At 58.7% G+C, this 115,343-nt stretch carries 101 protein-coding genes and 1 pseudogene (2 of these 102 running past the window's edge); 73 read left to right on the forward strand and 29 right to left on the reverse strand.

Going from position 1 to position 115,343, the window contains the following annotated elements; translation table 11 throughout:
• Positions 1-487, forward strand: the 3' portion of a protein-coding gene (locus AR456_RS04460; protein WP_021820152.1) for a tRNA nucleotidyltransferase/poly(A) polymerase-related protein. The gene continues 629 nt to the left of window position 1, outside the view; only the last 487 of its 1,116 coding nucleotides appear in the window; its start codon lies off the left edge, out of view; its stop codon occupies positions 485-487.
• Between the two features lie 12 nt (positions 488-499).
• Here the strand turns inward: AR456_RS04460 and folK are convergent, their stop codons facing one another.
• Both folK and folB read right to left on the reverse strand, forming a co-directional pair.
• Positions 500-1,033, reverse strand: coding sequence for a 2-amino-4-hydroxy-6-hydroxymethyldihydropteridine diphosphokinase (folK, locus tag AR456_RS04465; RefSeq protein WP_021820153.1), 534 nt, complete (start codon positions 1,031-1,033; stop codon positions 500-502).
• A complete protein-coding gene (gene folB / locus AR456_RS04470) occupies positions 1,033-1,398 on the reverse strand; it encodes a dihydroneopterin aldolase (RefSeq protein ID WP_021820154.1) in 366 nt (121 codons plus the stop codon). Before folB ends, folK begins: the two co-directional genes overlap by 1 nt.
• Before the next feature lie 332 nt (positions 1,399-1,730).
• Here folB and plsY point away from each other — a divergent pair, with 332 nt between their 5' ends.
• The gene (plsY, locus tag AR456_RS04475; protein WP_031208486.1) at positions 1,731-2,294 is read left to right on the forward strand and encodes a glycerol-3-phosphate 1-O-acyltransferase PlsY; all 564 of its coding nucleotides are present in this window, start codon (positions 1,731-1,733) and stop codon (positions 2,292-2,294) included.
• 199 nt (positions 2,295-2,493) lie between these two features.
• On the opposite strand, the gene AR456_RS04480 is transcribed toward plsY, so the two are convergent.
• The 4 genes from AR456_RS04480 to edd form a co-directional block, all read right to left on the reverse strand.
• Complete coding sequence (locus AR456_RS04480; RefSeq protein WP_021820156.1) at positions 2,494-3,450, reverse strand: carbohydrate kinase family protein; 957 nt, start codon at positions 3,448-3,450, stop codon at positions 2,494-2,496.
• Between the two features lie 66 nt (positions 3,451-3,516).
• Positions 3,517-4,455 (reverse strand): D-hexose-6-phosphate mutarotase, encoded by a 939-nt coding sequence (locus AR456_RS04485; RefSeq protein ID WP_021820157.1) that lies wholly within the window; start codon positions 4,453-4,455, stop codon positions 3,517-3,519.
• Positions 4,452-5,420, reverse strand: a complete 969-nt coding sequence (gene glk, locus AR456_RS04490) for a glucokinase (protein ID WP_021820158.1) — start codon at positions 5,418-5,420, stop codon at positions 4,452-4,454. The genes AR456_RS04485 and glk overlap by 4 nt, the downstream gene beginning before the upstream one ends.
• An 11-nt stretch (positions 5,421-5,431) precedes the next feature.
• Positions 5,432-7,318: a phosphogluconate dehydratase gene (gene edd / locus AR456_RS04495; RefSeq protein WP_021820159.1), complete on the reverse strand. Its 1,887-nt coding sequence runs from the start codon at positions 7,316-7,318 to the stop codon at positions 5,432-5,434.
• Positions 7,319-7,646: 328 nt separating this feature from the next.
• On the opposite strand from edd, the gene AR456_RS04500 reads away from it, so the two are divergent.
• The 20 genes from AR456_RS04500 to lpxL all read left to right on the forward strand — a co-directional run bounded on the left by AR456_RS04500 (position 7,647) and on the right by lpxL (position 26,678).
• The gene (locus AR456_RS04500; RefSeq protein ID WP_021820160.1) at positions 7,647-8,807 is read left to right on the forward strand and encodes a GNAT family N-acetyltransferase; all 1,161 of its coding nucleotides are present in this window, start codon (positions 7,647-7,649) and stop codon (positions 8,805-8,807) included.
• 244 nt (positions 8,808-9,051) lie between these two features.
• Complete coding sequence (locus AR456_RS04505; RefSeq protein WP_021820161.1) at positions 9,052-10,437, forward strand: sigma-54 interaction domain-containing protein; 1,386 nt, start codon at positions 9,052-9,054, stop codon at positions 10,435-10,437.
• 620 nt (positions 10,438-11,057) lie between these two features.
• Positions 11,058-11,405, forward strand: a complete 348-nt coding sequence (locus tag AR456_RS04510) for a hypothetical protein (RefSeq protein WP_021820162.1) — start codon at positions 11,058-11,060, stop codon at positions 11,403-11,405.
• A 5-nt stretch (positions 11,406-11,410) separates the two neighbouring features.
• A complete protein-coding gene (locus tag AR456_RS04515; RefSeq protein WP_155829323.1) occupies positions 11,411-11,983 on the forward strand; it encodes a hypothetical protein in 573 nt (190 codons plus the stop codon).
• Positions 11,983-12,639, forward strand: coding sequence for a hypothetical protein (locus AR456_RS04520; RefSeq protein ID WP_021820164.1), 657 nt, complete (start codon positions 11,983-11,985; stop codon positions 12,637-12,639). The genes AR456_RS04515 and AR456_RS04520 overlap by 1 nt, the downstream gene beginning before the upstream one ends.
• A gap of 55 nt (positions 12,640-12,694) precedes the next feature.
• Entirely contained in the window at positions 12,695-13,915 is a 1,221-nt protein-coding gene (locus AR456_RS04525; protein ID WP_021820165.1) for a hypothetical protein, read from the forward strand.
• Between the two features lie 81 nt (positions 13,916-13,996).
• Positions 13,997-14,701 carry a C39 family peptidase gene (locus AR456_RS04530; protein ID WP_021820166.1) on the forward strand — a complete coding sequence of 235 codons (705 nt, stop codon included), beginning with the start codon at positions 13,997-13,999 and terminating at the stop codon, positions 14,699-14,701.
• A 40-nt stretch (positions 14,702-14,741) separates the two neighbouring features.
• Positions 14,742-15,545 carry a hypothetical protein gene (locus AR456_RS04535; RefSeq protein ID WP_021820167.1) on the forward strand — a complete coding sequence of 268 codons (804 nt, stop codon included), beginning with the start codon at positions 14,742-14,744 and terminating at the stop codon, positions 15,543-15,545.
• Between the two features lie 109 nt (positions 15,546-15,654).
• Complete coding sequence (locus tag AR456_RS04540) at positions 15,655-16,740, forward strand: transporter (protein WP_021820168.1); 1,086 nt, start codon at positions 15,655-15,657, stop codon at positions 16,738-16,740.
• 211 nt (positions 16,741-16,951) lie between these two features.
• The gene (ftsB, locus tag AR456_RS04545) at positions 16,952-17,278 is read left to right on the forward strand and encodes a cell division protein FtsB (protein WP_021820169.1); all 327 of its coding nucleotides are present in this window, start codon (positions 16,952-16,954) and stop codon (positions 17,276-17,278) included.
• Positions 17,275-18,009 (forward strand): 2-C-methyl-D-erythritol 4-phosphate cytidylyltransferase, encoded by a 735-nt coding sequence (gene ispD / locus AR456_RS04550; RefSeq protein ID WP_021820170.1) that lies wholly within the window; start codon positions 17,275-17,277, stop codon positions 18,007-18,009. The genes ftsB and ispD overlap by 4 nt, the downstream gene beginning before the upstream one ends.
• 11 nt (positions 18,010-18,020) lie before the next feature.
• Positions 18,021-18,515 carry a 2-C-methyl-D-erythritol 2,4-cyclodiphosphate synthase gene (ispF, locus tag AR456_RS04555; protein WP_031208496.1) on the forward strand — a complete coding sequence of 165 codons (495 nt, stop codon included), beginning with the start codon at positions 18,021-18,023 and terminating at the stop codon, positions 18,513-18,515.
• Positions 18,502-19,617 (forward strand): tRNA pseudouridine(13) synthase TruD, encoded by a 1,116-nt coding sequence (gene truD, locus AR456_RS04560; RefSeq protein WP_236995541.1) that lies wholly within the window; start codon positions 18,502-18,504, stop codon positions 19,615-19,617. The genes ispF and truD overlap by 14 nt, the downstream gene beginning before the upstream one ends.
• Complete coding sequence (surE, locus tag AR456_RS04565; RefSeq protein WP_021820173.1) at positions 19,614-20,360, forward strand: 5'/3'-nucleotidase SurE; 747 nt, start codon at positions 19,614-19,616, stop codon at positions 20,358-20,360. Before truD ends, surE begins: the two co-directional genes overlap by 4 nt.
• Positions 20,347-21,012: a protein-L-isoaspartate(D-aspartate) O-methyltransferase gene (locus AR456_RS04570; protein ID WP_031208497.1), complete on the forward strand. Its 666-nt coding sequence runs from the start codon at positions 20,347-20,349 to the stop codon at positions 21,010-21,012. The genes surE and AR456_RS04570 overlap by 14 nt, the downstream gene beginning before the upstream one ends.
• Positions 21,009-21,995, forward strand: coding sequence for a DUF368 domain-containing protein (locus AR456_RS04575; RefSeq protein ID WP_021820175.1), 987 nt, complete (start codon positions 21,009-21,011; stop codon positions 21,993-21,995). The genes AR456_RS04570 and AR456_RS04575 overlap by 4 nt, the downstream gene beginning before the upstream one ends.
• The gene (locus AR456_RS04580; RefSeq protein WP_021820176.1) at positions 21,988-23,127 is read left to right on the forward strand and encodes a peptidoglycan DD-metalloendopeptidase family protein; all 1,140 of its coding nucleotides are present in this window, start codon (positions 21,988-21,990) and stop codon (positions 23,125-23,127) included. Before AR456_RS04575 ends, AR456_RS04580 begins: the two co-directional genes overlap by 8 nt.
• A 159-nt stretch (positions 23,128-23,286) precedes the next feature.
• Positions 23,287-24,279 carry an RNA polymerase sigma factor RpoS gene (rpoS, locus tag AR456_RS04585; protein WP_021820177.1) on the forward strand — a complete coding sequence of 331 codons (993 nt, stop codon included), beginning with the start codon at positions 23,287-23,289 and terminating at the stop codon, positions 24,277-24,279.
• A gap of 353 nt (positions 24,280-24,632) precedes the next feature.
• Positions 24,633-25,742, forward strand: coding sequence for an alanine racemase (gene alr, locus AR456_RS04590; RefSeq protein ID WP_021820178.1), 1,110 nt, complete (start codon positions 24,633-24,635; stop codon positions 25,740-25,742).
• Positions 25,743-25,757: 15 nt separating this feature from the next.
• Positions 25,758-26,678 (forward strand): LpxL/LpxP family Kdo(2)-lipid IV(A) lauroyl/palmitoleoyl acyltransferase, encoded by a 921-nt coding sequence (gene lpxL / locus AR456_RS04595; RefSeq protein ID WP_021820179.1) that lies wholly within the window; start codon positions 25,758-25,760, stop codon positions 26,676-26,678.
• A 102-nt stretch (positions 26,679-26,780) separates the two neighbouring features.
• On the opposite strand, the gene AR456_RS04600 is transcribed toward lpxL, so the two are convergent.
• The 4 genes from AR456_RS04600 to AR456_RS04615 all read right to left on the reverse strand — a co-directional run bounded on the left by AR456_RS04600 (position 26,781) and on the right by AR456_RS04615 (position 32,057).
• A complete protein-coding gene (locus AR456_RS04600; protein ID WP_155829325.1) occupies positions 26,781-28,163 on the reverse strand; it encodes a DUF2254 domain-containing protein in 1,383 nt (460 codons plus the stop codon).
• 153 nt (positions 28,164-28,316) lie between these two features.
• Positions 28,317-29,978, reverse strand: a complete 1,662-nt coding sequence (gene ettA / locus AR456_RS04605) for an energy-dependent translational throttle protein EttA (RefSeq protein WP_021820181.1) — start codon at positions 29,976-29,978, stop codon at positions 28,317-28,319.
• A gap of 277 nt (positions 29,979-30,255) precedes the next feature.
• Positions 30,256-30,525 carry a PA3496 family putative envelope integrity protein gene (locus AR456_RS04610; protein ID WP_031208499.1) on the reverse strand — a complete coding sequence of 90 codons (270 nt, stop codon included), beginning with the start codon at positions 30,523-30,525 and terminating at the stop codon, positions 30,256-30,258.
• Between the two features lie 218 nt (positions 30,526-30,743).
• On the reverse strand, positions 30,744-32,057 hold the full coding sequence (locus AR456_RS04615; RefSeq protein WP_021820183.1) for an MFS transporter: 1,314 nt from the start codon (positions 32,055-32,057) through the stop codon (positions 30,744-30,746).
• A gap of 65 nt (positions 32,058-32,122) precedes the next feature.
• Here AR456_RS04615 and AR456_RS04620 point away from each other — a divergent pair, with 65 nt between their 5' ends.
• Together AR456_RS04620 and AR456_RS04625 are read left to right on the forward strand one after the other, a co-directional pair.
• Positions 32,123-32,392 carry an Rdx family protein gene (locus AR456_RS04620; RefSeq protein WP_021820184.1) on the forward strand — a complete coding sequence of 90 codons (270 nt, stop codon included), beginning with the start codon at positions 32,123-32,125 and terminating at the stop codon, positions 32,390-32,392.
• Positions 32,393-32,464: 72 nt separating this feature from the next.
• On the forward strand, positions 32,465-33,361 hold the full coding sequence (locus tag AR456_RS04625; protein WP_021820185.1) for a DMT family transporter: 897 nt from the start codon (positions 32,465-32,467) through the stop codon (positions 33,359-33,361).
• Here the strand turns inward: AR456_RS04625 and AR456_RS04630 are convergent.
• Positions 33,340-34,080 (reverse strand): arylesterase, encoded by a 741-nt coding sequence (locus AR456_RS04630; protein WP_021820186.1) that lies wholly within the window; start codon positions 34,078-34,080, stop codon positions 33,340-33,342. The two genes, AR456_RS04625 and AR456_RS04630, sit on opposite strands and share 22 nt — an antisense overlap.
• On the opposite strand from AR456_RS04630, the gene AR456_RS04635 reads away from it, so the two are divergent.
• The 8 genes from AR456_RS04635 to AR456_RS04670 all read left to right on the forward strand — a co-directional run bounded on the left by AR456_RS04635 (position 34,079) and on the right by AR456_RS04670 (position 45,912).
• A complete protein-coding gene (locus AR456_RS04635; protein WP_021820187.1) occupies positions 34,079-34,822 on the forward strand; it encodes an ABC transporter ATP-binding protein in 744 nt (247 codons plus the stop codon). The two genes, AR456_RS04630 and AR456_RS04635, sit on opposite strands and share 2 nt — an antisense overlap.
• Positions 34,819-37,431 carry an ABC transporter permease gene (locus AR456_RS04640; protein ID WP_021820188.1) on the forward strand — a complete coding sequence of 871 codons (2,613 nt, stop codon included), beginning with the start codon at positions 34,819-34,821 and terminating at the stop codon, positions 37,429-37,431. Before AR456_RS04635 ends, AR456_RS04640 begins: the two co-directional genes overlap by 4 nt.
• Positions 37,432-37,519: 88 nt before the next feature.
• A complete protein-coding gene (locus tag AR456_RS04645; protein WP_021820189.1) occupies positions 37,520-38,959 on the forward strand; it encodes a hypothetical protein in 1,440 nt (479 codons plus the stop codon).
• A 161-nt stretch (positions 38,960-39,120) separates the two neighbouring features.
• Complete coding sequence (locus AR456_RS04650; RefSeq protein WP_021820190.1) at positions 39,121-40,506, forward strand: hypothetical protein; 1,386 nt, start codon at positions 39,121-39,123, stop codon at positions 40,504-40,506.
• 186 nt (positions 40,507-40,692) lie between these two features.
• Positions 40,693-42,087, forward strand: a complete 1,395-nt coding sequence (locus AR456_RS04655) for a hypothetical protein (protein WP_031208507.1) — start codon at positions 40,693-40,695, stop codon at positions 42,085-42,087.
• Positions 42,088-42,253: 166 nt separating this feature from the next.
• Entirely contained in the window at positions 42,254-43,519 is a 1,266-nt protein-coding gene (gene glyA, locus AR456_RS04660; protein ID WP_031208509.1) for a serine hydroxymethyltransferase, read from the forward strand.
• A 279-nt stretch (positions 43,520-43,798) separates the two neighbouring features.
• Positions 43,799-44,695 (forward strand): HAD-IIB family hydrolase, encoded by an 897-nt coding sequence (locus tag AR456_RS04665; RefSeq protein ID WP_021820193.1) that lies wholly within the window; start codon positions 43,799-43,801, stop codon positions 44,693-44,695.
• The gene (locus tag AR456_RS04670) at positions 44,692-45,912 is read left to right on the forward strand and encodes a glycosyltransferase family protein (protein WP_021820194.1); all 1,221 of its coding nucleotides are present in this window, start codon (positions 44,692-44,694) and stop codon (positions 45,910-45,912) included. The genes AR456_RS04665 and AR456_RS04670 overlap by 4 nt, the downstream gene beginning before the upstream one ends.
• On the opposite strand, the gene dsbG is transcribed toward AR456_RS04670, so the two are convergent.
• The gene (gene dsbG, locus AR456_RS04675; RefSeq protein ID WP_021820195.1) at positions 45,909-46,712 is read right to left on the reverse strand and encodes a thiol:disulfide interchange protein DsbG; all 804 of its coding nucleotides are present in this window, start codon (positions 46,710-46,712) and stop codon (positions 45,909-45,911) included. The genes AR456_RS04670 and dsbG overlap by 4 nt on opposite strands.
• A gap of 126 nt (positions 46,713-46,838) precedes the next feature.
• Complete coding sequence (locus AR456_RS04680) at positions 46,839-48,626, reverse strand: sugar phosphorylase (RefSeq protein ID WP_021820196.1); 1,788 nt, start codon at positions 48,624-48,626, stop codon at positions 46,839-46,841.
• A gap of 204 nt (positions 48,627-48,830) precedes the next feature.
• On the opposite strand from AR456_RS04680, the gene nrdR reads away from it, so the two are divergent.
• From nrdR to AR456_RS04750, 14 genes are all read left to right on the forward strand, one after another.
• Complete coding sequence (gene nrdR, locus AR456_RS04685) at positions 48,831-49,325, forward strand: transcriptional regulator NrdR (RefSeq protein ID WP_021820197.1); 495 nt, start codon at positions 48,831-48,833, stop codon at positions 49,323-49,325.
• Positions 49,322-50,452, forward strand: coding sequence for a bifunctional diaminohydroxyphosphoribosylaminopyrimidine deaminase/5-amino-6-(5-phosphoribosylamino)uracil reductase RibD (gene ribD / locus AR456_RS04690; protein WP_021820198.1), 1,131 nt, complete (start codon positions 49,322-49,324; stop codon positions 50,450-50,452). The genes nrdR and ribD overlap by 4 nt, the downstream gene beginning before the upstream one ends.
• Before the next feature lie 168 nt (positions 50,453-50,620).
• A complete protein-coding gene (gene ribBA / locus AR456_RS04695) occupies positions 50,621-51,784 on the forward strand; it encodes a bifunctional 3,4-dihydroxy-2-butanone-4-phosphate synthase/GTP cyclohydrolase II (RefSeq protein WP_031208514.1) in 1,164 nt (387 codons plus the stop codon).
• A gap of 111 nt (positions 51,785-51,895) precedes the next feature.
• A complete protein-coding gene (gene ribH, locus AR456_RS04700; protein ID WP_021820200.1) occupies positions 51,896-52,399 on the forward strand; it encodes a 6,7-dimethyl-8-ribityllumazine synthase in 504 nt (167 codons plus the stop codon).
• Entirely contained in the window at positions 52,396-52,896 is a 501-nt protein-coding gene (gene nusB / locus AR456_RS04705; RefSeq protein WP_021820201.1) for a transcription antitermination factor NusB, read from the forward strand. Before ribH ends, nusB begins: the two co-directional genes overlap by 4 nt.
• Positions 52,897-52,909: 13 nt before the next feature.
• Positions 52,910-53,869, forward strand: a complete 960-nt coding sequence (gene thiL / locus AR456_RS04710; RefSeq protein WP_021820202.1) for a thiamine-phosphate kinase — start codon at positions 52,910-52,912, stop codon at positions 53,867-53,869.
• Positions 53,866-54,339 carry a phosphatidylglycerophosphatase A family protein gene (locus AR456_RS04715; protein WP_021820203.1) on the forward strand — a complete coding sequence of 158 codons (474 nt, stop codon included), beginning with the start codon at positions 53,866-53,868 and terminating at the stop codon, positions 54,337-54,339. The genes thiL and AR456_RS04715 overlap by 4 nt, the downstream gene beginning before the upstream one ends.
• A 62-nt stretch (positions 54,340-54,401) precedes the next feature.
• Positions 54,402-55,673, forward strand: a complete 1,272-nt coding sequence (locus tag AR456_RS04720; RefSeq protein WP_021820204.1) for a DUF945 family protein — start codon at positions 54,402-54,404, stop codon at positions 55,671-55,673.
• A gap of 181 nt (positions 55,674-55,854) precedes the next feature.
• A complete protein-coding gene (locus tag AR456_RS04725) occupies positions 55,855-56,334 on the forward strand; it encodes a cupredoxin domain-containing protein (RefSeq protein ID WP_021820205.1) in 480 nt (159 codons plus the stop codon).
• A gap of 79 nt (positions 56,335-56,413) precedes the next feature.
• Positions 56,414-57,079 carry a response regulator transcription factor gene (locus tag AR456_RS04730; RefSeq protein WP_021820206.1) on the forward strand — a complete coding sequence of 222 codons (666 nt, stop codon included), beginning with the start codon at positions 56,414-56,416 and terminating at the stop codon, positions 57,077-57,079.
• The gene (locus AR456_RS04735; RefSeq protein WP_021820207.1) at positions 57,060-58,394 is read left to right on the forward strand and encodes an ATP-binding protein; all 1,335 of its coding nucleotides are present in this window, start codon (positions 57,060-57,062) and stop codon (positions 58,392-58,394) included. Before AR456_RS04730 ends, AR456_RS04735 begins: the two co-directional genes overlap by 20 nt.
• A gap of 137 nt (positions 58,395-58,531) precedes the next feature.
• Entirely contained in the window at positions 58,532-60,367 is a 1,836-nt protein-coding gene (locus tag AR456_RS04740) for a copper resistance system multicopper oxidase (RefSeq protein ID WP_021820208.1), read from the forward strand.
• Between the two features lie 55 nt (positions 60,368-60,422).
• Entirely contained in the window at positions 60,423-61,145 is a 723-nt protein-coding gene (locus tag AR456_RS04745; protein WP_417935334.1) for a copper resistance protein B, read from the forward strand.
• Between the two features lie 175 nt (positions 61,146-61,320).
• Positions 61,321-61,743: a hypothetical protein gene (locus AR456_RS04750; RefSeq protein WP_021820210.1), complete on the forward strand. Its 423-nt coding sequence runs from the start codon at positions 61,321-61,323 to the stop codon at positions 61,741-61,743.
• 67 nt (positions 61,744-61,810) lie between these two features.
• On the opposite strand, the gene AR456_RS04755 is transcribed toward AR456_RS04750, so the two are convergent.
• Together AR456_RS04755 and AR456_RS04760 are read right to left on the reverse strand one after the other, a co-directional pair.
• Positions 61,811-62,422 (reverse strand): c-type cytochrome, encoded by a 612-nt coding sequence (locus tag AR456_RS04755; protein ID WP_021820211.1) that lies wholly within the window; start codon positions 62,420-62,422, stop codon positions 61,811-61,813.
• A gap of 4 nt (positions 62,423-62,426) precedes the next feature.
• Positions 62,427-63,680 carry a PQQ-dependent sugar dehydrogenase gene (locus AR456_RS04760; protein WP_021820212.1) on the reverse strand — a complete coding sequence of 418 codons (1,254 nt, stop codon included), beginning with the start codon at positions 63,678-63,680 and terminating at the stop codon, positions 62,427-62,429.
• A 254-nt stretch (positions 63,681-63,934) separates the two neighbouring features.
• Between AR456_RS04760 and lon the strand changes: the two genes are divergently transcribed.
• The 6 genes from lon to AR456_RS04795 all read left to right on the forward strand — a co-directional run bounded on the left by lon (position 63,935) and on the right by AR456_RS04795 (position 72,969).
• Positions 63,935-66,373, forward strand: a complete 2,439-nt coding sequence (gene lon, locus AR456_RS04770) for an endopeptidase La (RefSeq protein ID WP_021820214.1) — start codon at positions 63,935-63,937, stop codon at positions 66,371-66,373.
• A 61-nt stretch (positions 66,374-66,434) separates the two neighbouring features.
• Positions 66,435-67,478, forward strand: a complete 1,044-nt coding sequence (gene thiB, locus AR456_RS04775; protein ID WP_021820215.1) for a thiamine ABC transporter substrate binding subunit — start codon at positions 66,435-66,437, stop codon at positions 67,476-67,478.
• On the forward strand, positions 67,462-69,186 hold the full coding sequence (thiP, locus tag AR456_RS04780) for a thiamine/thiamine pyrophosphate ABC transporter permease (RefSeq protein WP_021820216.1): 1,725 nt from the start codon (positions 67,462-67,464) through the stop codon (positions 69,184-69,186). The genes thiB and thiP overlap by 17 nt, the downstream gene beginning before the upstream one ends.
• Positions 69,180-69,845, forward strand: coding sequence for an ATP-binding cassette domain-containing protein (locus AR456_RS04785; protein ID WP_021820217.1), 666 nt, complete (start codon positions 69,180-69,182; stop codon positions 69,843-69,845). Before thiP ends, AR456_RS04785 begins: the two co-directional genes overlap by 7 nt.
• Before the next feature lie 97 nt (positions 69,846-69,942).
• Positions 69,943-71,787: a dihydroxy-acid dehydratase gene (gene ilvD / locus AR456_RS04790; RefSeq protein WP_021820218.1), complete on the forward strand. Its 1,845-nt coding sequence runs from the start codon at positions 69,943-69,945 to the stop codon at positions 71,785-71,787.
• A gap of 90 nt (positions 71,788-71,877) precedes the next feature.
• Positions 71,878-72,969 (forward strand): oxidoreductase, encoded by a 1,092-nt coding sequence (locus AR456_RS04795; protein WP_021820219.1) that lies wholly within the window; start codon positions 71,878-71,880, stop codon positions 72,967-72,969.
• Positions 72,970-73,124: 155 nt separating this feature from the next.
• On the opposite strand, the gene nudE is transcribed toward AR456_RS04795, so the two are convergent.
• Complete coding sequence (gene nudE / locus AR456_RS04800; protein WP_021820220.1) at positions 73,125-73,691, reverse strand: ADP compounds hydrolase NudE; 567 nt, start codon at positions 73,689-73,691, stop codon at positions 73,125-73,127.
• 108 nt (positions 73,692-73,799) lie between these two features.
• Here nudE and yrfG point away from each other — a divergent pair, with 108 nt between their 5' ends.
• The 10 genes from yrfG to AR456_RS04850 all read left to right on the forward strand — a co-directional run bounded on the left by yrfG (position 73,800) and on the right by AR456_RS04850 (position 85,332).
• A complete protein-coding gene (gene yrfG, locus AR456_RS04805) occupies positions 73,800-74,471 on the forward strand; it encodes a GMP/IMP nucleotidase (protein ID WP_021820221.1) in 672 nt (223 codons plus the stop codon).
• Complete coding sequence (locus AR456_RS04810) at positions 74,464-74,856, forward strand: RNA-binding S4 domain-containing protein (RefSeq protein ID WP_021820222.1); 393 nt, start codon at positions 74,464-74,466, stop codon at positions 74,854-74,856. The genes yrfG and AR456_RS04810 overlap by 8 nt, the downstream gene beginning before the upstream one ends.
• 126 nt (positions 74,857-74,982) lie before the next feature.
• Entirely contained in the window at positions 74,983-75,858 is an 876-nt protein-coding gene (gene hslO, locus AR456_RS04815) for an Hsp33 family molecular chaperone HslO (protein ID WP_021820223.1), read from the forward strand.
• A 431-nt stretch (positions 75,859-76,289) separates the two neighbouring features.
• On the forward strand, positions 76,290-77,846 hold the full coding sequence (locus tag AR456_RS04820; RefSeq protein WP_021820224.1) for a phosphoenolpyruvate carboxykinase: 1,557 nt from the start codon (positions 76,290-76,292) through the stop codon (positions 77,844-77,846).
• A gap of 258 nt (positions 77,847-78,104) precedes the next feature.
• Positions 78,105-78,602 (forward strand): peptide-methionine (R)-S-oxide reductase MsrB, encoded by a 498-nt coding sequence (gene msrB, locus AR456_RS04825; RefSeq protein WP_021820225.1) that lies wholly within the window; start codon positions 78,105-78,107, stop codon positions 78,600-78,602.
• Between the two features lie 228 nt (positions 78,603-78,830).
• Complete coding sequence (locus AR456_RS04830; protein WP_021820226.1) at positions 78,831-81,218, forward strand: Tex family protein; 2,388 nt, start codon at positions 78,831-78,833, stop codon at positions 81,216-81,218.
• Positions 81,219-81,324: 106 nt separating this feature from the next.
• Entirely contained in the window at positions 81,325-82,968 is a 1,644-nt protein-coding gene (gshA, locus tag AR456_RS04835; RefSeq protein WP_031208524.1) for a glutamate--cysteine ligase, read from the forward strand.
• Positions 82,968-83,492, forward strand: coding sequence for a disulfide bond formation protein B (locus AR456_RS04840; RefSeq protein ID WP_021820228.1), 525 nt, complete (start codon positions 82,968-82,970; stop codon positions 83,490-83,492). Before gshA ends, AR456_RS04840 begins: the two co-directional genes overlap by 1 nt.
• A gap of 114 nt (positions 83,493-83,606) precedes the next feature.
• The gene (gene rsd / locus AR456_RS04845) at positions 83,607-84,089 is read left to right on the forward strand and encodes a sigma D regulator (protein ID WP_021820229.1); all 483 of its coding nucleotides are present in this window, start codon (positions 83,607-83,609) and stop codon (positions 84,087-84,089) included.
• Between the two features lie 268 nt (positions 84,090-84,357).
• Entirely contained in the window at positions 84,358-85,332 is a 975-nt protein-coding gene (locus AR456_RS04850) for a malate dehydrogenase (protein ID WP_021820230.1), read from the forward strand.
• A 176-nt stretch (positions 85,333-85,508) separates the two neighbouring features.
• Here the strand turns inward: AR456_RS04850 and AR456_RS04855 are convergent, their stop codons facing one another.
• Positions 85,509-86,165, reverse strand: coding sequence for a histidinol-phosphatase (locus AR456_RS04855; protein WP_021820231.1), 657 nt, complete (start codon positions 86,163-86,165; stop codon positions 85,509-85,511).
• Positions 86,166-86,400: 235 nt separating this feature from the next.
• Between AR456_RS04855 and AR456_RS20835 the strand changes: the two are divergent.
• A pseudogene (locus AR456_RS20835) lies at positions 86,401-86,877 on the forward strand (RNA pyrophosphohydrolase); the annotation flags it as partial.
• A 198-nt stretch (positions 86,878-87,075) separates the two neighbouring features.
• Positions 87,076-89,337, forward strand: a complete 2,262-nt coding sequence (gene ptsP / locus AR456_RS04865; RefSeq protein ID WP_021820234.1) for a phosphoenolpyruvate--protein phosphotransferase — start codon at positions 87,076-87,078, stop codon at positions 89,335-89,337.
• A gap of 98 nt (positions 89,338-89,435) precedes the next feature.
• On the opposite strand, the gene AR456_RS04870 is transcribed toward ptsP, so the two are convergent.
• On the reverse strand, positions 89,436-90,263 hold the full coding sequence (locus tag AR456_RS04870) for an NRDE family protein (protein ID WP_021820235.1): 828 nt from the start codon (positions 90,261-90,263) through the stop codon (positions 89,436-89,438).
• 155 nt (positions 90,264-90,418) lie between these two features.
• Here AR456_RS04870 and AR456_RS04875 point away from each other — a divergent pair, with 155 nt between their 5' ends.
• The 9 genes from AR456_RS04875 (at position 90,419) to AR456_RS04915 (ending at position 101,680) form a co-directional block, all read left to right on the forward strand.
• Positions 90,419-91,549 carry a response regulator gene (locus AR456_RS04875; RefSeq protein ID WP_021820236.1) on the forward strand — a complete coding sequence of 377 codons (1,131 nt, stop codon included), beginning with the start codon at positions 90,419-90,421 and terminating at the stop codon, positions 91,547-91,549.
• A complete protein-coding gene (locus AR456_RS04880) occupies positions 91,549-92,340 on the forward strand; it encodes a sulfite exporter TauE/SafE family protein (protein WP_021820237.1) in 792 nt (263 codons plus the stop codon). Before AR456_RS04875 ends, AR456_RS04880 begins: the two co-directional genes overlap by 1 nt.
• A gap of 77 nt (positions 92,341-92,417) precedes the next feature.
• Positions 92,418-93,212, forward strand: coding sequence for a prolipoprotein diacylglyceryl transferase (gene lgt, locus AR456_RS04885; protein WP_021820238.1), 795 nt, complete (start codon positions 92,418-92,420; stop codon positions 93,210-93,212).
• Positions 93,213-93,388: 176 nt separating this feature from the next.
• Positions 93,389-94,246, forward strand: a complete 858-nt coding sequence (locus AR456_RS04890) for a thymidylate synthase (RefSeq protein ID WP_021820239.1) — start codon at positions 93,389-93,391, stop codon at positions 94,244-94,246.
• Positions 94,243-94,785 (forward strand): dihydrofolate reductase, encoded by a 543-nt coding sequence (locus AR456_RS04895; protein ID WP_021820240.1) that lies wholly within the window; start codon positions 94,243-94,245, stop codon positions 94,783-94,785. The genes AR456_RS04890 and AR456_RS04895 overlap by 4 nt, the downstream gene beginning before the upstream one ends.
• A gap of 152 nt (positions 94,786-94,937) precedes the next feature.
• Positions 94,938-96,539, forward strand: a complete 1,602-nt coding sequence (locus tag AR456_RS21560) for a ProQ/FINO family protein (RefSeq protein WP_021820241.1) — start codon at positions 94,938-94,940, stop codon at positions 96,537-96,539.
• Between the two features lie 438 nt (positions 96,540-96,977).
• Positions 96,978-98,123, forward strand: coding sequence for a porin (locus tag AR456_RS04905; protein ID WP_021820242.1), 1,146 nt, complete (start codon positions 96,978-96,980; stop codon positions 98,121-98,123).
• Positions 98,124-98,230: 107 nt separating this feature from the next.
• On the forward strand, positions 98,231-99,364 hold the full coding sequence (locus tag AR456_RS04910; RefSeq protein WP_021820243.1) for a hypothetical protein: 1,134 nt from the start codon (positions 98,231-98,233) through the stop codon (positions 99,362-99,364).
• Between the two features lie 345 nt (positions 99,365-99,709).
• A complete protein-coding gene (locus AR456_RS04915; protein WP_035588955.1) occupies positions 99,710-101,680 on the forward strand; it encodes a sensor domain-containing diguanylate cyclase in 1,971 nt (656 codons plus the stop codon).
• Between the two features lie 44 nt (positions 101,681-101,724).
• Here AR456_RS04915 and AR456_RS04920 read toward each other — a convergent pair whose 3' ends face one another.
• From AR456_RS04920 to AR456_RS04970, 11 genes are all read right to left on the reverse strand, one after another.
• Positions 101,725-104,124 (reverse strand): tetratricopeptide repeat protein, encoded by a 2,400-nt coding sequence (locus AR456_RS04920; protein ID WP_021820245.1) that lies wholly within the window; start codon positions 104,122-104,124, stop codon positions 101,725-101,727.
• Positions 104,125-104,140: 16 nt separating this feature from the next.
• Positions 104,141-105,736, reverse strand: a complete 1,596-nt coding sequence (locus tag AR456_RS04925; protein ID WP_021820246.1) for a BatD family protein — start codon at positions 105,734-105,736, stop codon at positions 104,141-104,143.
• Entirely contained in the window at positions 105,733-107,313 is a 1,581-nt protein-coding gene (locus AR456_RS04930; protein ID WP_021820247.1) for a VWA domain-containing protein, read from the reverse strand. The genes AR456_RS04925 and AR456_RS04930 overlap by 4 nt, the downstream gene beginning before the upstream one ends.
• Positions 107,313-108,347 (reverse strand): VWA domain-containing protein, encoded by a 1,035-nt coding sequence (locus tag AR456_RS04935; RefSeq protein WP_021820248.1) that lies wholly within the window; start codon positions 108,345-108,347, stop codon positions 107,313-107,315. The genes AR456_RS04930 and AR456_RS04935 overlap by 1 nt, the downstream gene beginning before the upstream one ends.
• Complete coding sequence (locus AR456_RS04940; protein WP_202903956.1) at positions 108,344-108,871, reverse strand: DUF4381 domain-containing protein; 528 nt, start codon at positions 108,869-108,871, stop codon at positions 108,344-108,346. Before AR456_RS04940 ends, AR456_RS04935 begins: the two co-directional genes overlap by 4 nt.
• Positions 108,861-109,877, reverse strand: coding sequence for a DUF58 domain-containing protein (locus AR456_RS04945; protein WP_021820250.1), 1,017 nt, complete (start codon positions 109,875-109,877; stop codon positions 108,861-108,863). The genes AR456_RS04940 and AR456_RS04945 overlap by 11 nt, the downstream gene beginning before the upstream one ends.
• Positions 109,878-109,994: 117 nt before the next feature.
• The gene (locus tag AR456_RS04950; RefSeq protein ID WP_021820251.1) at positions 109,995-110,975 is read right to left on the reverse strand and encodes an AAA family ATPase; all 981 of its coding nucleotides are present in this window, start codon (positions 110,973-110,975) and stop codon (positions 109,995-109,997) included.
• A complete protein-coding gene (locus AR456_RS04955; RefSeq protein ID WP_021820252.1) occupies positions 110,972-111,946 on the reverse strand; it encodes an HAD family hydrolase in 975 nt (324 codons plus the stop codon). The genes AR456_RS04950 and AR456_RS04955 overlap by 4 nt, the downstream gene beginning before the upstream one ends.
• A gap of 196 nt (positions 111,947-112,142) precedes the next feature.
• Positions 112,143-113,723, reverse strand: coding sequence for an arylsulfatase (locus AR456_RS04960; RefSeq protein WP_021820253.1), 1,581 nt, complete (start codon positions 113,721-113,723; stop codon positions 112,143-112,145).
• Positions 113,724-114,574: 851 nt separating this feature from the next.
• A complete protein-coding gene (locus AR456_RS04965) occupies positions 114,575-114,997 on the reverse strand; it encodes a GFA family protein (RefSeq protein ID WP_021820255.1) in 423 nt (140 codons plus the stop codon).
• Positions 114,998-115,032: 35 nt separating this feature from the next.
• Positions 115,033-115,343, reverse strand: the 3' portion of a protein-coding gene (locus tag AR456_RS04970) for a winged helix-turn-helix transcriptional regulator (RefSeq protein WP_021820256.1). Its footprint extends 28 nt past the window's final position; only the last 311 of its 339 coding nucleotides appear in the window; its start codon lies beyond the right edge, outside the window; its stop codon occupies positions 115,033-115,035.

The following is a 115,343-nucleotide window of genomic DNA, read 5'->3' on the forward strand; positions in this document are numbered from 1 at the left end:
GGCATTAAATGAACTGATGCCGGAACTGGTCCCGTTGCTCGAGGAGGGTCTGGCATGCATGTCTGTGCTCCCCGATGTCGGAGAGGAGCAGGCACGCTGGCGTTGGGCGCGGTTGGTTGAGGTGCTGGACAGGGAGGCCCGTGAGCAACTGAGCAAACGTCTCAAGCTGCCGCGTGCGTGGTGTGAGCTGGCTGAGCAGGTAGCTTGCACTCGCCATCTGGTTGCGGAAAGCGTTGTCGGTGAAGTGGAGGTAATGCGCTGGTTGAACGCCATCGATGCCTGGCGGCGCGGCGAACGAGTGGCGCCGTTGCTGGCGCTGGTGAGACTCTCTGAACCATCGCTGGCGGACCGCCTGGCGGCAGGGTGGCAGGCTGCACTGAAGGTGGCGCCTCGTGACCTGGTGGCTGAGGGCTTCAAGGGCGCGGAACTCGGAGAGGAGTTGGCGCGTAGGCGTTTACAGGCGATCAGTGTGGCGATTCAGGCTTGAGGCGCTGTGATTTCAGGCTTGAGGCGGCGTACCCTGTAGGGGAAGTAGATGGCCTTGCCAATGGAATTCAATGGGCCATAACGCCTGATCGTGATCATCGAAAGCTGCCCACAGTTCGTCATAGCGGCGGCCATCAATGGGGTGGCGAATGTCAGGCAGCAGTTCGGACAAGGGCCAGAGGACAAAGGCGTGGTGGAGGATTTCTCCACGGGGCAACAGTACACCACCATGCTCGCCACACAACTGATTGACCGTAAGGATGTCGATATCCAGTGTGCGAGGACTGAACTTGGGGCTGTCCTTGAGGCGTCCATGGCGTCGCTCGATGTCCTTGCACCAGGCCTGCAGTTCCGCCACAGAGCAATCACTGTCGAAGGCGACCACCAGATTGTAGAAGTTACGGCCGTCCTCGAATCCCACCGGACGGCTTTCGAACACCCGCGAGATAGCCAGCTCACCGAAGCTATCGGCGAGAGCATCCAGACAGGCGCGGATGTGTTGGCCGCGCTCGATGTTACTGCCCAGGCTCAGTGTTACCAGTGCCATCAGGCGGTCTCCGGTCGGACGCCACGTTCGATCATGACGCCCACTGCTCTTGCATTGGGAACGGCGCCGGGCTTGCGGATTGTGAGGCGAAGCCAGGCAATGGCAAACTCGTCTCTCAGCATGGCGGTCAGGCGCTCAGCGAAGGTCTCGACCAGCGCGAAGTCATGTTCGCTGGCGAAACGACCGATGCGCTGGCTGATGGCGTCATAGTCCAGAGTCAGCGAAAGGTCATCCCGCTCGGCTGCTGCACGGATGTCGGTGGCCAGGCACAGGTCCAGTGACAACCGTTGAGTGATGGTGCGCTCCCAGTCGTAGACGCCGATCACGGTGTCTACTTCGAGCGCTTCGATAAGTACCTGGTCCATAGAACTATAGCCATTGGGGTTCTCGAGGTCGCTGATTGTACTTGAGCCTCTGGTCTGGCGACAGGACGAATTCCGCGTTCGCCATGGTGCAAGGAAGTGCCGCATGGAATGGCTGTTCTGGTGAAAGCGTCTGGCGCAGAATAGGATAGCGAGCGGAGAGTTGGCTATGTTCGTTCCAGACGAACAAGCACACTACCTGCCTCCCTGAGAGGTAGAGCTACAAACGGCCTTCTGGTGTGCCGACGAGCAGTGGGGCGTCGGTGGTGATTCCCGGACGGTGTTCCCCCTGAGTCATGCGAGGAGCGGCTGTGGGGCAAGACTGGAGTATCATCCTGGCGCTGGCAGTGCTCGGATACCTGAGTGGCACCTGGCTGGGAGCGATCACTGTCTGCCGTCTTGCTCGGTTGCCTGACCCGCGCCTGACCGGGTCCAGCAATCCGGGGTTTTCCAACGTGCTGCGCCTGCATGGCAAGCGCCTTGCGTTGGCAACATTGCTGATCGATATGGCCAAGGGCTGGCCGGTGTTGCTGATGGGAATGGCGTTGGAGCTGGCTCCCTGGGGACTGGGAGTCGTAGGTCTAGGGGTACTGTTGGGCCACTGTTATCCGTTGTGGTATCACCTGCGCGGTGGCAAGGCGGTGGCCAGTGCGTTTGGCATCATGTTGTTGCTGACGCCGGGAGTTGCCTTGATCTGTGCGTTGATCTGGGTGCTGCTGGCATGGCGGGTTCATACTGCAGCAGTTGCCTCCTTGACCAGCGCCTGTTTGGCACCGCTGATCAGTCTATGGCTGGCGCCGGATTTCGTCTGGGTCGTGGTGGCCTTTGCCATCCTGGTGCTGATCCGCCACGCGCTGAATATTCGACGCCTGCGTGATGGCAGCGAGCATCAGTTGTAGCTCGAACTCGAATTCGAGCTGTAAGCGCTAAGCTGTAAGTAGCCCCACAGAGGCGAGCCAGGCGGCCCTGGATAGTCAGCGGTTCGCCGTTCGAGACTCGCTTACCGCTTACCGCTTACCGCTTACCGCTTACCGCTTACCGCTTACCGCTTACCGCTTACCGCTTTCCTCTTCCCTCTTCCCTCTTCCCTCTTCCCTCTTACAACCCCACATCCTCAGGCTTTGGCAGGGCGATATAGGCACCGGGACGCGTCACCGCATGGGCACCGCAGCGGCAAGCCAGGCCAAGGGCTCGGTCGAGGAAGTCGGTGTCGTATTGCCAACCATCCGCCTGCCAGTCGTGCTCGGCGAGAGCTGCGAGCAGGCCGCCGATAAAGGCATCGCCACCAGCCGTTGTGTCGACTGCCTTCACTGCGGGAGGTGTCATGGATGTCATTCCGTGGGCGGTGTAGGCCTCTACCGAACCGGGGCCATCCGTCACCACGATGAGCCGCACTCCTGCCGCCAGGCGCTGGGCGATCCAGTCCTCGCGGGGATGTTCGGCGCGTAGATGATCGAGTTCTTCGCTGGAAACCTTGACCAATGCGGCCTGGTCGATCAGTCGGGTAACCAGCGAAATATCGACGTGATGGTCCGGCCAGAGGTTGTGGCGCAGATTGGCATCGACACTGACCAGGCTGCCAGAGCGATGCGCCATCTCGGTAATGGCCAGCGTTGTCTGAGCGATATCAGGATCTGTCAGACTATTACTGCATAGGTGAATGATGGCCGGATTGGCGAAGACGCCAGCGGGCAGATGTTCGGTTCGGTAGAGCAGGTCGGCGGCGGGGGGGCGATAGAAGTCGAAGGTGCGTTCGCCACTGCTGTCTCGGGAGACAAAGGCCACACAGGTGCGTGCCAATTGCGTACGCACTACGCCACTGACATCGACACCATGGTGCCTGAGCTCCTGTTCAAGAAAATCGCCGAAATAGTCGGCGCCGAGCATGCCGAGAAAGCTGCTGGGGAGTCCGAGGCGAGCGCAGGCCACTGCGACATTGGCCGGAGCTCCACCGGCATAGGGGGTGAATGTCTCCGGCCCCTGCTGACGATCATCGCCGAGGCGACTGGAAAGCATATCGACGAGGGCTTCGCCGAAGGCTATGACTGGGGTCATGCGGGATCTCCTGTTGTCTAGCCTGCGCGCCTCCCGCTTGTGGTGAGTGGAAGGCGTGGCGAATCATCAGTCGTTGGTCAGCGACAGGGTGGTGCCGAGCATATGCTGGGCGCCAGGCACCATCCACACTGGATCGAGACGGGTGTTGGCGGACTCGATGCACAGAAAGCGCCTGGCGGTAAGAGGCGGAGTATCCGGGTGCACATTGTCACCGGGATTCCATACCACCACCGAGTCACTGTTCTGGCGGGCGACACGCATGCGGCGCTGGCCATCGTCGAGAGTGACCTCTGCGTTGCTGTGATAGATGCGATCGACGCCGGAGCGCACACCAAGTTCGCCTTGCTGTTCGCTTTCGGCAAAGTCCTTGAGTTTGTCGAGATAACGAGCGCCGATGAGACCTTCTACGCGACAGGCGAAGACATCATCCACCGCCAGATAGCTATGCAGGGCTGCGGTCATCTTGATTGGCGTATCTCCGACATGCTCGGTGATCAGCTCGACATGCAGGCGCTGCGCATTGGCCTGGACCACCGCGCGCGGATGCAGTTGACTGTGCAGCCGCTCGGGCAACGACAGGTGAACCTCAATACCTTCTTCATGCTCATCGACGGCATCCAACTGCCAGTTGGCCTTGCGCGCCGGTCCATGCATCGGGCCTGAGCGGTCAGGAGACTCATCGGCAGTGTTCTCACTGGCAAACCAGGGCCAGCACAGTGGGATACCGCCACGAATCGCACCTGGAGCCTCCTGCGGCGTGGGCGTAACCCATAGCCAACCACCCGCGACCAGTGGATCATCAACACCACTGTTGATGGTCGCCGGTTCGCCTGTGGCTCGCGCGTCTTCGGGCGCGGGAAGATAATGAAGCACCTGAGCGCCCTGCAATGAGATCGCCAACTGCCCCCAGATTTCATTGGCGACCCAGATTTCACGTCCGGCCCAGCTGACGATGCGCTGTCCTTCGGTGGCGTCAATCAGCGCCTTGAGTGATGCGGGAATCATTCGACCTCCTCGTTGTGGAGTGCCTCGGCGGCGCCCAGCAGCCCTGTCCAGGGCGCCTTGACCACGTGCACAGAGATGGCTTCATTGTACGGGCGCATGCGCCCTTTGGCACAGAAGGCATTGAGGAAGCCGCTGTGGGGAAGCCAGTCGATCAAGCGTGGCACGATGCCGCCACACAGATAGACACCACCTCTGGCGCCGATGGTCAGCGCGGCATCACCTGCCGTATCGCCGAGAATCTTGAGAAAGCGCAGGATGGTATCACGCCCGAGAGGGTCACCAGCATTGGCCGCTCGGGTAACCTCTGCCGGACTTGTCGCAGTGCTCGGTAGCCCCTCTATCTCGGCAAGGATCCGGTAGAGGTCCAGTAACCCCTGGCCACACAGCACACGCTCAACACTGACGCGACCATAGCGGCGGTGGAAATGCTGATAGATTTCCAGCTCACGGTCATCGGTCGGTGCGAAGCTGGCGTGGCCGCCTTCGTTGGGTAGTGGAATCCACGCGCGTCGAGCTGGAAAGACTCCGGCCATACCAAGCCCGGTGCCGGGGCCGATGACCAGGCGGGTGGCATGGTCGACAATTGCGCCCTGGTGGATGGTCACCAGATCAGTGTCCGGCACATGCGGGACACCCAGCGCCTGACCCATGAAGTCGTTGATGACCTTGAACAGCTCAAGACCGAGCGCATCCTTCACTTCGGACTTGGTGAAGTCCCAGTGATTGTTGGTCATCGTTACCCGTTCATCATGCACTGGGCAGGCGAAAGCCAGACAGGCCTCGCGCGGCGCCTGGTCACCGGTGGCACCAACGCGTTCGAGATAGTCCTGTACCGCCTCGACAACACCGGGATAATCAGCGCAAGGCAGAGTCAGAATGGAGTACGGATCGGTGGTGCCCGGTAGCACCAGCGCCAGACGGGCGTTGGTGCCACCGATGTCACCGATCAGAGCAGGGCGTGTCATTGGCGAATCTCTCAGGCGTCTTCGTCATGAATCTGGCTCTGCTGGCGTGCCAGGTCGTCTGCCTCGAAGCTGCCAAAGACCCCAGCGCCTTCCTCGGCCCGCATCGCGAGATGGCGGAAGCCGCCGAACAGTTCGCGTCCGAGACCGACGTGATAGTGGTCCAGCTCGGCGACGTGTTGTGGGCGATCCGCCCACTCGCGTGCATCGATCAGCACCTTGAGTTCTCCGCTGTCAGCGTCCAGGCGCACGACATCGCCGTCACGCAGGCGAGATAGCGGGCCACCATCGAGGGCTTCCGGCGTGATGTGGATAGCGGCTGGCACCTTGCCTGACGCCCCGGACATGCGGCCATCGGTGACCAGCGCGACGTGGTAGCCACGATCCTGAAGTACGCCGAGATAAGGCGTCAGCTTATGCAGCTCGGGCATGCCATTGGCCTTGGGCCCCTGGAAGCGCACAACGACAATGACGTCGCGATCCAGGTCACCGGATTCGAAGGACGCCTTGAGTTCATTCTGATCTTCGAAGATCTTGATGGGGGCCTCGACCACTCGATGCTGAGACTCCACCGCCGAGACCTTGATCACACCGCGGCCGAGATTGCCATCCAGCACATTGAGGCCACCAGTGGCAGCGAAGGGATTGGCGACCGGGCGCAGCACGTCCGGATCGAGGCTCTCGCTCGGACCTTCGCGCCATACCAGCTTGTCACCCTCGAGGAATGGCTCCTGGGTGTAGGCAGTCATGTCGGTGCCGAACACGGTCGGCAGGTCGCCATGAATCAGGCCGGTGCCCAGCAGCTCGCGGATCAGCAGACTCATGCCGCCAGCGGCCTGGAAATGATTGATATCGGCCTGACCATTCGGGTACACCCGCGTCAGGCTCGGCACGGCGGCGGAGAGTTCCGCGAAGTCATCCCAGTTGATGGTGATGCCGGCAGCAGCCGCCATCGCGACCAGGTGCATGGTGTGGTTGGTGGAACCACCCGAAGCCAGCAGCCCTACCATGGCGTTGACGATGGCGCGTTCATCGATCTGGCGATAGAACGGACGATAATCTCCACCGGGCTCGGTATTGCGGACCGCCTGCTGTGTGGCAAAACGGGTTAATGCTTCACGCATTCCGGTGCCGGGGTTAACAAAGGAGGACCCAGGCAGGTGCAGACCCATGAACTCCATCATCAACTGATTGGAGTTGGCGGTCCCGTAGAAGGTGCAGGTGCCGGGGCTGTGGTAAGACTGGGATTCCGCCTCAAGCAACTCATCGCGCCCCACCTTGCCTTCAGCAAACAGCTGACGCACCCGGGCTTTTTCCTTGTTGGGCAAGCCACTGGGCATCGGACCGGCAGGGACGAACATGGCGGGTAGGTGGCCAAAACGTGCGGCACCGATAAACAGGCCCGGTACGATCTTGTCACACACGCCGAGGTAGAGGGCGGCGTCGAACATGTTGTGCGAGAGGCCGACGGCGGTGGACATGGCAATCACGTCGCGTGAGAACAGTGACAGCTCCATGCCCGGCTGGCCTTGGGTCACACCATCACACATCGCGGGAACACCGCCAGCAAACTGTGCTGTTGAGCCCATCTGGCGCGCCGCGTCACGGATCACTTCGGGATAGGTTTCGAAGGGCTGGTGTGCCGAGAGCATGTCGTTGTAGGACGAGATGATGCCCAGGTTGGCGCTGTTCATCATCTTGAGCTGGTTCTTGTCATCGCTACCGCATGCCGCAAAGCCGTGGGCGAGGTTGCCACATGACAGCTCACTGCGATGCACTCCGCGCTGATGCTGATTCTCCATGCGCTGCTCGTAGAGCGCACGCCGCTCACGCGAGCGCTCACGGATGCGTTCGGTCACGCGGGCGACGGTAGGGTCGAGCGAAGGTAATTGGCTAGCCATGGTCAACCTCGGTCTAATGAGAAATCACTGTACAAGTGCACTGCTGGACCTTACCTGATGGCACCGGCACTTTTCGTATATGTAATTTTACCAAACAAAATTCCAGTTTCCTTCCCTTTCTACGATTCTTTGGTCGAGTTTGTAGTTTTATTACAGCGAAGGGTAAGCAAAAGTGGCAAATGGTATCTCACCGGCGGCAAGGCAGCTAAAGTCTGGCAGCCTGTGACAGGATCGCAAGGCTGTCTTGAATCGCTATCCATCCCGAGCTGGTCGGGTGCGCCAGCGGGAATACAGGGCCAGTGGAAATACAAGAGACGGAGAGAAGCCAATGACGCAGCTCAGGTTGGAATGCATCAAGGCTGTGGCGGACATCAAGCCGTCGCACTGGAATGCCCTGGTCAGTGATGATCATCCTTTCCTGCGTCACGAGTTCCTGCATGCACTGGAGAGCACGGGTGCGGTGGCCGCCGATACCGGCTGGTTGCCTGAGCACCGTACCTTGTGGCTAGGCGAGCGTCTGGTCGGCATTCTACCGTTTTATCTCAAGAGGCACTCCTGGGGAGAGTATGTCTTCGACTGGGGATGGGCCGAAGCGTGGCAGAATGCCGGTGGCCGCTATTACCCCAAGGGGCTGAGTGCTATTCCCTTTACCCCTGCACCAGGGCCGCGGCTGGCACTGGCAGAAGGGGTCGACAGGATGGCTGCCATGGAACTGTTGGCCACGAGCTGGGAGTCGGATGCGCGGCTGTCGAGCTGGCATCTGTTGTTCGCTGAGCCGAGTGAAGTTGCGGATTGGTGTCTAGCTCGGCCACAACTGGTCCAGCGCAGCGGAGTGCAGTTTCAGTGGCGAGATAGGGAATTCGGCGATTTCGAAGGCTACCTGGCGGCGATGAATTCGAAGCGTCGCAAGGAAATTCGCCGTGAGCGCCGGCGGGTGCGTGAGCAAGGCATCAGTCTACATCGCCTGAGCGGCAGCGAGATCAGCCACAGTGACATTCAGCATTTCCATCGCTGCTACCGCCTCACTTACCTCGAGCGTGGCCAGAGTGGTTATCTGAGTGAGGCATTCTTTCTGCGTCTGCTTGAGGACATGCCGCATGCACTGGTGCTTGTTCAGGCGCGTCATAGTGGTCAACCGGTTGCCGCAGCGCTGTGTCTGCAGGGCAGCCGCACGCTCTACGGCCGTTACTGGGGAAGCGAAGTAATGGCCGATTGCCTGCACTTCGAGACCTGCTATTACCAGGGTATAGAGCATTGCCTGCAGCAAGGACTGACGTGTTTCGACCCAGGAACCCAGGGGGAGCACAAGGTGTCCAGAGGCTTCGCGCCGGTAAGGCTGACCTCCCTGCACTACATTGCCGACCCGCGCCTCAGCGATGCAGTGCTGGATTTCTGTCGTCGTGAGCATTCACATATCCAGGCATATGCCGGCAGTGCTGAGCAGGGGCTGCCCTTCCGTAGTGAAGCTGGTTTGAATGCTATGCCCTGACGATGTTGTCATTCCTGTGCAGGCGTGAAAGTGTAATGCGTTGAATCCCCATCATCGAGGAAAGCGCTAGACTGCATATATCCAGTTATTTGCCGATATTCCGTAATCGGCGTTATCCCATCGCCATCCCCATCTTGAATGTGGGACTGGTGCGGTGGGTTCCGGGGCAACAGCAATCAACAACTACCCTGGTCCAGGCCTGCCGCAAGAGCGGGCATCATGATCGGGGCGCGGGGGCGAACTGATGAGTGGGTTGCAGCGCTGCTGTTGGTGGGTAGGTGATACTGGCGGGGAGTCTGCCCGTCTCTACGATGGTCTGGTAGCCAATGGCTGGAGCCTGGTGCCGTTACCGCTGCCGCTGGCGGATTGCCGAATTTCCGGTAAGGATGAATGCCGAGTGGGTGTTGTCACCCTGGCGGACCTTGAAGTGAATGATCTTCGGCAACTGGAGCCGTTGATGTTACGCAGCGCCAGGCCCTGGATCGTCGTGGGGTGTGACGCGGACCTGGAAGATCCCGAGAAGCGCCGAATCATTGCCCACCTCAGTCATGGCATGGTGACTCGAGAGGTGGATATCCTGAGGCTGTCGATACTGCTTGAGCATGGTGCTGATCTGGCACGCCTTCAGCAGCGTGAGCGTGAACTTCAGCAGACCAGTCGCAGTCGTGATGAGCGGGATGATTATGAGTTTGTCGGCACCACGCCTGCCATGTGGGACCTGTTCAAGACCATCCGCAAGGTGGCAGCGGTAGATGCACCGGTTTTCATCAGCGGCGAGTCCGGTACCGGCAAGGAACTGACCGCTCAGGCCATTCATGAGCGCTCTTCGCGCAGCTATCTGCCGTTCCATGCCATCAATTGTGGTGCCTTGCCGGAGCACTTGATCCAGTCCGAGCTGTTCGGCCACGAAAAGGGTGCCTTTACAGGGGCTTCTCAACGCAAGATCGGGCGTTTCGAGGCGGCGGACGGTGGCACTCTGTTTCTCGATGAGATCGGCGACCTGCCACTCGACCTTCAGGTCAATCTACTGCGCTTTCTTGAGACCCGAAGTATACAGCGCGTTGGAGGGCTGGAGGATATTCCCGTGGATGTTCGAGTCCTCGCCGCGACCCATGTCAATCTGGAACGGGCGGTCGAAGAAGGGCGATTCCGTGAGGACCTCTTCCATCGTCTCAATGTCCTGCATATCCGGGTGCCGGCGTTGCGTGAACACACGGAAGACATCGAGATTCTGGCGCGTTTCTTCTTCGAGCGTTTCGCCAACGAGAAGGCGTCATGTCTCAAGGGGTTCTCGCGCGAAGCGTTGACGGTCATGCAGCGCTACCATTGGCCGGGCAACGTACGAGAGCTGATCAATCGCGTACGCCGGGCGATGGTGATGTGTGAGAACCGACTGATCCAGCCTGAAGATCTTGGTATAGAGCGACGTGGACCCAACCGCCACCAGGTGACTCTCGAGGAAGTCCGCGAAGCGGCCGAACGAGAGGCACTGCTTGCCGCTCTGGGCCGTAATCGCTACCGAGTCAATGCTGCTGCCACTGAGCTGGGTGTCTCACGAGTCACCATCTATCGCTTACTCGATAAACACGGTATTTCGCGCACACCACAGGAGGAAGCTTCCTTCGGTTGATGTCGGAAACGGGCTGCCTCCCGGCAGCCTGGTTCTTTGCTATCTGTAACGCTACTGAGACATCCTGTGTTGGGCGGTATCCCTCTCTGATTGATCTAAAAAACATCAACTATATCAATAGCCTGCCTCTACTCCGTCTGGCGGCAGTCGTTTGTTGTGGCCTGCCCCTGCGCCATAGAGCGCTGGATGATGCGCCGCTGTTACTGCGCTGACATCCATCCTTCCCCCGTCTTGTCCTCTTGACCGCAAACCCTTATGAGAAATGGTTTTTTCAAGCACTGAAGCCAGCCTTGTCTGGCTTTCAGCGGGATGTCTGGTCCATTCTTGTTTCACTCTTGGCTTGATGTAGTCAACATGTTGATATTAAAGAAAAATATTGTCTATCAAGCCGTTTGTGAATGACGGTGTCGTGGATGTTGTTTCATCTGCTTAACAGTTTCTGTTCAAGCAAAAATATAAATTTGTTTAAAAACAATTAGTTATTAAGTTGGCACGCGAATTGCTATTGCTTGTGGAAAGAATTGCTTGTGGAAGGAAAGGTCATCGCAGGAATGAGAAAGGCAGTCGGTAGCAGGCAGGAGTGATCGCAGGACAACCACACCTCTATCGGAGGAACCGAAATGAAGAGGTCGACCGGCAGAAGATGGGTGGTGGTACTGGGAGCATCGATGTTGCTGACAGCATTCTACGCTGTGGCTGCCGAGGATCCTGCAATCGATACAGAGAGGCTGCCAGCAGGGGTGACGCTGCCGGAGTTCGAGGTCATCAACGACAACACTCTCGAACAGGTACGCGGGCGGTACATACCTCACACCGATACCGATATCGGAGCAGTCGATGGGGTGATCCTGTGGGACGAGCGTCCAGGGCGTGATGCAGGAGGTGGTGGTAGTGGTGTTGATCACCGTGCTGCCAACGGCCTCAACAACCTACAACGCGTCAGCGTCACTGCGCAAAGGAATAGGTGATCGTCATGAAAATGATGATGCAGAACAGGAAGCAAGGGGGAGGCAGGAGAACAGCGACACGCTGTCGGCAGGGATGCCTGTTGTCCGTGCTTTGCGCTGGGCTGTGGAGCGGTTTGGGGACCGCTTCCAGCCAGGCCGCAGACTTGCGCCCTGGCGTGATGCCGGGAGAAATCGTCGTCATTCGAGAGGTTGAGCATGCCCCGGTTGGCCAGGTCAATCGTGATAGCGGACCGATTCGCGCCAGGGCTGACCTCATTCACAGCAGCGAGATGGCGAGTCGAGCCACCCATCGTATCCATGGCCAGATGAAGGGCGTTACGGCGGTCATGCTTTCCGATAGTCAGGCCGCGGGAGTGTCCAGTGGAGTGCATTCGGGCATCGGGCGGATGCATCAGGCATTGGGAACCAGTGGTGCTCTCGGATCCGGCAGTGCAGTCAACAGTCAGCGCCTGGGCGGAACTCCAGCAGGAAGTGGCGGGGGGGCGCGTATCGGTGGCGGTGTCGTCGGTGTCACCAGTGGTATCGCTGACACCGTGACCGGGGCTCTGGCTCCTCTGACAGCAGGAAGGGGACAGTGATGAAACGTCATCCTTGGCAGCACGGACAACGCGAATCCGCCGTACGACATTGGCTGGAGGGCGCCATCTTGATGACGGCTCTTGCGGTCGTGATGGCGAGCCCGGAGAGCGCCCACTCCCAGGATCTATCAGCACTCAAGAGCAGCACAGTGATTGGTGGTAACGCGCTGAGCAATGTCAGCGGTGTTGCAGCAGCCAACACTGCTGCCGGTCAAGGCAATCTGCAGTCCAACAGTGGCAACCTGGCGATTGGGCAGCAGGCCGGGACCAATCAGGGGCTCGTTCAACAGTCCCGTATCGATCAACGTCTGGCCGCCATTCAGGCCGATACCGCCATCAAGGAGCGTGCTTTCCGCAATGCCTCTGGATGGGTGTCGGTCAACCAGGCAGCCGGCATCGGCAATGTCCAGAGCAATACCTTCGGTATGGCGATGGGCACTGGTGTCAGTGACCTCAGCGACAACAGTCTGCAGCAGGTGCTGGCAACAGGGCAGGGGCTGAACGGGTCAGCCGGTGGCAACGCGGGCAGCACGGTACGCAACCTCGAGATAGATGAGTCTGCGTTCAGTGGTGCGCGAGGCGTCATTCAGGTTAGCCAGTCAGCCGGCACGGGGAACGCTACCAGCAATAGGTTCAGCCTACGGTTGAATCAGTAGGTGGCGCGAATCAACAGCAGTAACAAGGCACTATGGTTCATTCAGGAGAAACATCATGAAAACCTTCAATAAAGCTCCGCTTGCACTGGCCATTTCTGCACTTCTGGTGGCGCCTGCCGCCATGGCTGATCGCTGGGGCGGCAACGACTTCGATACTGACTCCAGCATCGACTCCAACTTCGATAACGATATCAGTGTTGATATCGATCACGATCAGGCGTTCAAGGCCAGAACCGGTGTCATCGGTGGGTCGGTCTTCTACGATCCGAACTATTCCGGCGCTACCGTGGACTCCAAGCAGCTCAGCGATGGCAACGAATCTTCTCAGACCATGACGAAGAACAATGCCACCGTGAATGGCAACGCGCTGCGTGGTGCCGCCGGTAATATCGGTGCCAACGTGGCCGCCGGTGACAACAACCAGCAGGCCAATGATGCCGCTCTGGCATCCTCTGATGCATCGACCGTGTTTGGCCAGGCCAGCTCGTTCTCCGCACAGTCTGCTTCCAACAACATGCACTACACCTCTGGTAGCCCGAACAATGCCACCCTGGGTGGTAATGCTCTGCGCGGTGCCAGCGGTAACATCGGCGTCAACGTTGCAGCGGGTATGGGCAACGCTCAGCACAACAGCCTGGCAGCGGCGGTCAATACTGCCAGCGGTAGTGCACAAGCCACTACAGGTGGTGTGCAGGCTTCCTATGGCAACGATACCGTCACCACTGGCAACAAGGTGCGTCTGTGGAGCGGCTCCAGCTATGAGGAAGACACCCGGTTGACTGGTGGTTACGCCGGTGTCGGCCTGGGTGGCATGCATGGTGAGTATGAGGGCACCACCGAAGGCGTCTCCGACCAACGCGGTGATGTCTACCTCGATACCTGGAGTGGTGAGACCCACACCGGTGGCAACAATACCGGCCATATCGATGTGGATAGCGTAGCCCAGGGCGCTCAGGACGATAACGGCGATGGCGGTGCCTTTGTCTTCACTGAAAATGGCACTGAAGAAGGCAGCTTCTCCGGCGGTCTCGGCTTTGTCGAGTTCGGTGCCATTGCACTTGGCGGTACTACTTCAGGCAGCAGCCGTGAGTTCCGTGATGTGCTGGTCTACCAGCAGAATAATGCCACTCTGGGCGGCAACGCTCTGCAGGGCGCCGTGGGTAATATCGGCGTCAACGTGGCATCCGGCAGTGGCAACCTGCAACGCAATTCACTGTCGATTGCCTCCAGCATGGGTGGCTCTGTCGGCGGTGGTGGTGGTGGCGGAGAACAGTAATCTTCAGCCTTCACTAATGCTCCCGGCCCATTCTGTGGGCCGGGACTCCATCGAGGTTGCACTGACGTATCGGAGCTCTCCATGAAACTGCCGCACTGGACCATGGTTCCGCTGATGGCACTGGGTATCGCCCTGCCCTGGCAGGCCAGCGATGCCGGGGTCGTACAGATTCCGGGAGTCGTGTCGGGTACCTTGATGAGCAAGGGTGTCCAGTCGATTCGCGAGCGCCGCTACGAGAATCTCATCGAGCAGCGCACCGATTTTTCCTGTGGGGCCGCATCGTTGGCCACCATTCTGCGTTACGCCTATCAGTTTCCCGACACCAGTGAAAACCAGGTACTCAGCGGAATGCTGAAACTGGCGGATATTGAGCTGGTGCAACAGCAGGGCTTCTCTCTGCTGGACATGAAGAATTACGTCGAGAGTCTAGGGCTACGCGGTCGTGGCTATGAGGTCACGCCGGAGACCCTCGATGAAGTCTCGATTCCAGTGATCGTGCTGCTGGATCTGGATGGATACAAACACTTTGTGGTCCTGAAGAAGGCGAGTGACGATCGCGTCTATATCGGTGACCCCGCATTGGGCAACCGGGTCATGTCACGAGACGACTTCATGAGCGCATGGAACAACATCATCTTCGCAGTAGTGGGAGAGGGGTATGACCGCTACTCGGTTTTGCTCGATCCGCGCCAACCTCTCTCGGCGCACCGCATGCGGGATGTTTTCTCTCCCGTGTCGCGGGAACAACTGGTCGATTTCGGCTTCCGCCATACCGAGTTGTTCTAGCTCGGAAGCGATCTCGGTAAATCGGCCTGGGGACAGGACCATGCTGGGACAACGAAAACAGCAAGTGCGCCAGTATTCGCGGGTGTGGTGGGTACTGGCTCTGAGCTTGGGCACACCGGCAGCCATGGCTGCCACAACCGACTTTTCACCGCTTGAGGAAGCCGCTGAGTCGCGCCAACTCAATGACGAGGAACTGGGGCAATTACGTGGTCGCTTTGTCGATAAGGGCCGTGTGATGTTCTTCGGTGTTGAGATGGTAAGCCATTGGCGTACGGCGTCAGGTGACCACCTCACGGCGGGTACTCGGATGATCGGCGATCTTATGCAGGGGCAGCCCAGCGTGCGCTTTCAACCGGTCATCAACAGCTTCAGTACCGATGAGGTGGCCAGACTGTCAACGGGAGGTAGCGGCGCTACGGTCGTTGATCGCGGAACCCGTAATGCGTCCGGGGTTGTGCAATCGATACAGGCCGGGGGGAATTTCAATATTGCCAACAACGGCCTGTCTCTCGACGTTATGGACGCTTCGGATTTCCGGTCGGGAGCACAGGGTGGAGTGAAGGGAGGTCGAGTAGAGGCGCAAGGCGCCAACAATTCGCGGATGAGCATTTCCATGCAGCCGCGAGACATGAGTGTGGCCATCGATCTGCCGGGGCACGGCCGTATCGAACAGGCCATCGTACCGGGTAGTGGGTTGCGGCAGTCGATACAGCTGACCAGTAATCTGCAGCGGGTTCAGAACCTGACGCGACTGCAGCTGTACATGGGTAATCAGCCAGGCGGCAGCCATAGTGAAATGCCTGGAGTGTTGAATGGTATTCGGGCGGCGGCAGCACTACGCTGAAGCTGGATGGCATTGGTTCCGACACTGATACCCATTGCTCGAGACACTCGTATCAGAAGCGAGCGATATATCAAAACCATAAAGATCTAAAGGGACAAGGGAGAAAGACGTGAACAACAGCTATCGTCGCGTGGTGCGTCCACCCTTTGTGGGCGCCGTCGTTCTGGGCTTCGGAGTCACGGCTTCCGGCCAGGTGCTGGCCCAGACGACTATTGGCACCGAGCAGCAGGCAGCACGAGAGGAATCCCAGAGCCGCAGTGTCCAGGATATCTATCGTGAAGAGCATGCGCTGTTCTCGGATCGTCTGACCGTCGAACCGGGTATCACCTACACCTATTCCGACCGTGATAGCCTCGCTCTGCGAGGCTTTCTGGCTTTGGACGCTATTTTTCTCGGTGAGTTGAATCTCGACAACGTCGAGAGCCATATCACCACCATGGAGGTGAATACCCGCTACGGCTTTACCGACCGTCTCGAAGCCAGCATCAATGTTCCCTTCGTGTACCGAACCACCGAACTGGAATCGATTGGGGGGGATCTGTCCACCGAGCAGAATACTTCTGCCAGCGTCAGTGATTCGGGGCTGGGAGATATCACTGCCAATCTATCTTATCGCCTGCTGCCGGAGACCTACGAGCGCCCGGATGTCGTGGTCAGCCTCGGGGTTCGAGCACCCACCGGCAAGGACCCCTACGGCATCGACCTCAACCAGGATCCAGACAATACCAACCTGTATGTGCCAGAGGAGTTACCGACCGGCAACGGTGTATGGGGGATTACCGCTGGCGTCTCGGTATTGAAGACCGTGGACCCGGCGATCGTATTTGCCAACCTCGGTTATACCTACAACATCGAGGACGAGTTTGACGATATCTCTGGTGGCGAAGGCAATCAGCGAGCCAAGGTCGATCTGGGCGACAGCATCTCGGCCGGCTTTGGTACCGCGTTTGCGCTCAACGAGCGCTTGAGTCTCGCCTTGTCCTACTCTCATGAGCACATTCGTGAAACCAGGATCACTCCAGACGGTGGCAGCAGCACCAAGGTGGTCGGTAGTGGCGCCAATATCGGTGTGTTCAATATCGGCGGCACCTATGCACTGAGTGATTCCACGTCTGTGGTGACCAATCTCGGGATAGGCATGACCGAAGATGCTTCCGATATCCTGCTGACCTTCAGAATGCCGTTTCAGCTGTGATGAGCTGCGGGCTGTGGCCCGCAGCTACCAGCACGCTTCGCCTGGGCTACGGGCTGTTCGGCTGCGCTCCATGGCTCAGGCACACAAGCCGGAGACAGATTACAGCTCGCGCGGAGCGTGCTCGATGCTCGCTGCTCAATGATGCGGTCGCCCCTGTTGGTCGGTAGATGGCATACTAGTCGCCAGGATGAATTTGCAACGGACCCCGGGCATGCTCAAGTGGTTGGCGATAGTGCTGGTGGCGTTGCTCGCTCTGCTGCAGTACCGACTGTGGCTGGGAGAGGGTGGCGTCCAGGAAATGAAGGAAGTCAGTGGACGAGTCGAGGTTCTGGAGACAGCCAACAAGCCATTGCGTGACCGCAATGCACGGTTAGCCGCTGAGATTGTCGATCTCAAGACGGGGCTGGATGCCATCGAGGAGCGTGCGCGCAGCGATGTAGGCATGGTCCGTACCGATGAACAGTTCTTCTGGGTACCGGGAGTGGAATCCAGCGAGCCGGCGACCAGCCCGGCTCCCAAGCCGGGAGCGTCCCAATGACACCACGTTGGCTGATCGTGCCGGCGGCAGGGGCAGGGCGACGCATGGGCTCGGAATGCCCCAAGCAATATCTGTGCATTGCCGAGCGACCGGTATTGGCACACACCCTGGCGCGACTTCACCTGGCCTTTCCCGAGGCTGGGCTCTGTCTGTGTCTGCAGGCCGATGACCCATATTTCTCTGCTGAGTGGGTACCGTTTGCCGACTATCGGCGCGTATCGGGTGGAGAGGAACGCGTCGACTCGGTGCTCAATGCCTTGCGCGCCATTGAAAGTGAGGCTGCGGACGACGATCTGGTGCTGGTACATGACGTGGCCAGACCCTGTGTCAGTATCGACAATCTCCTTGAGCTGGCCCGCGAGGCCACGCTGTCTGCAAGTGGCGCGCTATTGGCGACGCCAGTGGCAGATACCATCAAGCGTGATGACGCTGCCGGGCGTGTCCAATCTACCGAGGACCGTCGCGGGCTATGGCAGGCTCAGACACCCCAGGGGTTCCGTTATGCGCTGCTGCGTCAGGCGTTGGAGATGGCGTTGGGAGCGGAAGGCATCGGCGCATCTCTGGTGACCGATGAAGCCTCTGCAGTGGAGGCACTGGGGTTGGCTCCCAGGCTTGTGGCGGGTCGTCGCGACAATATCAAGATTACTCATCCCGAGGACCTTGCTCTGGCCGAGCATATTCTGGCGGCCCAGCGGCAGTCCGAGCATATCCAGGAGACAACGGCATCATGACCGCGAGCGGGCTGCGAATCGGCCATGGATTTGATGTACACCGCTTTGGTGAAGGCGATCATCTGATGATCGGTGGTGTACGAATCCCCTTTGATCACGCCTTTATCGCCCACTCCGATGGTGACGTGTTGCTGCATGCGATCAGTGATGCCTTGCTGGGCGCCTGTGCGCTGGGGGATATCGGTCACCACTTTCCCGATACCGACCCCGCCTGGCGGGGAGCAGACAGCCGTGATCTGCTGCGCCAGGTGATGACATCGGTGGCTGAGCAGGGTTACCGAGTCGCTAACCTGGACGCCACTCTGATGGCACAGGCACCGAAGATGGCACCTCACCTGGCGGCCATGCGTGAATATATTGCCGACGATCTGCGGGTGCCGATGGAAGCGATCAACGTCAAGGCAACGACCACCGAGCGGCTGGGCTTTACCGGTCGTGGAGAGGGAATAGCCGCAGAAGCCGTGGTGTTGTTGGTGAGTGTCGGTGAGGCCAATGATGCGCGATGATATCCACTGGCCACCCGAGTGGCCTCGTGCGCTGGATGCTCGTTTCGGGATACCCGTTGCGGGAGGTTATCGTGCCTGTGCCGAGGACTTTGTTGTTGAGGAGTGTCTTGACTTCGCACCGGAAGGCCAGGGCGAGCACCTGTGGCTGTGGGTCGAAAAACGTAATGCCGCGACCAGTGATGTGGCCAGACAGTTGGCGCTTCAGTGCGAGGTGGGGTCGCGAGATATCGGCTATGCCGGTATGAAGGATCGCGTTGCGGTGACTCGCCAGTGGTTCTCGGTACACTTGCCGGGTCGCGAGGCTCCCGAGGACCTGGTCGAAGGCCTGACAGAGCGCGGCTTCAAAGTGCTGAACATGACTCGCCACCCCCGCAAGCTCAAGCGCGGCGTGCATCGCGGCAATCGCTTCACGCTGCGCTTGAATGGGGCAGTGACTCAAGACGAGTCGCTGGAGCAGCGTTGGCAAGCCATTGTCGCCGAGGGGGTTCCCAATTATTTTGGTCCCCAGCGCTTCGGCAGCGATGGACGTAACCTGTTTCGCGCGCGAGATCTGCTGGCGCGCGGCTGGCGAAAACGCGATGACCGTGAAGGCATGCTGCTGTCAGCAGCGCGTAGCTTCCTGTTCAATGCTCAGTTGGCGGAACGTCTGGTGGCAGGGCAGTGGCGGACGGTGCTGAATGGTGATGTGATGATGCTGGATGGCACTCAGAGCATGTTTGCGGTCGAGGCGCAGGATAGCGAACTCCAGCAACGCTTGATCTCCGGAGATATTCATCCCACTGCGGTGCTTTGGGGACAGGGCGGATCGCGTGCCATGGGCGATGCTGAGCAACTTGAGCAGAAGGCTCTGGCGTGCTGGCCCGGCCTCTGTAACGGCCTTGAACGTGCCGCCGTCAAGGCATCGCGTCGTGCGCTGCGAGTCCGGCCATCCGAAGGGCTGCTGCAGCGTGATGCCGATGGTGTCACGCTGGAGTTCACGCTCCCCAGTGGTGCCTTTGCTACCGCAGTGTTGCGTGAGTTGATGAGTCATCCGACGCTGGACTTCGATACCTTGCCCGACGCTCGCGCGGCTGAGCAGGGAATGAACGGGGAGCCACAATGAGGCGTTTATTGCTGTCCAACGATGATGGGGTCAATGCGCCCGGTCTGCACGCACTGCATGAGGCACTGTTGCCATATGCGAAACTGCGGGTAGTGGCACCGGATCGTGATCGCAGTGGCGCCAGTAATTCATTGACCTTGTCGCGACCATTGTCGCTGACGGCTCTGGAAAGCGGCTTCTACAGTGTCGATGGCACGCCAGCCGATTGTGTCTACCTCGGTGTCAATGGAGTCTGGGATGAATCACCGGACCTGGTGATCTCCGGGATCAATCATGGTGCCAATCTAGGCGATGATGTGCTCTATTCGGGCACAGTAGCGGCGGCCATGGAAGGACGCAATCTGGGCATGATTGCCATCGCAATGTCGTTGGCTGGTCGTCAGCATTTTGATAGCGCCGGGCGTGTTGCTGCTAGCCTGGTGGGCGCGTTGGAACAGTTGTCACTGCCACCGCGTACACTGCTCAATGTTAATGTGCCGGACTTGCCGTGGCAGGAGATTCGCGGTTTTCGTGTGACCCGGCTTGGCCATCGAGGCCCTGCGGAACGCCCCATCGAGACCCGTGATCCGAGAGGCCGAATCCGTTACTGGATTGCTCCGGTGAGCGAGAATGCCGATGACGGCCCGGATACCGATTTTGCTGCCGTGGAGTCAGGCCACGTGTCGATTACGCCGCTACAGACCGACCTGACTCGGCATGCGGCCCTTGAGGATGTGCGAGACTGGCTGGATGCACTCACCTGATCTTCGTGGTGTTGGGATGACATCGCAACGTACTAGAGACCGCATGGTGCAACGTCTTCATGAGCAGGGCATTGAAGACAGCCTGGTGCTGGACATCATGGCCAGGGAACCACGTCACCTGTTTCTCGACGAGGCGCTATCGCATCGCGCCTACGAGGACACGGCACTGCCGATTGGTCATGCTCAGACGCTGTCGCAGCCATGGATCGTGGCGCGAATGAGCGAGCTGGTGCATGAACAGCAGCCGACCAGAGTACTGGAGATAGGCACTGGCTCAGGCTATCAGACGTTGATACTGGCCCGCATGGTCGAAGAGCTCTGGTCGGTGGAAAGAATCAATGCGCTGCATCGCCAGGCAGCGAAGCGCATGCGTCTGCTCAAGGCGCATAACGTGCGTCTACGGTTGGCTGACGGTGGTCATGGGTGGCCGGAGGCAGCGCCTTTCGACGTTATTCTGTTGACGGCCTGCGCCAGTGAACTACCGGAGCCGCTGTTGTCGCAACTGGTCGAGGGCGGAGTACTGATTGCACCACTCGAAGCTCATGACGGCAGCCAATGGCTGACGCGTGTACGCCGCTGTGGCGAAAGCTATGAACATGAACGGCTGGAACCGGTCCGGTTCGTGCCGTTACTCGAAGGAGTTATTCGTTGAAGCGATATCCCGGGATTTTCCTGCGTGGCTTGGGCATGGGAGCCGCAGATGCCGTTCCCGGAGTGTCAGGGGGAACCATTGCCTTTATCACTGGCATTTATGAGGAACTGATCGAGAGCATCAAGCGTTTCGGCCCGAGTGCCTTTGCCGCTCTGCGTCAGAGAGGACTCCAGGGACTGGTTGAACATCTCAATCTCGGGTTTCTGGTGCCTCTGCTGGCTGGCATTGCGTTGAGCGTGGTCAGTGTTGCCCATGCCGTGGTGTGGCTACTCGATAACCATCCACTGCTGCTCAATGGCTTCTTTTTCGGGTTGGTGGCAGCGTCGGCGGTGGTTGTCGCCCGACACCCGGTGGATTGGCGCTGGTGGTATATCCTGCCGTTGGCTTCCGGGTTGCTGTTGGCTCAGGGGCTTCCTGCGCTGATGCCTGCGGTCAATGCGCTGGGTAGCCCGCAACTGGTGCTTATGGTTGCCGGGGCCATCGCCATCAGCGCGATGCTGTTGCCCGGGGTGTCGGGAAGTTTCCTGCTGCTGAGCATGGGACTATATGATGTGGTGATGGGGGCCGTGCGTGGGTTCGACATCGCGCTGCTGGTCTGGTTCGCCGGTGGTTGTGTGCTGGGCCTGGTGTGTTTTTCGCGTTTGTTGTCCTGGCTATTGCGTCATTATTACGGCGCGACGCTGCAGATGTTGCTGGGCTTCATCATCGGTTCGATGCCGGTGCTGTGGCCCTGGCGTGAGTTGATTCGCTATCAACTTGGTGGTGAAAATCAAATTGTTCCGCTGGATTATCGTTATCTGGCCCCCTGGGATTACTCGTCGGTGACCGGTGAACCCGCACAACTATTGGGGGTGACTGTTGTTGCTGTGATCGGCATGCTACTGGTGCTGGTGATCGCCCATGTGGGGAACAAATCCGTCAATAACCGTGGTCATAATGATACTGCGCCCCTTGCCGACAAGGAGAAGAGTTCCGATGCATAAGACCCTTATCGTCTCCAGCCTGGCCCTGGTTCTGGCTGGCTGTGCCAATCAACAGGGCCCCGCTCAACCTGTACAGGTGCAGGATCTGTCTTCCACTCGTGTTGCCGAGTCCGACGTGCCTGCGCAATATACGGTAGAGGCGGGAGATACTCTCTATGGCATTGCATGGCGCCATAACATGGATTTTCAGGAGTTGGCGAAGCTCAACAATATTTCGCCACCCTACCGCATCGGCGTCGGGCAAACGCTGGTTCTCCAGCCCGGTGCTCAGGGGCAACAGGTTGCTCAAGCCCAGACGGGTAATCAGGAAGGTGCCGTGGCAACTCCGCTGGGGTCTGCTGGCGCCAACGCAACAGCGGCGGCGGGCTCCGAAGATCTCGAATGGCTGCTGCCGGATGGCAGCACCGAAACGGTGTCCTCGAGTGGCGGAGGGCAGGTCACTGGTGCAGCAGCGGCAGGAGCCGTGGCTGCGGCTGGAGCTTCCATGCCAGGTCCTGTTCAGAATTGCAGTAGTCCCGGAGCCAACTGCACAGCAGAGGAGGCCCAGGAGGCGGTAGTAGCGGCGGCGGAGCGGGAAGCGCAGCAGCAACAGGAACAGCAGCAACAGGAACAGCAGCAACAGGAACAGCAGCAACAGGAACAGCAGCAGGTATCTGCCGAAGACGCCTCAAGCACCAGCCAGCAGAGTGCCGAGTCGCCCTCTTCCAGTTCTTCCAGCAGCGCCTCCAGCAGCTCTCGGAAGACCTACACACCCGCGGAAAACATCAGCTGGCAGTGGCCGGTGGATGGCCAGGTTGTGTCGGGTTACGGTGAGGATACGAGGGTCACCAAAGGCATTGATATCGGCGGACAAAAGGGGCAACCTGTGAAAGCAGCGGGGCCGGGCATTGTGGTCTATGCAGGCGATGGTGTCAGCGACTATGGCAACCTGGTCATGATTAGACACAACGATGAGTATCTGAGCGTTTACGCCTACAACGATTCCCTCAATGTGAAGGAGAATGATGTTGTCGATGCCGGTCAGGTCATTGCCACCATGGGGAAAACGGACTCCGATGATGTTCGGCTTCATTTTGAGGTGCGCAAGGACGGTCAGGTGCAGGATCCCCTGGAATATCTGCCTGCCCGTTGAATGAGTGCTGGCCAGGGCCACAGGAGTGGTGACTGGTCAGGACCTCCCCGACGAGAAGAATGGATCACTTCTTGTCGGAGCGTCACACAATAATAATCTTTAGCGTTGATCTTGGGCGATGAAGACAACGCTGGGTCGCAACCATGGGGTAGCTATACGATGAGCATGCTTGAACGGGATCTTCAGGATGTGAATCTCGACACGGTAGACGAGGTCGATGATGTGTCCGATGGAAACATTGTTGACGACTCGGATGATGCCGAAGAGGAAAATGAGGAGTTCGAGAAGGCGCTTGGCAAGGAAGATCGGTATTCGCGTCAGAGCCTCGATGCGACGCAGATCTACCTCAATGAGATCGGCTTCTCGCCTCTGCTGACACCGGAAGAAGAGGTCTTTTACGGCCGCCTGGCACGTAAAGGGGACCCTCAGGGGCGTGCGCGGATGATCGAGTCCAACCTGCGCCTGGTGGTCAAGATTGCCCGCCGTTACCTCAATCGAGGGTTGACCCTTCTGGATCTGATCGAAGAGGGCAATCTGGGCCTGATCCGTGCGGTGGAAAAGTTTGATCCCGAGCGAGGTTTTCGTTTCTCGACCTATGCCACCTGGTGGATTCGCCAGACGATAGAGCGCGCGTTGATGAATCAGACGCGCACCATTCGCTTACCTATTCATGTGGTCAAGGAGCTCAATATTTATCTGCGTGCTGCAAGAGAGTTGACGCAGAAGCTCGACCACGAAGCCACAGCCGAGGAAATTGCCGAACACCTCGATAAGCCGGTGGATACGGTCAAGAAGATGATGGGGCTCAATGAGCGCGTATCCTCGGTGGATTATCCGATGGGCGGTGACAGTGACAAGCCGTTGATCGAGACACTGGCCGATGACAATGAGCAGGGCCCCGAATCAACACTGGTAGATGGGGACGTCAAGGCACATGTCGACCAATGGCTGGCTGAGTTGACCGATAAGCACTGTGAAGTAGTGGTACGGCGTTTTGGCTTGCGAGGCCACGAGGCGGCGACGCTTGAGCAGGTCGGTGAAGAAATTGGCCTGACACGGGAGCGTGTGCGTCAGATTCAGGTCGAGGCGCTCAAGAAGCTGCGGCGCATGCTCGACAAGCAGGGCCTCTCGCTTGATGCCATCTTCGAATAGCCCTCTATTCCCTTGAAATCCTGTAGTGTTGCGGCCGCCAGATATGGCGGCCGTGTTGCGTCAAGACGGTAGCTCAAGCGTTGTCGGTACCAACGCTGGCGCCCCGCCAGACATTCCCTGCATGGAAGTAGCTATTTCTGTATTTGTTCTTGAGGTTGGTCGATGCGACCAGATGATGACTTAAAGTCAGTTGTTTTGGCCATGAATGTCGCGCAAGGTTTGTCGATAATATGTTTCTTTCCCGGTAACCTGATGGTTGAACCACTGACGTGTTTGAAACCGCTTCGTGTTTGACACCTCCCATGTGGCTGAAAACCGGTACTTGAAAACACGTCAACCTGTTGGAGGCCTTGATGGCACGTCCGCTTGTCGCGCATATCGATCTTGATGCTCTGTGTCACAACTATCGACTGGCCTGTGAACTAGCGCCCAATAGTCGCTCTGCGGCGGTACTCAAGGCTGATGCCTATGGTCATGGTGCGGTGCCCTGTGCTCGAGCCCTGCAAGCCCTGGCTCCGGCCTTTGCGGTGGCAGCCATCGAAGAAGCGGTCAAGCTGCGTGAAGCAGGTATCGAGACGCCTATCGTGTTGCTGGAGGGGATTTTCAGCGCGGATGAGCTGGCGTTGGTCGATGAGCTGAAGCTGGGGATGGCGATTCACAGCCAATGGCAGTTGGAGGCGGCGTTGGCTCGGCGACCACGTTGTCCAATACCGGTGTGGCTCAAGGTGGATTCTGGAATGCATCGCCTGGGCTTCGCACCACAGGATGCTGAAGCCATCTGGAAGCGACTGCTCTCGGCGCCGAGCCATGTGACCGACCTGCACTTGATGAGCCACTTTGCCACCGCCGACCACACCGACAATGATTATTTTCGCCGTCAGCATGACGAGTTGCTGGCGTTGGCAGCACGGCTTGAAGCGCCGCTGTGTCTGGCAAATTCTCCTACCGTCCTTGCTCACCCTGAGGCTCACGGTGAATGGAACCGACCTGGTGTGATGCTCTACGGCAGTGATCCTCTGGAGATGTCCTGCGATGCCAGTCGCCGCTTGCGCCCGGTGATGAGCTTGCGTTCCGAGATCATTGCTGTGCGTGAGCTGGAGAGTGGAGAGCCGGTGGGATATGGCGGGCGTTACCTCACGCCAGGGCGCTCGCGCATCGGTGTGGTGGCCTGTGGTTATGGTGATGGTTACGACCGCCACGCGGTCGATGGCACCCCGGTATTGGTCGACGGTCAACGCACGTCGATTGCCGGCAAGGTATCGATGGATATGCTGACGGTGGACCTGACTCATCTGCCGGAGGCTGATATCGGCAGTGAGGTGGTACTGTGGGGAATCAGTCGTTTCGGTGGCGAGTTATCGGTGGATGAAGTGGCACAATACTGCAGTACTATCAGCTATACCTTGCTGACTGGGGTGCTGCCGAGGGTGCCCAGACGCTACAATACTGCGCAATCTGCCTGAATATCGAGAGCTTGCATGGCTGACACCGCTTCAACCGCTTTACTCCATCCGCGCTACTGGCCCACCTGGCTGGCTATCGCAGGAATGCGTATCAGTGCCTGGCTGCCCTGGCGATTCAAACTGGCATTGGGACGCGGGATTGGATTACTCGCCTGGCGTTTTGCCGGGCGTCGTCGTCGCATCACCGAGACCAACATTCGTCTGTGCTTCCCGGAGTTGGATAGCGAGGCTCAGGCGCGCCTGGTCAAGGAAGCCTTCCTCGCCAATGGTATTGGCATCTTCGAGACCGCGACGGGCTGGTGTCGGGATCCCGAGCATCTGCGTCACCGGGTAACCTTCAAGGGCCAGGAGCACATGGCAAAGGTGCAGGAGGCGGGGAAGGGCGCACTGATTATCGGTATCCATTTCTCGACTCTCGATCTGGGGGGTGCGCTACACTCGCTGTTCTTCCCGGCAGATGTGGTCTATCGCCCCCACGACAATCCGCTGTTCGAGCGCTTCATGACTCGTGCGCGAAACGGCATCTTCGGCACCTCCATTGATCGTCACGATCTGCGCGGTGTCGTGCGGCGCATCAAGTCCGGCCATCACGTGTGGTACTCGCCTGATCAGGATTTCGGTCGCGATGCCAGTGTCTTTGCACCGTTTTTCGGCATCGAAGCGGCATCGATCAAGCTCACCGCCAAGATCGCAAAGATGACCGGAGCACCGGTGATGCCGCTGATCTTCCATCGCAACCCGGATAACCGCACCTATTCGCTGGAATACCTGCCGCCGCTGGACAACTTTCCCAGCGGTGATGAAGTTGCCGATGCTGCACGTATCAACGCAGTGATCGAGCAGGCGATTCGCCGGCATCCTGAGCAGTACTTGTGGATGCACCGTCGCTTCAAGACCCGCCCGAACAGAGACGATCCCAAGCTCTATGATGTCTGAGCTACGAGCTGGAAGCGGTAAGTTATAAGCTGCAAGTAACCCCGTAGCGGCGTGTCACGGGGCGGCACTGGATGGCTTGACGCTCGTTGCTGCTTCCCCCCTCTATGGTGCTTTCAGTTCGGCGGGGAGCAGCAGTCGATGGTGGCCCTGCTTTAGTCGCTGACTGACGAACCGGCGATCCAGATGATGTTGGCTGTGTTGCTCCAGGTTCTCGATGATACGGTCGGCGACCTGCTGGAGTGTTGTCAGCTGTGATGGATTGGCCATCAATGACAGTGACTTCACTGCCTTGAGCAATCCGAGCAGAATACTCTGGTCTTCGACACCGTAGTGGAGGATAGGCGTCAGCAGGCGGTGTACCAGGCTCTCGAAGGGTTCTATCTGCCAGTAGACGCGTACCTTGCCGTTGCTGTCGGTGAGGCAGTTGGCGGGCTGTTCACGCATGTAATGGCTGAGTAGATCGGTGAGCCGATGCAGGCACAGGCGCGCAGTTCCGGGATCGTTGATGCCGGGGGAGAGCGCCTTGATGGCGACTTCCATCAACTGGGTCATGCCATAGACGAAGTGCTCCTCTACGGACTCGCCATGCAACTGAATAAGACAGTCGCACAGATCATCTCGCCATTGCTGGTCGGGAACTGGTGCGCACTCCAGCCGCAGGATCGGCTGACCTTCCAGTACGTAATCACCGAAACGAAAGTCGAGGTGAACGATAGCGTCACTGTCTGCCGCCAGCTTTGCCATACTCGAAAGGTCGGCGTTCTGCAGGTAACCCGCTTCACGGGCAGGAATCTCATGATACGAGGCGTTGCTGACGTCGGGCACAGGCAGGCTTTGCCACTGCTTGCCCTGTTCATTGTCGCGTCTGCATTGCATCGACTTCAGGGTCGCGGCGTGCAGGCCGCTGATGACGGCATCAATCTGAATCGACTGTGACACGTTGTGAATGAAGTAGACGAACAATCCAAGACAATGCAGAACCATCAGGCAGGCGCTATACACCGCAGCAGATCGCCACAATCGATCGCCATCGGTGGCATGAGGCACGATCAGTAGCATCAGGATGAACAGAATGGTGCCCAGATAATGGCCGAGCACCCACTGATGGCGGCGTTCGGATATCAGGCCGAATACCAGTTTGTGGGAGAAGTTGGCGCCGGCCTGGGACAGCACCGACATGACCATCGAGAAGCTGAATACCATCAGCGAGATCATGCCTGCCAACAGAGCCGACAACAGCGGTTGCGCATCGCCGGGACTGGCCAGGCCCAGCTGCTTGAGGGCCTCTGGCAGAAAATCACTGGAGACGGGCGGGATCAGAGCAAGCACGCCGAGGGCGGCATAGACGATTGCGGCCAGCGTGGGTAAGTAGGCAATGCTGCTGGCGAAGCGTTTGAACAACAGAATGGGGTGAAACAGCAGTGACAGTCCCATGATGCGCCCCTTGCGGCTGATGACTACCAGCAAAGCCAGTAGGTAGTCCACTCCTTATGCAGTGAGTAGCCATAAAGCGCAAGGTAGTTTCGGCATCGATACTCGTTTCTTCAAGAGAATCCCCCGCAGGCCAGGCCTGCGGGGGATTCTGTTTGCGCCTCGCGATACGAGTTGCGCAGCCGTGCCGGTGCGGAAGATGCCGGCTCAGGCGTCGATGCGCTTGTACTTCATGCGACGCGGGGTATCGTCGCCGACACGCTTGCGGTGATCCGCTTCATATTCGGTGTAGTTGCCATCGAAAAACACCACCTGGGAATCGCCTTCGAAGGCAAGGATATGAGTCGCGATACGGTCGAGGAACCAGCGGTCGTGAGAGATGACCATGGCACAGCCGGGGAAGGCCAGCAGAGCTTCCTCAAGTGCACGCAGGGTCTCGATATCGAGATCGTTGGACGGCTCATCGAGCAGCAGTACGTTGGCGCCCTGCTTGAGGGTCTGGGCCAACTGCAGGCGTCCGCGCTCACCACCGGACAGGTCGCGCAGGAATTTCTGCTGGTCATTGCCCTTGAAGTTGAAGCGGCCGACGTAAGCACGTGAAGACACTACATAGCCATTGATGTTGAGCATGTCCTGACCATCGGACACCGCTTCCCATACGGTTTGCTTGTCGTCTAGAGCGTCACGCAACTGTTCGACGTAGGCGATATCGACAGTGTCGCCTGTGACTACCTGGCCGTTGTCCGGTGTCTCATTTCCCTGAATCAGCTTGAACAGCGTCGATTTACCTGCACCGTTGCCGCCGACAATACCGACGATGGCACCTTGTGGAATGGTGAAGGACAGATCTTCGTAGAGCAGCTTGTCATCGAAGCGCTTGGATACACCGTGAAACTCGATGACCTTGTCGCCGAGACGCGGTCCGGGTGGAATGTAGATCTCGTTGGTTTCGTTGCGTTTCTGGAAGTCGCCGGATTGCATTTCCTCGAAGCGATTGAGACGCGCCTTGCTCTTGGCCTGACGCCCCTTGGCGTTGGAGCGCACCCATTCCAGCTCGTGCTTGATGGCCTTCTGGCGAGAGGCTTCCTGTTTGGCTTCCTGCTCGAGGCGGCTTTCCTTGGCTTCCAGCCATTGGGAATAGTTGCCTTCGAAGGGGATGCCCTGGCCGCGGTCCAGCTCGAGAATCCAGCCGGCGACGTTATCGAGGAAGTACCGGTCGTGGGTGATGGCGACCACGGTGCCGGAGTAATCGTGGAGGAAGCGTTCCAGCCAGGCCACCGACTCGGCATCGAGGTGGTTGGTTGGCTCGTCGAGCAGTAGCATATCCGGGCTGGACAGCAGTAGGCGACACAGTGCTACACGGCGACGCTCACCACCGGACAGATTGCCTACGCAGGCATCCCAGGGCGGCAGGCGCAGGGCGTCGGCGGCGACTTCCAGCTTACGCTCCAGGTTGTGGGCGTCAGCGGCCTCGATGATGTTCTCGAGACGGGCCTGCTCGGCAGCCAGAGCGTCGAAATCAGCATCAGGCTCGGCATAGGCAGCATAGACTGCATCCAGCTTCGTCTGAGCCTCCTTGATCTCGCCGAGGGCCTCTTCTACCGTTTCGCGCACGGACTTTTCGTCGTCCAACTGCGGCTCCTGCGGCAGGTAACCGACATTGATGCCAGGCATCGGACGCGCTTCGCCCTCGAACTCGGTGTCAACGCCGGCCATGATGCGCAGCAGGGTCGATTTACCGGCGCCGTTGAGGCCCAGTACACCGATCTTGGCACCCGGGAAGAAGGACAGCGAAATGTCCTTGAGGATCTGCTTCTTGGGGGGTACGACCTTGCCCACCCGATTCATGGTGTAGACGTATTGCGCCATGGGAACTCACTAGATGTTGGAGGTTCGCGAAACCAGCTTCGTATCTCTCTGGCGTGGTGAGCGCCAGGGAACTATGGGCAGTGATGATAGAGCCCGAAGCGAGTAAAGAAAACACTAGTGCAATGCTAGTGAGGCAGCGGTCGGCATGAGAATGCCGCGTTGCAGGCAAGGATCGTACACAAGAGCACAGCATAACAGCCCATGGGCCTCACCATAGTGAGGCCGAACAGGACTGAAGCGAAGAAGAGGACGGATGGATGGATCGTATCAGGAGGCGTTACTCCTCCTCTTCCTCATCGAATCCCCAGTCGTCGTCGATTGCCTGCTTCAGTCGACGTTCTTCCAGCAATGCCTCGACACGCCGTCGTGCACGCAGGGTGTCGGCACGACTCGACGAACGGCTGCGGCCGTAGTCATCGTCGTTGACGGCATCCTGGTCATTGGCTTCAGAGCCGTTGGAGTCCGGCCCGTTGGGTTCCGGCCCGTTGGAATCCGGCCCGTTGGAATCATAATAGTAGGTATCATCAAGAAGGGAATCGCGGCTCATGTGAAGGTCCCCCATGGCCAGGCCACCCACATCGGAGTGGCGAATCACACCAACTTACCATCAACGGGCCTTGTTTATCGGCCCGGGGAAAGCGCCAGCAGGATCCATTTGATCCTGATGGCTATATATGCCTCATAGTGTGAAAGTGCAAGTCCCGGACTGCTATTTGCACAGTTCCTGAACCTCTATCCGCGATACGGCAGCTTCCAGGGCCACGGCTACTCGACTTCCGGGAGACGTTGGGCGAACCAGGCTGCGAGCAGAGCGGTTGCCGCCAGTATCAGCAACAGTACCAGCGTGCCGAAGACGTAGGCAGCGGCACCGGCAAGGCCGCCGACAATCAGCATCAGTATTCCGGTCAGAGTATTGGACAGGGCGACGTACAAGGCGCGGTTATCGACGTTGGACATATCGACGATATAGGTCTTGCGACCGAGGCGTACCCCGGAATGCACAACCACCAGCAGCGCATAGACCAGCGCATAGGGCCAGACACTGGTCGAGATGGCCTCAGGCAACAGCGGAATGGACGCGCCCAGACAGCAGCACAGCAGAGTGCCTATGGCCGCGTCGCGCATCACCTTGCGGCTGGAGGTGTCTGAGCGCTTGCCCCAGATTGGACTGGCAATCATCGAGGCCACGCCGGACACCAGAATCAGTACGCCAAGCCCGCCCAGTTCGGAGCCGCTCTGACGCTGTCCAAGCAGCGCCAGATAAGGCAGTGCAAGGGCACTGGAAAGCAGTAGGGCACGAGTGAGATTGAAGTTGCGAAAGGTCGCGTCTTCCCGCAGTACCGTCCAGTTGTCGCGAATGCTCTGCCATGCACTGTGGCCCCCGGAGGTTTCACCGGGTTCCTCGGCAATGGCCGCGGCGCACAGCGCATTGCTTATCCACCCCAACGCTGCCACCGCCAGCAGCACTGCCAGAGCGATCTCTCCGGGTCGGTCATCGAACCACAGCAACACCGCACCGGCACAGAGCGTCGCGGCACCGGCGATACTGCTGCTCCACCCCATCAGCGTGCCACGGCGGCGTTTGGCAATGGTCTTGCCGAGTACATCCTTGGTGGCAATCGATTGCAGGCCGCGTGCCAGCGACAGCGCTACCAGCACCAGCAATACCAGGCTACCGCCCAGTGCCCCGCTTGAGAATAGCGCCAATAATGACAGGCAGCAGGCGGCGGCCGATTGCGCCAGACTGCCGATTACCCACCACCACTTGCGTTCGGGTTTGAGGCGAATGAAACCTGCCACCAGCACCTGTGGTAGCAGGGCGCCGGCTTCCCGGATCGGCACCAGCAGACCAACCATCCAGGTCGGAGCACCCATGGTACCCAGCAGCCAGGGGAGTACCAGACGTGCGCTCGACATCTCGTCGGCGAGCTTGTTGCCGAGCGCTGCCAGCAGGTGAAGCATGAAGTTGCGTGGCTGATGGCGGCAGGCGTTGTCGGGGATATCGAGACACATGCGACTGTCATCATCGCCGTTGAGCCATTCATGAAATTTGGTCAGTGAGATATCCGAGGTGGCCATGGGATCCTTCCTGGCTGGTATGATCGAAACGAGAGTCCATCCATTCCAGTGACGGGAGAAACCAGTTGTCACGAGTCCGGATTATCTACTGTACGCAATGTCAGTGGCTGTTGCGCAGTGGCTGGTATGCCCAGGAACTGCTGTCGACCTTTGGTGAAAGTCTCGAGGAGGTGGCATTGCAACCTTCTCATGGGGGCCGCTTCGAAGTCAGTATCGATGGGGAACTGGTGTGGGAGCGCAAGCGTGATGGCGGCTTTCCCGATATCAAGACCCTCAAGCAACGCGTGAGAGATGTGATTGAGCCGGAGCGTGACCTGGGTCATATCGACCGTTGAAGAGTCATCCCGATGCTCTTGCTCTTGCTCTTGCCCGCAGCTCGCAGCTGACCCCATAAACAAGGACGTGAAATGAACTCTGACCGGCGTGCGATAGGCTATGGATTGGCGGCAGTAGCGCTCTGGTCGACCGTCGCCACGGCATTCAAGGTGGCGCTCGGTTACATGAGCCCGCTGGAGTTGATGTGGATTGCTTCGCTGGTGTCCTGGGCGCTGATGGGGGCGTTGGTCATTCAGCGTGGTCAGATGCGACGTGCCCTGAAACAGGGGTGGTCAACGGCACTGTGGGCCGGCCTGATGAATCCAGTGGCCTATTATCTGGTGTTGTTCGCTGCCTACGACCGTTTGCCGGGACAGGAGGCCATGGCGCTCAACTACACCTGGGCACTGGCGATGGCGCTGTTGGCTGTACCGATTCTCAAACAGACGCTGACGCGTATGGACGTTGTTGCCGGGCTGGTGGCCTATTCCGGTGTCTGGGTGATTGCCACTCGGGGCAAGGTGCTGGATGTCGACTTCGCTGACCCACTGGGTGTGGCGTTGGCGCTGGTCTCGACCCTGATCTGGGCGCTCTACTGGCTACTCAACGCCCGTGATGCTCGTCCGGCATTGGTCGCCCAGTGGCAGAATTTTTCGGTAGGTGTACCAGTATTGAGCGTACTGCTGATAGCTGGCCCTGGCCTGCAATGGCATGGCATCAAGGCGCTGGGAGCGGGCATCTACGTGGGGCTGTTCGAGATGGGCGTGGCTTTCGTGCTGTGGCAGATGGCAGTGCAGCAAGTCTCGCGGACTGCAAAGGTGTCCAATCTGATCTTTCTGTCACCACCGGTGTCACTGTTGTTGCTGTACCTTGTGATCGGTGAACCGATTCTGGTCTCGACCCTTGCCGGCCTGGTGTTGATCCTCGGTGGACTGGGGCTGCAACAATGGCAACGCAGCCCGTCGTCTCAGGAGGATGCCTCGGCCTGAACCGCATCGGTGGCCAGCTGTACGCCTTCCTCACGTAACAGTGGGGCGAGCTCAGGCCATACATTGTCGAGAATCCGGGGCTGGGCCTCGGCGGTGGGGTGGATACCGTCGTCCTGCATCAGTGTCGGTTCGAGAGCCACACCGTCGAGCAGGAAGGGTAATAGCGGCAGTTGATGTTCAGTGGCAAGGTTGCGGAACACTTCGGTGAACGCATCGCGGTAAGCGGGACCATAGTTGGGGGGAATGTCGATACCCAGGAGTAATACCTCGGCACCACTGGCCTGGCTCTGCTCGACCATATTCGCCAGGTGGGCCTGCATCTGCTGAAGAGGAAGGCCGCGTAGGCCATCATTGCCGCCGAGCTCAAGGATCACGATATCCGGGCTGTGTTGCTCGAGTAGTCCGGGTAGGCGGCTGGCACCGCCGCTGGTGGTTTCGCCACTGATGCTGGCATTGACCACTCGGGCCTGGCCGTCGAGGCGTTGGTCGAGCAGTGTCACCCAGCCGGACTGTTGGGGAATGCCGTAGGCGGCGCTGAGACTGTCACCCACCACCAGTATCGTGGGTGGCCGCGGTTGCGCCTGGGCTTGAGTCTGGGCTTGAGCACCACCGATTCCCAACCACAGGCCCAGACACACTGTCATCACCGCGAGCAGCCAGCGGCTGCGCCACCCCGGGTTGCGGTGCAACTGTACAACTTCAGGGATACTGTTTGTCATGTCCAAGGCTCCTGTTTCATCTGCTGCTTCAACTTCGCACCCCATTCATCAGGTTGCTGTTCTCGAGGCTCGCGGCCTGGCAAAAAGCGTGACCAGTGGTTCTCGTGAACTGACTATTCTGCGTGAGCTTGAGCTCGCCGTACATGCCGGAGAAAGCGTGGCCATTCTCGGTCAGAGTGGTGCCGGCAAGTCGACCCTGTTGGGACTGCTGGCGGGACTCGATGATCCCACCGGCGGCGAACTGATGCTGTTTGGTGAATCCTTGACCGCACTCGACGAAGATGGCCGTGCTGCCCTGCGCAATGGTCGAGTCGGCTTTGTGTTCCAGAACTTTCAGTTGTTGCCGACGCTCACTGCTCTCGAGAATGTGCTGTTGCCCACTGAGCTTTCGGTGCTGAATCATCGTGAGCGGCGTGCTCGCGAGTGGCTGGCAAGGGTTGGCCTGGAACAGCGTCATGATCATCTGCCACGCCAGCTTTCCGGTGGTGAGCAGCAGCGTGTCGCGCTGGCGCGGGCCTTTGTTACCTCTCCAGAGCTGGTGTTTGCCGACGAACCGACCGGCAACCTCGATCCGCATACCGGAGAAAGGATCATTCAGACATTGTTCGAACTCAACCAGGAGCAGGGCACTACGCTGGTGCTGGTGACCCACGATCATGCCCTCGCCAGACGCTGTGACCGCTGTCTGCAACTGGTGGGCGGACGTCTCGAGGCGATGGATATGGCTGAGGCCGTATCATGAGTGGCCGTCACTCCATGGGCGCAGGGGCGCTGTGTAGCATGGCGGCTCGCAGCCTCAGGCGAGATCTGCGCGCTGCGGATGTACGTGCATTACTGATCGCGCTGATACTGGCAGTGGCTGCCTCGACCATGATGGGGTTCTTCCTCGATCGCCTGGAGAGGGGGTTGGTACGCCAGGCGGGGCAGATGATGGGCGGGGACCTGGTGCTGGAACAGTCGGCGCCCTTCGACAAGGCGTTGCGTCAACAGCTTGTGGATGCGGGCCTGAATCTCAGTGACCAGGTCGACTTGGTCTCGATGGCCAGTCGCGAAGGAGCTTTCCAGCCAGTCAGTATCAAGGCGGTCGATGAGGTCTATCCCCATTACGGAAGCTCACGCATTGATCGTGGTCAGGGCGTCGAAGAAGTCGAGCATGGTCCGGTGCATGGCGAAGTGTGGCTATCGCCGCGACTAAGGCAGCTACTCGATATCGAGCTGGGCGATTCACTACAACTAGGCCAGGCGCAGCTGAAGGTCAGCGCCTGGCTGGTGCGTGAGGCGGATCAGTCGACCGGCTTCGGTAGCCTCAATCCACGCGTCATGATGCATGTCGACGACCTGGATGCCACTGGGCTCATCCAGCCCGGGTCGCGACTGGAATACGAGATTCTGGCGGCGGGGTCAGCGCAGAGTGTTGAACAGCTCTCGTCACTACTCGAACGCTTGCGCCGCGACGGCGTGGAAGTGCGCGATGTGCGCAGCGACCGGCCACGGCTGGGGTCTGCACTCGAGCGCGCCGATACCTATCTGAGCCTTGCGGGGCTGGTGGCAGTGCTGCTGGCAGGGGTCGCTGTGGCGCTGGCGACACGACGCTATGTCGAGCGGCATCTCGATAGTGCAGCGCTGATGCGTTGCTTTGGCGCCTCTCAGACGACCTTGATCAGACTGTTTGGCCTGCAGTTGTTGGCACTATCTCTGGTCGCTTCGATGCTGGGTGCTGTGCTCGGGTTGCTGGGGCAGGCCGTGATGGTGGCACTAATGCAATCCTTGCTGCCTCTGGAGTTGCCGCCGCCGGGTTGGTTGCCGTTGTGGCTGGGGGTACTGACCGCTCTGGCGGTGTTGGGTGGTTTCGCAGGGCCGACGTTGCTGCGACTTCGTCGCGTCAGTGCACTCAAGGTGTTGCGGCGTGAGTTGGATCCGTTGCCGACCTCTGCATGGCTGATGACGGCAGTCGCTGCAGGGGCCTTTGGCGCCTTGATGTGGCTGTATTCCGGCAGTCTCGGCCTCGCCGTTGGCCTGTTGCTCGGAGGTCTGGTGGCGCTGGTGGTGACGTGGTGGTTGGGGGGAATGGTGCTCGATGCACTGTTGTGGCTGATATCGCGGCTCGGTAATGGCTCCCGCCAGGGGTGGCGGCATGCGCTGCGTCTGGGGGCAGGGCAGTTGGCACGCCGTCGTAGTGCAAGCCTTGGGCAATTATTGGCCTTCGCAGTGACTTTCTTTGCCATGGCCATGATCAGCCTGGTGCGCGGTGATCTGATCACCAGTTGGCAGGCCCAGCTGCCCGCCGATACTCCCAACCACTTCGCGATCAATATCCAGCCGGGGGAGCGTGATGCCTTTGAGAAGCAACTGTTGGAAATGACTGAGGCGCACAGCGAACTGTATCCGATGGTGCGTGGGCGCATTGTTGCCATCAATGGGCAATCACCGCGCGAGGCTGTGCCCGCCGAAGCCCAGGGCGAGAATGCACTGCGCCGCGAGCTGAATCTGACCTGGAGCAGTGACTTGCCGCAAGGCAATCGACTGGCCGAGGGGCGCTGGTTCAGTGAGGGAGCGGATGGAGGTGAGCCAGGCGATGGCAACTGGTACGCAGAGGTCGACACCGGGCAACCGTCGGAGGCTCCTATCTCGCTGGAGAGCGGTCTCGCCGAGCGGCTGGGGTTGGAGATGGGGGACCGCCTGACCTTTTCGGTAGGAGCGGATTCGCTTGATGGTGTCGTGAGTAGCATTCGTGACCTGGACTGGGACAGTTTCCAGCCAAACTTCTATGTCATCTTCCCACCCGGCTTTCTCGACCGCTTTGCGCACAGTTACATCACGGCCTTCCATCTCGACTCAACTGGGACAGCGGCCGAGCAACCGAATGCGCTGGGTGAGCTGGTTGCATCTTTCCCGGCAGTCACGATTCTGGATGTCGACGCCTTGTTGAGCCAGGTCCGCGAGATGCTGACTCAGGTGACCAGAGCGGTGGAGCTGGTGCTGGTCTTCGTGCTGTTGGCGGGAATCAGCGTAGTCTATGCGGCATTGATCGCCAGCCATCCCGTGCGCGCCCATGAGAGCGGACTGCTGCGCGTGTTCGGCGCGGGATCGCGCATGATGGCACGCATGCAGTGGGCGGAGTTTGCGGTAATGGGGTTGGCTGCTGGTTTGCTGGCGGTACTGCTGGCCGAAATCGCCACTGCGGCACTCTATCTGGCCTGGCTGGATCTGCCGCTCAGGCTGCATCCGTTGTTATGGGTGACATTGCCACCACTGGCAGCATTGCTGTTGGGGAGTGTCGGTCACTTGCTGTCACGCAATATCCGCCGTCAAGCACCAGCGGCTAGCCTTGGGCTATTGGGCGATACTTGAGCTTCCAGGCTCGCATCGATAGCTCGCTGCGAGTATGGCCTGATATCCGAGTCATGGTGAGTGGGATGGATATGCCTGGGGGGGTGATATGTCCAGTGATGGCGAGGAGGCGCTGCGCTTCCGGCTTCTTTCGGCCCAGCTCGAGCTGGCGCGCACTGAAAAACGTGCTGTAGTGGTGCTGGTGGCAGGGCATGCCGGTACCGGGAAAGGCCACCTGATCAATCGGCTCAACCACTGGCTGGAAAACCGACTGACCGAAGTTCAGGCCCTGGTGCCCTGCGAAGAGGACCGCCGACACCCCTATTGGTGGCGATACTGGACGCGGCTTCCGGCAAGAGGTCGCACCACTGTCTTCGTCCACGGCTGGGTAGGCGATGCGTTGCTCGGGGCGGCGACCAGGCGCCTGGGGCAGGGTGCCTTTGCTGACCGGTTGATAGAGATTGCGACGTTCGAAGCTGACTTGAAGGCAGCGGGCATCACGCTGGTCAAGTTGTGGCTCGATATTGATGTCGACGTTCAGGCTCAGCATCTAGCGACACTCGAAGCAGACCCGCTGACACGTTGGCAGGTTACCGAGGACAAATGGTTCCGCCACAGTCAGCATGGTGTGATTCACCAGTTGGGCCGACAGTTGCGTAAGGCTACCGAAACTGAGGATAGCCCCTGGCTATGTCTGGATGCGGCACCTGGCAACGATCTCTTGACGCCTGTAGCACGCCATATCATCAAGGCCATGGAGGGGGCTGCGGAAGGTCGATTCGTCCCGAGGCCGCCCGTCAGCCAGGAAGTGCTGAACCCTGCGTCGGCCATACCCCAATTGTCTGATCTGATTGAGCACGCTCCGGCGATCAGCAAGTCCGCATACCGAGATCGTCTGGCCAGTGCCCAGGCGAAGGTTGCCGAGCTGGCAAGGCGAGCCGTATGGCGAGGTATCCCCGTGGTCGTTGTATTTGAGGGCCATGATGCCGCGGGCAAGGGCGGCAGTATACATCGTCTCACCTCGGCTCTGGATGCCCGCACGTACCGGGTACACTCGATTGCCGCGCCTTCTGAGCGAGAGTTGCTGTTTCCCTGGCAGTGGCGCTTCTGGCAGCGTCTGCCGGCGGATGGCGCCGTGTCGATCATGGATCGCTCGTGGTATGGGCGAGTGCTGGTTGAGCGCGTCGAGTCATTGATTGATGAACAGGAATGGCGCCTTGGCTACCGCCAGATTGTCGATTTCGAGACACAGTTGCTGCGGCATGGCGTCGTTCTGGTCAAGCTGTTCCTTGCCATCGATAGTGACGAGCAACTCAAACGCTTCAAGGCACGTGCGGTCACGCCGCACAAACAGCACAAGTTGACGGAGGAAGACTGGCGCAATCGTGCGCGTTGGGAGGAGTATGAACAGGCAATCGATGAGATGTTTGCTGCCACTCATCGGAAGGCCCCCTGGACGCTGATTGATGCCAATGACAAGCGCCATGCACGTCTGGCCGTGCTGCATGAGGTCGCTGCAAGGCTTGAGGACCGATTGCAGGCAAACTAGGGCACTGTTGCATATGCGCTGAATGGCACATTATCTTCAGCGGGTATCTGGCTGGTGTCGCCAGGGCATGACATTATAAATGAGTGTAGCGACGATGAATCGATTGCCGTCGTCTATGCTGGTTGACTGTCAGCAATTCACCAGGGAGGTGATTGAATCTCATGGCCAGATTGAAGTTTGTCGCAGCGGCGGCGCTGGGAGCAGTGTTGGTGCCTGGCTTGGCTCAGGCCGATGCCGAGCAGTTGGAACAGGATCTGCGCACGCTGGCAGGGGAAGGCGGCGAGATTGCCATTGGTGACGTTTCGGACTCGATGTTCGGTGGCTCTGTTACTGCCAAGGATATCTCCATCACTCAGGCGGATGGTGACGTCATTACCATCCGCAGCTACAAGGTCGATGGCGATTACGATGACCCCAGTGAGGTTGTTGCCGAGGGCATTCGCATTTCCGACTCGGATCTGGATATCGCGGCGAAGAGCCTGACGCTCGAGAAGCCGGGCAGTGCCGTACTTGATTTCTCCAATCTGTCCGCGACCTATAACGCCGAGAATCCGTTGCCGGGCTTGAGCGTGAAAGAGCTGGTGTTGGATCAGACAGAACCCACCCTGCTGGACACTGAAGATTCCTCCGAGTTGCGCGGCGCGCATATCGAGGTCGCCAGTTTGACTGCCTCGGACATCAGCGGCGATGCCATCGGCGAGTTCAGCCTGTCTGAGCTTGTCGGCTCCGCCGAACAGTTTGCCGAGTTGGGTGCTGCGACTTTTTCACTGCCGACCCTGTCGTTCTCCGGGCTGGTAGGGATGCAGGAGGACGCGCCGCAGTTTGATGATTTCTCACTGTCGGATCTCGATATCAGCTCCGACAAGCTGGTGCTTACGCTCGCAGGCATGACGCTGGACTCCAATATGGAGGATGGTGACTACAACTCCAGCCTCGAGACCCTGACAATCGATCTGGCGAAAATGATCGAGTTGGCTCCAGTGGATGAGCGCACCAATCTGCGTATGCTCAGTAACGTGCTGACAGCTGGCAGCGGCCAATTGACGCTGGATTCCGTGCTCAATGGTACCTGGCAGCAGGATGGTGATACTGGAGACCTCGGTACCAACTTCGAGCTGAATGCCACCGATGCCTTCAAGTTCAACTTCGATGCTGATCTGCCGGTTGCCATTCCCGAGGGAGTTGAAGCCAGCGAGTACTTCGCCAGCCTGGATGACTGGACAGAGCTTGATACGTTGGGCGGAGATGTAACCCTGAACCTTGAGGAACTCGGTGTGTTTGGCCGCATCGCTCCTGTCGTTGCTGCGGCTCAGCAGGTCACTGAACAGGAGTTCATCGATCAGATGCGTACTCAGGCCGAAGGCTTCGGCACGCTGATGGGACCAAAGCTCGGCGAGGTGTTGACTGGCCTGGTACAACTGATGGCGGGTGAAGCCAGCAACCTCGCAGTGACACTTGAGCTGCCGCCGAGCAGTGAAGCGGAGAAACTCTCACAGGACCCGTTGGGACTGCCGCAGGCCATGCAGATGCAGGTGGAAGTCCAGTAACAGGTGGTTGTCAGTTCTTCCGACAATCACTCGATGCCACAAGTGACCCATGGCTGCCTCCTTTGCGAGTCAGTCATGGGTTTCGTGTTATTGGGCGCAGGAGGCCATATGCAAAGTGTTGTATCCAGTAGGGCTGCTTCACGTGGGAGAAGGGGACCGACAGTGGTCTCCAGTCTGGTGTTTGGCATGAGCCTGTTCTCGCCACTGGTGCTGGCTGATACGCAGCGTCTCGAGGAAGATCTGGCGCATTGGTCCGATGCTGGGCATGTGCGAGTTGGCGAAGTAAGGCAGGTGGCTGATGACCTCTCTCGAGCCAGCAATATTTCCATCGTCGAGAATAGCGATACTCGGCTGCAGGTCGAGCAGTATGACGTTGAAGGTGATTACGACGCCCCCGACCGAGTGGTGATGTCGGGGCTGGTGCTGACTGCTCCGGATGTGCGTATGGAAGTCGGGCGCCTGGTGATTGATGAACCCTCGAAGGCCGTGTGGGAGCTGGACCATCCAGAGCTTGAGCTCAGCGCAGCGAATATTGTTGCGCAGGATGTCACGTTGGCCACGCGTGTCTCGGGCGCGGATATGAGGGCATATTCCGGCGATCCTGCGCCGCCACAACGCATTACGATGGAGGTAGATGCTATCGAGGCGTTGGCACTGGATGTGTCATCGGAACATGGCAGTCTCGGATCTCTGACGTTGAAAGGCCTCTCATCAACGATGAGTGGCCTGGATGGCTGGCGCCTGGCGTTGGAATCCCTTGCGCTGTCCGATTTCTCCTGGGGCGCTCCGCGAGGTGCGTTGCTGGTCGGTGGCATGACGTTGGCCGAGTTGGCAGTGAACAAGGACGATGTTCAGGTTGCCGGCATCACTCGGCTGACCAGTACCAGCGAGATCACTGCCGAGCGTTTGACCTCACACAGCGTTCTCGATGAGGCATTCGTTGATTTCAATCAGTTGATCGGTCTGGTGCCGATCGAAGACCGCTCTGCTATTCGCATGGTCACCAACGTCATGACCGGTGATAGCGAACGCTTCACCATGAGCGGGGAGGGTGCCGGCGTTATCGAGGCGCGTGGAGCGAGCCTCCTGGCTCATTCCGACAGCCATCTTGATATCCCGGGTTCCTTCGGCTTGACGCTCGATTACGAATTTCCGCTGGCCTTGTCAAAAGGGCAGACGGCCGAAGAGCTGTTTACTCGATTCGCTGACTACAGCCTGGTGCTTGATCCGCTGGAAGAGCTGGGAGATTTCTGGCTGCCGGTGAAGCCGTTGGGGGGGCACCTGAGTGTTGTTTATCACAATCAGGGCATGATCGACCGTCTGATGAGTGTGGCGGCGGTGACCATGGGGCAATCGCGCAGTGAACTGCTGGCCAGCATGAGTGCAGAGTTGGAGCAGGGAGAGCAGCGGAGGTCGCTCACCTCTCCACAGGTCGTCGGGAGTGTGTTGAAACTCCTTGCAGGAGAAGCCAGCACATTGCGTCTGGACCTGGAATTGCCACCATCAGTAGCGATTCACAAGCTGGTCAATAATCCCGAAGGAGTCGTGGAACATCTGGTCGTGACTGCCAGCACGGAGTAGCGAAGGACCTGAATGCAGCAGCCGATGCTCTGCGTTCAGGATTTCTCAAGCCGGCATGAGAAATGATGCAGTTGTGCATGATGGTCTTTCATGTGAAAGCCTGCATGGCCTGCGCTATCATGGCGACTTCCAATTCTTCTTCCCCAGCTGTGAGGTTTGCCCGCCGATGTTCAGCCGTGACATGACGATTGCCGGTTTTGATGATGCCCTGTTCGACGCCATGCAGAAGGAAGTGGGTCGTCAGGAAGCCCACATCGAGCTGATCGCTTCCGAGAACTACGCCAGCCCTCGCGTGATGGAAGCCCAGGGTAGCCAGCTGACCAACAAGTATGCAGAGGGTTATCCAGGAAAGCGTTACTACGGCGGCTGTGAATACGTCGACGTGGTCGAGCAGCTGGCGATCGACTATGCGAAGGAGTTGTTTGGCGCCAGCTATGCCAATGTACAGCCGCATTCCGGTTCTCAGGCCAATGGCGCTGTCTTCCAGGCGTTGGTCAAGCCCGGTGATACTGTGCTCGGCATGAGCCTGGACGCGGGGGGTCACCTGACGCACGGTGCGCGCCCCAACTTCTCGGGCAAGCACTACAACGCCGTGCAGTATGGCATCGATGACTCTGGTCGCATTGACTACGATGAAGTCGCGCGCCTGGCGCGTGAGCACAAGCCGAAGATGATCATTGCCGGCTTCTCCGCCTACTCCCAGATCATCGATTGGGCGAAATTCCGTGAGATCGCCGACGAAGTCGGTGCTTACCTGCTGGTCGATATGGCGCATATCGCCGGTCTGGTCGCCGCGGGTCTGTATCCGACGCCGATGCCGCATGCTCATGTGGTGACCACCACTACCCACAAGACCCTGCGTGGTCCGCGTGGCGGCCTGATCCTGTCCGCTGAGAACGATGCCGATATCGAGAAGAAGCTGCAGTCTGCGGTCTTCCCCGGCATCCAGGGCGGCCCGCTCGAGCACGTTATCGCCGCCAAGGCGATCTGCTTCAAGGAAGCCATGGCGCCCGAGTTCAAGACCTATCAGCAGCAGGTGATCAGCAACGCCCAGACCATGGCCGGTGTGTTCATCGAGCGCGGCTATGACGTGGTCTCCGGCGGAACGGAAGACCACCTCTTCCTGCTGTCACTGATCAAGCAGGAGTTGACCGGTAAGGACGCGGATGCGGCCCTCGGACGTGCCCACATTACCGTCAACAAGAACGCGGTGCCGGGCGACCCGCAGAGCCCCTTTGTTACCTCCGGGTTGCGTATCGGTACTCCGGCAGTGACCACTCGTGGCTTCGGTACTGACGAGTGCCGTGATCTGGCTGGCTGGATCTGCGATATCCTCGACGTGATGGCTCGCGGAGAGGATTCGTCCTCCATCGAGTCCGAGGTCAAGGCCAAGGTGGAAGAAGTCTGTGCCCGCCTGCCGGTATATCGCTGAGTTGACTGGCGTACCGATGCGTTTGTTTGCCAGCTGATGGCATAGCTGGCGTGAAGCCTTGAACGGTTGAATGCGATCAAACAATGCCCCATTCCGGTGCGCCGGAATGGGGCATTGTCGTTTCTCCGCGGTGCAGAGTGTGATCCGGTCCCATCGATGCGGTGTTGACCCATTGATCATCAGGGCTTTTTTCCTCTCTGGCATGGACCCTGCCTTGTGCAGCCTGTGAAGCGAAAAGGACGCGTATTCCGTGCGTTCGCCAACTGCACAGGGGGAGCCATGTCGTCATTACCGGATGTCCGGCTGCGAGAAAGTGCTGGGCCACGGCTGGTGTTTACCGATCTCGATGGATCCCTGTTGGATCATGACAGCTACGACTGGTCGCCGGCTCAACCTTGGCTGCGTGCGCTGAAGGCATCCGGTGCGTTGGTGATTCCCGTTACCAGCAAGACGCGCAGTGAGTTGATGGCCCTGCGTCAGGCGTTGGATCTCGGTGACTCTCCCTTCATTGCCGAGAATGGGGCTCTGGTAGCCTTGCCACCAGCCTGGTGTCACGCAAGGCGCGATACCTCTCCCGGCCCCGATGGCCTGGTATTACGCAACCTGGGCATCGATGTTGGCCTGATACGTCGTCGAGTCATCATCTGGCGCGAACGCCTCGGTGTGCGCTGTCGGACCATGAGTGAGATGTCCTTGGATGAGGTCATGGACATTACCGGTCTCGGCGAACAGGAGGCGCGCCTGGCACGTCTGCGAGAAGGCAGTGAGCCGCTGATATGGCAGGACACAGAGGGTTGCTTCGAAGCGTTCCGCGCGGGGCTTGCCGGAGATGGTTTGCGCATGACCCGTGGCGGTCGGTTCTGGCATGTCACTGGAGATACCGACAAGGGGCTTGCCGTCGACTGGTTGGTTCGGCGCTTCAGAGATCTACGCGGGGTGGTGCCGCATACGCTGGCGCTGGGCGATGGCCCCAATGATGTCAGCATGCTGGAGACTGTTGATTCAGCCGTCGTCATTCGTAGCCGTCATGGACTGGTGGTAGCACCCAGAGCACGCCAACTGTACCGAACCGAAGCTAATGGGCCCCATGGCTGGGCCGAAGGCATTGCCCACTTCTGGGGTGTATCCGCCCATGCGTCGCAGACTCCACAGCCAGGTCAGGAGAGAAAGGCATGAGTGACTTCCATCAGAACGGCATCATCACCGACTTCCACAATCTGACCCGGCGTAGCGTCGAGGATCTCGATCGAGATCTCTGCGAATTCTCTCGCAACCGACCGTTGGGTCTCATCCTGCCGTCGCTTTACTCCGAACTCGAGGGGCCGGCGCTATCGCGGATCGTCGAGGAGCTGGCGCAGGTTCCATGGTTGGACGAAGTTGTCATTGGTCTCGATCGAGCTGACCGCGAGCAGTTCCTGCATGCGCGCGAGTTCTTCTCTCGCCTGCCACAGCGTCATCGTATCCTGTGGAATGATGGGCCTCGCCTGAAGGCCCTCGATGAGGAACTGGCCACCAAAGGGCTTTCACCACAACAGCCGGGCAAGGGCCGTAACGTCTGGTTCTGCGCGGGTTATGTGCAGGCGTCTGGACGTACCGCCGCAGTGGGCCTGCATGACTGTGACATCCTGACGTACGAGCGTGGCCTGCTGGCGCGATTGATGTACCCGGTGGCGCATCCGCGCTTCAACTACGCATTCTGCAAGGGTTACTACCCGCGGATTGCCGACGGAAAACTCAACGGTCGAGTCTCAAGGTTGATGGTGACTCCGTTGCTGCGGGCATTGAAGATGATTCATGGCTCACGCCCGTATCTGGAATATCTGGATAGCTTTCGTTATCCACTGTCAGGTGAGTTCTCGATGCGCACCGAGGTTCTGGATGGCATCCGGATTCCCGCGGACTGGGGGCTGGAGATCGGCGTGCTCTCGGAAGTTCAACGTGATCACTCCACCAACCGTTTGTGTCAGGTCGATATCGCGGACATCTACGATCACAAGCATCAGCCGGTGTCGGCGGATGATGCCGCCGCTGGACTCAATCGCATGAGCCTGGATATTGCCAAGGCGCTATATCGAAAGCTGGCAACGCAGGGGGTGGAGTTCTCGGCAGAAGGATTCCGAACGCTCAAGGCGACCTACTATCGATTGGCGCTGGACTTGATCGAATCCTATGACCATGACGCGATCATGAATGGATTGAGCCTTGATCGGCACGCCGAGGAGCAGGCCGTAGAACTGTTCGCCGGCAATCTGATCGAAGCCGGCAATGCCTTTCTCGACAACCCTCGCGAGAAGCCCTTCATACCCAGTTGGAATCGGGTCAGGGCGGCATTGCCGGATCTTCCCGAGCGTCTCCACGCCGCGGTGGAAGCCGATAACTCGGAGAGGGGTTAGTTGAGCTCGGAACCCATGATGGTGGTCATCTGCTCCGGTGTTGGCGCGCCCTGACTCATTTCCAGCTTATCGCCGTTGTAATAGACGATGCCCGGCGTGGCGACCATGCCAAAGCCATAGAACAGGTTGTGGTTGTCCTGCAGGCGCTGTTCCAGTTCGCGCGGAAGGTTCTTCAGCGGCTCTACCGCGTCACCGCTCTCATGGGCTGCCAGCATGGCTGACGGATCATCAGCAGCAAGCATGGTGACTGCCTGACGGGGGCTTTTGGCAGGATCAAGAATGCCGACCATGACATGACGCAACTGCACTTTACCGCTTTCCACCCAGGGGCGACTGTCGTGGTAGAAGCGGGTGCAATAGGGGCAGTTGGGATCGGTGAAGACATAGACAATGCGTTCTGCATCGTCGCTGCCATCGGCAATCCAGGCGCTGTTGCCGAGATTCTGCCAGGCGACATCATCCATTGGCACCTGAACAAGGCGCTCCAATGGCTCTTCGGAGAGGTTGGTTGCGTTGCTGTCGAGCAGATTGCCGACGATGGCATGCTCGCCATCGGCGGTCACGAAGATGGTCATCGGCTGTCCCTGGTGGCTGGCGGCATACCCCGTCAGCCCCTCGGGCGCGTCGAACTCTCCATAGACTTCAAGCCCTTCCTTCTCGAGTGCCTGGATCGGAGCTGGATAATCGTCGGCGAAACTGGCCTGAAAAGGCAGTAGCCCGAATGCGGCAGCGGCAACTTTCAACCGCGTAGAGCGATGAGGCAACAGACAACGCAGTTGCTGACGTGTGGTACTGGACATGGGAATGCGATCTCCTGACTTCCTTGGTGGGGAGGGCTCTCGGTCAGACATCAATATGCCTGTGAGGTTCTTCATGCAAGTCAGCAGATGAAGTGCAGGTGTCGAATTGGTGCTGGAACCCTGCTTTCAGGGCTCGGAAGTTTCCACCAACCATAAGGTGCGATACGGACCGATACTGTCCTGACGTTGCCAGATGCAGTCTTCGACACAATCCCACCAGTCGGGGGAAGTCAGCTCCGCGATCGGCAATGGTTGTCGATGGTCGGTGATATTGTGGATGGCCAGCAGGCGCCGGCCATCGCTCAAGGGGCCGCGCTCAATGATCAGTAGCTCCGGCGGTGAGGCGACGACACGTTGCCCGGCATCGGGGTGAAAGCAGGGTTCGCGTCGGCGGATGGATAGCCGCCGGGTCAAGGCCCTGAACACCTCCCGCGTTGGTGTATGGCGACTGTCCAGAAGTTCTTCCAGTTCCCGGTTCTGCCAGCGCTTGCGGTTGATGGCGCGCAGGTGGCCGCTGTGCTCGACACCTTCGTGATCGTTCTGGGTCGCCGTCAGGCAGTGGAGATAGATCGCCGGAATACCCTTGAGGGCCAGCATCAGGTGCTGGCTGAGCAGGAAGCGTTCGACCTGCCATGGATCCAGCCCCTTGCGGGTACCGCTCATGGCGTCGAACCAGGTGATATTCAGCTCGTAGGGACTATCGCTGCCATCCGCATGGCTGCGCATGCTGACGAATCCCCCGAAGCGTTGCATCAGTGCCATCAAGGCTTCGATGTCATGCGACTCCAGCCAACCCTCCAGCGGGCGTACACCGATGCCGTCGTGGCTGGCGGTGAAGTTGAGGTAGCTGCAACCCGGTGGTAGCTGCGGAAGACTCGTCAGCCAGCGCGCCAAAGTGCTGGCCTCACCGCTGGTCAGCGTATGCAGCAGTAATGGTGGCAGGGTGAACTGATAGACGAGGTGTGCCTCGTCGGGTCGGCTGGTTTCTTCTGTCGACGACAATCGCTCAAGACCGAAGTAGCTGATGTTTTCGGCATGGGGCACATTGGTCTCGGTGATGATCAGGGTTCCGGGCGCCAGGTGATCGACGATCAAGCGCAGCAATCTGACCACCGCATGGGTTTCCGGCAGGTGAATGCAGCTGGTGCCCGGGTGCTTCCACAGATAGGCGATAGCGTCGAGCCGAATGATCCGTGCGCCCTGCTCAAGGTAGAACAGCAGAATACCGACGAATTCCAGCAGCACATCCGGGTTGGCGAAGTTGAGATCAATCTGGTCCTCGGAAAAGGTCGCCCACAGGTGACGCAAACCGCGCCGGGTGGATACCGGCACCAGTAGCGGTGAGCTGCGCGGACGAACGACATCGGAGAGCTCGGTGTCGGGATCCATCTCGATGAAGAAATCGCGGCCGGGCAGACTGCCTCCGAGATAGTCGGCGAACCACAGTGATTCCCGTGAGACATGATTGAGCACTAGATCGACCATTAGATCGCGATGTCCGGCCAGGCGGCGGATGTCCTGCCAATCGCCCAGGGTGGGATTGACCTCGCGATAGTGGATGACCGAGAACCCGTCGTCGCTGCTCCAGGGGAAGAAAGGCAACACGTGCACACCACTGAAGACGTCACCGAGACGGTGCTGCAGAAACTCGTCTAGTACCGCCAGCGGTGGACGTTGGTCCTCCAGCAGCGAGTCGCCGTAGACAATCAGCCATTGGTCCGCCTGGCTCCATAATGGCGCTGGACCTGCACCATGCAAGTGCGCAAGGTCATCGCGATGGGCATCGATCAGGCGCATCAATCGACGCATGACTTCGTCACGGCGTTGGCCGTAGAGCATGTCGATCAGCAGGGTGGCACGCTGCTCGAACTGATCGCGGGATGGCGGTGGCGGTAGAGGGGCATCGATCGACATGTTGTTCTCCCGGTCATGGAAGTTGGCCGAATCGGGTGTCGGCGAGTGGCATTCACGCTACAGCCCCTGCACGACTAGAGTATCCAGCATTGAGATGTTCCTGTTCATGACAAGCACAAGTCATGCCAGGTGCGCGGGAACTGTCCGCAGCGTCCGTCAACCGGTACACTAGGGGAACAAGGATTAGAGCTGGATAGCCCAACTATGCACTGCCCATTCTGCGGCGCCCAAGATACCCGTGTGACCGATTCTCGACTGGTGGCTGAAGGTGACCAGGTACGCCGTCGTCGTCAGTGCGCTGAGTGCGGCGAGCGTTTCACTACTTATGAGACCGCTGAACTGGTGATGCCGCGTATCATCAAGGCTGACGGCACTCGAGAGGTGTTCGATGAAGCCAAGTTGCGTGCGGGGATGTTGCGTGCGCTGGAAAAGCGTCCGGTTAGTGCCGAATCCATCGAAGCGGCCGTAGAACGTATTCGCCAGCAACTACGTGCTCGCGGTGAGCGCGAAGTACACGCACGGGTTGTCGGAGAAGAGGTCATGGGCGCACTCAAGCGCCTGGACCAGGTGGCGTATATTCGCTTCGCATCGGTGTATCGGCGTTTTCAGGATATCGATGAGTTCCGAGCCGAGATCGATCGTCTTGCGCAGGAGCCAGGCTTCTCTCCGGATGGATCGACGCGTGGGGATGGCCGATGACAACGGCGCTGGATCATGAATGGATGGCCCGTGCCCTGCAGCTTGCAGGGCACGGTCGTTATACTTCCATGCCCAACCCGCGGGTCGGGTGTGTGCTGGTCAAGGACGGGCAGCGGGTTGGTGAGGGCTTCCACCTGCGGGCCGGTGAACCACATGCTGAGATCCATGCGTTGCGGGACGCAGGTGTTTCGGCGCGGGGAGCGACGGCCTATGTGACGCTGGAGCCCTGCTCTCACCATGGCCGTACCGGTCCGTGTTGCGAGGCGTTGATCGAGGCTGGTGTGGCGCGGGTTGTGGTGGCGATGGAAGACCCCAATCCGGTGGTCGCCGGCACCGGAAGCCAGAAGCTGCGTGATGCCGGTATCGAGGTAGAAGTTGGCTGCCTGGAAGTCGATGCACGAGCGCTGAACGCAGGGTTCATCATGCGCATGCTGGAAGGGCGGCCGCGGGTTCGTCTCAAGCAGGCGATGAGCCTGGATGGACGGACCGCCATGGCTTCAGGGGAATCTCAGTGGATCACTGGCCCGGAGGCCCGCCGCGACGTGCAGCGTTTGCGTGCCGAAAGCTGTGCCATTCTCAGCGGCGTTGACTCGATCATCTTCGACAACTCCCGCTTGACCGTGCGTGCCGAGCAATTGGGGCTGGATGATGCTGAGGCAATTTCGGCCCGTCAACCGCTGCGTGTGATAGTGGATAGTCAACTGCGCATGCCCCTGGCGGCGGCCTGTTTGACCGAGCCGGGACGGACATTGGTCGTGGCCGTTGATGGCATGGCAGGTCCGCGCCGAGCGAGGCTCGAAGACGCAGGCGCTGAAGTCATCGAGTTGCCCGCAGGAGGTGATGGTCGCGTCGATCTGACGGTGCTGCTGGGTTGGTTGGCTCAGCATGAGCAGTGCAATGAACTGTTGGTGGAAACCGGCGCGACCCTGGCCGGCGCGCTGATGGATGCCGATCTGGTTGATGAGTTGCGCCTGTATGTCGCACCAACACTACTCGGCAGTGAAGCGCGTCCATTGCTGGCACTGCCCGGCATCGAACGTATGGATCAGCAGCGGCGCCTGGAGATTGTCGATATTCGCGCTCTGGGGCAGGATTGGCGTATCCTTGCCCGCCCTGAGAAGAAGTGAAGCAGGCCCGCCTCCACTCATCGGGTTTGTGAGCAGCCTGAAGGCTGAATAATCCGGCGTTACTGGCGCATGGCGTTCTGCCACGGTAACCTGACGCCGTTTCCGGCATTTGCTGGCGCCACCTGGATTGCGCCGCTTGATGTTCCGATTGGTTTCAAGGGAGACTTCATGTCGCACTCCTCAAGCAAGGGCATTGCCCCGATCGCCGAGCTCGTTGAAGACATTCGTCAAGGGCGCATGGTCATTCTGATGGATGATGAGGATCGCGAGAACGAAGGCGATATCATCATGGCCGCCGAGAAGTGTGAAGCGCAGCATATCAACTTCATGGCAGTGCATGCCCGTGGCCTTATCTGCATGCCGATGACTCGCGAACGCTGTGAGCAGCTCAAGCTTCCCTTGATGGTGCAGGACAATGGCTCTGGATTCGGTACCAAGTTCACGTTGTCGATCGAGGCGGCGGAGGGCGTGACCACCGGTATCTCGGCTGCTGACCGGGCGCGTACCGTACAGGCAGCCAGCGCCCGCAACGCGGTGGCCGAGGATATCGTCCAGCCGGGACATATCTTCCCGTTGATGGCGGAGCCGGGTGGCGTATTACGTCGTGCGGGGCACACCGAAGCGGCCTGTGATCTGGCCGCCCTGGCCGGTTGTGATCCCAGTGGCGTCATCTGTGAAGTCATCAATGAAGACGGCACCATGGCGCGCCGTCCCGAGCTGGAGCAATTTGCCGAGAAACATGGCATCAAGCTGGGGACTATTGCTGATCTTATCCACTACCGCATTCACAATGAGCAGACAGTGGAAGAGGTCGAGCAGTTGCCGGTAACGACCGCCTATGGTGAATTGACACTGCATGTGTTCCGCGATCGTATTCAGCAGGCGCATCATCTGGCGTTGGTCAAAGGTTCACCAACCCCGGAAGTCACCACCACTGTGCGCGTGCATCTGGCCAATGAGATGCGCGATCTGCTGTGTCTGATCAAGGGCGAGGATGTTTCCTGGCGAGCTCACCAGGCGCTGGAGGCGGTAGCAAACTCCGAGCAGGGCGTGTTTGTGTTGCTCGATGATGTGCGTCAGCGTCAGGATCTCAATGATCTGTTGCAGGTGTTCCTCGAGCGTCGCCGTACACCTCGCGGTAGCGAATCCGATGGTGCCGGCAATTACCTGACCATCGGTACCGGATCACAGATCCTGCGCGAACTGGGCGTTGGCCGCATGCGGCTGCTGAGTTCGCCATGGAAGTTCTCGGCCCTGTCAGGGTTTGACCTTGAGGTTGTTGAGCAGGTGACTCCTGCTCAGACAGGCAGTGAGACTGACGAGTCAGTCTGAATTCATGCGCCGGGTGGCCCAAAGGGCCACCCGGCGTTAAATGTTGTTCATGAGCGAGCCCACGGGCCACTCGTGCTGGCGATAGTGCCGGTGTTATCAGGAAGAATCGAGATGCATTCCATTTCCCAGGTCGAAGGTACCTTTGTCGACGTCGAAGGCCGCTACGTTATTGTCGTGGGCCGCTTCAATCATCATGTCGTGGACAGCCTTGTTGAAGGCGCCGTCGACAGTCTGATGCGTCATGGTGTCGATGCCGGAGCCATCGATATCGTGCATGTGCCGGGTGCCTGGGAAATTCCGTTGGCGATCAAGCGCGTTCTCGAGGTCGCACGCCCCGATGCGGTGATCGCCCTCGGCGCGGTGATTCGTGGCGGCACCCCGCATTTCGAGCATGTGGCTGGCGAGTGCAACTCAGCACTGTCGCGCCTGCAGCTCGAATTCGACACCCCGGTGGCCAACGGTGTTCTGACCGTCAACTCCATCGAACAGGCCATCGAACGTGCCGGTACCAAGGCCGGTAACAAGGGCGTCGAGGCGGCCATGGCAGCGATGGAGATGGTCTCGTTGCTGCGTTGTTTCGGTGACGATGAAGCTTCACAGGAGAGTGCGTCATGAGTCGTGAGCAGAAGGCGCCGTCCCGTGCCCAGCAGAGTCGTCGCGCAGCGCGTGAACTGGCGGTACAAGGCCTCTACCAATGGCAGATGACCGGCAAGTCGATCACTGCGGTTGAAGCCGAGTTCCGCAGCCAGCTACCGGATGATGATCTCGAGAACCACGAGAATTGGCTCAAGGTCATGGAAATTGCCGATCTGGCCCTGTTCCATGAGCTACTGCATAATGTGGCGCGCTATCGTGCGGATCTGGATGCTTCCATCGCACCTTTGCTTGATCGTCGCCTCGAGGATATCGACCCCATCGAACTGGCTATCCTGCGCCTGGGTTCCTATGAACTGTCGCATCGCCTGGAAGTTCCCTATCGTGCGGTCATCAATGAAGGGGTCGAACTGGCCAAGTCCTTCGGCGCAACCGATGGCCACAAGTACATCAACAGTATTCTCGACAAGCTGGCAAGCCGGTTGCGTAGTGCCGAGGTAAGTGCCCGTCGCCGCTGAAGGTTGCGTTCTCATGCACGGTGAATTCGAGCTCATTGCGCGCTGGCTAGCGCCAGATGCAACCCAGCGCCGCCCTGATGCGGGTGTCGCGCTGGGCACAGGGGATGATGCCTGTCTGCTGGAGCCCAGTGTCGGACAGCAGTTGGTGGTGAGTGTCGATACCTCGGTTGAGGGGCGGCACTTTCCTGCCGATGCACCGGCCTGGGTGATTGGTCATCGTGCTCTCGCGGTCAGCCTCAGTGACCTGGCGGCGATGGGGGCCCGCCCCCGCTGGTGCCTGATGTCACTGGCTATACCGTCGGTTGATGACGATTGGGTTGCCGAGTTCGCACGTGGCTTCCATGCCTTGTGTACCGCTACGGACGTCAGCTTGACCGGAGGGGACGTCACGGCGGGAGAGCGTGCCGTGAGTGTCACCGTCATGGGAGAAGTGGCGACTCAGCAGGCGCTGCGCCGTGATGGTGCCCAGCCAGGGGATATCGTGGCAGTGACCGGTGCCTTGGGTGGTGGCGCAGGAGGATTGGCGTTATGGCAGGCAGGTGAGCGTGATCTCGATCACCCGCTGTTGGCCCGCTACCTGTTGCCGCAGCCACGCCTGGCTGCCGGGCAGTTGTTGGTGGGGCATGCGTCCGCGGCGATTGATATCTCCGATGGGTTGTTGGCCGATCTCGGGCATGTACTGGATGCCAGTGGTGTCGGTGCTACGCTCGATATGGAGCGTCTACCGCTCGCTCCCGGATTGGCTGCTGCGTTGGGCGAGACTGTCGCTCTCGAGGCCGCCGTGGCTGGCGGTGATGATTACGAACTGCTGGTGACTCTGGCTCCGAAGCACCTCGATGAGGCATGCAATGCTCTGGCATCCATCGGCCTGCAACTGACGCCGATAGGCCATATTCATGCAGGGCAGGGCATTCAGGGAGTTTCCTCCGCGGCTCGCCGAGGATGGCAGCATTTTTCGGGAGGAACGCCATGAATAAAGCTCCTGCAAGTGTATGGCACCGCCCGACGCATTTTCTGGCATTCGGCCTGGGCAGCGGGATGGCGCCTTTCGCTCCCGGTACTTTCGGTACTCTGGCAGCGATCCCTTTCTATTGGCTGTTGTCGGAGCTGACGCTCGGCTGGTATCTGGTGACGATCGCCATCACCTTTGTCTGGGGCGTCTGGCTATGTGACAAGACGTCGAAGGACCTTGGCGTTCATGATCATTCGGGCATTGTATGGGATGAGTTCGTCGGCTATTGGCTCACCATGGCCGCGGTGCCCTTTTCCTGGGAGGCTGCGCTCTGGGGATTCGCGGTATTTCGTGTCTTTGACGTCATCAAGCCCTGGCCGATTCGTTGGGCCGACCGCCGCGTAGCTGGGGGGTTCGGCATCATGATTGATGACATCCTCGCTGGGATATATGCGTGGTGCACCATGCACCTGTGGTTCTGGCTGCACTGATGGTGCCGACCGATATGGAACGACTCTGACCTGAGAGCCAGTGTTGTCGAGTGGAGTGGGTGATGCGCAAGGAACGATGGATCGTCCCGGTGGTAGTGGTGGTAGCGCTCGCCTGGGCAGTTGCACAGTATCTCGCCAGTGTGTTGTTTGAACGCGAACTGGCCCGTGCTCTGGCGGATCTCCAGGCTCGTGGTGACTTGCAGGTATCGCGTACCGAAGTCGAACGTGGCTGGTTGAATTCATCCGGCGTGATTCATCTTTCTCCACTGCTTGGCCATTCCTGGCATCTGGTAATGCCCTATGAAGCGCGCCATGGAGTGATTGATACCAGCATTGTGGGCGACCTGAACATCCATGTTGGTGAGGATGATCGACTGCTGTTCGGAGAAGCATTGGCCTCGGCCCCTCCCTACTGGGAAGCTCATTATCGGACGCTGGGCGGCTCGCTCAGCGGCGAGCTCAAGCTTGCTCCCTTCGTGATCAGTCAGTCACCGTTGAATGATGAGCCTCGCTCATTGAGCTTCGGTGGCGGACTGGTCAACTTCAGTGGCATCTATGGCGACTGGCGTGTGCAGTTGCAGATGGAGCCTTGGCAGCTGCGCGATGGTAATGATGCAGTGCTGGAGATAGGTCCCTCCAGGTTGGAAAGTCGCTATGCCTATACCTCCGGAGCCCTGCATTTCAGTCAGCAGGATCGCCTGACCATTGACGCGCTTAGCCTGCGTCACCCTCTGGCCAGCATCGACGGCACCAATTTTGTGGTCCAGACACATACGGTGCTGGATGACAGCGAGCTTCGCGTACAGAGTCAACTGGATGTGGGTGAGATCTACTCCGGTGAGCAATTGCTGCTCGATGGCGTGTTGTCACTGGAAGTGTCACGTATCAACGCTGATGCATTGCGCGAGTTGCTGGCATTGCTGCAACGCAGAGCCACCGAGGGTGTGCCTTCCGATCAGCGAGAGGAGCTTGATCGGGCACTTGCCAATCTGTTGCAGGACTCGCCACGCCTGGACATCGCCGGAATTGATCTCGAGAGTCCGATGCTTGGGCTATCAGTGAAGGGTGATGGAACCCTGATTCTCGACTCACGACGACTGGATGAGCTCAGTCCTCTGGAGCTCCAGGATCCCGACATGCGTAAGCGCTTCATTGCACGCCTTGACGGTGATTTCGAGTGGGCTGAGGTGCCGGCCATGGTGGCGCTCTGGTTGGGCCAGCCGCTGGGAACGGATACCGTCACCATCGATGTGGTCAAGGGCCAGCTGTGGATCAATGGGCGTCCGTTACCTCCGGTACTGAAACAGCGTCTCCCTCTTTCGGGCACCAACTGATTTCGGGCACCAACTGACACTGCAATCCATAGGCCCTTCGCGGTAACCAACTCGGCTCTTCTTGTCGAGCTTTCCTGATAAACAGTGCTGCAGCAATCGATACTTCAGAGTGGCGTTCAGCCATGATTCAGGTTGATGGGGTACAAGAGAGTCTCTTCACTGCACCATGAAAGAGACTTCCATGATCATGCGCAAGACATTGCTGGCACTGACCCTCAGCTTGACCGCTGGAGTAGCAGTCGCTGCCGGAGAACACGGAGCAGGCCACGCTGCGGCAAGTGATGCTGATGTTGACCGCACCATTCGCTTCCAGGCGGGGGATATGTGGTTTGACCCCAGGCAGCTCGAGATTTCACCCGGTGAGACAATTCGCTTTGAAATCGCCAATACCGGTAACCTCGAACATGAGTTCGTGATCGGGAATGTCAGCTCTCAGGCGGAGCATCGCAGTATGATGCGAGAAATGAGTGGTGGCCATGGTGGACACGAAATGACCGAGTCCGGACATGGCGATGGCATGGCATCGGTCTCGATCATGCCGGGCGAGACAGCGCAACTGATCTGGACAGTGCCCGAGAATGCCGACAATCTGCAGTATGCCTGCAATATTCCCGGGCACTATGAGGCGGGAATGTTCGGGGCTTTCGAACTGCAGAAGTGAGTCTTGTGAAGCATTGCATAGACATACAAGCGGGCGCACGAAACCAGCCATATGAAACCAGCCATATGGAACCAGGCACATGAAACTGTTGCTCCTCGAAGATGATGACCTGCTTGCCGAGAGTTTGACTGACACTCTGAAGCATCACGGCTATCGCATCGACCTGGCCACTTCGTTGAAGATGGCTAAAGCTCTCATGGCGACAGAGCATTATGAGCTGGCGATACTCGATCTCGGGCTGCCGGATGGCTCGGGGTTGGATCTGCTCTCGCAATGGCGTCGGCAGGGCCAGGATCTTGCTGTGTTGATTCTGACTGCTCGAGACACCTGGGATGACAAGGTGATTGGTCTGGAGAAGGGAGCCGATGACTATCTGACCAAGCCTTTTCATGAAGCTGAGTTGGTGGCACGCATCAAGGCGCTGCTGCGTCGGCGTTCAGGAAACGTCACTCAGCAGCTTTCGCTCAATGGTGTCGCGCTGGATGAGGCGGGGCAGCGGATAAGTATTGATGGAGGGGCGTGGATTGCGTTGACAGGTACGGAATTCCTGTTGCTGCGCTACTTCATGCACCACCCCAACCGTGTCCTGTCCAAGGATCACCTGCTCAACCAACTCTATGCGCTGGACCAGGATATTGCCGCGCCGAACCTGGTGGAAGTCTATATCGCTCGCCTACGGCGTCACCTCGGCAAGGCGATGATCGAGACCCGTCGGGGGCAGGGGTATGTACTTGTTTCGCGTTGACCGGCGTAGTTTGCGTACTCGACTGCTGCTGGGGTTATCCGGCATCTCACTGCTGGTGGTGGGAGTGACCTGGATACTGCATGGCATTCTGCTGGAGGATCTGGCACGAGACTTTCTCGGTGACCGCCTGCAACGAGAAGCAGACCATTCCATCGAAGTACTTGAGCAGCAATATGACACGACAACCATCACGCCGTCGTCGTCCCAGCGTCGCTACCGAATCCTCCATCACCTTTATGTATTACGTGTTGGCGAGCAGATTTCGTCATCGGATGAGCACTGGCGCGAGACCCTGGCGCCTCTCCTTGATCAACAAGGCGAGGAGTTGCTCGAGTTCAAGGAGGGGGATCAGCATCTGCTGATCTATCGACACCACTTTACGCTGAATGGAGCAGCAGGCGTTCTGCTGATGGGGGAGGACTTCTCTCAGGTTGAAGCAGGCCTCGGGAGGCTGCACTGGTGGGTGGCTGGAATAGCCGCAGGGTTGCTGGTGTTGCTGATGGTACTGAATCTACTGGCGATCAATGGTGGTCTGATTCCACTGTCGCGAATCCGAGATGAGTTGGAGGAATTGCAGACGGGCAAGCGTGAGAGGTTGTCCACCGATGTACCGTCGGAGCTGGATCGCCTGGTGGCACAGCTCAATCACTTTCTGGATGAGATTGACCGTCGCCTGCAGCGCTCACGTGACTCGGTGGCCAACCTGTCTCATGCACTCAAGACACCATTGGCTGCGGTCACTCAGGTATTGAGAGGTGAGCGTCCCATTGATGCAGAACGTCGCCGCAAGTTGGTGCAGCGACTGGAAGATATTCACAGACAACTGGATGCCGAGCTGAGGCGTGCCCGGATCGCTGGCCCCAATGCAGGGCGCTTCAGTCACCTGCAGCGTGACAGTGTTCGTCTGATCGAGATGTTCCGGGGACTCTACCCCGAAAAGCAATTCAACCTGATGCTATCGGCAGAGGCGGAGCGCTCGGTGGCGATCGAATCGCAGGATTATTCCGAGATGCTTGGCATTGTGCTCGACAATGCGGGGAAGTGGGCCCGCCACGAGATACAGTGCCAGCTGACGGCGGACGCACAGGTCAGCATCGTGGTCGAGGATGATGGTTCCGGTGTTGCCATTGATGACCTTCCGCGCCTCGGCCAGCGGGGGCTACGCCTGGATGAGCAGTATCCCGGTTATGGGCTGGGACTGTCGATTCTGAGGCAGCTGGTGAAGCGCTACTCGGGGCAGCTCCGGTTTGATGCTTGCCCAGGCGGTGGCCTGCGTGTCGAGATCACTATTCCGCTCAAGGAAGGTTTTCATTGAACTCGTTCCTATCGACCCCGCTTTCACTGAATTGGTCTTCATTGGTCTCAAGCCGACGGCCTGGCGGTGCGCTCTTTCAGCTGTAATTCAGCTTCTCTCGTCATCATGGAGATATTGCAGATCGACGGGAGTCACGCATGGCAAGTTCGAGAATCACCCCCCATTCACTGTCACGCCGTCAACTCTTGAAGGGCGGTGTGGCGTTGGGGTCGATGGCGGCACTGGTCCCGGCCTGGGCCTCTCCATGGGGGCAGAGTAATACCTATGCCCAAGGTGTTGAGGAAGGCCCTGAGGTATCGCTGACCATTCGTCGCGAATCCATTCCCATCAACGGTCAGGCAGCCAATCCCATCAGCATCAACGGCTCCAGCCCTGGGCCGCTGGTCAGATTGCGTGAAGGTCAGGATGCGGTTCTGCGGGTGACCAATCTGCTCGACGAACCTACGTCCATTCACTGGCATGGTTTGATTCTTCCCCCGGAGATGGATGGGGTGCCGGGAGTGAGTTTTGCCGGCATCGAACCAGGAGAAACCTTCACCTATCGTTTCCCGATACGCCAGCATGGTACCTACTGGTATCACAGCCACTCCGGTCTCCAGGAGCAAGAGGGGCATGCAGGCCCGCTGATCATTGATGCCGCCGAGCCAGAGCCCTTCCGTTATGACCGGGAACATGTCCTGTTATTGACCGACTGGACCTTCGAAGCGCCGATGACGGTGTTCCGTAATCTGAAAACTGCCGAAGGCTATTACAACTTCCAGGAGCGCACCGTCGCTGACTTCTTTGCCGATGTGCGTGACAAGGGCTTTGCCGCTACCGCTGAGATGCGTGGTATGTGGGCGAGAATGCGTATGAGCTCACGAGATATCGCCGATGTCACCGGCAGTACCTATACCTATCTGATCAATGGGCACGCTCCGGAAGAGAACTGGACAGCACTCTTCAGGTCTGGTGAACGGGTGCGTCTGCGGGTGATCAACGGCTCGGCGATGTCCTACTTCGATATACGTATTCCCGGACTGACGATGACTGTAGTGGCGGCCGATGGCCAGCCGGTGCAACCGGTTCCTGTCGATGAGTTTCGCATTGGTGTGGCTGAAACCTATGACATTCTCGTCACGCCGGAAGATAACACCGCCTATCCCATCTTCGCCGAAAGCATGGATCGCAGTGGCTATGCGCTAGCTACTCTGGCGCCTCGTGAAGGCATGCGTGTGGATGTTCCTTCCCGGCGCAGGATTGCGGATCGTGGCATGGAAGCTATGGGAGCGCACGACATGCAAGGAATGGAGGGTATGGCACATGCCAACATGCCGGAGATGGATGGCATGAATCATCCCTCCGAGCAGGAAATGGACCACTCGGCGATGCAGGAGATGGACCATTCCGGGATGCAGGAGATGGACGCTTCCGGAATGCAGGGCATGGATCACTCCGGGACGGGCGGCATGCCTGCCGAGCATGAGCGCATGAATGCCAATGGGATGCTGATGTCAGGGCAGGCCCAACCAGGGTCCCGTTATGATCAGGCTGGTATCGGAATCGACCCACTGGAGCGACGTGTACTGGTCTATAGCGACCTCATGGCCCTGACGCCATGGCCGGATCGTCGTGAGCCAGGTCGTGAGTTGGAGCTGCACCTTACCGGCAATATGGAACGTTACATGTGGTCCTTCGATGGCCGGAAGTTCAGTGAAGTGACTGGTCCCATTCACTTCGCCAGAGATGAGCGACTGCGTCTGATTCTGATCAACGACACCATGATGGAACACCCCATTCACCTGCATGGCATGTGGATGGAGCTGGAAAATGGTCATGGAGAGCTGATTCCCCGCAAGCACACGCTCAATGTCAAACCCGGTGAACGTGTTTCGGCACTGATCACCGCGGATGCCGAGGGCAGCTGGGCCTTCCATTGTCATCTGCTTTATCACATGGAAGCCGGCATGTTTCGCGTCGTCCAGGTCGCATGAGGGAGAAGACATGAACCGGAATATTCTCGGAGTGAGTGTTGGTACTGTGCTGGCGATGATGTCTTCTGTGACCCATGCAGCGGATGGCTATGATGCGCCGGATCATTGGCCTTCCCCAATGATGGAGCACAACATGGGGATGGCATTGTTTGACCGGCTTGAGTACTCGGTCCCTGACAAAGGTAAGGAGGCTCTGGTCTGGGACTTCCAGGCCTGGTATGGCAGTGATGTCAATCGCCTGTATATCAAGTCAGAAGGAGAGAATGTCCAGGGAGATGGAGAAGATGCCGAGTTCGAATCACTGGAGCTACTCTACAGTCGCTTGATCGCAGATTTCTGGGAGCTTCAGGGCGGTGTGGGGTACCAGGGGGGCGTCTTTTCGGATGACCATGAAGAACGCACTTATGGTGTGATTGGTTTTCAGGGAACCATGCCTTATCGCATCGAGTTGGATAGCGCCCTGCAAATCAGTGACGATGGCGACGTTGCGTTGAGTCTGGAAGGCGAATACGACCTGCGCCTGACGCAGCGTGTCTATCTTCAGCCGCGCACTGAAATCGCTGTCGCTGCCAGTGAAGTCGAGGAGTTTGGTGTCGGCAAGGGCCTCAACAGTGTGCGAGTGGGCGCAAGATTGCGCTATGAAGTGACCCGGCGCTTCGCGCCCTATGTGGGAGCCTGGTGGGAAAAGCAGTATGGAAACACTGCAGACTTCTCACGTGTCGCGGGTGATGCTACAGAAGATACTGGGGTAGTGGCTGGCGTGCGATTGATGTTTTGATCCAGTGTCCTGAACTTATGCTTTTGAAATGTCTCCTATAAACCAGTATCTGCATTTATTGAAATATTGACGCTACCTTCAAGGTGGCGTTTTTTATTGATGGATGTGTGTTTTCAGCTCTGTTTCAGGTGGTGATATTACTCTGAAGATGTTACCCGTGAATAAGGAGCTTTTCATGAATATGAAGACGGTTTTCAAGACCATGATTATCGCGATATCCATGTCAATGGCAGCCTCGGTGTCGGCTAGTATGGGAGCAAGTGCAGGACAAGCTGAGAGGTTGGAGAGGGGGATTTCCAACACTCAGATACTCTCACTGAAAACGCCGAAACGTTACGAGTTGGAGGTCGATCGCTCGACAATGCTACGGCTGTCCAGTGAGCAGCCGGCAGGAGAGCCGAGTAATAGCAGTTTCATCAAGGCCACGTTATACGATGATAGCGGGCGCAGTATTGCGCAGTCATCGAGCTATCAAGGAGAGTTGTATCTTTCCCGTCAGCTGCAACCGGGAGCATATGAGCTGGAAGTCTCCGGCTGGACTCCGGCAGGAAAGTCGGAAGGCTTGAGTAATCGATACGAACTACACGTCGATTATTGATGGATCCGCAAAAAGGTCGAGCCTGTTGGCTCGACCTTTTTGTGGTTACGGAAAAGCCGAGTCAGCATCATTTCTCCCAGTGGGCAAGATAATGGGCCAACGCCTGGATCTCATCGTCGGAGATGTCTCGCATGACCTCGATCATGGTGGTATCGGGACCGCCTCGGCTGCGCTCTCGATAAGCTTGCATGGCATGAGTCAGGTAGTCCTCTCGTTGGTTGGCCAGGCGAGGCATCTGCTCGTGGCCTGAAAAGTCAGAGCGATGGCAACTGGAGCAACGATGCTGCTTGGCCAGGTCTTGCCCCTGGGACATCAGTTCAGCGTCTGCATCCTCATCCGGTGCCTCCAGCACTTGGTCTTCATAGTAGGCAGCCAAAGCCTGAATCTCTCCATCGGAAAGTCCTCGTGCCATGGGGGTCATCACCTCACTCTGCCGCAGACGCTCGCGGAAGTAGATCAACTGGTTGGTGATGGCCAGTGCTGGCTGGCCGGCCAGTGAGGGGGTGCCAGGTTGGGATGCGTTGCCATCAGGGCCGTGACAGGCACCGCACACCTGCACCTGTTCCTCCAATGGCAGGCCCGCGGCTGGCGACTCCTCGGCAATAGACGGACCAGACAGTATCAGGCTGGCCAATGCAGCCAGTAAGCGCCCCGATAGGGCGCTCATGGATGGGGGCATGGTTTCACTCCACGTAGTCCGGTGTGGCGTAGCTGACGCGATAGATGGCGCCGTTCTGCTCATCGGAAACCAGCAGCGCCCCGTCAGCCATCTGCAGCACGTCTACAGGGCGACCGGAAAAGTCGTTTTCGCTGGTATCGAGGAAGCCGACCATGAAGGGAGAGAGGCCTGCTCGTTCTCCGTTATCGGAGATCCTGGCGACTTGTACGTCGTAACCAGCGCTGAGCGAACGGTTCCAGGAGCCGCGACGGGCGATGAAAATAGCGTTCCGGTACTCCTCCGGGAACATCTCTCCGGTATAGAAACGCATGCCCAGCGGAGCGCTGTGCGGATCAAAGGTGGCAGCGGGCAGGGAGACACCATCGCAGGATGCCGCGTCGCCCAAGGCTGGATCGGTTACACCAACACCGTGGCAGTAGGGAAAGCCGAAGTTCTCGCCGGTTTCGCTGACCCGGTTGAGCTCGTCGTTCGGTGCATGTTCACCCACCCAGTCCTGGTTGTTGTCGGTGAACCATAGTTCTCCTGTCTCGGGATGGAAGTCGAAGCCAACGCTGTTGCGGACACCGCGTGCTTCGACTCGCATGTCAGAGCCGTCCGGTTTGAAGCTGTGGATAGTGGCGTGCGTATCTGCGTCGACCTCGCAACCGTTGCAGGGTGCGCCCACAGGTATGTAGAGCCGGTCATCTGGCCCGAAGGCGAGAAACTTCCAGCCGTGATGCTCGTCGTCAGGAAGGCCAAAAGCCTCGGTCAGCTCTTCGGGTTCCGGAACCTCTCCGTTGGCCAGAGAGTCCTCGATGTTGTCGTAACGGAAGATACGGTTGATGGCAGCGACATACAGGCTGCCATCCTTGAAGGCGACCCCATTGGGCTGGGTCAGTCCCTCGGCGACAGTGACGTGTTCTCGTTTGTCGCCGTTGTCCATAACGGCATAGACCCGGCCTATACCGCGAGTTCCGACAAAGACAGTTCCGTTGTCACCTATGGCCATCATGCGTGCACCTGGCATGCCGTGGGCCCAGATTTCGGCACTGAAGCCATCCGGTAGGCGTAGGTCATCGATGGGGATGTTTTCAGGGGCGGTGACGGTCAGGGGAGTGGCGTGCGGAGCAAGCGGCGACTCGGCTAACTCGGCTGAACGCCCTTGGGCCCAGGCTGGCTGCTGTTCTTCGGCACTCGCAGATGCGGTGAAGAAAGGGAGCGTCATCAGGCCAGCGGTGGAAATCGTCAGCGCGAGACGTGAGAGGGCAATGCGCGACATGGAGTAGGCTCCTGTAGTGGTTATTCTTTATTAGCAACTGCCAACGCTTAGCCTAGTAAGGAATCGCCCTTTCATAGATAGTTTCTTTCTATCATTGGAACTGCCTCAGCCCTCGGTGGTGGGAGGTCAGCTACGCTTTCAATCTCCGTGAACAATCTGATCTGCATCAGATTCATGACTTGAACTTGGCCCAGGGTGCCCACATTCCTGTAATCAGACAGGGCGTGTTGCCCATACATCTGGATGAGGTACGCATGAGCGATGATCGTGATCCGCAACAGGATGACCTGGATTGGGTCGGTATGAATGGCGAGCATGATGCCGATGCGGATGAGCAGGACGAAGATAGCCGTATTCAGGCCGTGATTCCTGCCAGTGCCATACTGCCGGAACGGCTATATCTACTGCCGATTCATAATCGTCCTTTCTTCCCTGCCCAGGTTCAACCGCTGGTCATCAACCGCGAGCGCTGGGAAAAAACCATCGAGCGTGTCAGCGATACTCCCCATCACACCGTAGGCCTGGCTTTCGTCGGTGAAGCCGGTGTTGATGAACTGGGCTGGCAGGATTTCCCCGAGATCGGTACCGCAGTCAAGATGCACAAACTGCAGGGAGATGAGCAGCAGATCCAGTTCATCTCACAGGGAGTAAAGCGTTTCCGTATCCAGCGCTGGTTGTCGAAAACACCGCCATTCCTGGTGGAGGTCAGTTATCCGAAGGAACCGGTGGATGCGGAGGACGATGAGACCCGTGCCTATGCCATGGCGATGATCAATGGCATCAAGGAACTGCTGCCGATCAACCCTCTCTACGGAGAGGAGCTCAAGCAGTATCTCAATCGCTTCAGTCCCCACGAACCCGGCCCACTGACTGACTTTGCCGCCTCCATTACTTCGGCCCAGGGGCAGGAACTGCAGGGTGTGCTCGATACTCTGGCGGTAATGCCACGTATGCAGAAGGTCCTGCCGCTGCTGCGTAAGGAAATTGACGTCGCACAGTTGCAGAGCGAGATCAGCGAACAGGTCAATGCGCAGATGCAACAGCATCAGCGCGAGTTCTTCCTGCGCGAGCAGCTCAAGGTCATTCAGCGTGAACTCGGCATCTCCAAGGACGATCGCGAGAACGATGTTGATACCTTCCGTGATCGGCTGGAAAACAAGGTGGTGCCTGAGCGGGTCATGGAGCGGATCAATGATGAGCTCGACAAGCTCTCGGTGCTCGAGACGGGTTCACCGGAGTACGGCACCACGCGTAATTATCTTGATTGGCTGACCAGCATGCCCTGGGGGCAGACCAGTGACGACCAGTTGGATCTGCCGCACGCACGCAAGGTGCTGGATCGCGACCATGATGGTCTCGATGACGTAAAGGAACGCATCGTAGAGTTTCTCGCCGAAGGCACCTTCAAGGGTGATGTTGGCGGTTCCATTGTTCTGCTGGTCGGTCCTCCCGGCGTCGGCAAGACCTCCATCGGTCGCTCCATCGCGGAGGCTCTGGGACGCGAATTCTATCGTTTCTCGGTAGGGGGGATGCGTGACGAAGCCGAGATCAAGGGCCATCGTCGCACCTATGTCGGCGCCATGCCGGGCAAACTGGTTCAGGCGCTCAAGGAGGTGGACGTCGAGAACCCTGTGATCATGCTTGATGAGATCGACAAGATGGGCCAGTCGTTTCAAGGCGACCCGGCTTCGGCACTGCTCGAGGTGCTCGACCCGGAGCAGAATGTTGATTTCCTCGATCACTATCTGGACGTGCGTCTTGATTTGTCCAAGGTGCTGTTCGTATGTACGGCCAATACCCTGGATTCGATTCCGCCGGCCTTGCTCGACCGCATGGAGCAGATTCGTCTGTCGGGCTATATCGCCGAGGAGAAGTTGGCGATTGCCAAAAATCATCTGTGGCCACGTTTGCTCAAGCGCGACAACATTCCCAGGAAGCGTATCAATCTCACCGATGCGGCACTGCGCCAGGTGATCGAGGGCTACGCCCGCGAAGCGGGGGTGCGTCAGCTCGAAAAGCTGTTGCATCGCGTGGTGCGCAAGGCGGCGGTCAAGTTATTGGAGAGCGATCAGGCGTCGGTCAAGGTCTCGGTGAAGAACCTTGAGGAGTTCCTGGGGGCACCGATCTTCCGCAAGGAAAAGGTCATGAAGGGCTCCGGAGTTGTCACCGGCCTGGCCTGGACGTCGATGGGCGGGGCCACGCTATCGATTGAGGCCGGACGTGTGCATGCACTGGATCGAGGCTTCAAGCTGACGGGCCAATTGGGCGATGTGATGAAGGAATCGGCCAATATCGCCTACAGCTTTGTGCAAGGGCATATGGCGGAGTACGGTGCTGACCCTGACTACTTCGACAGTGCTTTCGTACATCTTCATGTCCCTGAAGGCGCTACGCCCAAGGATGGTCCCTCGGCGGGGGTAACCATGACCACAGCGCTGCTGTCGCTGGCACGCAACCAGCCAATCGAGCGTAACCTGGCGATGACCGGTGAGTTGACGCTGACGGGCCATGTGCTGCCGGTGGGAGGAATCCGCGAGAAGGTGATTGCCGCTCGCCGCAGCGATATCTTCGAAGTCATTCTGCCCGAGGCCAACCGTCGCGATTACGCGGAACTGCCCGACTATCTCAAGGAAGGCATGAGCGTGCACTTTGCCTCGAAGTATCGTGATGTGGCAAAGGTCGTATTTGGCTAGCGTGGCTCGCTGCTGAGGTTTTCCGTTAAGCTGGTGGGCATTGTTTCTGGAGCCCACTGTGATGAACTTCACTTCCACCAGGGCCCGGATGGCGTATACGCTTCCGGGCCTTTGTCTGTCTCTGTCGATGACGGGGTTTGCAGCGCCTGCGTTGGCGGATGATAGCGAGCGCCCGACGCTGACGGTTTACACCTATGAGTCCTTCGTCGCCGAGTGGGGCCCTGGCCCTGGTGTGGAAAAGGCCTTCGAAGCTCAGTGCAACTGTGATCTGAACTTCGTGTCGCTGGGCGGGGGTGTCGATATCCTTCAGCGGCTGCGTCTTGAAGGCGACTCCAGCGCCGCGGATGTAGTGCTCGGGCTCGATATGAACCTGATCGATGAAGCACGTCGCCTTGAGCTGCTGGCTCCGCATGGCGCCGACCTGTCGACGTTGCAGCTGCCCATCGAGTGGCATGACGACACCTTCCTGCCTTATGACTGGGGGCGCTTCGCCTTCATCTACGACAGTGAGATACTGCCCGACCCACCGACCAGCTTCGAGGAATTGCTCGATGCGCCTGATGATCTCAAGGTCATCATCAGCGACCCACGCACCAGTGTGCCGGGGCTTGGGCTGTTGCTGTGGATCAAACACATCTACGGTGATCAGGCCGATGAGGCGTGGCAGCGGCTTTCACCGCATATCCTCACCGTAGCCAGTGGCTGGAGTCAGGCCTATTTCTCGCTGTTCATGAATGGCGAGGCGCCAATGGTATTGTCCTACAGCACCTCGCCCGCCTATCACATGGCAGTGGACAACACCGACCGCTATCAGGCTGCGGAATTCAGCGAAGGTCACTATCTACAGATCGAAACTGCCGCAATGCTGGCGGGCTCGGAGCACCCGGGACTGGCACGCCAGTTCATGGACTTTATCCTCAGTGAGGACTTCCAGCGTGAAATTCCGCTGGGCAATGTGATGTATCCGGCAGTGGATCTCGGCGCTGAGTTACCGGAGGTATTCGAGCGTCTGATAGAGCCGGACAGTTTTACCTTTACGCCGGAAGAAGTCAGTGCCAATCGGCAAGGCTGGATTCGTGAATGGCTCAATGCAACCACTCGTTGACGTCCGGCAATCCTCTGTCGCTCCCCGGCACCCCTGCTGGTGGCGGCGTGCGGAAGCCAATCGACTGATACTGCCGGCAGCCTTGCTGGCAGTATTGCTCGTTGCGACGGTAGGCTTGGGTAGCCTCGGTGCCCTGCTGTGGCAGGCGCCGGATATGGATATATCACGCCTGTGGCGTGAGCCATGGCTGGCTGCCATTCTGCGTTTCAGTCTACTGCAGGCCACTCTGTCAACGCTGTTGTCGCTGGGCGGTGGTGTGCTGGTGGCTGTGGTACTGGCGCGGCGACCAGTGTTTCCCGGGCGCGCGCTGTTGTTGCGGGTCATGGAAATGTCGCTGGTGATCCCGGCGCTGCTGGCGTTGTTCGGCCTCGTGGCGGTGCATGGCCGTCAGGGCTGGCTGGGGTCATTGCTGGAGTCGCTGCCCTTCGCGCCGAGCACTTCGCCGGATTATCTCTATGGCCTGTCGGGCATCGTGCTGGCGCATGTGTTCTTCAACCTGCCGTTGAGCGGCCGTGTCATGCTCCAGGCGCTGGAGCAGGCGCCCAGTGCTCACTGGCGACTGGTGGCTCAGTTCGGGCTCTCGCGAACCGCCATCTGGCGCACGCTGGAATGGCCACAGATCCGTCAATTGTTGCCGCGTCTGGCGGCGCTGGTCTTTACCCTGTGCTTTACCAGTTTTGCCATCGTCATGACTCTCGGCGGAGGGCCTGGCAGTAGCACCCTGGAGGTCGCGCTCTATCAGGCATTGAAGTACGACTACGACCTGGCGTTGGCGGCGTTGCTGGCGATGACGCAATTGCTGGTCTGTCTCTCGCTGTGGGCAGTAGCGCTGCGTGTAGGTGGCAATGCTGCGTTGATCGCTGCGGAAGGGCATGTCACCGGGCCGATGCAGCGGCGCGATGCTCATGGCTGGCGGCGCCTGGGCGATACTGCGGTACTGCTTGGCCTGGCGCTGCTCCTGCTACCTCCACTGGTCGCTATTGTGGTGGCGGGGGTGGGTGGCATGCCGGATCTACTCAGCGACGTCGGAATATGGGCCGCCGCATTGCGCAGTCTGGTCATGGCCAGCAGTGCAGGACTGGGAGCTGTGGTGGTGGCGCTGTTGCTGCTGGCCGGTAGCGGTGACCTACGCCACAGGGGGCGCGGGACCATGGCGTCGATGATCGAAGGCAGTGGACAGCTGATCCTGATATTGCCGGCGCTGGTGCTGGGTACAGGACTGTTCATGCTGTTGCGACCGGGACTTGGCAGCGACCTGCAGGGCTACGCCCTGGTGGTGCTGGTCAACGCCCTGATGGCTTTACCCTTTGCGATGCAGGTCCTGCGTTCGGCTGTTACTGGGCTTGATGGAACCCAGCGCCGCGTGGCCGACCAATTGGCCGTACATGGCTGGTCGCGCCTGCGCTGGTTGATCTGGCCGCGCCTGCGGCGTCCTTTGGCGTTGGCATTGGCCTATGGCATGACGTTGTCGCTGGGGGATTTCAGTGTGATTGCACTATTTGGTTCGCCCTCGGCACCGACCCTGCCGATGTTGCTCTATCAGCAGTTGGGAGGCTACCGCTGGCAGAGTGCCGCGGCCACCGCGTTATTGCTGTTGGTTCTGGTGGTGATGGTGTTCGCCATACTTTCTGGTTTGACGCGCAAGTTGCCACGTTATGCCTGGCGGCATGGCTCATCGGGCACCGATATATCGAGGACTGCATGCTGATCGCTGAAGCATTGAGCTTTCATTATTCACAGGCTGAACCCGGACAGACGCTGGACTTCCGTTTTGACCTGCGCCTGGCGCCGGGGCAGTGTGTCGCCGTAGATGGGCCTTCCGGCGCGGGAAAGAGCACGCTGCTCAATCTGATTGCCGGTTTCCTCAAGCCCGCATCCGGGCAGTTGCGCTGGCTGGACGAGGACCTGCTCGCTCTGCATCCTTGGCGCCGTGGGGTAACCACGCTGTTTCAGGATCACAACCTGTTCGATCATCTGCCGGTGTGGGCCAATATCGGCCTCGGGCTGGCGCCGGATCTGCGTTTGAATGCTGGCCAACGCCAGCGCATAACCGAAGGGCTGGAGCAGGTCGGAATGGCGGAAATGGCATCACGCCTGCCCAGCGAACTGTCCGGTGGTCAGCGTCAGCGAGTGGCGCTGGTGCGTGCATTGCTGCGTGATACGCGGCTATTGCTGCTTGATGAACCCTTTACCGGCCTCGATCGTGCCAATCGCGAGACACTCTGGGTTCAGGTAGAGCGCCTCAAGCACAGCGGAGTCGCCGTACTGCTGGTCAGTCACGACGCCGAGGACGTTCAGGCGTTGGCAGATTATCGCCTGCGTCTGGTTGAGGGGCGGTTGATAGTAGCCAGTCCCGCGCCTGCATGACAGAATCGATAGTCTGGACACGCGACACCGCCCGGGCCGCGAATTACCTTCGCAGAACAAGGCCACGGGTGGACACAGAATGATGAGGACCCTCCCAATGCCTGAGTATCGCTCCCGTACAACGACCGCAGGTCGCAATATGGCTGGTGCCCGTGCCCTCTGGCGCGCCACTGGCATGAAAGATGACGACTTCCATAAACCGATCATCGCCGTATCGAATTCATTTACCCAGTTCGTGCCCGGCCATGTGCATCTCAAGGATATGGGCCAGTTGGTGGCTCGCGAGATCGAAAAGGCCGGGGGAGTAGCCAAGGAATTCAATACCATCGCCGTGGATGATGGTATCGCCATGGGTCACGACGGCATGCTGTATTCGCTGCCGAGCCGTGATCTGATTGCCGATAGCGTCGAATACATGGTCAATGCCCACTGCGCCGATGCGTTGGTGTGTATTTCCAACTGCGACAAGATCACTCCCGGAATGCTGATGGCTGCCATGCGCCTCAACGTCCCGGTGATCTTTGTTTCCGGTGGCCCGATGGAGGCCGGCAAGACCAAGTTGCTCGATCATGGTCTGGACCTGGTGGATGCCATGGTCATGGCGGCTGATGACAGTGTCGACGAGGAATTGCTCAACGAAGTCGAGCGCAGCGCCTGCCCGACCTGCGGTAGTTGCTCCGGCATGTTCACCGCCAATTCGATGAACTGTCTGACCGAAGCGCTGGGTCTGGCACTGCCGGGCAACGGCACCGTAGTCGCCACTCACTCCGACCGCAGACGTCTATTCGAGAATGCGGGGGAGCGAATCGTCGAACTGGCCAAGCGCTACTACGAAGGTAACGAAGAGCATCTGTTGCCGCGTGCCATCGCCTCCAAAGCGGCATTCCGCAATGCCATGACCCTCGACATCGCCATGGGCGGCTCGACCAATACCATCCTGCACCTGTTGGCCGCCGCTCAGGAAGCGGGTGTCGACTTCACCATGCAGGATATCGACCGCCTCAGCCGTGAAGTACCGCAGTTGTGCAAGGTGGCGCCCAACACCCAGAAATACCATATCGAGGATGTGCATCGTGCCGGTGGCATCATGGCGATTCTCGGTGAGTTGGATCGGGCCGGTGTGCTGGATGCCAGCGTACCCACTGTATATGGCGATACGCTCAAGGCTGCGCTGGACGAGTGGGACATCATGCGTAATCCGAGCCAGGAAGTGGTCAGCTTCTACAAGGCTGGCCCCGGTGGCGTACCCACTCAGGTCGCTTTTTCGCAGAGTGCTCGCTGGCCGAGCCTCGACGGTGACCGAGCGACCGGCTGTATTCGTGACTACGAACATGCCTTCTCGCGCGAGGGTGGCCTGGCGGTATTGACAGGCAACATTGCCGAGAATGGCTGCGTGGTGAAGAGTGCCGGTGTTGATGAAAGCATTCTGGTCTTCGAGGGACCCGCGCATGTCGTCGAATCCCAGGATCAGGCCGTCGAACATATTCTTGAAGGTCAGGTGAAGGAAGGCGACGTAGTGGTGATTCGCTACGAAGGGCCGCGTGGAGGCCCGGGGATGCAGGAAATGCTGTACCCGACCTCGTACCTGAAGTCCAAAGGGCTGGGCAAGGCCTGTGCGCTGCTGACCGATGGGCGCTTCTCCGGCGGAACCTCAGGTCTGTCGATTGGCCACGTTTCACCGGAAGCGGCTGCTGGTGGTGCCATTGGTCTGGTGGAAAATGGCGACCGGATTCGCATCGATATCCCCAACCGCACCATCAATGTGCTGTTGGACGAAGTGGAATTGTCGGCGCGTCGCGACCGTCAGGAAGCGCGCGGCAGTGATGCATGGAAGCCCAGCATCCAGCGAGATCGCAAGGTATCGGCTGCGCTCAAGGCTTATGCACTGTTGGCGACCTCGGCTGACAGAGGCGCTGTCCGAGATCTGGATAAGCTCGACTGACTGGTTCATCCTGGATACCTTAGGTGCCCCCGAGTTGGCCTCCAGCCAACTCGGGGTCATTGATACAGAGAGAAGGTAGATGGATTCTTTATGAAGACACAGACCCTGAACGTGGGCCTGGTAGGCTACGGGATGGCCGCCAGGACATTTCATGCACCCCTGATCAAGGCGGCAACTGGAATGGAGCTGATGGCCGTAGTCAGCTCTGACCCAGCCAGGGTAAAGGCCGACTGGCCTGATGTTGAAGTGGTCGATGGCCTCAACGACCTGCTCAATGAGCGGCTGATTGACCTGGTAGTGATTGCCACTCCCAACGACCTGCACTTTCCGATGGCCAAGGCCGCTCTGGCGGCTGGAAAACATGTCGTGATCGACAAGCCGATTACGGTATCGCTCTCGGAAGCTCGTACGTTACGTGTGCAGGCTGATCGCTCCAATCTGATGCTGAGCGTGTTCCATAATCGTCGCTGGGACAGTGACTTTCTTACCGTGCGCAAGTTGCTCGATGAAGGTCACCTTGGCCGCGTGGTGTCGTTTACCTCGCGTTTCGACCGTTACCGTCCGCTGGTCACCGACCGTTGGCGTGATCGCAACAAACCTGGTGGTGGTATCTGGTTCGACCTTGGACCGCACCTGCTCGATCAGGCTCGCGAACTCTTCGGAATGCCGCGCGCCATTCTGCTGGAACAGGCGACGTCACGAGAAGGCTCGGAAGTTGATGATGACTTCGTGGCGATGCTTGATTACGAGGGTTTGCGTGTCACCCTGCAGGCTTCGACGCTGGTGGCTGAGCCCAGTCCACGTTTCCTGATCCATGGCACCAATGGCAGCTACTCGACCTATGGCCTGGACCCTCAGGAAGCGATGCTCAAGGAAGGCCTGATGCCCAGCGAGAACTGGGGCGAGGATCCGTATCCAGGTCATCTGACGGTCAACCACGGTACGGTGGAGCAGCCGGAGTTGCTGGTCGAAGAGTATCCCTCGCTGCCGGGCAACTATCCCGCCTATTACGAATCCATTCGTGAAGCGCTGCTGCTCAAGGGTGGCCAACCCGCGGTGACCGGCGAAGATGGCGTCGATATCATGACGCTGCTGGAAGCCGGACGTGACAGCTATCGCCAGGGGCGCTGGGTGCGAGTCAAGGAAGGCAACAATAACCTGCGCCGTGTGCAGGCACGCTAGACCACAGCCTACGGCCGGAGCCATGACCAGTGGGGCAGCACTGGTTGACTCGCGGCGCGGCGCACCTGGCTTGCGCTGTAGATGGCTCGAGCTGTAGCTGGCCAGGCCACCACAGCTGGCTGGGCCTCGTTGAAGCTTTGGATCTCGCTGAGCCGTTAGATCTCGTTGAGCAGTTTATCGCGGGCGATATACAGCGCGGCGATGGCTCGCCCTTCATGAAAGTCTTCTCTGGATAGCAGCGCGGGCAACGAGTCAATGGCATGTGTTTCGACCTCCAACTGTTCTGGCTCATCGCCAGGCAGGCGTTCTTCATAGAGGTCGCGGGCCAGCATGACTTGAATGCGCTGACGCATGTAGTTGGGCGACAACGACAGCTCGACCAGCGGCTCGATGCGTCTGGCACCGAAACCGCACTCTTCCTTCAGCTCGCGGTTGGCGGCAGTCACCATATCCTCTCCCTCGTCGATGACTCCCTTGGGTAGCGTCAGAGTGTAGTCCTCGAACCCCGCAGCATACTCACGAATCAGCAATACATGCTCCGGGTCTGGCATCGCCACGATCATCACTGCACCAATGCCCTTGCCGTTCCCGCCCAGGCGTTCAAAGGTACGTTCCGCGCCATTGGAGAAGCGCAGGTCAATTTCCTCGATGTTGAACAGGCGACTGCGGGCTACTGTTCGGCGTTCAAGAATATGTGGCTTGTGGTCTGCAGTGGCTGTCATGAAGGCTCCTGGTGAATGATGGCGTGAGCTAACTGCTGATTGCTTACGGCTTGCGGCTTATCAGGTAAACTATCATGTTATTTCCTTGCTGCTGCTACTGGGGTTTCAATGATCGATTGGCGAGCCATTGATACTGTTCTGCTGGATATGGACGGTACTCTTCTCGATCTGCATTTCGATAGCCACTTCTGGCTTGAGCACCTGCCGCGTCGCTATGTCGAGCTGCATCGTCTGGACGAGGCTGCGCGCCTGGCGCTACGAGATCGGATCATGGGAGAGCGGGGCACTCTCAACTGGTACAGCCTCGATTACTGGAGTCGTGAATTGAGTGTTGATATCGTCGCGCTCAAGCGTGAAGTCCAGCACTTGATAGGTTTGCGCAGTGATGCTCTCGACTTTCTCAACTGGCTGCGAAAGGCGCACCCGCGGGTGGTGTTGGCAACCAACGCTGACCGGGCCAGCCTCGAACTGAAGTTGCCGCTTACCGGGCTCGACGATTATCTCGATGCCATCGTCTCTTCAGCGGATCTCGGCGAACCCAAGGAGGAGCAGGCCTTCTGGCATGCGATGCAGAAGGTGGAACCCTTCGATCCCCAGCGCACGCTGTTCATTGACGATAATCCGCATGTACTGGAAAGTGCGCGGCAGTTTGGCATCCGCTATCTGCTCGGTATTCGTCAGCCCGATAGTCAGCGTCCCGAGCTTGAGCTGGTGGACTTCACCGCCCTGGATCGTTTCGCCGATATCCTGCCGCCTGGCGAGGAGTCAGCGCATGGATAATGTTCGTCTCGACAAATGGCTGTGGGCAGCGCGTTTCTTCAAGACTCGTGCGCTGGCCAAGAAGGCCATCGATGGTGGCAAGGTCGAGGTCGATGGCGCCAAAGCCAAGACCAGCAAGGCCGTAAGCCCGGGGATGATGGTGCGCGTTCCACAGGGCTGGGATGTGTTGGAAGTGGAAGTCCTCGAGATCAGCGAAAAGCGCCGCGGCGCACCGGAAGCCCAGGCTCTCTATCGTGAAACCGAGCAGAGCCGCCAACGCCGGGAACGTGAGTCTGAAAGCCGTCGCCAGGCACGTGAAGCCTTCCAGCATCCCCTCAAGCGCCCCGATAAACGCGCACGCCGCGATATCAAGCGCTTTCAGCGGGAGCAGGGTGATGAGCCGTAGGCGCCAAGCTATAAGCGGTAAGCTGTAAGTAAACTCTGACTCCGGACTCCGTGGATCGGCACTGGGCCGTTCAGGGCCCACGACTTACGGCTTCGTCCTCCCTTGAATTCCTGTATGTGAGTTTCCATGACCGATCAAATTCAGCGCTTTCTTATCGATTCCACCAATGTTCGCGGTGAGGTGACTCGCCTTGAGCAGGCTTATGCGGAAGTCCTCAATCGCCATGAGTATCCGGCGACCATCAACAATCAACTCGGTGAGTTGCTGGCCGCTGTGGCGCTGTTGACGGATACCGTCAAGCTGGATGGTACTCTGAGTATCGAAGTGCGCGGCAGTGCAGCGGTGAACCTGCTGATGGCGGAGTCCAATCCGGGGGGTGAATTGCGTGCCATTGCCCGCCTGGCGGAGGATGCAGTGTTGCCGTCAGGTGATGAGAGTTTTCGCGACCTGGTCGGTGATGGTCAGATCGTGATCACGCTGGACCCGCGAGAAGGGCGACGCTATCAAGGTATCGTCGCCATCGAGCATGATTCTCTTGCTGGCTGCCTGGAAACCTATTTCTCTCAGTCGGAACAGCTGCCGACTCGTCTGTGGTTGGCTGCTGACGGAAAGCATGCGGGGGGATTGTTGTTACAGCGCCTTCCGGATGAGTCTCTCAACCAGGATGATGATGCCTGGGATCGTGCAACTCATCTGGCATCAACGCTAGCCGATAAGGAGTTGGTGGAGTTGGACTCCACAACACTCTTGACTCGTCTGTTCCATGAAGAAACCGTGCGTGTCTTTGATCCCAAGGCGTTGTATTTCGGTTGCACCTGCTCCCGTTCGCGTATTGCCGGAGCGATTGCATCACTCGGCGCCGAAGAATTGCGTGAAATTGTCGCGGAGCAGGGTGGTATTGAAACGCAATGTCACTTCTGTCACACCCTTTACCAGTTTTCAGCGCTGGAAGTGGAAGGCTTGATCGAAGACCCCAGCGGAGACACGCCAACTCTGCATTGAGTACCGCCCGATGCTGAGTGGATGGCAGGCACGGCTGGATGTTGTTGCCTGCTGCACGACCCCTCCTGTAGTTATACAACATAAATCCGGCGATTATTGGTAGATGTAGTAGTAAAACTACATGAACGTCGTCAAACGTGAGCATTTCCAGTTCGAATCTTTTTTGCCATAATCGCCGCCGATCCTGCAGGCCCGGTTGTCGTTGTCTTGCCACAGTTCACATCCAGTTGCGATGAATTGTGGTGACAATTCCCAGAAGACGGTAAAGCCGCATTGGCGGCCGGGTGGTATCCCATGCGTTGAAGGTGGTGCTGTATCAGGTGGGGCAGCAGGGCGATGATGCCCCGCAGACTTCCCGCGAAGTACTGATCGGTATTGCTCGGACACGCCCGGTAAACGAGAGAGAGTGGCCGTCAGGCCCAGGAAATGACATGACCACGACCCAACAAGCGCCGTCCGTTCATATCAACCTCAGTACGGCAGAGCTCATCGAGCATGCTGTGGCCAATGGTGAGGGCCGCCTGGCCGCTCATGGTGCCCTGGTAGTCAATACCGGTGAGCGTACCGGCCGTTCGCCCAAGGACCGCTTCATCGTTGAAGAGCCGTCTACCAGCAGCAAGATTGACTGGGGTAACGTCAATCGCCCCTTCGATGCTGCGCGTTTCGACGCCCTGTGGGAGCGTGTTGAGCAGTACCTCGGCAGCCAGGACAGTTACGTCTCCGAATTGCACGTCGGTAGCGACCCGACGCATTATCTGCCGGTACGCGTGACCACCGAAACGGCCTGGCACAACCTGTTCGGCCGTACCATGTTCGTGCGCCCTGAAGCCTACAATGCCTCGCGCAAGGAAGAGTGGACCATTCTCAATGCGCCGTTCTTCAGCTGTGAGCCGGAGCGTGACGGCACCAACTCCGATGGCTGCGTGATCATCAACTTTGCTGCTCGCCGCGTGCTGATCGCTGGTATGCGCTATGCCGGTGAGATGAAAAAGGCGATGTTCTCGGTGCAGAACTTCCTGTTGCCGGACTCCGATGTGCTGCCGATGCACTGCAGTGCCAACGTCGGCGAAGACGGTGAAACAACACTGTTCTTCGGTCTTTCCGGCACCGGAAAGACCACTCTCTCCGCGGATCCTGGCCGTTTCCTGATTGGTGACGACGAGCATGGCTGGGGCGTGGGCACCGTGTTCAACATCGAAGGCGGTTGCTATGCCAAGTGCATCGATCTGTCCGAGAAGAATGAGCCGGTGATCTGGAATGCCATCAAGTTCGGTACTGTGCTCGAGAATGTGGTGCTCAACGATCGCCGTGAGCCCGATTACGCCGATGGCAGCCTGACCCAGAATTCACGTGCCGCCTATCCGCTCGAGCACGTGGCCAAGCGTGTTGCCGAGAACCGTGCTGGTGAGCCGAATGCGATTGTCTTCCTGACCTGTGACATGAGTGGCGTGTTGCCGCCGGTGTCAGTACTGTCTCGTGAAGCCGCCGCCTATCACTTCCTGTCCGGCTATACCGCCAAGGTCGGCTCCACCGAGATGGGCTCCTCCAGCGGCCTCGAATCAACCTTCTCGACCTGCTTTGGTGCACCGTTCTTCCCGCGTCCTGCGCGTGAATACGCTGACCTGCTGATCAAGCGCGTCGCCGAAAAGGATGCTCAGGTCTATCTGGTCAATACTGGCTGGACCGGTGGCTCCTACGGAGAGGGTGGTTCGCGCTTCTCGATTCCGACTACACGCGCCATCATTCATGCTATCCAGTCAGGTGTGCTGCGTGATGTTGAAACACGCCACATTGAAGGCCTCAACCTGTCGGTGCCGACTTCCGTGCCTGGTGTTGATTCACGTCTGCTGGATCCGCGTCAGACCTGGGAAGATCAGCAGGCCTACAACCGCAAGCGCGACGAACTGGCACAACAGTTCATCGACAACTTCCGCAAGTTCGAGGGTGTCAGCGCAGCGATTGTCGAGGCAGGTCCGCGCCAGGATTGATGTCACCTCGCGCTATGCATGAAGTGCTATGCAAAAAAGAGAAGGCTTCGGCCTTCTCTTTTTTTGTGCGGAGTCAGGAGTCAGGAGCAACGAGCTGCGAGTACGCTACGCTCGAGCTGAACTCCAGACCTCGGTTTTTGTCCATGTGCTATCAGAGCGCCACTGAAACTGCTCGCAGCTCGAAACTGACTGTAAGGATCGCGAATTACGGCCGACCAACCCTATGATGATGCGATTACCTGAAGCGGGAGAATGGTTATGAAGCGACGTAGTTTTCTAGGCCTGATTGGTCTGGGCGGTCTTGCCGCTGCGGTGCCGGGACTGGTTCAGGCGCGTCCCGAGCTGACTCTGGAACGTTCCTCTGATATCCAGCCGCTGGAGTTGAGCAAGGACGAGTGGCGCGAACGCTTGACCTCGGAGCAGTTTGCCGTGCTGCGCGAAGAGGATACCGAGCCCGCTGGCTCCAGCCCGCTGGACAAGGAGTATGGTCAGGGGGAATACCACTGCGCGGGCTGCGACCTGTTGCTGTTCACCAGCGCCATGAAATATGACTCCGGCACTGGCTGGCCGAGCTTCTTCGATCACGTACCGGGCCACCTGCTGACCAAGGTGGATTATTTCCTGGTCTTCCCGCGTACTGAATATCACTGTGCGCGTTGTGGTGGGCACCAGGGGCATGTGTTCGAGGATGGTCCGGATCCCACCGGGCTGCGCTGGTGCAATAATGGCCTGGCGCTGAAGTTTGTTGCGGCCTGAGGTCCTTCCACGTGCAACTCATCGCAGGCCCGCTGCCTTGATGTCATGAGAAGGTGTTCGAGGTGAGTTGCCGTGAACCATTCAATCTGCCGCTATGAGCCTGAGAGCGCTGCTCACACGCGACTGGCTTGATGCGCGTCGCTGTTGCCATCGACAGTGCCCGCTGAGGTGCGCTTTGTGATACCTTGAGCGCCACTTGTATATAGATGTCGTAATGCCAGGGTATTCATGGACGCAAACGCCAAGATCATTGCTCGCCTGGCCGATGAGTTGTCGGTCAAGAGTTCACAAGTCGCCGCTACAGTGGAATTGCTGGATGGCGGCGCGACAGTGCCTTTCATCGCCCGTTACCGCAAGGAAGCCACCGGCGCCCTGGACGATACCCAGCTGCGCACGCTCGAGGAACGCCTCGGCTATCTGCGTGAGTTGGAAGAGCGTCGTACCGCTGTGCTTGCGGCAATCGACGAGCAGGGCAAGTTGACCGAGGAGCTGGCTGCAAGCATTCGCATTGCGGATACCAAACAGCGCCTCGAGGATCTCTATCTTCCCTATCGCAAGAAGCGTCGTACCAAGGCGCAGATTGCCCGTGAAGCCGGACTCGAGCCGCTGGCCGATGCCCTGTTGGCCGACCCGACCCTCGATCCGGAAAGCGAGGCGCAGGCGTATCTGCGCGAAGCGGACGGTGAGATTCCCGCTATCGAGGATGCCAAGGCCGCACTGGATGGTGCCAAGCAGATCCTGATGGAGCGTTTCGCCGAGGATGCCGAGCTGGTGGGTGGCCTGCGTGAGCGGTTGTGGAACGAGGGTGAGCTATCCAGCCGGGTGATCGGTGGCAAGGAGCAGGAGGGCGCCAAGTTCTCCGACTACTTCGAGCACGACGAACCTTTGGCGAAGGCTCCTTCGCATCGTGCCCTGGCAATGTTCCGTGGCCGCAATGAAGGTGTGTTGGCGCTGAATCTGCGCCTGCCCGGTGAGGACGAGGCACCTCTGCACCCAGCTCAGGTGGCCATTGCTCGTCATGTCGGGGTGACCGATGAAGGGCGCCCTGCGGATCGCTGGCTGGCCGAGGTCGTGCGCTGGACCTGGCGGGTCAAGCTCTATACCCATATCGAGACTGAGTTGATGGGGCGTTTGCGTGAACGTGCCGAAGGCGATGCCATCGATGTCTTTGCTGCCAACCTCAAGGATCTGCTGCTGGCCGCGCCGGCTGGGCCGCGCGCAACTCTCGCCATCGACCCCGGTCTACGCACCGGCTGCAAGGTGGCAGTCGTTGATGCGACTGGTCAGTTCCTGGAGCAGGGCACCATCTTCCCGCATGCTCCACGTAACCAGTGGGATGCCTCGCTGGCAGAGCTGGCCAGGTTGGTCGAGAAGCATGATGTGCAGTTGATTGCCGTGGGCAATGGTACCGCGAGTCGCGAAACCGACAAGCTGGCCGCGGATCTGCTCAAGGCCATGAGTGGTCGTCAGCTGTCCAAGGTAATGGTGTCGGAAGCAGGGGCCTCAGTGTATTCCGCCTCCGAATATGCATCGAAGGAACTGCCTGATCTCGATGTCACCATTCGAGGGGCTGTCTCTATCGCCCGTCGTCTGCAGGACCCACTGGCCGAATTGGTCAAGATCGAGCCCAAGTCGATCGGCGTGGGCCAGTATCAGCATGATGTCTCACAGGTGCAGCTGTCCAGAAGCCTCGAAACGGTAATCGAGGATTGTGTAAACGCCGTGGGCGTGGACCTGAATACGGCATCCTCCGCGCTACTGTCACGTGTTGCCGGGCTCAACTCGACTCTGGCCGAGAATATCGTTGCTCGACGTAATACAGGGGGCGTCTTCCGTGATCGTCGTGATCTACTCGACGTATCTCGCCTCGGCCCCAAGACCTTCGAACAGTGCGCGGGTTTCCTGCGCATCATGAATGGTGATAACCCGCTGGATGCCAGCGCCGTGCACCCGGAGGCTTATCCGCTGGTGCAGCGTATTGCGACACGCAGTGGGCGTGAATTGTCGGCTCTGATCGGTGACAGTGGCACCCTCAAGGCTCTCAAGCCGGCGGACTTCGCCGATGAGCGCTTTGGGGTGCCGACGGTCACCGATATCATCAGCGAGCTGGACAAACCTGGTCGTGACCCGCGTCCCGAGTTCAAGGCCGCCGAGTTCCGTGAGGGCGTCGAAACCCTCAAGGATCTCGAGCCGGGAATGGTACTCGAGGGCAGCGTGACCAACGTGACGCATTTCGGAGCTTTCGTTGATATCGGTGTGCACCAGGATGGTCTGGTGCATATCTCGGCGCTATCCGACCGCTTCATCGAGGATCCACGCTCCGTGGTCAAGGCCGGTGATATCGTCAAGGTCAAGGTGATGAGTGTCGATCTCGACCGCGCACGTATTGCGTTGTCGATGCGACTCGATGATGAACCCGATGAAGTTACCGCTGGCGGACGTGGATCAGAGCGTCAGGCGTCACGTCGCCGTGATGGTGGTCGCGATCAACGCCGTGGGGGAGGCCAGGGTTCACAAGGTCAGCGTTCACAAGGTCAGGGGCGGCGCGAGGAAACTGCCGCACCAATGGGGGCGCTGGGAGCAGCGTTGCTCAAGGCGAAACAGAAGCGTTCTTGAATCCACGGCCAGGAATCCCATAATCTAACGGGCGCTCATGCGCCCGTTTTATCCTTGCCACCCGAAGCAGGCCCTCGAGGCCCTTACCTGACACGGGGTGTTCATCTTGTCGACTAAGTTATCATCACTCCTCGAACGGTTGCGGGGGCCAGCTGCAGCTCGACGCTTCGGCCGTCTCCGTCGCGGTATCGAGAAGGAGGGGCTCAGGGTCAATCAGAATGGCGACATCGCGGCGACTCCACACCCGCTGTCACTCGGTTCCAAGCTGACCCATCCCCACATCACCACGGATTATTCCGAGGCGTTGCTGGAGTACATCACGCCGGTATACAACCGTCCCGATGAGGCGCTCGAATTCCTCGCCGATCTACATCGCTTTACCTACAAGCATCTGGACGGTGAGTGGATCTGGCCGGGGAGCATGCCGTCGCGGCTCAATGGCAATGACAGCGTGCCGATTGCCGACTATGGCAGTTCCAATGTCGGCACCATGAAGTATGTCTATCGCAAGGGGCTGGATGCGCGCTACGGGCGGATCATGCAGTCGATTGCCGGGGTCCATTACAACGTTTCAGTGCCTGATGATCTGTGGCATCTGCTCAAGACGTTGGATGAGTGCGAGGACATGTCGCTCGACGACTATCGCTCGGCGCGCTATTTCGACCTGATCCGCAACTTCCGTCGTCACAGCTGGCTGCTGCTCTACCTGTTCGGTGCATCTCCAGCAGTGGATCAGAGCTTCCTGAGCGATGACCGGATACCGGAAGGGCTTCAGCCCCATGCGCGCCGTACACTGTTGTCGCCACTTGCGACCAGTCTACGGATGTCGGATCTCGGTTATCAGAACAAGGTTCAGGATCAACTGAAGATCTGTTTCAACTCGCTATCGAATTACGTCAATACCCTGCGCAATGCCATCTCCACCAGTTGGCCCGATTACGAGGCGATTGGAGTCCGCGAGGGGAACGATTGGCGCCAGTTGAACGCCAATATCCTGCAGATCGAAAACGAGTACTACAGCGATATTCGGCCAAAGCGTGTTGCGCGTCATGATGAAACTCCCAGCCAGGCGCTGGAAGCACGTGGCGTCGAGTACATCGAGGTGCGTTGTCTCGATATCAACCCGTTTGCACCGTTGGGTCTCGATGCAGTCGAGATACGCTTTGTCGATACCTTCCTGATGTGGTGCCTGCTCTCGGAAAGCCCGTGGATCAGTGATCAGGAGTGTGATCACCTCGACGATAACCGCCGTCTGGTGGTGGAGCAGGGTCGCAAGGTCGGCCTGGAGCTGGTGGATCGTGGCGGGCGACGCAGCCTCAGTGACTGGGGCCAGGATATCTTCGCGCAGTTGCGCGAGGTCGCAGTGTTGCTCGACCAGCTCGAGGAAGGTAACCCGCATGCCTCGGCCATCGAGGAGTTGCAGCCACTGCTCAAGGACCCCTCACTGACACCTTCGGCACGCCTCATGGCTCGGCTGCAGGAGCGTGATGAGGACTTCAGCGACGCGATGGTGGCGATGGCTCAGGAGCAGGCGAAGAGCCTGGCTGAAACACCGCTCAGCAAGACACGCGAAACAATGCTCGCGCAACTTGTCGAAACTTCTCACAATCAGCAGCGCGAGATCGAGGAGGCCGATAGCTCCAGCTTCCCCGAGTTCCTTGCTGACTACTTTGAGCGGGCCCGTCAGTCGCGAGTACTGAGCCCGATGAGACCCGCCGAAGCACCGAAAGAAACTGGAGAGCGTCGCTGATGAGCGAATGGAACTTGCGTCAATGGAGTCTGCTGGGCTTCGTCTTCTGTGTGTTGATGATGGCGGTGGCATTGGTACTGGAACATGGCTTTGGTCTGGAGCCTTGTCCGCTTTGTGTGTTTCAGCGAGTGGCGGTGATCGTTGCGGGTATCGTGTTCTTCATCGCCATGTTGCATGCGCCGCAATCACGCCTCGGAGGCGTGCTCTATGGCCTGCTGGCAGCATTGCCGGTGCTGGCGGGCATCGGTTTGGCATGGCGCCACCTGTGGCTGCAGTCGTTGCCGGCGGACCAGGTGCCCAGCTGTGGACCTGGGCTTGATTACATGATTGATGTACTACCCATGAAGCAGGTGGTATCAACGGTGCTCTCGGGCTCCGGTGAGTGTGCGGAAGTCGGTGCCAGAGTATTGGGACTGTCATTGCCGGGCTGGACCATGATTGGCTTTGTGGTATTGCTGGCTGTGCCGGTGGCGATGATGATGAGTGGTCGTCAGCGTGGATGTGGCTATCGGTGGAACGGCTGAGCGGTACACAGTTGAACAGGGAGTTACCGTTGATGGATTGACAGGGCCGCCTTCTGGGGAGACTCTGTTGTTCCGCTCAAGCTGTGATGGATGGCAATCGCACCGGAGGCCCTTATGCTCGAAGACTGTAAGTCTGCCCGTGAACGCTGGGGCGGCGTTCATCAATTGATCGACCGTTGGCTTGGTCAACGGCAACAGTTGCTGGAAGTGCTGTCTGCGCTCGATGATTCATGTGATGCCGAGCTCGAGACCATTACCAGGTCGCGAGTGGATACCTTCAGTGAGACGCTGATGGATTACATCAGTGCCGGTCACTTCGAGGTGTATCCTCAACTCCGAGAGGAGGCGAAGGCCTTCGACGATAATGCGGCACTGCATCTCGCGGACCAACTGCTGGAGCGTCTCGAGATGTCCACTGAGTTGGTGTTGTCCTTTGACCAGGATTACGCCACGCCGGTGCGTTGTCAGCATTATCTGACACGTCTTCCCGCCTGGTTGGATCGTCTCAAGAAGGGCTTGCGAGAGCGCTTTGAGCTCGAGGATCAGTTGATCCAGCGTCTGCATGAGGCTCATGCGCCGGTCGAAGGTGTCTCCTGACAGTATTTCATGCCACCGGCATCCATGTTTCATGCAGTCATGGCATTTTCTGCTGGGATTGGCGCGGTGAATCCGCGCCTGGCTGTGAGCGGTGACAGGCAGTGGTTGTGCTCGGTCAATTGAGTTTTGAGCATTACAGGCATAAGATTTGGCGCGTCCCGAACGTAGCCTGATGAGGGTCAGGTGCCTCGGCTGGCCTGTCTCCCTGACATTTCCGTCATCCTGAACCTCCGGGCCTCCCTCACGGCGACAATCCTAAGGAGCCATGATGAAAGATCCCGTACGTATTGCCATCACCGGTGCTGCCGGTCAGATCAGTTACTCCCTCGCTTTCCGCATCGCTGCTGGTGACATGCTGGGCCCGGACCAGCCGGTGATCCTGCAGCTGCTGGAGATCACTCCGGCAATGGAAGCCCTGAACGGTGTGGTGATGGAGCTGAACGACTGCGCCTTCCCGCTGGTTCAGGACATCGTCGCCACGGATGATCCCAATGTTGCCTTCAAGGATGCCGATTTCGCTCTGCTGGTAGGTGCGCGTCCGCGCGGCCCCGGTATGGAGCGCAAGGATCTGCTCGAGGCCAATGCCGCCATCTTCTCGGTGCAGGGCAAGGCCATCAACGACAATGCCAGCCGTGACATTCGCGTACTGGTGGTCGGTAACCCGGCCAATACCAATGCGTTGATTGCTTCCTGCAACGCACCGGACCTGAATCCGGGTCAGTTCACCGCGATGATGCGTCTGGATCACAACCGCGCCAAGAGCCAACTGGCCCAGAAGACCGGCAAGCATGTGACAGATGTCGATAACATGGTGGTGTGGGGCAACCACAGTGCCACTCAGTATCCGGATCTGTCTCACTGCACCGTCGACGGCAAGGCTGCCTTCGACCTGGTTGAGCGTGACTGGTACGAAAACGACTTCATCCCGACGGTACAGCAGCGTGGTGCCGCAATCATCAAGGCGCGTGGCGCCTCTTCCGCGGCTTCTGCGGCTTCTGCGGCCATCGATCACATGCGTGATTGGGCGCTGGGCAGCAAGGGCATCGTCAGCATGGGCATTCCCTCCGACGGTAGCTATGGCGTCGAGCCGGGCATCATGTACTCCTACCCGGTCAAGTGCCAGGGCGGCAAGTACGAGATCGTGCAGGGCCTCGAGGTTGACGAATTCAGCCGTGGTCGTATGCAGGCCACCGAGCAGGAACTGCGCGAAGAGCGTGCAGCCGTTGAGCATCTGCTTGGCTGATGCGTAGTGGCACCTGTTGGAACGGTACTTGATAGAGCGGTACTTGTTGGAACAGTTCTCGATGGATAGTACCGATCGCGCTGGAGTGCCATGGCTCTGGCAGCGATGAACAAAGGCCCCGTCACTGAATCAGTGACGGGGCCTTTCGTTTACCGAGACCAGAGTAGCTGAGGGGGTCAGTCGCGCAGCGAGATGATCTTCCAGCCGTTGGCTGCTGCCGTGTCACGCAAGGTGGCGTCGGGATCTACGGCTACCGGATGGTCGACCAGTTCCAGCAGTGGCAAGTCATTGTGCGAATCGCTGTAGAACCAGGCACCGTCGAGATTGTCATCACGCTCCTCCAGCCACTGCTGCAGGCGGGTAACCTTGCCTTGCTGGAAACTCGGCACGCCAGTGATGCGTCCGGTATAGCGGCCATTGTCGATTTCCGGCTCGACGGCGATCAGCTCATCGATGCCCAGACGGTTGGCAATTGGTGCAGTGATGAAACGATTGGTCGCGGTAATGATCAATAGGGTGTCGCCGCGGCTGCGGTGGCGAGCGATCAGTTCTTCGGCTCTCGGCAGGATGTTGGGCTCGATCTTGCTGGCCATGAATTGCTGGTGCCAGGCTGTCAGTTGCTCCATGGAGTTCTCGGCCAGTGGCTTGAGTGCGACTTCCAGAAAGGCATTCATGTCCAACTGCCCGGCATCATAATCCCGCTTGAAGCGGTCATTGGCCTCACGGTAAGCCACGGGATCCACGGCGCCCTGTTCGAGCAGGAACTCGCCCCAGGCATGGTCGCTATCGATGGAAAGCAAGGTATTGTCGAGATCGAAGATTGCCAGACTCACTGCTGGGGTGTCCTCTGCGTTGGGGAAGCAGCGCATTGAATGCCCTGAAAGGCGTCCACGCTGCGTTTCCGTGGCTGATTACCCCGGGGAGATCTGGGTCTCCTGTAGCGATGGGGTGAGCGCATAAAAGCGGCGATTATGGCAGAAGGCTGGCAGGGGTTCGAGAAGTTGTATTGATGCGCTTCAAGCCATTGTGGAAGAATGAAGCCAATATCGACTTCATAAGGTGAAGCCCGTGATCGACGTAGACGGCTTTCGCCCTAACGTTGGCATCATCATCGTCAACGACCATGGGCAACTGCTTTGGGCGCGTCGGGTAGGGCAGAATGCGTGGCAATTTCCCCAGGGAGGCATCAAGTCGAACGAGACGCCCCAGCAGGCATTGTTCAGAGAGCTGCACGAAGAAATCGGTCTGACGGCTGATGACGTGGAAGTTCTGGCCTGCACCAGAGGATGGCTACGCTATCGCTTGCCGCGACGCATGGTACGGACACACTCCCGCCCGGTGTGTATTGGCCAGAAACAGAAGTGGTTTCTGCTGCGGATTCGTTGTCAGGAAACACGCATCTGTGTAGATGGAACACCCAAGCCTGAATTCGACGGCTGGCGCTGGGTGAGTTACTGGTATCCGTTGGGACAGGTGGTGCCGTTCAAACGAGAGGTGTATCGGCGCGCATTGCGTGAGCTTCTTCCCCCTGCCCAAACTCTGGCGCTGGAGCACAGTTCTTTAGGGGACAGTCCTTCTGAGCATGGTTCTTCAGGACGTGGTCCTTCAGAGCACGGTCCTTCAGAGCACGGTCCTTCAGAGCAGTGTCAGCCCGAGCGCTGGGGGTATACCGGACGGCGAGGTTCAAGAACAACAGGGTGAGGATGGCGTTGTTCCTGCCTCTCCAACAACAGGATTTTCAGTATGCTCGACGTCCTTCGACGAATTATTCAGGAGGTCAACAGTGCGCGTAGCCTCGAGGCTGCACTGTCGACCATGGTGCGACGTATCCGCAAGGCGATGCGTACCGACGTTTGTTCCTTCTATCTGTTTGATGTCGAGCAGAATGTGCTGGTGTTGATGGAGACCATTGGCCTACGTACTCAGGCCGTTGGCCGGGTCGCATTGCCAGTGGGCGAAGGACTGGTCGGCACCGTGGCTCGTCGCGAGGAGCCGCTCAATCTCGAGGATGCCCAGGCACACCCCAGCTTCCGCTATTTCGAGGCTACCGGCGAGGAACGCTATTCCAGCTTCCTTGGGGTACCCATTATCCACCAGCGGCGCATGCTGGGGGTGTTGGTTGTTCAGCAGTCTGAGCGGCGTCGTTATGACGAGGCCGATGAAGCCTTCCTCGTGACCATGGCCGCGCAGTTGGCGGGAGTGCTGGCACATGCCATCGCTACCGGCAGTCTTGGGCGTCCTTCGCTGCCCGGCGGTCAGGCAACCTTCATTGGGGTGGCGGCTTCTCCGGGTATGGCGATAGGGGAAGCGGTAGTGTTATCGCCCCTCGCTGATCTGGACAGTGTCCCGGACCTGGTGCCGACCGATGTCGAGTTCGAGATTTCCCGCCTGCAGCATGCGATTGGCCGAGTCAGAGAGGAGATCCGCGCCGCGAGTGAGCGCCTGGCCAACCGTATTTCCGCTCAGGAACTGGCGCTGTTCGAGGTCTACCAGCAGATGCTGAGTGAGGCAGCGTTGTCTCACGAGGTCGAGAAGCGCATTCGCGAGGGCCAATGGGCGCCCGGAGCGCTGGCGGATGTCGTTCGCCGCCATGTGCAGTATCTCGAGCGTGTCGACGATGACTATCTCAAGGAGCGTGCCGCCGATGTGCGCGATCTTGGCCGCCGTGTGCTCGCTCACCTGCAGGAAGAGTCGCCGCGTACCCCGGACGAATATCCGCCCGATACCATCCTGATCGGTGATGAGATCAGCGTTGCTCTGCTGGGGGAAGTTCCGCGTGATCGACTCGCTGGCTTGATCTCCCTGCGTGGTTCGAGCAACTCCCATGTCGCAATTATCGCTCGTGCCATGGGAATTCCACTGGTTTCCGGGATGGTCGACCTTCCCATGCCGCGCCTCGGTGGCGCTCGACTGGTGCTGGATGGTCACCGTGGACGTGTGTTCGTGCGTCCCACGCCGGAAATGGTCAGCCACTACCAGAATCTGATTGACGAGGAGCAGGCGCTGGTCAAACTGCTCGAGAACGAACAGTACCTGCCCAGCATCACTCCGGATGGCCACGATATGACCTTGATGGTCAATACCGGCCTGGCGGTAGACACGGTGGCGTCACTCAAGCCGCGCATCGGTGGTGTCGGCCTGTATCGCACCGAAGTGCCCTTCATGATCACCGAGCGATTCCCGGGGGAGCAGGAGCAGACACGGCTTTATCGTGAGCAACTGACCAGCTTTGCGCCGTTGCCGGTGGTAATGCGTACCCTGGATATCGGTGGCGACAAGGATCTACCGTATTTCCCCATCGAAGAGGCCAACCCCTTTCTCGGCTGGCGCGGCATTCGCGTAACGCTTGATCATCCCGAAGTGCTGATGGTGCAGTTGCGCGCCATGCTCAAGGCCTCGCAAGGGCTCGACAATCTGCAGATCCTGTTGCCGATGATCACCAACGTCAATGAGGTCGATGATGCGCTGAAGTTGATCGAGCGCGCCATCGTCGAATTGGGTGAAGAGGGGGTTGATGTAGAGCGCCCTCTGGTTGGCGTGATGTTGGAAGTGCCGGCGACGCTTTATCAGCTCGGGGCACTGGCCAGGCGTGTTGATTTCTTCTCGGTCGGCAGCAACGACTTGACCCAATATCTGTTGGCGGTGGATCGCAATAATCCACGTGTCGCCGACCTCTACGATTCCTGTCATCCGGCAGTGCTATCGGCACTGCATCGTCTTGCGGAAGAGTCGAAGCAGCTTGGCGTTCCGGCCTCTGTCTGCGGAGAGTTGGCAGGGGACCCTGCTGGTGCCTTGCTGTTGATGGGGATGGGGTTCGATACGCTGTCGATGAATGGCCCCAGCCTGCCGCGAGTACGCGCGGCGATTCGTCGCGTCCCGCATCAAGCTGCCATGCAACTGGTTGAGGAAACCCTGGTGCTGGAATCTCCCGCTGAAGTGCGTGCTCATCTGACCGCGCGGATGCAGAAGTGGCAGTTGGCGCACCTGATGCCGCCAAGTGATTAGAAGGCGGAAGCAGGAAGAAAGAGCGAGCGAAGAGGGGAAGAGCGAAGAACTGGTGTTGGGGTGCCGCGAAAACAGCCGCCCTGGTTCATGGCGAGGTATCAGGAGGGGCGAGGGACAGGTTCGAGCGAAGCGTGCTCGATGCCGGCAATCTGCAGTCGTGTCTCTCCCAGAGCTTGTCCCCGGACGCCGAAGCGTTGCTCGATGATATGGAAGGAAGGTATGGCGCCTGAGGTGCTCAAGGCCAGCCGTGTTGTCGAGCGAGTGCCGTAGTCGTCCCCGACGATGAAAGCCGAGGACAGGAAGCGCTCCAGCTCCAGACCAACCCCGGTATCGGGAAGTTTCTCGTCCGGAGCCTGGCCAGGATCGCTGAAGTTGGTCAGGCTGGCCGGAAGCAGCAGTGATGCGGCATCGCCGTTGTTCACATCATGACGCAGTGCCTCGCGCACCTTGCATAGTTTTGGCCAGTGGCTGTTGAGCGATGCATTGGATAGCCCGTGGGTGCCCGGCGACACCGTGGCGAGCTGCATGCCCCGACGATTGCGGCCTAGATGCCAGAGTTGCTGGGCATTGCCGACCAGCAGGTTGAATCCTCCGAAGGCAAGTCCTGCCCCCGCCACCTGCTGTTGCAGCCAGGCGTGAAGATCATCGACCAGCAGGGCATCGCGCACCAGTTGGCCGCGGCTGGGAGGATTCGGTGAAATGATGATTTCTGGGTCGCGTACATTGGTCAGTGCAGCGAAGCGCCCACTCTGATGTACTGCCAGCCAGCTGCCTCCGGCCTGGAGATCGCGGCCGCCACTGATCTCGGGGTGATCGGTCCAGGTGGCCAATGGTGCGGTGGCGCGCGAGTACTGCTCGTCACGATTGCCGACGAGGACCAGTGGGGTAGGAGTGCCGGGGGCGAAATGAAAGGCGATGAGACACATGTCTGTAGACTATCGGGAAGCCAGGCTGTGCGAAAGCCTTTCATGTAGTGTTGGGCACGCGTTGAGAACGCAGTAGGTGTCATGCCTGTTCGCTCAATGACAAGAGGTTGTCCGGCAACGTACACTCTTTGCACTTCCGTGCGACAGGAATCGACATGGCGGGTGATACACGCAAGGATCGCATCTGGTACCGGCTGGTCATGCCTATCCTGTGGCCAGTCACCATCGCACAACTGGTGTTGCTGTTGTTGGGGTTGGTGCTGGGTGGCAGTCTGCATTGGCTGATGCCCGAGGCTACGAGTTGGGGAGCAACGTTATGGTTGATGATAGGGCTGGTGGCTGGCACCACGCTCAATCTATTGATCTTTCTGATGCTGCTCCGCCACCGTGTTGACCGCCTGCAACGCCGCCTGGACAGTACGCTGGATGATATCGAGGAGCAGGTCGGACAACGCTTTGATCTGCTGGGTATGCAGCGGCCCGCTCGGGATGAAGCCTCGCTGACGACTAGAGTGGTCAGCGCCGTCGAGGCTGTCAGCCAGCTACTTCACCTTTACGATCATCATCGCCCTCACGGCGCAGACTCTCTCGCGGTGCGCAGTAATCAGGATGCCCCGTATGACGAGAGTCGATTGCGTGACGAAATTCAGCGTCTTTCCACAGCGTTGGGGCGGGCGCGCGACGAGTCACGGCTGAAGTCGAGCTATCTGGCCCATATTGCCAGCTCGCTGGCGCCGGTCATCGAGTTGGTGGAACGTCGAGAGCTTCTCGAACAGATCAAGGATGGCGAAGAGCTGCGTCGGCGTCTGTCGGATGTCCGTCTGTTGCTCGAGAACCTTGATGATGGTGAGGCCGAAGACAGTGATGATGTGCCGCGGTCGGCCCGGCGCATCCTGATTGTCGATGATGGGCCGGTTAACCTGATGTTGGCCCGTCAGGTACTTGAGCGCGAAGGCTATGGCGTCATTACCGCGACCAGCGGCACTGAAGCCATCGAGCTGCTGGATACCCAGGTCGTTGACCTGATTCTCATGGATATCGTGCTGCCCGATATAGACGGTGTAGAAGCCTGTCGGCGGTTACGGGCTCTCGAGGCCGCATCCCCTCAGCGGAAGCGTTCCGTGGTCATTGCCTTGACCGCCAATGCCAGCCAACAGGATCAGGAGCGCTTTTTACAGGCTGGGATGGATGGCTTTCTGGCCAAACCATATCGCCCTCAGACCCTACTCGAGGCAGTTGATGCCTGGTTGCCGGTTGATGCCTCCCTTTCTGGAGATTCCCGCTGATGCTGGTGTCGGTATTGGCCTATCTGTTTCTGGGGGCACTGGCAGGCACCATGGCAGGTCTCTACGGGGTAGGGGGTGGCCTGATCATTGTCCCCAGCCTGATGGCGGTGTTCGCAGTGTTGAATGTCTCTCCAGACGTCGCCATGCACCTTGCGGTAGGCACTTCGCTGGCGACTATTGCGGTAACAGGAACATCTTCTGCCCTGGGACACCTGCGCCGCGGCAGCGTGCGGCGTGACTGGCTGATGGCGCTGTTGCCGGGGCTGGTCGTCGGCGCGGTGCTGGGGGTATTTGTCGCCGGTAGCCTATCCGGTGGCAAGTTGGGCACGCTATTCGGTATCTTCCTGTTGCTGGTTGCGGCGCGCCTGGTATTTGGGCGCTCACCGGCGGCAGGCAGTGCTTCTCCCGGTAACAGCAGGATGATAGTCGCCGGGGGAGTGATCGGCAGTGTCTCGGCACTGTTCGGTATTGGCGGAGGCACGCTGAGTGTGCCCTGGCTGATTCGCTGTGGTGCGACCATGACTCAGGCTGTGGGTACATCAGCGGCCTGTGGACTGCCGATTGCACTGGTCGGTGCCGCGACCTTCGTGATTACCGGGTGGGGTGATACAAGCTTACCTGAAGGGGCTCTGGGCTATGTGATGGTGCCAGCTTTTGTCGGCATCGCTGTGACCAGCGTACCCTGCGCACGTCTGGGAGTGCGGCTGGCGCATCGCCTGCCGGCACCTGTGCTCAAACTGTCATTTGCGCTGCTGTTGGTCGTTGTTGGACTGGGATTTCTACTGCCTTGATGAACCCTTGTCGGTGCCCGGGGTCCCAACCATTCTGATCTATTGAATCAATTGTCTTGCTGGGAAGCTGCTTACCTATGCTGAGTTATCCGGATATTGACCCTGTTGCCATTGCAATCGGGCCCCTCAAGGTACATTGGTATGGCCTGATGTATGTGATTGGCTTTGTCGCGGCATGGTGGTTGGGCTGTCGTCGCGCCTCACGCATCGGCCTGACTCGTGATGATGTCAGCGACCTGCTTTTCTACTCTGCGGTTGGGGTGGTGGCAGGGGGCCGTCTGGGCTATGCCTTGTTCTACGGTCTGGAGCAGTGGCTAGGTGATCCGCTGTGGATCTTCAAGGTCTGGGATGGCGGCATGAGCTTCCATGGCGGATTGATCGGCGTGCTGATTGCCGCATTGCTGTTCGCGCGTCGCAAGGGACTGGCCTTCTTTACCTTGACTGACTTTGTTGCGCCGCTGGTGCCTATCGGCCTGGGCGCGGGGCGTATCGGTAACTTCATCAATCATGAGTTGCCCGGTCGTGTCACTGATCTGCCGTGGGGAATGCCGTTTCCAGGCTATGGCCCCGAGGCGCGCCACCCCTCGTCACTCTACGAAGCGCTGCTTGAGGGCGTGGTGCTGTTCATCATCCTGTGGTGGGTGTCGTCGCAACCGCGTCGTAGAGGATTGGTCTCTGGTATGTTCCTGATCTGCTATGGCCTGTTCCGCTTCTCGGTGGAGTTTGTGCGCCAGCCTGATCCGCAACTCGGCTTCATCGCTCTTGGGTGGGTGACCATGGGTATGCTGCTTAGCCTGCCGATGATCCTGTGCGGTATTCTGTTGACGATGTGGTCGCGTCGACAGCCGGTCGATGGCAAGCAGACTTCCTGAGCTACCCGCCGGCCGCGCTGATCTCCAGCGTTGCATACCTGCCTCCGGAGATAGAGACGGGAATGGCAACTGGAGTGACGAATACACCGCTGTCGCCTGGCCGACAGCGGTGATTTTCATTAGACTATTTGCTTGAAACCCCGGCCATTTCCCGTCTGCCCGAAATCGAGAAGCTGATGTCCTTGACTGACCCTGGTCTACCCGCCAACGAGCAGCCTGCTCTCGAACAGCACGCTCTTGAACAGCCCTATTTGAACTTGATGCGTGAAGTGCTGGAAAACGGCGTTGAGCGCTCGGACCGTACAGGGGTGGGGACCCGCTCGCTGTTCGGCCACCAGATGCGCTTCGACCTTTCCCGTGGCTTTCCGCTGGTGACCACCAAGAAACTGCACCTGCGCTCGATCATTCACGAGTTGCTGTGGTTCCTGCAGGGCGACACCAATATTGCCTATCTGAAGGAAAACGGTGTACGCATCTGGGATGAGTGGGCCGATGAGAATGGCGATCTGGGGCCGGTGTATGGTTACCAATGGCGCAGCTGGCCTGATCCGCGTGGTGGGCATGTCGACCAGATTGCCGGATTGCTTGAACAACTGATCAACAACCCGTATTCACGGCGTTTGATCGTCTCGGCCTGGAACCCTGCTCTGGTCGATGAGATGGCCTTGCCACCCTGTCATTGTCTATTCCAGTTCCACGTTGCCGACGGCCGACTGTCCTGTCAGCTTTATCAGCGCAGCGCGGACATTTTCCTTGGTGTGCCCTTCAACATTGCCAGTTACGCCCTGTTGACCCGGATGATCGCGCAAGTGGTGGGACTAAAGCCGGGTGACTTCGTGCATACCCTGGGCGATGCCCACCTCTATCTGAACCATCTTGATCAGGCCCGCGAGCAACTGACACGTGAACCGCGGCCCGCGCCGCGGCTGGAACTGGATGCATCGGTCTCGGATCTGTTCGATTTCCGCTTCGAGCATATTGCCATTCAGGACTATGATCCGCATCCGCATATCAAGGCAGAGGTGGCGGTATGAGTGAACAGTCATCCATCCAGATGCTCGATACGCTGATTCCCGTAGCGATGATCGCAGCGATGTCGAGTAACCGAGTGATCGGTGTCGATAACCAACTCCCCTGGTATTTGCCGGAAGACCTGAAGTTCTTCAAGCGCACGACTCAGGCCAAGCCATTGGTAATGGGACGCAAGACTTTCGAGTCGATTGGTCGCCCCTTGCCCAACCGGCTCAATATCGTGGTAACGCGCGATACCACCTTCCAGCACGACGGCGTGCGTGTCTGCCATGACCTGGTCAGCGCCATTGAACTGGCCGATCAGCATGCAACGATCGATGCCGCTGATGAGATCATTGTCATGGGGGGCGCGCAGATCTACGCACAGGCATTGCCGATTTCGCAGCGCCTCTATCTCACCGAGGTCGATATCGAGATCGAGGGTGACGCACATTTCCCGGAATTCGACCTCAGCCAGTGGCAGGAAATCGACAGTACCGCTGGGGCTCCAGCGGAAGGGCAGCCGAGTTACCGCTTTGTCCGCTATGAACGTCGCTGCTGAGAGACAATTGCGACATTGGCAGGGCTGGCACAGACTGTCTGGATAATCGAACAACAAGTACTGGCAGTTGGCCCAGAACGATCTTTCGGCCAGCACTGGTATTCTCGTACAGTCTTCTTTCGGACAGGGCGTCAAGCCTGGAGGGATACGACGTGATCAATACGCACGCAGAGCATCCGTTGAATGCGCTCGAGCAACGCCTGGCGACGCTGGTGGACGGACTGCGTGAAGGACTCCTTCGCGAACAGCGCCTGACCTCAGAACTGGATGCAGTATCTCAGCAGCGCGAGTCGCTGCAACAGCAACTGGTCGAGCTCGAGGAGCAGCTTGCTGCGGCCACGCGAGATCGCGACCAGCTACAGCAAGACAGTAATGAGCAACAGCAGAGCCATGCGATGGCTCAGCAGCAGTGTGAAACGCTTCAGAAGAGCTGCAATGAGCTTGAGCAGCGATACTCCGAGCTTGATCAACGTTGGCAGCAGGCACAGTCGCGGCTCGCCGAAGCGGATAATCAGCAGACCAGGCTTGCCGAGTTGCAGTCTCTGCTGTCCGAGCAGCAGCTGCAGGTGACTGAACAGCAGGCGCAGGCCGCCGAGCAGGACAAGGTGCGGCAGATACGTATTGCGGAATTGGAAGTCGCGCTGGAGCAGGTTCGTGTTGAACGGCAGCAGCTTGCTGATCAGAACAACGAGCTGGCTGAGGAAAACCGCGAACTGGATGAGCAGAACCGTGAGCTCGAAGCACACAACGCGCGTTTGCGCGAGCGTGTTGAGCATCCAGAGGATGCCTCCAATGCCATGCCGATGTTCGCGCGCTCTGCTCGACGTGCCCAGGGGTTGTCGGCCTTGATTCACCATCGTCCTCGCCATGCCGCTCCTGAAACAGAGAGACCAGAGCAGGCGGAGAACGGAGATAAAGGTGAAGGTGGCGCGGCTGAGCCAGCACAGGTTGACCAGGAGGCGGCTGACGCGCAGCAAGCTGATCAGCAGCAAACTGATCAGCAGCAGGGTGAACACAAGCAAGTGCAAGCACAGGATGGTGTTGGTCAACGGAGAGAGGCCGATAGCGGCACGTCTGTGGTGGCCAGTTCAGCACCTCCCCCAGTAGAGCATGATCGCCCGGAGTCGACACAGGGTGATCTGCCCATCGACAAGGCACCATCTCCTCAGGCGCTGTTGACTGAGTGGTACCAGCGTTACGACCAGACCTTCTTCAAGGGACATACTCGGCCGCTCAAGGTCGGAATCCATGAGGACCTGTTGGCACTCGAGCCCTGGCCTGAAAAGCTCGTGCGTCGTGCACTGGCCTGCTATGTCAACCTGCCTCGTTACCTCAAGTCGGTGCGCGAGGGTGCCGACCGTATTGACCTGAAAGGTGACATTGACGGACAGGTGGATACTCAGGCAGCTGAGCATGCGAAACGCAAGCTGGATCGCCTGCAGGCCGAACGTCAACAGCAGGGGCGCAGCAATAGCGCACCGAAGGGTGTGGATCGTCATGGTGCTGGGCGTAAAAGCGCCGAAAAGGAACACGGTGGGAAGACGGATGCGATGACTGCCCCGTCGTCATCCACCGTGTCTGCTGCGGAGAAAAAGCCGCAAAAGCCCATGGTGAAATCCTCCCGACAGTCGGCGTCCTCCAGCTCATCGGAAGTCAGAGATCAGCAGGCGGAATCTCGCCCTGAAGAAAATCGTGAAGTACGCCTTCAACGCAAGCTTGATGCCTTGATGGCCCGCCATAATGCCCGCGATTGATTGGCGCGTTGGTAAGTTCACTTTATGTTGTGTTGAGCATTGACTTGAAAGCGTCACATGGGCGGGGCATGATGTATCCGCTCTGCCATGTGCCCGGTGCTGAACGCTAAAGTGTCTGTTTATTAACGAACATTGTTCATTTTCTCGGGCCTCCGATTTTTCTCGGTGGTGGAGTATTCGTAGGGATCGCTGTCCAATTCCGGGACTGCATGAAGGAAAACAGTGTTTTTTTCTTGTTGCGCTTCCGAGAATCCCGTTATATGGTTGCCCTTGCGAGCATTGGACTATAACAAGGCCACGCCGATGTCGAGCTCGCTGCCTTGACCTCTTGAAAGGGAGGCGTAAGGTCAGAATCGAGCCGACAATAGATCGGCAAAGCCAAAGCTGCCATGAGCAGCAAACGATCGAAACAGCAAGCTAGTCAAAAGGAACTCAGCAATGAAAAAGACACTGTTGGCGACTGCCATCGCTGGTGCTGCTGCCTTCGCCGCTACAGGCGCCCAGGCTGCTACCGTCTACAACCAGGACGGCACCAAGCTGGACATCTACGGTAACGTGCAGCTGGCCTACTCTTCCGTCAAGGAAGAAGACGGCAATGGTAACGTTGAAGCCCGCGATCAGATCGAGGACAACGGTTCTACCATCGGCTTCGCTGCTGAGCACGAGATCTACAACGGTCTGGTCGGCTACATGAAGCTCGAGCAGGACGGTTACTCTGCTGACGAGATGAAGATCTCTGGTCGTGGTTCCGGTGATACTGCCTATATCGGTCTGCGCGGCAACTTCGGTGACGCGAAAGTCGGTTCCTACGACTCGCTGCTGGACGACTGGATCCAGGATCCGGTCTCCAACAACGAGTACTTCGACCTGAGCGACTCCAACACCTACAAGGGTGCGCCGGGCGATGACGATGTCGTCGTTGGTGATCCGGAAGGTGACAAGGTTACCTACACTTCACCGGTCTGGGGCGGCTTCCAGTTCGCTCTGGGTACCCAGTACAAGGGTGATGCTGAAGACGAGAACCTGCAGGACTCCGGTAATGCGTCCTTCTTCGGTGGTATGAAGTACACCATCGGTGGCTTCTCTGTTGCGGGTGTCTATGACAACCTGGGCATCTATGACATCGATTCCGGTAATGCGGTCTACGTCGCCGATGATGGCACCGTGTACGATGCCGAAGGCGATCTGGGCGACCAGTACGGTGTGACCTTCCAGTACCAGTGGGACACGCTGCGCGTTGCATTCAAGTATGAGCGCTTCGAGTCTGACAACGACATCATCAAGGACTCCGACTACTACGCGCTGGGCGCACGCTATGGCTACGGCAATGGCATGGGTGACGTCTACGGTGCCTACCAGTATGTCGATTACGGCGGTGAAGGTGCACTCAGCCGTGCCAGCGACATCGTTGACGACATCCAGGGTGATGACGTTGATGATCGTGATGACACGCGCAACGAAATCGTTGCCGGTGTGACCTACAACATCTCCGACGCAATGTACACCTATGTGGAAGGTGCATGGCGCGATCGCAACAGCGACATCGGTGATGGCTACGCTGTGGGTCTGACCTACCAGTTCTAAGCTTCGGCGACGAACAGGTTTGACCGTATAGGGTCATCAAAGCTATAAACGAAAGCCGATCCTTGTGGATCGGCTTTTTTCATATCCACGGAAGCATGTGAGGACCCATGAAAGACACCACCTTTCCTGTGGCACTGTTGGCTATTGGTGTAGTTCTGTTCAGCACGAATATTCAAGCTGATACCAGTAGTGCAACGCAGCAACGTTTCCGTGAAGAGGGCCATCAGCTGGATTTGACGGGTTTCTTCACGTCTGACAACGATGCCCGTAGCCGCACCTTTCGCTTCGGCTCCGCGAATGCTCACGACTTCACCGTGGACACGGCAGGCACTTACCGTTTTGGAAGCTCCGTTACGGCCGGATATGACGAGAACTACTCCATTGAGGCGGTCTTGCTTGATGATCGTGGCAATGTGATTGCGCGCGATAAAGGTTACGGCCTTGAAGGTGGATTGGAACTGGATCAGCAACTTGAGCCCGGCGACTATGTGCTTCAGGTCAAGGCCATGCGCTTCGGTAGCAGTGGTCGTGCCGGTGATGGATACTCTGTTTCCGTGGCGGGTCTCGATGCCCAGGGCAATCCGCTCAGTGACAGCGTTGATGATGGTGTAGGCCTGCACTTCACTGGAGAGGATCGCGAGGGTAACCAGAGTGTCTTCGTCAGCGGAGATGTTGAAACTGTTACTCTTGGTGCCGGGAATTCAGGTGCTGCCGCAGCAGCATCTACCGCTGGTACCGCAAACTCTGCAGCTGCATCATCAGCAGGTGCGGTGGCTGGCTCAAGCTCGACCGCAGCATCAACAGCAGGCACGGCAGCGGCCGGAGCGGCAGCTGTAGGGGCAACTGCAGCGGTAAGCAACGCAAGCGAAGCTGCTTCCGGGGCTGATTCTTCAGCATCCGCCAGCAGTGGTGATCCTGAAGTGCAGGTGATCAAGACCGACGTGAAGATCCGCGCTCGGGGTGAAGCGCTATCCTTCAATGTTGCTCAGCAGGGACGTGTGCATATCACGACCTCGACCTATCCGGCCGGAGATGAGGATAGCTATCGTCTTTCGCTGAAAGTGCTGGATGAGTCCGGTTCTGTTGTGGCCGAAGGTGCGGGCGAAGGGTTCAACGGTAACGTCGACTTGACGACTGATCTGGCGCCCGGCAGCTACCGCATCGACGTAGCGGGGCAGAAGTTTGGTTCTTCACACGATGGACCCAACAACTATGAACTGAAAGTTGAACTGGAAGACTGATCCAGTCAGATTTTCTGATGCAATGTTGACGGGTCCCTTTTGGGGCCCGTTTTCTTTTATAGGGCGAATGACTCTCATCAAGCGTCGATCCATAGAGAGAGCGTGAGCGTCTGGTGACGAGATGACTCTGGCGGCAGCGTTGAAGACTACGCCGATAGTCTCCTGGGATATCGGTACTCCCGAGTAGAAGTTTTTGCCTGAATACGGTAATGGGTTATACAGAGAAGTCTTGAGTACTGTGCTCTATCGCCATAAGCATTCAGTTATCTGCTGAGTGGGGAGCATCATTCGGCAATAATGGCATTCGGCCATGTATCGGATGGGCAGGGAGGTGACGCCTTGAGTATGGGACGCAGAATACTGGCCCAACTGTCACTACGCACTCGAATACTGATTGGTCTGGTGTTGACCTGGGTGTTGGTCGTAGGGGCTTTGCTGTGGTTCGGCTGGGTGACGGGAAGGGAGTTGGTCCGCGAGGTCAATTTCGAACACCTTCACTATGAGTCCCGGTTGATCGCCGATGCCGTCAGTGATGAAGTTCAGACGCGTCTGAATGTGCTGGAGGCACTGGTAGACGGCAATGGTTGGGCCGCATTACGAGACCCCCAATTCCATGCGCTCAAGAGCAATCAAGCGTTGCTCGAACTCTTCGATGGTATTGAAGTATACAGTGCCTCTGGCAAGGTTCTCGCTGATTGGCCCGACTCGACAGGCCATGTTGGCCATGATGTCTCGAGTGAGGCATGTTTCCAGATGGTGCGTGGCACGCTCCAGCCTTACGTCAGCGAGCCTCTCTATGACCCGACAACATTGACCCCTCATGTGTTGATACTGGTACCGGTGCTCGACGATCAACGCGAGTTGCTGGGGGTAGTGGCCGGGGTGGTCAACCTGCGTACCGGTGGGATTTTCGAGCAGATCAGTCGTATCCGCCTTGGGGTGGGGGGCTACGCCATCATTTTCACCGCTTCAGGCAAGATGCTCTACCACCCCAACGGTGGATGGGTGATGCACGATGCCCATGATGTCCTCGATGGGGCGGCAATCGAACAAGCGATTTACGGGTGGCAGGGCGAGTATATCGGGCCGCGTTACGATGGTGTTGCAGCCTACCAGTCTTACCGTCAGGTGTGGCCGGCCAACTGGATTGTCGGAGTCTTTTTTCCGGAGCAGGAAGGCATTGCGCCACTGAGTGGGTTGGTGGGGCGGCTCAGTTGGATTGGACTGATCATGGCCCTGGTGTTGCTGCCTCTGCTTGCGTGGAGTGTCGTGGTGCTACTCAAGCCACTCTATCGGCTCAAGCGACAGATCGCTCAGGTCGGCACGGGTCAGCGGCAGCGAGTTAAGCTGCGTACCGATATGAAGGAGCTGGTGCTGCTGGCAGATGCCTTCAATGCGGTGGAAGAAGGGCGCAACAAGGCACTGGCTGCCCTGCGTGACCGCCAGGCCTTTATCGAGGCGGTGCTGGCGTCATCGCCTCAGGGAATGTTCGTGACCGATACCCGTGGGCGTATCTCCTACATGAATGACGCTCTGGTGGCGCTGACTGGACGCCGTTTCGATGTTGATCGGGAAATGGAGTGGATTGAAGCCATTCATGGCGACGACCGGCCGGAGGCCGTCGAGTTCTGGTATCACAGTATGCACAGTGGCCAGGAGTTTCTGCGTCAGGTGCGCTACTGGCGTGTGGATGGAGAGTTGCTGTGGTTGGAGATCCATGCGAGTCAGGTCGTCGCGGACGACTCTGTGATTGGCTTTGTTGGCACCGTTAAGGATGTTACCGAGCGGCGTGAGGAAGAGGCGCTACGGCAGTGGGAGGCGGAACACGACCCATTGACGGGCCTACTTAACCGCCGCGGGTTCGAGCGCCGTCTGGAAGAGGCGATGGCCGACTGGCGCAAGATGTCTACACCTTCTGCGCTGATACTGTTCGATCTTGATCACTTCAAGTTCATCAACGACGAGGGTGGGCATGCGCTGGGCGATGAGATGCTGCGTGAGATTGCCAGAAGGGTCAATTCGGCGGTCCGGGGAACAGATCACGTTGCACGCCAGGGGGGCGATGAGTTCGCTGTCCTGCTGCCGAGCTGCTCATTGGAGCAGGCTGAGCGTATAGCCGAAAAGCTGGTGGCGGCGATCAACGAGGCACAAGTTGAATATCGGGGACAGACCTACCGGGTTACCCCTAGCCTGGGCCTGACTGAATTCCGCGAGAATGATGGAAGCATTCATCAGCCGACCGCGCGGGCCGACGCGGCAAGTTATCAAGCCAAGCAGCGCGGGCGGAACCGGGTCGTGGTGGCGGAATACGAGTAAGCCAAGTGGGCAGGCACCCGTTGCCTGGTGCCTGCCCGTGGAGCTTAGGGTGTGACATCCTGACCGCGTAGCTGCTGCTCCAGGCGCTGCAGCTTGGGATCATCAGGGCGGATCTCGCGCAATTGTGTCATTGCCTGCAATGCGTCTGTTACCTGGCCGAGAGAGGCATTGAGGTAGACTGCGGCGTAGAGCAGGTCCGGATCATCCGGTGCGTACTGCAATCCTTGATTCAGGGCGGCAAGGGCTTCGTCCTTGCGTCCCAGGCGGTCAAGCAGCAGCGAGCGGTTGTAATGCGTACGCGCATGGGCTGGACGCCACTCGGCAGCCTTGTCGAGCCATTCGGCGGCTTCTTCGAACTGCTTGTCCTCGGCCAATGACAATGCCAGCAGATAGGCCAGGTGGCCGCGGTCCGGCTCGGGCATCTCTTCCAGCGCCAGGCCTTCCTGTAGAACATCGCGCGCTTCCTCGACGTCACCTTCACCACTGAGCAGTGTCACCATATTGGCACGTGCCGGCAGGAAGTACGGGTCCATCTTCAGCGCCGCGCGATATTGTTCAATCGCCTCATCCTCTCGTGCTGTGCGTGCCAGAAGTACGGCGAGGTTGAGGCGATTGCCCGGCAGGTCGGCCCCCTCGCGCAGACGGCGTTCGTAGTCGCGGCGCACCTCCAGCACCTTGTCGCGTTGCCCTTCCGGGATCAGCAGCATTGAGGTACCGGCCAGAGCCTTGATGGCTTCGTCACGGACTGCCAGCTCGGAGTCGCTGATCAGCGGCAGCAGACGTTGGATACGAGCGTTGTCTGGCGCCTGAGCGAAAGGGGGCGCAGCGGCGGCACGCACCAGGCTCGATTCATCCTGTAGCGCCTGTTCGAGGGTTGGCACTGCCGGAGCACCGTAGTTGGCCAGTTCATCCACGGCGGTTGCGCGCACGATATCCGGTGTCCTGTCGTCATTGACCAGCTCAACCAGACCATCCAGTGCCTCAGGGTCGCCGTTGCGCGCTGCCTGCAGAGTGACGCCGTAGTGGGGACGGCCCTGCTGGTTGGCGCGTGACAGATCACCGAACCATTGCTGGATGCTGCTGGCGGATTCCTCTGGTGATTTGTCCTGATGGCAGCTGGCACAGGCATTCGGACTGTTGGTGGCGTCATGCAGGTCCGGGCGTGGCACGCGGAAGCTGTGATCGCGGCGAGGATCGACTTCCATGTAAGGGGTTTCCGGCATATGGCAACTTACACACTGGGCACCTTCGCTACCGGGTTCGTGGTGATGGTGATCGTGGCTGTCATAGTCCATCGGCTTGATCCCCGGGTACTCGGCGGGAGGCGCCAGGTTGTGGCACTGAGTACAGAGGCCGTTGCCCTCGATCTTGACCCTGGTGGTATGGGGATCGTGGCAGTTGGTACAGGTCACACCTTCCTGATACATACGGCTCTGGGCGAATGAGCCATAGACGTAGACTTCACCCTGAATCTGGCCATCGGCATGGTAGAGCCCCTCCGACAGCAGACTTGGCAGGGCAGCATCGGTCAGCGGGGTGCCGGGTTCGGTTCCTTTGCCCAGCATCTGGCGGCGGCTGTGGCAGCGGGCGCACTGCTCGACGAGTTCCTTGCCTTGCCATTCGGAGGGATCCACTGGCAGTCCCATGTCCGTGGCGTCCAGTTGTTCTGCGCTGTTGGCTTCGGCCCTGGCTTCGGTTCTGGCGTCAGTTGCAACGTCGCCATGGTCTTGTTGCCAGTCCGTAGCCCAATCCACATGTGGCTGGCTCGGGCCGTGACAACTCTGACAGCCGACGGTCTGTTCATGCCAGGTGGTCGAGAAGCTGTCGCTGTCGAGATCGTAACCCTTGATGAGGTTGGTCGAGTGGCAGTCGGCGCACATTGCGTTCCAGTTCTGATAGCGTCCGCGCCAGTGCAATGGATCATCGGGTGTGAAGGTCTGGCCGGGATACAGGGAGAACCACTGCTGACCGCCTTCATCCTCAGGGCGGGAGTCCCAGGCGATTGTCAGTGCCTGCAACTTGCCGTCCGGCAGTTCGACCAGATATTGCTGCAGAGGCGAGTAGCCGAAGGTATAGGCGATCTCCCAGTCCGCTTGCGGATCCTCCGGGCCCTCGATGGTCGCCACAAAGCGGTCGCCATCACGATGGAACCTCGCTTTGACCTCGCCATCCTCGAATACGCCATCATCGAAGTCACCGAGCACGTTGGACGGCGTTGCCTCGCGCATGGCCCAGCCGTGGTCAGAGTCCTTCCATGCGCTGTTCTGTTGTTCGTGACAGCCGGCGCAACTGCCTTCGGGAGCGTAACCCATCGCGTCACTGGCCATCTGGGGGGATGCGGCCTCGCTGACCGCGGTGAAGCCTATTGAAGCCAATACGGCCACAGCAGCACACAGTTTTCGCCAGCCCTGGCCATTATTGGTAGTCCTGAAAGTCACAGTCATCAATCAATCGTCACGGTTATTGGGTGGGGCTTGTCGGATTCAGTGGTGGCAACGCCGAGCTTACAGTGCTGCTCTTGAGCTCACTCTTCGACGGCAACACCTGATGCAGCGCCTGCCATGCGCTGTCGAGTTGTTGTCCATGATCGCTTTCGCGTGAGTAACGCAGATGACCAAGGGCGGAAAAAGCATCTTCGACCGCCTTGATCCGCTCCGCTGTCAGCGGTGCGGCCGAAGCACGCAACTTGTGCCAGGCCTGTTGGGCATCTCCCAAACGGCGCTCCGTCGTGGCCTGGCGTAGCAAGGTCAGCGCTGTATAGCCGTTCTTTTCCAGATGAATTGCGTGCTGACGACGCCTGGAGTGCCAGGCCGGGCGCCCCCATTGCCACCAAAGCCAGATTGCCAGCGCAAGTACAGCGATCGTGATTGCCGATATCCACAGCCAGGGCAGGGCTCCTCGAGCATTCAGCCGAGGCAGGGCCGGTCCTGAGACCTTGATCTGCAGTGCCGGCAAACTGGCTTGATCGATTCGGTCCTCGCTGGGATTGAACCAACGTAACGCCACTTCCGGCAGCTGGCCTTCTCCACCACCCTCGGCGACATAGGTGACGCGTTCAGTACGGGCGCCACCAGTGGCGTTTTCGCTGACGTTGGGACTTGCCGGATAGACTCCCAGTCCTGCCGGGGCCGAATCGTCGAGTAGCGTAGGCAGCAGAATTACGCTGCCATTATTGATGGTGGCGGTAACTTCGCGACTGAGGCTATCACCGGCATCCAGCTCGATGACGCTATCCAGGTCACGAATCACGGTCTCATTTGTTGCCGTAGCCTTGCCTGTGGTGCTCGCAGTGTCGCCGCTGGTATTCGTCGTATCGCTATCCTGTTCAGCATCACCCTGTCCAGCATCGTCCTGTCCAGAGCCACTATTCGAACCTGCAGCGCGTACCACGGTGATGGTCTGCTTCAACTCAATCGAGTCCGCCGCAACGTAGGGTTTGAGTCCGGCAGCCGCCTCCGGCACCTTGGCACTCAGGGTTTGCGGTTCGAGTGCGATGTCGCTGCTCACCGGTGTCTGGCCGCCAGCAGGATCGACATAGGTAATCTCAAGGCTCTGGTCCTGGAATTGGTAATCCCCGGGAGATAATGGGGTCAGACGATAGCTGCGGCTGACACCAGACCATGTCTTGCCGTCAATCCGGTCGCTGGTCGGGCTGGTGGCGCGCTCGGGTAGTGTGACGCGCAGATTGGGTTGGGCGAGTGTCGGAAAGACCACCGGTTTCGGCAGATAGGTGGGAACAAGCACCGTGATGCGCAGCGTGGTAGTCTCGCCTGGTGCGACCTGTTCGGGGTCCAATGAAACCGAAACCTGCGGCTGAGAACTATCTTCAGGTGCGGCCGTGATGGCATCCGTCGCTTGTGGTGGCTGGGTCGGAGACTGAGCTGGTGGCTGGGTTGGAGACTGAACTGATTGCTGTGCCATGGCTATGCCGCTGCTGAGCTGTAACGCCAACAGCACCAACGGCAACAGCAGCAGTGGCGTGAGACGCCAGCGCTGTCGGCCGGCGCTGCGCCAGTGCGTCCTGCATGATCGCTGCTGTATATCTGGCTGGCTCATTGCCCACCCCTTGCGGCTTCCACGGCAAACCTCTGACGCAGGTAATCGCCGGTATCGGTGTCCAGTGTCGAGATCCACTGGTCCGCCGTCAGTACGCCATCGCCATCGTCGCCAGTCTGCTGGGTTTCCTGGCCTTGATTGGATTCATTGTCATAAACCACATCATCGGCACCGATCCCGGCTTCCTCGCCGGTATCCGATTGTTCTCGAGTTTCCTCGACATAGTCGAGAATCTGTCGAGCCAGCGCCAGGTTACGCTCACCCTCCGGATAATCGGGATCACGTTCCAGTACGGTCTGAAAGGCGTCGACTGCGGGGCGGTACTGACGACTCTTGATCAATGCCAGCCCTTGAGTGAAGGCCGCGTCGGCGGTATCGAGGTGGCCAAGCAGTTCCGCGGCTTCGGCATACTGACCATCGCGATACATGGCATAGGCTTGCCAGGTGGGCTCGCGAAAATGCAGCGCGGCACGGTCAAAGTCACGCTGGCGCATCAGCCAGCGACCCTGTTGATCGGGGGTCAGGAAGGCGTTGGCCAGTGACTGCAGTGCTGAATTGCCGGCGTCCTGCACCTGAGCGCGTCTGGTCACGGTGGGCTCCTGGGCCATGATCGGGGGCGCTGTCGTTGTGCCGACCAGGCTGATCAGTAGCATCAGCATGGGCATTCCGACACTCCAGCCGCGCCGGAACCACAGCAGGGCCAGTAGCATGGCGGGTACCGCCATCAGCGATCCACGGTCCTTCCATGCGAGGCGGTCATCGCCGATCAGAGCCCGTTGATAGGCGGCGGCCAGTAGGCGCTCGAGGTGTTGGATGTCGCTATCGTCGGCGCTGACATCGACCTGTTCTGCACCGGAAGCATCGATTACCGGTGTGGCCTGGTTGGCGGGTGCCATCTTCAGCATTACCAGTGTGGAGCCACCCTCTCGGCTGCTGAAAGCGTTGCGATTCGCAGAACTGATGCTGTCGGTGACAAACAGGATCGCGCCCGGCACCGAACTGTCGGCGAGTAGCCCTTCGGCCATCGTCAGCGCGTCGGCTGCTGCGTCACCTGCCTTCGGCATTATGTCGGGGGTCAGCCCTTCCAGATAAGGCTGAATCAAGCCCGGGTCATCTGTGAGTGGCACAACCTGGTGGGCGCTACCGGCATACGCGATCAGGGCAGTGGCAGCACCGCTACGGGTGTCGAGTAGATCCTCGATCTTGTGGCGGGCACGCTCCAGGCGGCTGGGCGGTACGTCCTGGGCCATCATGTCGTCGGTGACTTTCAGCACCACGACCAATGGAGCGGTCTGCGCGACCAACGGGTTGGGAATGCGACTCCAGGTTGGCCCGGCGGCCCCCAGTACCAGGCACACCAATAGCAAAGCCAGAGTGTCGATGGGTGTAAAACGGCGGTGAGTCTGGCCACCGACGCGTAGTGCCTGGTCGAGGTGCGGTGCAATATGTCTGGGGTGATTTGCTTCACTGCTGGTCCGGCGACGCCACCACCACCAGAGTAGGGCAACCACCGGCAATAGCAGGCACCACCAGGGGCGCAGGAGGTGCAATGCGGACAGGGCATCGAGGAACTCCATCAGCTGTGCCTCCTTCGCGATGCCATGCTGGCGCGCCATATCAGGATGCCGAGGATGATGAGCGCTGCAGCAGCCAGTGGCCAATCGGCCAGCGAGCGCCGTTCGCGATAGCTCTCGCTATTGATCTTGCGTGGTGCGAGCTCATCGATGCTGGCGTAGACCTGTTCCAGTGCCTGCTGGTCCGTAGCGCTGAAGTAGGTACCATCGGTTCGTTGGGCGATGGCCTGCAGCGTGGCCTGGTCGACACGGTTTTCGCCATCGCCATCGGGATCACCAATGGCGATGGTGACGATACGCACACCACGATCAGCGGCGATCTGGGCTGCGTTGATCGGATCCATGCGGCTACCGGTATCGGCACCGTCACTGAGCAGAATCAGCAAGCGTTGTTCGACATTGCTGGACTCGAACTGGCGAATCGCCAGGCCGATGGCATCACCGAGCGCAGTGTGTGGGCCAGCCATGCCGACTTCGGTGCTGTCGAGCAGGCGCTGCAGGGTATCGAGGTCTTCGGTCAGCGGTGCCTGAACGAAAGCACGGGTGCCGAATACGATCAGCGATAGACGCTCGCCCTCGCGTTTGTTGAGGAAGTCGGCGATCACCTGTTTGACGCCTGCCAGGCGTTGCAGGTCTTCAGCGCCATCGTTGGCACCATCTTCGCCGCTGGCGCTGCCATTGGCGTTACTATCCTTGTCGTTGGCAAAGTCCTTCTCGTCCATGGAGCCGGAAATATCCACGGCGAGAATCAGGTCTCGTGCGGCACTTTGCCAAGTGATCGGGTCGCTGACACGTTGCGGATTGCTTGCAGCCAGCACGATCAAGACCCAGCACAGCAGCCCGACCAATGTTATCCACAGGCTACGTGTGGTGATGACGGTACCGCTGGACGGGGTAATGCCGGCGGCTTCGACGAGGCGCTGAAAGAACGGTAGACGCGTTGCCGGCAGCTTTCTGCGATGAGCGGGAATCAACCACATTACCAGTAACGGGAGCGGCAGGGCGACCAGCACCCAGGGGTGGGCCAGCTCAATCATCGGCTGGTCTCCTGCTGCAGGTTTGTGCGGTGATCACGAATCCAGGATCGCACCAATTGGCTCAAGGCCTTGAGGTCAGACTGATCGACCGAGCCGACGGGTCGATAAGGCCCGGTAGACAATAATTCACCCAATGGGCCGGCAAAATCTCTGCGCTTGCTGGGTAGCGTGCGGTCGAGAAAGTCTGTCCACTCGGTTCCGCGCAGGTTGGCGACGTGCTGTCGGGGATAGACGGCCAACGCGGTGCGTCGCACGATCTCGGCAAGAGCCGTGGCACCTTCACCGCTCGCCAGGCGGTGCTCGAGTTCTGCCAGGGCCTGGCGACGATAGGCATTGGCCTGCCAGCGTCGCCATTGACGCCATGCCCACCAGACGACCAACACCAGCAGAATGCCACCGATCAGTGCCCAGCCCCAGGTCTGGGGTAACCAGCTGATCTGAGCAGGAACCGGCGGTGGTGATAGCTGCTCGATCATCTCGGGCAGCATCAACGGCCGCGGGGGGGATGATGTTTCAGCGCTCATTCGCATCTCCCTTTTCCGGCGCTGAACGGCGTTGCTGTCCCAGCAGACGGCGTAACTGGGGGAGAGCCGGCTCGCTGGTGGTCAGTGGCACAAGGCTCAGCCCGAACTTGCGTTGCCAACTGACGAGCTGTTCGCGGCGCTGGATATTGACCGCTTCCAGCGCCGAGCGCACAGCGTTGTCGGACGTGTCAAAAGTGGCTTGCAGATCGCCGTCGGAGACCACCAATTGCAGATCTGAAGGAAGCTGTTCGGCAAAAGGGTCGGCAACGGGAGCCAAGACGATGTCGTTGTGACGGCTCAAGGTCGATAACAGGCGCTCACTACGTGGACCGATAACGTCGAAATCACTGAGTACGATGATCAGATGATCACGGCGAGCCAGGCGCGCAACCGCGGTGAGCACATCGTCCAACGATGTTGGAGAGGGGGCCTTGCGCTCAGCATGAAGACGACCATTGGCCTCGGCTATATGAGACAGCAGGCGCATCAGTGTTGCCCGGGAGCATGCCGGCCGCACTTCATCGATGCCATCATCACGCACTACCAGTCCACCGATACGGTCGTTCTGACCAAGTACGGCGAAGGCCAGTAGCGCCGCGGTTTCCGCAGCAGTGACGGACTTCATTGCATGACGAGTACCGAAGAACATCGACATGCGTTGGTCCACGACCAGCAGTGCAGGGCGGTCGCGCTCCTCGGTGAACACGCGAACATGGGGTTCGCCGGTGCGTGCAGTAACACGCCAGTCGATACTGCGGATATCGTCGGAGGGTAGGTAACTACGCAGCTCCAGAAAGTCGAGACCCCGGCCGCGCAGGCGGGAGCCATGACGCCCATTGAGCACACTGCGTGCAGGCTGGTGGGGCAGCAGATGCAACGTCTGGCCGTGGCTTTCCAGCGACCTCAGATAAGCGAAGTCGACATGAACTCGGTAATCCGTAGCGGACAAGGAAACGGTGGCGCCGAGTACGCCAGCGCGCTGCCTGGTGCGAGTGGATTGCGTCATCAGACTCTCTCCCTGGCCGTTGTCTGACGTTTCAAGAGCGAGGTTTCCTTGTATGTCTTTACTGCGTTATCTGGTCAGGGGTGCTCCTTCAGAGCCGTTCTTCTCCGGACTGACATGTCAGGGGACGGCAATCTGACTGAGCAGTTCTTCGATGACCTTATCAGCGCTGATCCCCTCACCTTGAGCCTCAAAGCTCAGACCAAGCCGGTGACGCAGTACGTCATGAGCCACGGCCTGAATATCTTCCGGGTCGACATAGTCGCGCCCTGACAGCCAGGCATGGGTCCGGCCGCAGCGGTCCAGGGCGAGGCTGGCGCGTGGGCTGGCGCCCAATTCCAGCCAGCGGGCCAGGTCCTCGGACAACTGCTGCGGATAACGCGTTGCGTTGATCAGGTCGGCAATGTAGCGCTCAACGGGTTCTGCTACGTGCAGTTCGGCAATTTCACGGCGAGCGTCGAAGATTGATTGCTGCGAAACCTTCAGCGGCTCCGGTTTTGGCTCATCGCGATGCTGGGCTGCCGCTTCCTCGCGTCTTACCAGGCGAATCACCTCGACTTCATCTTCCACGCTCGGGTAGGTGATCAAAATGTGCATCAGGAAGCGGTCGAGCTGTGCTTCCGGCAGCGGGTAGGTGCCTTCCTGTTCGATGGGGTTCTGGGTTGCCAGTACCATGAAAAGATCAGGCATGGGGTGCGTCGTGCCGGCAACGGTCACCTGCCGCTCTTCCATGGCCTCAAGCAGAGCTGACTGCACCTTGGCTGGTGCGCGGTTGATTTCATCGGCCAGCACCAGGTTGGCAAACAGTGGTCCGGGATTGAAACGGAATACCGACTCCGACTCACTCTGGTGGTAGATCTCGCTACCGGTGACATCGGAAGGCAGCAGGTCGGGAGTGAACTGGATACGACTGAAATCCGCCTCCAGGTGACGCGACATGGCCTTGATCGCACGAGTCTTGGCCAGTCCCGGCATCCCCTCCAGCAGCAGGTTGCCATTCGCCAGCAGGCCAATCATCAACTGACGGATGACCTCTCGTTGTCCTACGATCGATTCGCCAATCGAGGCTTCGAGCGCAGCAATGTCGTCACGGATGCTCATGGGGACTCCGGATACACGGTGCGCCAATCCTCGGCCATGTTGATCAGCGTCCAGTCATCGGTTTCAGCCTGTTCAAGGCCCTGTTCAAGGTGCCCGAAGGAGCTATCGCTGTCATAGGCGTATTCTCGCTCACCATCGGTATGGTGAAGTAAAATGCCGAGACGTGGGCCATCGCTCTCAGTGGTGTAGCGCAGCATCGGCACATCGCCATCGGAGTTGCCTACGGCGATGATCGGGCGCTGGCCAATGTGGCGCTGGATGGCAATCGGCTTTCCGTTACCATCATCAACGAACGCGATACCCGAGCGCTTGATAAGCTCCAGTTCGCCATCATCGTCGGTGACCTCGATTTCGCCCTGGGTGCCGATGATATTCTGCGGCGGAATGCCGTAGGTTTTGCTGGCGAAGGTGCGCATGAAGTCTACGCCTCCTCCGGAAACGATATAGGTCTCATAGCCTTCATCACGCAGATAACTCAGCAGTTCGAGCATCGGCTGATAGACCATGTCGGTATAGAAGCGGCCGGTGTCTGGATGAGTGGCACTCTCCAGCCATTCACTGACATCTTCCTGGAAATCATCCACGCTGATATCCGCGTGGGAGATGGCCAGTACCTCGGCCAGTCCATCCATTCCCGCTGCCATTACTGCCTCGAGGTCTCCCTCTGCAGCCGCCTTTTTTGCAGGAGTGTCGAGCTTTTCCTCGTCTGCTGATGCAGCACGCTCAAGCGCATAACTGAGCTGGAAGTACATCGGTTGCTCGGACCACAGGGTGCCGTCATTGTCGAATACCGCGATACGTTGAGCCTCGGGAACAAACTCATCGCTGCTGGGGTCGGTGGTGTCTTCGACAAAACTGATGATCACAGACTTGTTGTCGCCTTCGTTCCAGGAGGGCAGCGGATCGGCGAGAGCGCTGGCAGCCAGGCTGGAGCCGACAATGGCGAGCACGACACAGGACAGGCGTTTCATGAGCTTGCATCCTCAAATTGCTGTGCGATTGACCGTGGGTTAGTGAATAACTGCTTGGTGAATAGCTTCCTGGTGAGTAACTATTCGGTGAATAGCTACTTAGTGTAAAGCTGCCTGGTGAAAAATTGGTGAGCAACATGGGGCTTCGGTGAAAATAGATCAGGCCGCCCTCAGGGGGCGGCCTGATCACTTGGGCTTACTGTGATCCAGAAACGGGCTCTGAGAGCGTTTCCATCACGCGATCCAGGCTGAAGCTTGCTGCCTTCATACGTGGTGGATATTCCTTGAAGGTCTCGAGGAAATTACCTACGTACGCTTGTGCTGGCACCAGCAGGAAGACGTGATCCAACAACCAGTCATAGTAAGTGTTGGATGTGATCTGCGCGCGCTCATACGGGTCGCGACGTAGGTTGAAGATCAGCGGGACACGCAGCGGGGTGAAGGGGTTGGCCCAGAGTTTCAGGGTACCCTTGGCACGCTGCTCCATGAACACAATCTTCCAGTCATCGTAGCGTAATGCAGTCAGGTCGCCGTCATCGGAGAAGTAGAAGACCTCATGGCGCGGTGCTTCCTCGGCCTCGCCGGTCAGGTAAGGCAGGAAGTTATAGCCATCGAGGTGGACACGATAGTCGCGACCATTCAATGACGTACCGTCCAGTAGCTCGTCCTTGATGCTCTCGTCACCACCAATGGCGGCCAGAGTCGGCAACCAGTCCATATGGTGCATGATATCGTTGGAAACGCTGTCGGCTTCGATGTGGCCGGGCCAACGCACCATGGCAGGCACACGCCAGCCACCTTCCCAGTTGGTATTCTTCTCACCGCGGAACGGCGTCATACCAGCGTCCGGCCAGCTGTTCATATGCGGGCCGTTGTCGGTGGAATAGAACAGGATGGTGTTGTCGGCGATATCCAGTTCTTCCAGTTTGTCGAGGAACAGGCCGACGTGGCGGTCGTGTTCGACCATGCCATCAGAATATTCGTTCTGGCCGGAAATGCCGCGCAGTTCATCCTTGACGTGGGTGCGGAAGTGCATGCGAGTGGCATTCCACCATACGAACCACGGAGTGCCTTCTGCGGTCTTGCGATCGATAAAGTCGAGCGCCGCGGCGGAGCTCTCATCATCAATGGTTTCCATGCGCTTGCGGGTCAGGGGCCCGGTGTCCTCGATCTCGCCATCGGCAGTGGAGTGGATGACACCGCGCGGGCCATAGGCTTCGCGGAAGGTACGTCCGTCAGCCAGCACCATGTCGCCGGGATAATCCGGTAATTCTGGTTCTTCCTCGGCGTTGAGGTGATAGAGGTTACCGAAGAACTCATCGAAACCATGGTTGGTCGGTAGATGCTCGTCGCGGTCACCCAGGTGATTCTTGCCGAACTGGCCGGTAGCGTACCCCTGTTCCTTGAGCACGGTTGCAATGGTTGGGTCTTCGACGTTGATCCCTTGCTCCGCGCCGGGCATGCCGACCTTGGACAGACCGGTACGGAAGACACTTTGGCCAGTGATGAACGATGAGCGGCCTGCAGTACATGATTGCTCACCGTAGTAGTCGGTGAACATCATGCCTTCCTCGGCGATGCTATCGATGTTGGGCGTATGGTAGCCCATCATTCCTCGGGTATAGGCGGAGATATTGGATTGACCGATATCGTCCCCCCACAGCACCAGAATATTGGGCTTTCCGCTATCTTGATTGGTATCGGTTGCTGTAGAAGAGTTGCTATCTTGAGCGAACGCGGGCGCCGACGAAATGGTTAGCGCTAATGTGGCTGCCATATATCCTGGCCAACTGGTCAGGATTTTGGGGAAAGGGTTGGAATGGTTCACGAGAATCTCCCTGAAAGGATGCAGTCAAACGAAGTGCACCAGTTATGCAGCCAATAGCTGCATTGCCTCGTCCATGAGTATAGTTAGCCTCGCAGAGGCAACAAGTTTTAGATGCACACTGCCCGTGTATCTTCTATTTTTATCCTTGATAAGTATGGCTTTTTTTTTCTTGTGCAGCGCAACGTCAGTAATGACTGGCTATCCGGTGCTGATAGATCTTGAGTGCCTTCGGATTTTGCCAATTTTTGGTAGGTTCTTAGTATAATTTAAATGCCGGGAATGAGGTGTTTCCCGTAAATCATGAGTCGTCACCTGTGCCATGTTTCCCATATACGTAACGCTTCGTTGCGTATACTTTTCGTGATGTATTGGAGTACGTCGCGGCAAGATATGGGCGTAAACATGACCGAGACAGCCTTTTGAAAGCTCCATGGCAATGGGGCGCTCGGGATGCTCGAAGCTATCGGTGGCGAGGATGGTCAGGTCAGCGGCGGGTTTCACATGGCTACCACCGAAAGCACGCGTTGTCCTGACGGTTATATTGATGATGGACATACGGTAGCAGCTTCCCTCCTGTGTTGATTCATGTGCCTTGGTGAACAAGGCGCGCATATGACGGCCATGTCGGTATCCAGAGCCCAGAAGATAAGCGTAGGAGATTCCTTACCTGAGTGGCCTAACTATCATTTAGAAATTGTTTGAGTTTAGACGTAGCTCGTCTGAGTTGCTTGCAGGAAAGGCACGAGAGTTGCCCTGGGCTTAGAAGACTGCTTGTTGAGTACCTGGGGCTTCCGGTCGGCTCAGTCGCCTTGGTTATTGTGGATCATCTCGTCCCCTTCACCGCGTCCCGTGGCATCACGGTCACGTGGGTAGTGTCCGACAAGTGGAAACGAAGGTAACCAGGACTCGCGACGGGTGGTCCAGCTTTCATAGCTCGGCATCAGTTGGTCAGGGCTGTCCAGAGCACCCAGGTGCACTTCAATTTCGTCTGCGGTGCGCGCGAAAACGGATGAGCCACAGCGAGGACAAAAGAATCTGCCAGCGTAGTCGCGTGTTTCACCTTCGACTTTCACCGCATCCAGTGGGAACACTGCGGCGGCATAGAACAGAGCTCCATGATGTTTGCGGCAGTCGAGACAGTGACAAAGGCCGACTCGGTAGGGGAGCCCTGAGGCCACAACTCGGACCTTGCCGCAGAGACAACCGCCTGTGAATTGGTCCATGTTGCATCTCCTCTCGAATCAAGCGATCGGAATGGTCAATGAGCCTCTTCCATTTCTGCTTCTTCGCTGGTGTGGGTTTCCCACCAGTCTCCCAGTGCGTCGATCAGCGGTACCAGGCTATGTCCGGCAGGAGTCAGATGGTATTCGACGCGTAATGGATAACCTTCGAACTCCGTGCGTTCGACAATGCCGGACTCCTGTAACTTGCGGAGCTCCAAAGTCAGCATCCGATGCGAAATGGTGGGGTTATCCCGGCGAAGATCAGCAAAGCGTTTCGTGCCTTCCTTCAGGTAATAGATCAATAACGTAGGCCAGCGACCGCTCAGCACTTGCATGATTTCCTCAA

Source organism: Halomonas huangheensis (assembly GCF_001431725.1).
Lineage (GTDB): Bacteria > Pseudomonadota > Gammaproteobacteria > Pseudomonadales > Halomonadaceae > Halomonas > Halomonas huangheensis.

Bases quoted from the DNA above. Each gene is read 5' to 3' on its own strand.
- AR456_RS04670 (WP_021820194.1), top strand. From the start codon at position 44,692: ATGAGTGACTTCCATCAGAACGGCATCATCACCGACTTCCACAATCTG.
- AR456_RS04925 (WP_021820246.1), bottom strand. From the start codon at position 105,736: ATGAGCCAGCCAGATATACAGCAGCGATCATGCAGGACGCACTGGCGC.
- yrfG (WP_021820221.1), top strand. From the start codon at position 73,800: ATGATCGATTGGCGAGCCATTGATACTGTTCTGCTGGATATGGACGGT.
- AR456_RS04920 (WP_021820245.1), bottom strand. From the start codon at position 104,124: ATGACTGTGACTTTCAGGACTACCAATAATGGCCAGGGCTGGCGAAAA.
- AR456_RS04850 (WP_021820230.1), top strand. From the start codon at position 84,358: ATGAAAGATCCCGTACGTATTGCCATCACCGGTGCTGCCGGTCAGATC.
- AR456_RS04945 (WP_021820250.1), bottom strand. From the start codon at position 109,877: ATGACGCAATCCACTCGCACCAGGCAGCGCGCTGGCGTACTCGGCGCC.
- AR456_RS04650 (WP_021820190.1), top strand. From the start codon at position 39,121: ATGGCCAGATTGAAGTTTGTCGCAGCGGCGGCGCTGGGAGCAGTGTTG.
- ftsB (WP_021820169.1), top strand. From the start codon at position 16,952: ATGCTCAAGTGGTTGGCGATAGTGCTGGTGGCGTTGCTCGCTCTGCTG.
- AR456_RS04935 (WP_021820248.1), bottom strand. From the start codon at position 108,347: ATGATTGAGCTGGCCCACCCCTGGGTGCTGGTCGCCCTGCCGCTCCCG.
- ribH (WP_021820200.1), top strand. From the start codon at position 51,896: ATGCATTCCATTTCCCAGGTCGAAGGTACCTTTGTCGACGTCGAAGGC.
- AR456_RS04965 (WP_021820255.1), bottom strand. From the start codon at position 114,997: ATGGACCAATTCACAGGCGGTTGTCTCTGCGGCAAGGTCCGAGTTGTG.
- truD (WP_236995541.1), top strand. From the start codon at position 18,502: ATGATGCGCGATGATATCCACTGGCCACCCGAGTGGCCTCGTGCGCTG.
- AR456_RS04870 (WP_021820235.1), bottom strand. From the start codon at position 90,263: ATGTGTCTCATCGCCTTTCATTTCGCCCCCGGCACTCCTACCCCACTG.
- lpxL (WP_021820179.1), top strand. From the start codon at position 25,758: ATGGCTGACACCGCTTCAACCGCTTTACTCCATCCGCGCTACTGGCCC.
- AR456_RS04830 (WP_021820226.1), top strand. From the start codon at position 78,831: ATGGACGCAAACGCCAAGATCATTGCTCGCCTGGCCGATGAGTTGTCG.
- AR456_RS04640 (WP_021820188.1), top strand. From the start codon at position 34,819: ATGAGTGGCCGTCACTCCATGGGCGCAGGGGCGCTGTGTAGCATGGCG.
- AR456_RS04535 (WP_021820167.1), top strand. From the start codon at position 14,742: ATGCTGGGACAACGAAAACAGCAAGTGCGCCAGTATTCGCGGGTGTGG.
- AR456_RS04525 (WP_021820165.1), top strand. From the start codon at position 12,695: ATGAAAACCTTCAATAAAGCTCCGCTTGCACTGGCCATTTCTGCACTT.
- AR456_RS04880 (WP_021820237.1), top strand. From the start codon at position 91,549: ATGCTGGTGTCGGTATTGGCCTATCTGTTTCTGGGGGCACTGGCAGGC.
- AR456_RS04520 (WP_021820164.1), top strand. From the start codon at position 11,983: ATGAAACGTCATCCTTGGCAGCACGGACAACGCGAATCCGCCGTACGA.
- AR456_RS04570 (WP_031208497.1), top strand. From the start codon at position 20,347: ATGCACTCACCTGATCTTCGTGGTGTTGGGATGACATCGCAACGTACT.
- AR456_RS04915 (WP_035588955.1), top strand. From the start codon at position 99,710: ATGGGACGCAGAATACTGGCCCAACTGTCACTACGCACTCGAATACTG.
- glyA (WP_031208509.1), top strand. From the start codon at position 42,254: ATGTTCAGCCGTGACATGACGATTGCCGGTTTTGATGATGCCCTGTTC.
- AR456_RS04530 (WP_021820166.1), top strand. From the start codon at position 13,997: ATGAAACTGCCGCACTGGACCATGGTTCCGCTGATGGCACTGGGTATC.
- lon (WP_021820214.1), top strand. From the start codon at position 63,935: ATGAGCGATGATCGTGATCCGCAACAGGATGACCTGGATTGGGTCGGT.
- surE (WP_021820173.1), top strand. From the start codon at position 19,614: ATGAGGCGTTTATTGCTGTCCAACGATGATGGGGTCAATGCGCCCGGT.
- thiL (WP_021820202.1), top strand. From the start codon at position 52,910: ATGCACGGTGAATTCGAGCTCATTGCGCGCTGGCTAGCGCCAGATGCA.
- AR456_RS04645 (WP_021820189.1), top strand. From the start codon at position 37,520: ATGTCCAGTGATGGCGAGGAGGCGCTGCGCTTCCGGCTTCTTTCGGCC.
- rsd (WP_021820229.1), top strand. From the start codon at position 83,607: ATGCTCGAAGACTGTAAGTCTGCCCGTGAACGCTGGGGCGGCGTTCAT.
- ptsP (WP_021820234.1), top strand. From the start codon at position 87,076: ATGCTCGACGTCCTTCGACGAATTATTCAGGAGGTCAACAGTGCGCGT.
- ilvD (WP_021820218.1), top strand. From the start codon at position 69,943: ATGCCTGAGTATCGCTCCCGTACAACGACCGCAGGTCGCAATATGGCT.
- edd (WP_021820159.1), bottom strand. From the start codon at position 7,318: ATGGCTAGCCAATTACCTTCGCTCGACCCTACCGTCGCCCGCGTGACC.
- AR456_RS04485 (WP_021820157.1), bottom strand. From the start codon at position 4,455: ATGATTCCCGCATCACTCAAGGCGCTGATTGACGCCACCGAAGGACAG.
- AR456_RS04955 (WP_021820252.1), bottom strand. From the start codon at position 111,946: ATGAAACGCCTGTCCTGTGTCGTGCTCGCCATTGTCGGCTCCAGCCTG.
- AR456_RS04665 (WP_021820193.1), top strand. From the start codon at position 43,799: ATGTCGTCATTACCGGATGTCCGGCTGCGAGAAAGTGCTGGGCCACGG.
- AR456_RS04745 (WP_417935334.1), top strand. From the start codon at position 60,423: ATGATGTCTTCTGTGACCCATGCAGCGGATGGCTATGATGCGCCGGAT.
- thiB (WP_021820215.1), top strand. From the start codon at position 66,435: ATGAACTTCACTTCCACCAGGGCCCGGATGGCGTATACGCTTCCGGGC.
- glk (WP_021820158.1), bottom strand. From the start codon at position 5,420: ATGACACGCCCTGCTCTGATCGGTGACATCGGTGGCACCAACGCCCGT.
- ribD (WP_021820198.1), top strand. From the start codon at position 49,322: ATGACAACGGCGCTGGATCATGAATGGATGGCCCGTGCCCTGCAGCTT.
- AR456_RS04905 (WP_021820242.1), top strand. From the start codon at position 96,978: ATGAAAAAGACACTGTTGGCGACTGCCATCGCTGGTGCTGCTGCCTTC.
- AR456_RS04720 (WP_021820204.1), top strand. From the start codon at position 54,402: ATGCGCAAGGAACGATGGATCGTCCCGGTGGTAGTGGTGGTAGCGCTC.
- AR456_RS04960 (WP_021820253.1), bottom strand. From the start codon at position 113,723: ATGGCAGCCACATTAGCGCTAACCATTTCGTCGGCGCCCGCGTTCGCT.
- AR456_RS04725 (WP_021820205.1), top strand. From the start codon at position 55,855: ATGATCATGCGCAAGACATTGCTGGCACTGACCCTCAGCTTGACCGCT.
- AR456_RS04680 (WP_021820196.1), bottom strand. From the start codon at position 48,626: ATGTCGATCGATGCCCCTCTACCGCCACCGCCATCCCGCGATCAGTTC.
- AR456_RS04740 (WP_021820208.1), top strand. From the start codon at position 58,532: ATGGCAAGTTCGAGAATCACCCCCCATTCACTGTCACGCCGTCAACTC.
- thiP (WP_021820216.1), top strand. From the start codon at position 67,462: ATGCAACCACTCGTTGACGTCCGGCAATCCTCTGTCGCTCCCCGGCAC.
- AR456_RS04785 (WP_021820217.1), top strand. From the start codon at position 69,180: ATGCTGATCGCTGAAGCATTGAGCTTTCATTATTCACAGGCTGAACCC.
- AR456_RS04580 (WP_021820176.1), top strand. From the start codon at position 21,988: ATGCATAAGACCCTTATCGTCTCCAGCCTGGCCCTGGTTCTGGCTGGC.
- AR456_RS04730 (WP_021820206.1), top strand. From the start codon at position 56,414: ATGAAACTGTTGCTCCTCGAAGATGATGACCTGCTTGCCGAGAGTTTG.
- nrdR (WP_021820197.1), top strand. From the start codon at position 48,831: ATGCACTGCCCATTCTGCGGCGCCCAAGATACCCGTGTGACCGATTCT.
- AR456_RS04760 (WP_021820212.1), bottom strand. From the start codon at position 63,680: ATGTCGCGCATTGCCCTCTCACGTCTCGCGCTGACGATTTCCACCGCT.
- nudE (WP_021820220.1), bottom strand. From the start codon at position 73,691: ATGACAGCCACTGCAGACCACAAGCCACATATTCTTGAACGCCGAACA.
- AR456_RS04715 (WP_021820203.1), top strand. From the start codon at position 53,866: ATGAATAAAGCTCCTGCAAGTGTATGGCACCGCCCGACGCATTTTCTG.
- AR456_RS04655 (WP_031208507.1), top strand. From the start codon at position 40,693: ATGAGCCTGTTCTCGCCACTGGTGCTGGCTGATACGCAGCGTCTCGAG.
- AR456_RS04840 (WP_021820228.1), top strand. From the start codon at position 82,968: ATGAGCGAATGGAACTTGCGTCAATGGAGTCTGCTGGGCTTCGTCTTC.
- AR456_RS04940 (WP_202903956.1), bottom strand. From the start codon at position 108,871: ATGAGCGCTGAAACATCATCCCCCCCGCGGCCGTTGATGCTGCCCGAG.
- AR456_RS04630 (WP_021820186.1), bottom strand. From the start codon at position 34,080: ATGACAAACAGTATCCCTGAAGTTGTACAGTTGCACCGCAACCCGGGG.
- folB (WP_021820154.1), bottom strand. From the start codon at position 1,398: ATGGACCAGGTACTTATCGAAGCGCTCGAAGTAGACACCGTGATCGGC.
- lgt (WP_021820238.1), top strand. From the start codon at position 92,418: ATGCTGAGTTATCCGGATATTGACCCTGTTGCCATTGCAATCGGGCCC.
- AR456_RS04505 (WP_021820161.1), top strand. From the start codon at position 9,052: ATGAGTGGGTTGCAGCGCTGCTGTTGGTGGGTAGGTGATACTGGCGGG.
- ettA (WP_021820181.1), bottom strand. From the start codon at position 29,978: ATGGCGCAATACGTCTACACCATGAATCGGGTGGGCAAGGTCGTACCC.
- ribBA (WP_031208514.1), top strand. From the start codon at position 50,621: ATGTCGCACTCCTCAAGCAAGGGCATTGCCCCGATCGCCGAGCTCGTT.
- AR456_RS04950 (WP_021820251.1), bottom strand. From the start codon at position 110,975: ATGAGCATCCGTGACGACATTGCTGCGCTCGAAGCCTCGATTGGCGAA.
- AR456_RS04610 (WP_031208499.1), bottom strand. From the start codon at position 30,525: ATGAGCCGCGATTCCCTTCTTGATGATACCTACTATTATGATTCCAAC.
- ispD (WP_021820170.1), top strand. From the start codon at position 17,275: ATGACACCACGTTGGCTGATCGTGCCGGCGGCAGGGGCAGGGCGACGC.
- AR456_RS04820 (WP_021820224.1), top strand. From the start codon at position 76,290: ATGACCACGACCCAACAAGCGCCGTCCGTTCATATCAACCTCAGTACG.
- msrB (WP_021820225.1), top strand. From the start codon at position 78,105: ATGAAGCGACGTAGTTTTCTAGGCCTGATTGGTCTGGGCGGTCTTGCC.
- AR456_RS04895 (WP_021820240.1), top strand. From the start codon at position 94,243: ATGAGTGAACAGTCATCCATCCAGATGCTCGATACGCTGATTCCCGTA.
- AR456_RS04910 (WP_021820243.1), top strand. From the start codon at position 98,231: ATGAAAGACACCACCTTTCCTGTGGCACTGTTGGCTATTGGTGTAGTT.
- rpoS (WP_021820177.1), top strand. From the start codon at position 23,287: ATGAGCATGCTTGAACGGGATCTTCAGGATGTGAATCTCGACACGGTA.
- AR456_RS04795 (WP_021820219.1), top strand. From the start codon at position 71,878: ATGAAGACACAGACCCTGAACGTGGGCCTGGTAGGCTACGGGATGGCC.
- AR456_RS04755 (WP_021820211.1), bottom strand. From the start codon at position 62,422: ATGCCCCCATCCATGAGCGCCCTATCGGGGCGCTTACTGGCTGCATTG.
- AR456_RS04510 (WP_021820162.1), top strand. From the start codon at position 11,058: ATGAAGAGGTCGACCGGCAGAAGATGGGTGGTGGTACTGGGAGCATCG.
- folK (WP_021820153.1), bottom strand. From the start codon at position 1,033: ATGGCACTGGTAACACTGAGCCTGGGCAGTAACATCGAGCGCGGCCAA.
- AR456_RS04635 (WP_021820187.1), top strand. From the start codon at position 34,079: ATGTCCAAGGCTCCTGTTTCATCTGCTGCTTCAACTTCGCACCCCATT.
- nusB (WP_021820201.1), top strand. From the start codon at position 52,396: ATGAGTCGTGAGCAGAAGGCGCCGTCCCGTGCCCAGCAGAGTCGTCGC.
- AR456_RS04615 (WP_021820183.1), bottom strand. From the start codon at position 32,057: ATGGCCACCTCGGATATCTCACTGACCAAATTTCATGAATGGCTCAAC.
- AR456_RS04515 (WP_155829323.1), top strand. From the start codon at position 11,411: ATGAAAATGATGATGCAGAACAGGAAGCAAGGGGGAGGCAGGAGAACA.
- AR456_RS04810 (WP_021820222.1), top strand. From the start codon at position 74,464: ATGGATAATGTTCGTCTCGACAAATGGCTGTGGGCAGCGCGTTTCTTC.
- AR456_RS04750 (WP_021820210.1), top strand. From the start codon at position 61,321: ATGAATATGAAGACGGTTTTCAAGACCATGATTATCGCGATATCCATG.
- dsbG (WP_021820195.1), bottom strand. From the start codon at position 46,712: ATGTCCAGTACCACACGTCAGCAACTGCGTTGTCTGTTGCCTCATCGC.
- AR456_RS04735 (WP_021820207.1), top strand. From the start codon at position 57,060: ATGTACTTGTTTCGCGTTGACCGGCGTAGTTTGCGTACTCGACTGCTG.
- AR456_RS04625 (WP_021820185.1), top strand. From the start codon at position 32,465: ATGAACTCTGACCGGCGTGCGATAGGCTATGGATTGGCGGCAGTAGCG.
- alr (WP_021820178.1), top strand. From the start codon at position 24,633: ATGGCACGTCCGCTTGTCGCGCATATCGATCTTGATGCTCTGTGTCAC.
- AR456_RS04875 (WP_021820236.1), top strand. From the start codon at position 90,419: ATGGCGGGTGATACACGCAAGGATCGCATCTGGTACCGGCTGGTCATG.
- AR456_RS04890 (WP_021820239.1), top strand. From the start codon at position 93,389: ATGTCCTTGACTGACCCTGGTCTACCCGCCAACGAGCAGCCTGCTCTC.
- hslO (WP_021820223.1), top strand. From the start codon at position 74,983: ATGACCGATCAAATTCAGCGCTTTCTTATCGATTCCACCAATGTTCGC.
- AR456_RS04480 (WP_021820156.1), bottom strand. From the start codon at position 3,450: ATGACCCCAGTCATAGCCTTCGGCGAAGCCCTCGTCGATATGCTTTCC.
- AR456_RS04930 (WP_021820247.1), bottom strand. From the start codon at position 107,313: ATGGAGTTCCTCGATGCCCTGTCCGCATTGCACCTCCTGCGCCCCTGG.
- AR456_RS04500 (WP_021820160.1), top strand. From the start codon at position 7,647: ATGACGCAGCTCAGGTTGGAATGCATCAAGGCTGTGGCGGACATCAAG.